This window comes from Pseudomonas fragariae (ex Marin et al. 2024) (assembly GCF_059621105.1).
Genome location: NZ_CM184369.1, coordinates 3,670,593 through 3,785,935 on the forward strand (window position 1 = coordinate 3,670,593; position 115,343 = coordinate 3,785,935).

Here is a 115,343-nt window from a genome sequence, read left to right on the forward strand (position 1 = left end):
GCCGGAACGGTTTCCCCCTCGGCCCTCCAGCATTCCCAACCGATGTCCGCCGGTACCAGATCGAACGGCAGGTTCAGCGCCGCAATCACCGGAAGCGCCGCCTCCATGACTTCAATACCGATCCCGTCACCGGGCAAGACACATATGCGCTTTCGGAGCATTTGAGTGGTCATAGCGCGACTCCCTTCGCGCCGTTCGGCAAGCCGGTGGCGATGGTCGACAACACCGCTCGCGGCGCAAGGCGCGCCACCTTGTCCTGCTGATACATGACCTCGATCGCTCGGTACTCGGAGGTCAACTGAAAGCGCTCGAGGGTGTCGCGCACGCGTTGACTGCTGTCATAGGGGAAGTTGTAAGTGCCCAGAATGATATCCATCAGCGGGCTGGGCATATTATTTTGCGGGATCGCGCGGGCTGTGGCTTCCGACAGTTCAATCACTTTCACCAGGTCATAACCATGACTGACGCCGGTACGCTCCAGATAGGCAACCAGCATACTCAGGTGAAGATTGCCGGCCCCCTTGCCCATGCCACATATGGACGTGTCGATGTATTCAGCGCCGGCTTCTATAGCCGCCGCTGCATTCGCCAGCGCCAACGACAGATTGTTATGCGCGTGAAAGCCCAGCGGCACCAACAATCGGCTTGAGAGACGACTGAACAGCCGATCTACATCGGTCGGTACCATATGACCATTGGAATCCGCGCAACAAACGATATCCGCGCCGGCCCCCTCTGCGCGCACGGCCGTATCGAGCACGGAGCCTGGCGTCTGCGAGGTCACATGCGTCACATTGGCGCTGACGCTAAAGCCGTGATCACGAGCCAGCGACAAGGTCACAAGCCCCTCATCCAGTTGATCGCGCCTCAAACAGACACGGATCATCGAAACGCCCTGCTCCTTGAGCATGGCCAAGTCATCGGTGGTGATGTTTCTGGGATGAACCATGACGGCCAGTTCGATGCGGCCTTTGGCGGCCTGTGCAATCTTTTCAATGAAGACTGCACCTACATCACTGGTCAGACCGTGCTCGCCTTTCGGCGCGAAGGATCCTTTGCAATAACCAATTTCGCAGAGGTCCACACCCGCGTTAGCCAAGCCAGCGACCACTATCTGCGCCTGATCTTCTGTGAAGTTGAAGTTGTTCCGATAACCACCGTCACGCAAGGTAACGTCGAGAATTTTTACGTCGGCCATGAGAATCTCCGGCTGTCCTTAGGGTGTCACCAGGGTGCTTGAGATGATCTTGCCACTGCATGAGTTTTTATAATTATCCAACAGCGCGCCATCTAACAAACCTTGCCGAGCCGACACCTTAACGTCTCGGAGTTTCGAGTCATGAACTGCTCCACTCGATATTGATCCTCGTCAAAACAGTCCAACTTGTAAACTGTCGATATTTGATGAGGGGATGTGAATTTTTTCACCGCAAGACTGTTTTTCCGCCAACACAATCAGCGTGAACTCAGCCCTGGCTAGCGATAACAGCTTTCCACATAATTCATGGCAGCCTGGATGGAAGCCACCGCGCGCAGGTCTTCATGCACGCCCAGCCAGACATCGACTTCCAGCGGAGCCGACAACTCCACCCGGCACAGACGATTATTATCCTCTACGGCAAAACTGGGCAGTAACGCGATGCCCACACCGGTCTCCGCAGCACGAATTTGCAACTCCACCGTTTTGGCCTCCAGCACGAAGGGTCGATCACCGACGATATCCCTCAGCCATCCGTTCTGACTGTCACTCATCAGTTCATTGTCATAAGCAATAAACTCATAATGCTCCGGAGGGCGTTGCTCCAGATAAAAACGTGCGCAATAAAATGAAAAGGAAGCCGTGCCAATGCGCCGCGCGACAATGCCGCTTTCAACAGGTTTGGAAAACCGTATACACAGGTCAGATTGGCAACTGGATAACGACGAATACTGGTGATCGCCCAACAAGCGCAACACAATGCCGGGATGCATCGCCCGAAACGCCCCCAATTGTGGCACCAGCTTCTCGACCGCCACCGACGGCGGCGCACTGATGGTCACCTCCACACCCTGCACCACCTGAGCCGCAACCGCGAGACGACCAACAGCCTGGGTCTGCGCCTCGATCTGTCGCCCGATCGCCGCCACACGTCGTCCCTCATCAGTCAGTTCATACAAACGCTTGCGACGGTCGACAAGCTTTACATTGAGAGACCTTTCCAGCGAAGCGATACGGCGCGAAACAGTAGCGTGCTCCACACCCAGTATCCTTGCAGCACCACTCAGGGAACTGACCGTGGAAAACATCACGAAGTAACGCAGGTCCTCCCAGTCAAAACAGATCCTGGGTTTTCTGAACAGGTTGTTAACCTCGAAGGTAGCCGATCCGTCCACTGGAGTCATTGTCATCCAAGCCTTATCCTTATGCGGTTCGTGCGAATAGGTAGTTCTGTTATGTTTTAAACCGAGCATTGACAGGTGCGTAGAACGATAAGGATAAGGCTGACAACTTCCTCAGGCCCGGACAGCGAGCGGGTGCCGCTGGGTAGTTTAGTTTATTGAGGGGTGGGTATTGCGGAGTGGGGTTCGGATGATTTGGGACGGGGGTGTCCGAAGTGGGGATTTTGCTAGGGTGAGCATTTTAAACAGAGGCAAGGCAGAATCATTTTAGGGAAGGTCTGAAGTAGGCAGACTTTTTAACCCACTCGTTGCTTCAAGGTTTCAAAAAACGTCGTTTCAATCGAAAATCAGAACTTTGCCTCGCCCAACTCCTCTTTTTTCTTCAGACAAGCGCTTTTTAGCGTCAATTGTCCACATTACAGGCGCACCTCTCCTGTATTCAGCAGCCGTTTCGCATCATCCACAGATTGGACAGAGCAAACAGCGTGGTCTGCTGCGCAGTGTTTTTCAGCAGGCCGCGGAAGCGTACTTTCGTATAACCAAACTGGCGCTTGATCACTCGAAACGGATGCTCAACCTTGGCGCGCAGTTGAGCTTTTGCGTATTCGATTTTGCGACGCATGCGCCCGATCAGACTTTTCTTTGCATGCTTTTTATAACTGCTGGGCCGCGCTGCAATCGACCATATCATTTGGCGATTTTGATGCTCGGGACGCTTTTCGACACTGGTATAGCCCGCGTCGCCAGAGACGTAAGTTTCTTCTCCGTGCAGTAACTGGTCGACCTGAGTTACGTCAGCTACATTCGCCGCAGCGCCCACCATGCTATGCACCAAACCGGATTCGGCATCGACACCGATGTGCGCTTTCATCCCGAAGAAATATTGATTTTCTTCGTCTGGTGCATTTCAGGGTCACGTTTTTCGTCCTTGCCTTGTTTTTGGTCGAACTCGGCGCATGAATAATCGTTGCATCGACCACGGTGCCTTGGCGCAGCAACAAACCACGGTCGCCCAAATAGCCATTGATGACCTGCAAAATCCTACCGGCCAGCTCATGTTTCTCCAGCAGTCGGCGGAAATTGAGGATCGCGGTTTCGTCCGGAATCCGATCCAAGTGCAATCCTGCAAACTGTCGCAGAATTGTGGTTTCGTAGAGCGATTCTTCCATGGCCGGATCGCTGTAGCCGAACCAGTTTTGCATCAGATGAACCCGCAACATCGCCATCAACGGATAGGCAGGGCGACCACCTTCGCCCTTTGGATAGTGTGGTTCGGTCAGTTTGACCAAGCCATTCCAGGGCAAGACCTAATCCATCTCGATCAGGAAGCGTTCACGGCGGGTTTGTTTGCGTTTGCCAGCGTATTCGGCGTCAGCGAAGGACATCTGCTCATCGGGACTCAACCGTTCAGTGGTCGGGACTGGCGCATTTCACCAGATTTGGAAGTCTTTTTCAGAGTTTCCTTAGCAAGAGCATCCACTTCTTCGCGTGGGCATTTTCAATACAAACATTGGCAATGCTCACACTTGTCTGGACTTAGTCAACGCTAGCAGCAGCTTTCCTTGCAACCTCTCCGCTAAAAGACGATCAAAGTTGTTCAACTGTCTGCGGTTTTCCGTCACCGAGCTATGTCCTACCCTTGTGACGAGGAACGGCAAATATTCCTTTCGGAGATAATTCATTCCGTCACAAAAGCCTTCACAAAAGCCCAACGCTTAATAGTCCAAAAAGTCGCGAACAGAACAGCCAGAGGCCCACCAACCACATAATACACCCAAGCCGAGTCGGTCTTAAATAAAACCGAGAAAAGAGCGGATATTATAATTGCAAAAAATATACTTACACCTAAAACCATGTTTAACAAGGCAAAAGACATAAACAAAAAATAGAAATATTTATTTCTTTTCATCAGAAACCTCTTTATAGATGCTATTTCCTTTTCCTGCGAGACTATAGAAATACATACCCATCGCAGTGCCATAAGGAGTAGCCCCTATAGCTGGTAGAAAGAAGTTGTTATCCACGCCACTCACCATAACTCCAAACATCGACTTAGGCCTATTCAGACCATCAGCCAAGCCCATTTTTAAAGGAACCTTCACTAGCCCGGCACCCAGCGAAAGAGCAAAATCGGCGCTACTGTAGGCAACGCCCCCCAGGTTACCAGGAAGAAGGGAGAATGCCTCTTTTACAGGATTATACCCTTCACCTCCACCATAAAAGTGGTTGTAAATACCCGTACCGCCTTCTACGACGTTACCAGCGCCAAATGCAGCCATCGGAGCACCGAAGACGCAACCTACTCCGCTTCCACATAAAGTATACCCTGATGCCACACTAATCCCACCAGTTACAATAGATCCCGTTTCAGTACCCAAAGGAATAACATCGCGAGTCGCTAGATCTTTAGCGGCATCGATATAGCGATAGTTGAACAGTCCCTTCTCCTGCTGGGCCTCAACCCACATAAGCTCATTACCAAGCCCTGCGACGTCAGACTCTTTTATCATACTATCTCGATATTCCGAACTAGCACGATCATACTGCGCCCAGCACTTAATTACATAACACGATGCTTTGTCCAAATTCTCCTTAGTGAGCCCTCCTTTCTTCACCTCGTCACGCTTAACCATTTCTTCATCTTCATGGGACTGCCGATTATACATCGTGGCATTTTTAGTAATCCAGGCAGCTTTTTCAATTGAGTCCGCGTTGGCATCGTCAGATGAAGCTGCTGCCAAAACGCCAACAATTTGTGAAGCCATAGGAAGCAGAGTTTTATCGTTCTGGACCAAACTCTCCAAAGACACAACCAAGGCTTCATTGGCACCTGCAGCCAACGCACCAGTCCTGAAATCTCCTCCGGTGGCCTTTGACAGCAGCCCTCCCACCATCGCGTGAATAACAACCTTGGAAGGCGTTCCGTCCGCGAATGTACCGTGGGTATAGTCACCCACTGCATTGAAACTCGCCGCCGCCAAGGTGTTGAATAGCGCGGTTTTGAGCGCATCACTGCCGCTCCCGCCCGTACCCAGCGCTTTACCCAAAATGGCAGAGGTTCCATTTTGGAGAATCTGATTCGCGGCGAATTGTCCAACGCCTGTCAAGGTTGAAAGTTCGGGGCCAATGATTTTCCCGGATGCAATATCAGTATGCGTACCCGTCAAACCATCAAAGTACGCAGCCGTCAGACCCGCCGTCACACCCGAGATGACATACCCTTTTATGGCATCGGAAGAAGTTACATCTTTAAATGCCGCCCCAAGGTTCCCGCGGTTATTAATAACGCTGACCGTTGCGTTGGTAGCAGCTCCAGCCGCAATAGCGCCTGCGCCGGCAGAGAGAAACGTTGCCGTACCTGCACTCATCGTTCCGGCTGTGACTGCAGCCCCTGTCGATGCACCTACCGCGCCCATTGCCATAGGCCCCACAACAGCAGCCATGATAATCGCGATGATAATTTGCGAGGCTGGGCCAAGACCGGAGTTGCTGTACTTGAAGGAGTCGTGAATCTCCTTCACCTGCCGCCAGTCCACGTCACCGCGCTTTTCAGCATCCTTGAGCCAGGCCAGTTGTGGATCGGCTTTGACCATTGCATCGATGCTCTGAGTGACCGTTCTCTGATCAACCTGCCTGATATCGATCTGCAGTCCATTGACGGCTTTAATGGTTACTTCACCAGCGGCAACCAGTTCGCTCTGGCGTAAGGCCTCGTCGGTATTACCTTTACCTTTGGAGGAAACCCAAAAGGCGTTGTTATTACTCTTCTCGTGACTCTCCTGATGCAGGTCCTTCACGCCCTCAAACGTAACTGCACCACCACTTTCAATCATCAGGTCCTTACCGCTCTCCAGCTTCGAGGCTTGGTACTTCTGATCTCCCCCACTCGCCAGCAACAAATCACCACCAGTGGTGATTTCACTGCCGACGTTTTTCACATCAGTCACTTCATCGCGCTGGGTTTTCTTCGCGCCGAAGCTGCCTTTTTTCTTCATGTCGTACAGCGAGTAATCACTGTCCTGCGCAGCAAGGATGTCCAGATTCTCACCCGCAACCAGATACGCCTCTTTACCGGCCGTAATACGGCTGGAGATCACGGAGAGGTTCTGTCCGGCCTGCAAGGCAACGCTACCCCCGGCATCAAGATCGGAGGAAACCTGGCTGACGTGGTCTTACTGACGGGTCAGTTTCTTGCTTTTCGACAGGGAGTGTTCTTCGTCCGCCGCAGAGCTGATGGTGAGGTTTTCGGTCGCGGCCATCCTTCAACTATCCGTGGTCAATATCTTTACAAACTTTTCAAACGCCTGAGAAACAGATTCTTTTTCTTCTGGAGAAAGCAATACATTCATAACCTGACCACCAAGAGTACAGTCATATATATCAATACCCACCCATCCTTCAGACTAAAACTCTACAACTCCTAGTTTGTTAAAACCGTCTAACTCTATCCTTTTTAAAGTCACGAAAATCTTCATCAGCAAATGATGAGTACTCTAGAGAAAAACCCTTCAAAAGTGGTTTTACGCTTTCATTAAACCAAGCGCAACTCATAAGCCCCCTCACTTCCTATCTAGAATTTCAATATTCTTGATCGCCGGAAGACACTCGCCACCCTACTTATTAAGCAAGAACTATTGTGACTTACCTGCATCAGGGCCAATCATTTTAGACCAGCCATCTTTCCCGCCTTGAAACAGTCTATTAGCTGGAACAGCAAATTCAACATAGACAGAGCCTTTGGGTGCAGCCGCTTTAAAGTCGGCGATGCCATTAGTCGAGATAAAGGTTTGTCCTCCACAGCCTTGCACCACTTTATTTGTATTTTGCATCTGCGCCAGCTCATCAGGAGACATCCACCTTTACACGAGTCATGCTGACATCGCTGATCACGTTGGTTTCGCCAAGCTTTAACGGAGAGCTGACTTTTGCTTTTTCACCTAAAACGCTAATACTATTCGTAAATCTTAGATGCAAACAATATTTTTGCAAATGTCTGCCAACTAGGGATGAGGGCTTCCTCATCTCCAGAGTTAAGTGCATAGAAATTCATTGCTCGAACTCAAGCTTCCATTGCATCCAAAAACCTTTCCAGCGTAGGGTTTTCCCATTCACCTGAATTCAACTCCAAATCCTCCCTAAGCCCACAAATAAAATCTGCAAACTCATCTCTTGTTTTAACGCTCTCAATCACCTTATCTAAATCCATAAGTCACCTATTTACAAACCCCGCGAATACAAATTATAGAACCGTTGTTTGGTGTAGTCATCTTCCTTCCAATTTCCTTGGCTATTTCGGCCTCGATGGCGGGAACGATTTTGATGGGCACGCTGTCTGCAGATTCAGCTAGAATTCGGCGATTATCTAAACAATTGGAGGCCATTGACCAACTACCCAAGAGTCAACAGAAATTCGTTGCGCAGATGCTTGATGCCCTGATCGCTTAGGCCACGACTAAAGCGAGCAGCGACGGACGGGAGGTTTTGCAGTAAGCAGATAAAACAACACCGGCACGAGGCCGGTGTCAGATCAACTCGAACCCCTACACATTAGGTGCACCGACTAAAAGCCAAGCGCAGGGCCGCACCTATATCAGAAGGGCTACTACCGCTGGGGATAGTGACATAGTTACTCTCACTTATACCCTTACCACTCCAGGCTTCTAGCTTTTCGTGATGGCTGGGGCGAATAGTGATCTGATCACTCTTACTTTCGATACTGCATTTTTTCATATCTTTAAATAATGCACGCTTGGTCTTGTAGCCATAGCGCTCCAAAGTGTTGCCAACCCATTGATCATATCGTTGATTGGTCAGATTGTAGTCGTAGAGTTCCATATCAAAAGTAGCTTCAGGATGAATCCAAACATCCTTTCGCGGCTCGGGAAGCACAAATCGGCTATGAGCCAAGGCGTCAAGCACAGCAAGGCCTAGCTCTTTATCGGCAGCGTCAGGGCTGAAAAAATACTCCACACCTTGCGGATCTGCTTGGCTACTTCGATAGCCAGAAAAAGTTTTTACGGAAATGAAATCTTTATTCATTTTCGCATCTGCCCAAGCTGTTTTTACGACATCACTCATCTTAATCTACCTTGGTAATTTTCACCGTAACGCCTTTGTTCTGACCATACTCAATAGCTCTATTAATTTGATCCCACTGAGCACTCGTCGTAGCCTTTGGAACTGCCACTTGCAATTCACGACTAGTAATTTGACTAGAGGATACTGTTACGTCTTTCAAACCGTACTCAGTAAATCCTGCGGCGGTATCAATATTTCCTTTGAGTGATGAATATACCTGGCTCGGATTGGCCATTTTAGCCGCAGTGGTCGTATCAAGTGTTTTTGCACTAGTCGCAACACCGGTCGTTCTATCAAAAAAGTCAAATGTCTTAAAGTTTGGGGGTAGTCGAGAGCCAGCTGGCAGTTGCGTCCCAAGGTAATCCTCCCAAGGCATGCCCTGTCCTTGGATACCCTTACCCCACTCAATCCCAGTAGTAGCACGGTCTATCGCTCCGCCAGTTGCTTTTGCACCTTGTCCTAATGGCTCGCTCCTTTGCCCACCTACCGCAGCTTTTGCACTCAGCCCCCCCATCACTTCGAGGGAACCGACCACCATGTTGCCTACCGCATTCCACGTATCGCCATCGACCGCCTGCCCTACGCCATATTTAAATTGCGCGGCGCCGTTGATCGCAGCAATGCCCCGGATTCCAATTCCCAGCGGCCCTGACAAGGCATATATAGCAGGACCGCCAATATTCGCCAACCCTTGCTGCTCATTGTTGACCAGCAGAGTGCCTTTTGCGTTAGCGTAGATCTGCTCCTCGGCAGTCTTGGTCCGGGACCAGCTCAACTGGGCGAATACGCCATCAAGCTCAGCTCGTGCAGCGTCGCTGTAGGCGTTTTTGGCTTCGGTCGTGCCTGCGTAGGAGAAGCCCTGAGTCGCAGGCGTGGTGCTTTGCAGGAGATTGGTCAGCCTTGCCTGCGCCTGCTCTTGACCAACATCTTTTGTCAGCTCATAGGCGTATACCTGAAGATAGGCTTGCAACTCTGACAAATCAGCCTTGGTCAAAGACTCGGGATTGGCTTTGTAGGCGTCCAACAAATTGTTACTGCGCTGATCCGACTTCTCGAGTGATACCAGCTTTCTCGCAGCCTCAATCCCCTGATCTTTTTCGTAAGCTTCTCGTGCGCTGTTTCTTTCCTTGATGTCATGGTCATTCAAGAAATTGTATTGCGTCGCGTTTTTGGCTATCCAACTACCTTTTTCAATCGAGTTGGCATCAGCGTCTTTCTGAGTGGCAGCGGCCAAGGCGCCTACTATCTGAGAACTCATGGTCAGTAAGTTTTCATTACCATTGACCAGACTATTCAGGTGCACAACCAAGGCTTCGTTAGCACCTGCAGCCAACGCACCCGCTCTGAAGTCTCCGCCTGTAGCCTTTGACAGCAGCCCCCCCACCATTGCGTGAATAATGACCTTGGAGGGCGTGCCATCCGCGAATGTGCCGCGGGTATAGTCGCCCACTGCATTGAAACTTGCTGCCGCCAAGGTATTGAATAGCGCGGTTTTGAGCGCATCACTGCCACTCCCCGCCGTCCCCAGCGCTTTACCCAAAATGGCTGAGGTCCCATTTTGGAGAACCTGATTAGCGGCGAATTTTCCAACGCCAGTCAAGGTGAAGAGCTCTGGGCCAATGATTTTCCTGGAAGCGATATCAGTATGAGTACCCGTCAAACCATCAAAATACGCAGCCGTCAGACCCGCCGTCACGCCTGAGATGGCATACCCTTTTATGGCATCGGATGAAGTTACATCTTTAAATACCGCCCCAAGGTTTCCGCGGTTATTAATAACGCTGACCGTTGCGTTGGTAGCGGCTCCAGCCGCAATAGCGCCTGCGCCCGCAGAGAGAAACGTCGCCGTACCTGCACTCATCGTTCCGGCTGTGACTGCAGCCCCTGTCGATGCACCTACCGCGCTCATTGCCATAGGCCCCATAACAGCAGCCATGATAATCGCGATGATAATTTGCGAGGCTGGACCAAGACCGGAGTTGCTGTACTTGAAGGAGTCGTGAATTTCCTTCACCTGCCGCCAGTCCACGTCACCGCGTTTTTCAGCATCCTTGAGCCAGGCTAGTTGCGGATCGGCCTTGACCATAGCATCAATGCTCTGGGTGACCGTTTGCTGATCAACCTGCTTGATATCGATCTGCAATCCATTGACGGCTCTAATGGTTACTTCACCGGCGGCAACCAATTCGCTCTGGCGTAAGGTCTCGTCGGTATTACCTTTACCTTTGGAGGAAACCCAAAAGGCGTTGTTATCACTTTTCTCATGACTCTCCTGATGCAGGTCCTTCACGCCCTCAAACGTAACCGCACCACCACTTTGAATCGTCAGGTCCTTACCGCTCTCCAGCTTCGCGGCCTGGTACTTCTGATCGCCTCCGCTCGACAGCAGCAAATCACCACCGGTAGTAATTTCGCTACCGATGTTTTTCACATCAGTCACTTCGTCACGCTGGGTTTTCTTCGCGCCGAAGCTGCCTTTTTTCTTCATGTCGTACAGCGAATAATCACTGTCCTGCGCAGCAAGAATGTCCAGATTCTCACCCGCAACCAGATACGCTTCTTTCCCAGCGGTAATACGGCTGGAGATCACGGCCAGATTCTGCCCAGCCTGCAAAGCCACACTGCCGCCCGCCTTCAGGTCCGCAGACACCTGACTGACATGATCTTCCTGCTCGGTCACCTTCTTGCTTTTGCCGTAGGAATGCTGTTCATCAGCCGCCGAGGACAGGGTCAGGTTTTCGGTTGCGGCCATCGCGATGTCGCGTTTGGCGTCGATGCTGCTGGCGATGACGTTGATGTCGCGGCCGGCCTGGGCCGTCAGGTCGCGACCGGCGCTGACCGTGGAGCCCAGTTGTGTGATGCTGGAGTTACTGGAGTTCGCACCGCGTGTCTGGCCTTTCTCGGCCTGGGCCGAGTCGATAGCCACGTCGCGGCCTGCAGAGATGCTCAAATCACGACCGGCCTGCAACACGCTGCCGGTGTTTTTCACGTCACGACCCGCTTGCAGGGACATGTCGTTAGCCGCTTCAATGCGTGCCGCACTGTCAGCGAAATCCTTACGCCAGGTCGCATCATCCGCAGCACTCTGATGGCTGGTCACCGTGCGTTCGTTAATTACATCGCCGCGCAGGGCGGTCAATGTCACATCACGTCCGGCGATAATGCCCCCGGACTTGTTGACCAGGTCATTACCTGCCAGCAGGTCCAGACGGTTGCCAGCTTCTATCAGACCGGAGTTGACCAGATCATTTCCAGCAGCCGCCGACAGGTTATTGGCCGCTCGCAAGGTGCCTACGTTGTCGAGGTTTTGCCCCGCGATCAGCGAGACGTCGTTACCCGCAATCAATGCCCCGGTCGGACCAAGGCGATTGTCGGCCTGAGCCATATACAGCACCGGCACCAGCACTTTTTCGCCATTCACTTCATGCTCTTCGAGCCAGACGATGTCATGGGTCAGCGCTGCGACTTGTTGTGAGTTCAGCGATACGCCGACCGCCAGGTTCAGCTGCTGCTTGCTGGCGATGGCGTTGTTCATCAGGTACTTGAACTGCGCCTCGTTGGAGGTCTGTCCATCGATGAACGCCTGGCCGGTGCGGGCCACGACTGCTTGCTGGACGAGGCGCTGTTCATACAAGCCGTCGCCCAAGCGCTTGGCGCTGACTTCCGGGTCGTAGCCCAGACCGGCCAACAGGTAGTCCGAGCTCATGAACTGCTTGAGTTCGGTGAGGACGCTCCACTCGTTTGTGTCGTTATCGACTTTGCTCACCTGACATTAATGTCAGTGAAAAACCTATAGCTTTGCTGGGAACAGTGAGGCCTTCTATTACTTCGAATAATAACCGAGAAATCAAACCCTCTATACCGAACTACCCACCAACCCTCACATGGAAAAATCTTATAATATCCGTATCAGGGTCATAATAAAAACTGACAAAACCCACATCAGCAACAAACTGATACCCTGGAGATGTAGGTGCTACTCCAGGTATTCGTATAGACGGTATATTCCTTAAAGGCTCACCCAACTCACGAAGAGCATCTGCACCTGATTTAATATTAAAGTACTTACCTTTTAACTCAGGATCAGCCGGAAAATAGCCATCAAACCGCACGCAGTAAACACGATAAGCTTCTATAAAACCATCATCAGACGATTGAAAGTATATTCCACTCTCAGGGATTTTCAAAAATTGATCACCCTCGACTTTTGAATACTCAACAATCGGGAAAATATTCTTACACTCAAGAAAAACCTCTTCGATTTTCCGATTCAATTGCATATCAGGGTTCATACTTTATTCCCATATCATCAAATAATTTCTTATTAAAAACATGAACACTACTACGAGTTTCTTCGATTTTCGCTTGAGACCACCCTTCTCTTTTCCAAACAGGCATCCATGTATCTAGATCCGCTTCAGCTGCTTTATAAAGATCAGAGCCATCGGTAGCAATTTTTTCTTTGCTATTCCTACCACCAAATGTGCGAGATTCAACGATGTGACTGCAGGTCTTAACAACTACACAATTAGTGTTATTTCGAAGCGCTTTTAACTCTGAATCGCTTAGTTCTACACCCTGCCTACGCAATGCATCTTTAACCGCAGCAAAGGACGGAATATGGTCTGGAGTCAAACCGTCTCCAACACTTCTTGGGGCGGTTTCCCCATATGTACCTACCTCACCCTCCTCAACCTTCGACGGCTTTTCATTGCGCCCGGAACTGCTTTCACTTTGCTTTACCGACACAGAGGTACGATCAGCTTTAGGTTTACGGCCTTGAACCACCCCTGTCAAGATGGCCGCCATAAATTGTCCGCCGCCTATCAACGAACCTTCAAAGCTATCCTTTTCGTTGAGAGCTATACCTTCGATGCTATCCGCTACCTGCTTGCCCAGCGCTCCGCTGTACTCCGCAATCTTCTGGTTCAGCGCCTCACCCAACGGCGTCTCGGAAACCGCGTTGTAAACCGCCAGTTGCACAAGACCTTTAGGCCCCTGCGCCACTGCCACCAACACACTCACAGCCTCCTGCTGATCTGGATGCTCCTGGATGTATTGGTTGATCGAAGCCATCGATCGTAGCGTTTCTTGAGCAACAGTAAGCTTTTCTGCATTGCTCGCATTGACAGGAGTGGCAGGTAACTCGATTGATCCTGGGCTGTTAGCCTTGTTGTCCGTCTGAAGCGTCTGATCAAGAACTTGGACCGATGTCAGGTCGATCCCGGCAAGGCGCGCAATTTCGGCCACGACCGTTTCCTGAAACGCAGGGTCGGCCATTGTCTTCATCGCCTGACTGCGCGTCATCCCACCCTGAAGCAACGAGTCCAAGGTGTTTTCAGCAAAATCAGCCCCCATCAGACTGGCAGTACCCGCATCCATCTTGCGGCCCAAGGTGCTCTCGATCTTGTTGACAGCACGGGTCAGACCACGGGAAGCCTCTTCATAGTTTTGCCTGGCAGTTTCGTTGTAAGTAAGGAGTTGGTTTGCCCACTGCTTGGCAGTGTCTACCGGCTGGCTAACCGCCTCCACCGAACTCTTCGTCACATACACATCAGTCCGGTGCTCGTCATCACGCGTGATCTCGTATGCCTTGTCGACATCACGATTCAACCCAGCGGCAGAGTCCTTGCCACCCGTATCACTGCGCACCACCACATCGCCTGCGCCCACGGTGCCCCGGACGATCTGCTCACGATCCTTGTTGTAGTTCCAGCCCTCGACGCTCCAGCCGTTTTTCTGGTTGTCGCCCTTGCCTACCTGACTTGAGTCCTGCGTAGTGCTGCTGCCAGTGCCGTACGAACCCCCGACGTTCAGGTAGTAACCGTGCTCCTTGTCCTTGCCCGCGATGTCGCTGTAGCCCAGCGTGTTGGTGTCCAGCTTGAGGTTGCCGCTGTCGGAAGCGATCAATGCGCCGTCGAGCTGGGTGTGGTTCTCGGTGCGGATGTCGACCTTGTCTTTGGCCGTGATGCGGGTCTGTTCCTCGATCCAGTTCTTGGAGCCGTTGGTCTGACCGTACCCGACCGAGCCGCTGACACTGCCGCCAAAGCCCACTACAACGGTCGCGCTGAGGTCGAATTCCTTACCTTGTGCCTTGCCGGTATCTGGCAGGGAAGTGACATTGAGGTCGCGGCCTACGCGTCCGACCACGTCGTTGCCGCGCAGTGTTGCACCGGCAATGTTGGTGTCCTGGCCGCTGGTGAAACCGAGGTGATTACCGGCGTAAAGGTACGCTTCCTGCTGCTGTTTGCCCTCGCGCTCCAGGTCGCCTTTGCCGATGTTGACGCTGGCGTAAACACCGATGCCTCCCGGACCGATGGCGATACCGGCTTCCCCGCCGCCATTTTTACGGGTGTTTTCGGTGGAGCTGTCGTTCTGTGCTGCCTTGATATTGAGGGTGTTGCCGGCATTCAGATTGATGTTTCGCTCTGCCTGAGCCTGCGTGCCGATCAGGTTGAGGTCATTGCTGGCCTTGATGGTGACGTCACGACCTGCCTGCAACGTAGTAACGGTCGAGGCCTCCTGACTCTGATCACCTTTGGCGATGCCGCTGCTGCCACCCACGCCGAGTTTGAACCCGCCACTGCTGCTGCCGTGGATACCACTCCAGCTTTTCTGCTCGCTGGTTTCCTGGCTGTAGCTGCCTTTGGCGGCATCAAGCGTGACATCCCGGCCTTTGATGTTGATGTCGCGGCCAGCCTGCAATTGACCGCCGCTGATCTGAACGTCGTTGCTCGCGGAGATGTTCAGGTTGTTGCCAGCGTCCAGCGTCGAGGCGCGGTTGGTCGTTTCGACCACTTGCTGGCTGGTGCCCTGCTTGCTGTTACCGAACTTTCCATCGCCCGTCGGGCCAGACAGGAACTGCGAGGTGCTGTCTACTGCCTTGAGCGTGCTAGACCCCTTGCTCGTAGCGTCCTCACCCTTGCCTGCGCCGCTGATGGCGTCCTTGGTGCTGCCATAGTTGTGATCAATGCTCGCACTCAGACCATTACGCGAATTTTCGCGCTGTTGCTCGACCGTTTGAGATTCACGCGTAGTATCAATCTTGATATTGCGCCCGGCGGTCAGATTGATGTCATTGAGCGCCTGAAGGTCAGAACCTACCTGATTGATGTCGCGCTTGGCATTGACTGTAAGGTCTTCGCCTGCGCGTACCTGGCTGGCGGCAGCGCTCTGTTGCTCAAGGCGGTTCTTCTCCTTGGTGCGATCAACGCCTGCAAAGAAGGTCACGCCGTTGGCGTTAGAGGACACGCCGATACCCGACTGCCTGTTCTTCTCCCAGTCCTGATTGGACTGGGAGCTCTGAGCGGCAAGAATGTTGACGTCCTGACCCGCGTTCAGACTGACATTCGCGCCTGCGTTGACGCCGCTGCCGACAATGTTGATATCGCGCTCGGTCTGCAGACTTACATTGCCTGCAGCGTTGATCTGGCTGCCTACACTAGTGCTGCTCTGCGCTTGGCCACCAGCTTCTTTAGCCGACGAGATGGACAGGAATCCGCCAGACACTGAAAGACCGGTTTTCTTCTTGTACTCGTCGCTGTGGCTGGAAGCTTCGTCGTTGGCCGAGAGTAGATTGATGTCGCCGGTTTTATCCACCAGACCGGCTCTGAGGTCCACATCATTGCCTGCATCAATGTTGCTGGCGCGCAGCGTGATGTCCTTGCCTGAAGCCACTACCACATCGTTGCCGGCACTCAGTTCACTGGCGACTTGAGTAGCGCTGGTCTTCAGCTCGCTTTTTCCGCTTTTGGACACGCCAAAAGAGCCGGATTTACTTTTCTGGCTGTAAGCACCCTGCTCATCGACACCAGAGAGTACGGTCACATCGTTAGTGGCACCGAGAACCAGGTCATTGCCTGCCGAAAGACGGCTGCCAATGACACTGACATCATGCCCACCGTCGATGCTGATGCTGCCGTCAGCAGCTTTGGTGGTATTGATGGTGAGGTCTTGCCCTGCATTGATGACCGACGCAACGTTGTTGCTTTCGTAGCTTTCCTGCTGTTTGCTGCTACTGCGTCCGAAAGAACCTTTGCTCTTTTTGGCATAGAAATACGAGCTTTCGTCCTGAGCTGATGCAATGGTCAAGTCGTGCGCTGCATCAAGCGCAATGTTGCTCCCTGCATTGATGCGGCTGGCGATAATGTCGAGATTCTGCCCAGCCTGCAAAGCCACACTGCCGCCCGCCTTCAGGTCCGCAGACACCTGGCTGACATGATCTTCCTGCTCGGTCACCTTCTTGCTCTTACCGTAGGAATGCTGCTCGTCAGCCGCCGAGGACAGGGTCAGGTTTTCGGTTGCGGCCATGGCGATGTCGCGTTTGGCGTCGATGCTGCTGGCGATGACGTTGATGTCGCGGCCGGCCTGGGCCGTCAGGTCGCGTCCGGCGCTGACCGTGGAGCCCAGTTGCGTGATGCTGGAGTTACTGGAGTTCGCGCCGCGTGTTTGGCCGTTCTCGGTCTGGGCCGAGTCGATAGCGACGTCACGGCCCGCAGAGATGCTCAAGTCACGACCGGCCTGCAACACGCTGCCGGTGTTTTTCACGTCACGACCCGCTTGCAGGGACATGTCGTTAGCCGCTTCGATACGTGCCGCGCTGTCAGCGAAGTCCTTACGCCAAGTCGCATCATCCGCAGCACTCTGATGGCTGGTCACCGTGCGCTCGTTAATGACATCGCCGCGCAGGGCGGTCAATGTCACATCACGTCCGGCGATAATGCCCCCGGACTTGTTGATCAGGTCATTACCTGCCAGCAGGTCCAGACGGTTGCCAGCTTCTATCAGGCCGCTGTTGACCAGATCATTTCCAGCAGCAGCCGACAGGTTATTGGCCGCTCGCAAAGTGCCGACGTTGTCGAGGTTTTGCCCCGCGATCAGCGAGACGTCGTTACCCGCAATCAATGCCCCGGTCGGACCAAGGCGATTGTCGGCCTGAGCCATATACAGCACCGGCACCAGCACTTTTTCGCCATTCACTTCATGCTCTTCGAGCCAGACGATGTCATGGGTCAGCGCTGCGACTTGTTGTGAACTCAGCGATACGCCCACAGCCAGGTTCAACTGTTGCTTGCTGGCGATGGCGTTGTTCATCAGGTACTTGAATTGAGCCTCGTTGGAGGTTTGCCCATCGATGAAGGCCTGACCGGTGCGAGCCACGACTGCTTGCTGGACGAGGCGTTGCTCATACAAGCCATCGCCCAGGCGCTTGGCGCTGACTTCCGGGTCGTAGCCCAGACCTGCAAGCAGGTAATCCGAACTCATGAACTGCTTGAGTTCGGTGAGGACCGGGTTGGTTTCGATCAGGTATTTTTGCGGCTTGGAGACGAAATTGCTGGTGGGCAGGCCTTCCACTCGGGTCACCGTTTGCGCTGCCGCCGAAACGAGCGGCGTAATAGCGCTGGCCTGCGCCACTGTGGCGGGCTGAGTGATAGCGTTTGAAGCAGGCGTGGTCGTGACAGGGTTTAGAACAGCAGCAGTGACAGGACTGACCGGAGCAGCCACAGCGCTGCGAACCGGTGCAATGACCGTTCCGCCTTGAGCACTTACAACCACCTGGGTGACTGCAGCAGTCGCGCCTGACTGGGCACCGGTCGTAGCCTGATTGACAACGCCGACCAAGCTACCTTGCGTACCATTTACAATCTGACCGGCCTTGTTGACCTGGGTGCCCTGCACCATTCCAGCGTTTTCAGCGGCAGAGTTACCGGAAGAAATGGCGGTGATAGCCGCAACACCTGTCGTCGATCCTGCATTCTGGACAGGCAACAATACGCCGCTGCCCTGATTGCCCGTCGCAATGCCGGTCACGCTGCCGACGCTGGTGACACCTGCGGAATCAGAGGTATGGCTTGGCAGCACTAGCCCACCAATAGGTGCGGCACCTGGAGCGCTGGTATCAAAAGCAGTTGCATTGGCGCTTACGCCTGCGCTTTGCCGTGTGACGGAAGCAAGCTGGCGGGTGGCGTTGGATATCTGGCCCACCGAGCCAATCTGGATGGTGCTTGCCTGTGCGTCTGAAACGGTGTGCTCTCGTTGCGCGACGGACACCGCTGCGCTGCCCATTGTCCAGCTTTGCGGCAGGCCTACAGGTTGAGCGACAGTGGCTGCGGTGCCGGTCTGGCCACTCAGGCGGAACAGGCCGTTCTGCCCGGTCGGCAGGCTGAAGCCTGGCAGGCTCAAAGGATTGACTTGTTGTTGGGCCAGGTCTGGCGGCAGTTGCTGATTGACAGTAATGCGTGTGGAGAATTGACTGCCCGGCGCATTGGTGTCAGTGCGAGAACCGCCGCTCACGTAGCTGTAACCAGCGCGTACGACGTTGTTGCCGATGTTCTTGCTCGCGTTGACGTTTACCGCGCCGCCGGCCTGGATAATGGCGGCATAGCTCTGGTCGCCGGTTGACAGCTGAGTGACCTTGCGGAACTCAGGCATCTCTGTCTCGGTGATGGCGATGAAGTCCGCCATTGCCGGTTCCAGGCCGCTGAGGTTGTTGGCGTTATAACCGCTGCTGGTAAACCAGTACTTTTCAGTGAAGTCGCTTGCGGCGTTGGTCCAGGCCCCGGCGTTGCTAGTACGGGCGCTGCGGTACACGCGCACTGTTTCGGTGTCGCTGGCCTCTATGCCGGTGTTGTTCAGGTTGTTCAGCGTAGCGTTGAGGTTACCGCTGGTGACGATGGTGCTGCTTTGGTTGAACAGATCACCGCCGTTGATGTTCAGATTACCGCCAGCGGTAATGCCGGACGCAGCACTGGCTGCGGTCACTTCAAGCTTTTCACGCTGGGTTATTTCCCAGGTATGAGTTGCTTTGCCACCGCCGCAGTCGTTGTTATAAAACTCGCGATTGCACGCCCCCTCATCAATCCTGGCGGTATAGATACCGCCATTGCTGGTCGTCAACAGGGCGCGGACGTTTTGTATTGTGCTCGCCGCGAGGCTCATGCTGCCGTCGCTTTGTATCGACGCAGAACTGTTGACGATGCTGTCGGCAAGCGCGCCTTGCCCGTTACGGTCAACCGTGAGATTGCCCAGGCTGTAGATGTTGGCGTAGCTGTTGTTCAGCGAACTGACACGCAGGCTCATGTTGTTGCCACTGAAGATCAGCCCACGGTCATTGACCAGCGAGCCAGTGTTCACGGTCAGCGCCTGACCGCTGCCCAGCGTGCCTTGGTTGTTGATGCTCCCCGCGTTGATGGTCAGGTTAGTCGCCGAGGTCAGGCGACCGGCATTGTTCAGTTGCCCCCCCATGGTCACCGAGGTTTCACCGCCGCCGGATATGGTCGAAGCGGCGCTCAGGTTCACTTGTGCCGCACTCAGTCCGAGCGTTCCTAGGCTGCTGAGACGGCCATTGCCGCCGTATGTACCGCCGAGGTTGAGGCTTAGCGAGCCGTCGCTGGCGATCAGTCCATCGTTATTCCAATTGCCACCGTTACCGACGAGGCTGGTCGATGCCAGCAACTGGCCGCTGGCGGTCTGGCTGAAGTTATTGACGTTGACGGTGAAGCGCCCGGCCTGGATGACGTTACTGTTGGTCCAGCTATCAGCACTCAGTGTCAAACCACCGCGGGTAACAATGCTGCCGCCAGCATTGGTCAGGTTGGCCGTAGAAATATCAAACGTGCCATTACCCGTATGCAACAACGACCCGCCCCCATTCAGAAAGCTGCCCGCATTGAGGATCAGGTCGCTGTTGGCGCTTTCCAGGGTGCCGTTGCGGTTGTCGAACAGGTTGCCGATCTGGAAGTTTGTGGCGCCGCCACCGCCCAGCGCGCGCAGTTGCCCGGTCTGGTTGTCCAGACTGGCAGCGGTCACAGCCAGGGTGCTGTCGCTTTCGATGATGCCGAAGCGGTTGTTCAGCGCGCCGCTCAGGTTCAGTTCGACCTGGCCGCCAGCGATCTGGCCGTCGTTGTCGCCACTGTTGTCGAAGTTGCCACCGTTGACCCGCACCAGGCCTTTGGCGTACAGGCCGCCGTTGCGGTTGTCGAAGCCAGGGGTAGTGATCAGCGCTTCGCCGCCGCGCGCGGAGACTCGGCCGCCGTAGTTGTCGAAGCCGCCCAGCGCGGTCAGGTTGAGGCGCTGCGCCTGGATGACGCCGCCCTGGCGGTTGGCGTCATAGCCGTTTTTCAGCACGCCGCTCACGTTAGCGGTAAACAGACCTTGCAGGCTGGACAGCACTCCGCCTTGACTGTAGAGGTTGGCGCCGCTCAGGTTCAGGTCACCGTTCTGCGCGATGATCCGACCATTCTGGTTGTCGACGGTACCCGCGACATCGACGCTCAGTGCGCCGACGCTCTGTACCGCGCCGCGAACGTTGGACAGGCTCGCTGCATTCAAATGTGCATCGGCGCTCTGGCTATAGATCAAGCCATCGGCATCGTTGAGGACACTGCCACCCGCGACTACAGTCAGTGTGTTGTTGGCTGCGATTGTGCCGCGGTTACGGTTGTCCAGTTGCCCGGACGTGTTGAGGGTCATCAGGCTCTGGCTGATCAGTTGCCCGGCCTGGTTGTTGATCGCAGTGCTGCGCCGCAACAGCAGGTTACCGCCGCTGGCCAGCTTGCCGCTGGTGTTGGTCAGGCTACCCAGCAGGTCGAGCGTCATCTCGCCCTTGCTGCTCAGGTTACCGGCGCTGTTGTCGAGGCTGCTGCCTTCGAAGTTGAAACCCTGCTGGGCCGTCAGGTTACCGGCCGCGTTGTTCAGGGCATTGGCTTTGATGGTCAGCCCGGCACCACTGTCGATCAGGCCGTTCTGGCTGTTGTTCAGCAGGCCGGCTACGGTGAGCGTCTGACCGGCGCCGCTGGAGAGGATGCCGCCGCTGTTGTCGAGACTGTCAGCGGTAACGCTCAGCGTGTTCTGGCTGACCAACGCACCGTTGCCGCCGTTGAGCAATTCACCGGTCAGGGTTGTAACAAGGTTGCCGTTGCGGCTGGACAAGGTGCCGTTGTTGCGGTTGTCGAGGCGGTTACCGGAGACGTTCAGACCCTGCCAGCCGGAAATCAGGCCCTTCTGATTGAGCAGGTTGGTCGCGTTGACTGTCAGCACGTTGCTGCTGATCAGCTTGCCGCTACTGTTATTGAGGGTGCGGCCATCGAACCTGAAACTCTGCGCGCTGGAGACCTCGCCAGACTGGTTATTCAGGTCGCGAATACGGTTAAGGGTCAGCGAACCGTCTGCCGTGATCAAACCGCCGAGGTTATTGAGATCGCTGCCTTGCATGTCGATGGACAGCGCGGCATCGCCCATCACGCGTCCGCCGTTGAGCGACAGTGCGTTGAGGACCAGGGTCATGTCACGTGTGGCCGACACTTCGCCGCCGTTGCCGGAATCGAGACTGCCGGCAGTCAGGTTCAGGGTGCCGGTGCTGTTGATCAGGCCCTTCGCGGTGTTGTTGATCGATGTAGCGTTGAGGATCAGGCTGGTGCCGCCCAACACCTGACCGCTCTGGTTATCGAGGCTGGCCGCGCCCACCTTGAGCGCCTGAGTAGCATTGATCAGGCCTTTGTCGCGGTTGGTTAGCGCACCGGTGACGGTGAGGTCCAGGTTGTTACGACTGGTCAGCGTACCGCCCGTGTTATCGAGCGTATTGGCAGTGGCATCGACACCGGCAGCGGCGATCATGCCTTTGACGTTGGTCAGCTCACGGGCGATGCGCAGGGTCAGCAGTTGATTGCTGAGCAGTTTGCCGCCGCTGTTATCCAGTTGCTGGGCGTTGAGGGTAAATGCCTGAGCGCTGGAGATTTCACCGTTCTGGTTCAGAACCTCGTTGACGTTTTTCAGCAGCAGTGCGCCCGGCGCGTTGATCAAACCGCCCTGGTTGTCCAGCTGGCCGTTGTTCAGGTCCAGGCTCAAGGAGGTGTTGCTGAACAGACTGCCGCCCTGCTGACTCAGGCGGCTGACACTGGCGGTCAGTGCCTGGCTGCTGCCGATGCTGCCACCAGTGCTGTTGGTCAGTCGTGCGGTCGTCAGGTCCAGGCGATTGCTACTGCTGACGCGACCGTTATGGCTGTTGTCGAAATCCCCGGTCTTCAGGGTCAGCAGGCCTTTGCCGCTGATGTTGCCTTTCTGGCTGTTATCAAGACTGGCACTTTTCAGGTCCAGTGCGCCGTCGGTCAAAAGCTTGCCGCCCTGGTTGCTGATTGCCCCGCTGCTGTCGAGGGTCAGTTTTCCAGCGCTGGAAATGCTGCCTGCGGTATTGGTCAGACTGCTGGTCTTTACCGTCAGGACATCTTCGTTGCTGATCAGGCCTTGAGTGTTATCGAGTGCTGCAGACAGGTCGATACCCAAGGCTTTGAGGGCACTGAGCGCACCACCGGTGTTGTCCAGGGTGCTACCGACCAGCGTCAAGCCGCCTTGGCTGGAGAGCAGACCGTTCGTTCGGTTGGTGATCTGCGCAACGTTCAGATTCAAGGCTTTCTGCGCCAGCACCTGACCGCTGTCGCTGTTGTTCAGTTGCTGGCCGGTCAGGGTCATCTCATCCTGACTGGACAGTTCACCGCCACGGTTATCGATGCTGGTGACATTGATATCGAGGGCTTGAGTTGCGCCGATGAAACCGTTCTGACGGTTGTCCAGCGCGTCGCCACGCAAGGTCAATGTGCCTTGGGCAAGCATCTGGCCGTTCTGCTGTAGAAGGCTGCCGATCCGTGCGTTGAGGTTCTGTTTGCTGGCGATCTGGCCGAGGCGGTTGTCCACGGTCGCGGCGTTCAGCGTCATGTCAGCGTCGCCGACCAGCGTGCCCTTGACGTTGGTCAGGGCGGTATTGACCATCAAGTCCAGAGCTGCGCGGCTGCTGATCAAGCCTTCGGTGTTGTCCAGGCTGTCGCTGCGAGTGTTCAGCGCGGCAGCAGAAATCGTACCTTTGACGTTGCTCAGCGTCTTGTTGACGATCAGCGTCAGGGCCTGATTGCTGAGCAGTTTGCCGCCACTGTTATCGAGGCTGTCGACGTTCAGGGTGAAGGCCTGTGTACTGGAAATTTCGCCGTTCTGGTTGGCCACGCCGTTGAGATTCTTCAGCAGCAACACGCCCGGGGCGTTGATCAGACCGCCCTGATTGTTCAACTGGCCGTTGTTCAGATCGAGGCTCAGCGAGGTGTTGCTGAACAGCTCACCACTCTGCTGGTCGAGGCTGGTCACGCTGGCCGTCAACGCCAGCGCACTGGCAATACGTCCGGCGCTCTGGTTGACGACCTTGCCTGCCGTCAATCGCAGGGTATCGCTGCTGGTCAGGCGACCGCCCTGGCTGTTGTCGAACGTGCCGGTGGTGACCTGCGTGGCGCCCTTACCAGCCAGTTTGCCCGCCTGACTGTTGTTCAGGCTGGCGCTGGTCAGTGTCAGCGTGGCGTCGGTAGTAACGGAGCCCGCCTGGTTCTCCAGAGCGCCGGTGGTGGTGACGCTCAAGGCATCGGCACTGGATAGGCTGCCCGAAGCGTTTTGCAGGGAAGCAGCGCTGACCGTCATGGCCGACTCACTGCTGAGCAGGCCGCCAGTGTTGTCCAGCGCGCCAGACAGGCTGATGTTCATGTCCTTCTGGCTGGCCAGCGTACCGCCTGCGTTATCCAGGCGTGTACCGTCGAGACGCAGGGTGTTACCGAACAACAGGCCTTTATTCAGGTTGATCACGCGCGCCACGGTCATCCCCAGCGCCGTACCGGCCAGGACCTTGCCGCCGTTGCTGTTGTCGAGCGTCTGACCAATGATGTCCACACCGATCTGGCTGGACAGTTCACCGGCCTTGTTGTCGATGTCGGCAACCTCGATTTTCAGCGCTTTTGTAGAGCCCACCAGGCCGCCCGACCGGTTGTCGAGGGTTTTGCCGGTCAGGGTCAGATTGCCCTGCGCAACCAGCTCGCCGCCCTGCTGGGTCAGACTGCCGATATTGGCGACCATGTCTGCCTGACTGGCGATACGACCGCTGCCGTTGACAACGCTGTCGACCTGCAACTGCATCAGGCCAGCGGCGTTGAGCAGACCGTTCTGGTTGTCCAGACGCGTGCCGACCAGTTCAAGACCGGCATTGCTGTTGATCAGGCCTTTTTGCGTGGCGCTCAGGCCGGTCTGGCTATTGTCGAGGGCGCCGACGAACAGCTGCAGGCCTTTTTCGGCACGAATCGAACCGCCACGGTTATCGACGCTGTCGCTATGCACGATCAGGAGATTCTGTGCCGCAAGACGGCCGCCACGGTTATCCAGCGTCAGACTCGACACATCCATCAAGCCCTTGGCTTGCAGGCTGCCAGCGGTGCGATTGTCCAGTGCGCCGCTCAGTTTCAGAGTCAGCTGGCCATCGGTAACTAGCGAACCGGCCTGACGGTTGTCCAGACTCACGGCGCGAATGTCGATGCCCTGCCCTGCACCCAGGGTTCCTGCCTGATTGTCGATGGATTCGGTGATCACCAGTTTCAGAAACTGATCGGCCATGACCTGGCCAGCAGCATTGTCGAGGCTCAGCGCGTTGAGGGTCGTGTTACCGGCGCTGGTCAATTCGCCGCTGCGGCTCGACAGCTTGCCAGTGACGTTTACCAGCAGGTCGGCATCGCTGCTCAGGCTGCCGCTGTTGTTATTCAGCTCATTGGCCGTCAGATCGATACCGTTGCCAGACACCAGACCGCGCAGGTTGGTCAGTAACTGGTCGACACGCACAATGAGTGCTTTGTCGCTGAGCACCGAGCCAGCGGTGTTGTCCAGCGACGTCGCAGCCAGGGTGAAGCCGTTGGCGCTGGAAATTTCACCGCTGCGGTTGCTGACTGCATTGAGATTTTTCAGCAGCAACTGGCCCGGCGCGGTAATCAGACCGCCGTCGTTGTTCAGCACGCCTTTGCTTAAATCGAGGCTGACATCGCTGTTGCTGTACAGACGGCCATCGTTGGTCTGATTCAGGCCGGTGACTACGGCAGTCAGCGCCATGGCGCTGGCGATACGACCGGCATCACTATTGTTCACCAGTGCTGCATCGAGCTTAAGGGTTCCGGTACTGGTCAGGCGACCGCCTTGCTGGTTGTCAAAGGCGCCTGTGACGAGTTTTACCCCTTTGCCGGCAATACGACCGTTCTGGCTGTTGTCGAGACTGCCACTGGTGAGCACCAGTGTTGAATCGCCGAGAATCTGCCCGCCATGGTTCACGACCGGGCCATCGACCGTCAGGGACGAGGCGCCGGCGCTGGTGATGCTGCCGGCAGTATTGCCCAGAGAAGCGGCGCTCAACGCCAGCGTGCCATCGCTGCGCAATGCCCCCTGATCGTTGTTGAGGACGCCCGTGACTTTCAGGCCCAGACTGTTTTTGGCGTAGACGCTGCCACTGCCGGTGTTGGTCAACTGGCCGACGTTCAACTGCACGCTCTGCTGTCCGGAGACGGCACCTGCGCCCTGGTTGTCAAGGCTGTCGGCGTTGAGCAGCAACGCACCATTGGCCAATAAACGGCCCTTGCCACTGTTATCGAACTGGCCGACGGTTGCGGTCAGCTCTCCAAGGCTGGAAAGTTCCGCGTTGCGGTTGTCCAGCGTCGCAGCACTCAGTTGGATACCGTTAGCGGAGATCAGGCCGCGAAGGTTGGTCAGCAACTGGTCGATGCGTACGATCAAGGCTTTGTCGCTGATCACCGAACCATCGGTGTTATCCAGCGACGTGGCCACCAGCGAGAAACCGTTGGCACTGGAAATTTCGCCGTTCTGGTTGTTGACCGCCGTGAGGTTTTTCAGCAGCAACCGCCCCGGCGCATTGATCAAACCGCCCTGGTTGGTCAGCACGCCGTTGCTCAAGTCCAAGCTGACATCGCTGTTGCTGTACAGACGGCCATCGTTGGTCTGATTCAGGCCGGTGACCACTGCAGTCAGGGCCATGGCGCTGGCGATACGACCGGCGTCGCTGTTGTTGACCAGCCCGGCATTCAATTGAAGTGCGCCGGTACTGGTCAGGCGGCCATCCTGATGGTTGTCGAAAGCGCCAGTGGTGAGGACCACACCATTGCCCGCAATGCGACCGCTCTGGCTATTGTCCAGGCTGGCGCTGGAAAGCGTCAGCCCCGCATCGCTGATGATCTGCCCGCCCTGGTTGACGACGGCAGCATCGACTTGCAACGTGGCAACACCGGCACTGGTGACCCGACCGCCAGTGTTGGCCAGAGAAGCTGCTTTCAGGTCCAGCGTGCCGTCACTGCGCAGTACGCCCTGATTGTTATTCACTGCACCGGTCAGCGTCAGACCCAGCGTGTTTTTTGCATAAACGCTGCCGCCGGAGTTGGTCAGTTGTCCCAGAGTCAACTGGACGCCCTGCTGTCCGGAGACCACGCCGTTCTGGTTATTCAGGTTATCGGCGGTCAGCAGCATTGTGCCGTTGGCCAGAAGACGCCCTTTCGCACTGTTATCGAACTGGTCGATGGTGGCAGTCAGGGTGCTCAGGCTGGAAATTTCCGCGCTGCGGTTGTCCAGCGTTGCAGCACTCAGATTGACGCCATTGGCGGAAATCTTGCCGCGCAGGTTGGTCAGCAACTGATTGATGCGCACAACAAGCGCTTTATCGCTGAGCAGCGAGCCGTCCGTGTTATCCAGCGAGTTGGCAGCCAGTGTAAAACCGTTGGCACTGGAGATTTCACCGCTCTGGTTGTTGACGACATTCAGGTTTTTCAGCAGCAACTGGCCAGGCGCATTGATCAGGCCGCTCTGGTTGCTCAACAGACCATTGCTCAGGTCCAGGCTGACGTCGCTGTTGCCGTACAGCCGGCCGTCGTTGGTCTGATTCAGGCCGGTGACCACGGCAGTCAGGGCCATGGCGCTGGCGATGCGCCCGGCGTCGCTGTTGTTGACCAGCCCGGCATTCAGCTGAAGTGCACCGGTACTGGTCAGGCGACCGTCCTGATGGTTGTCGAAGGCTCCGGTGCTGAGCACCAGACCTTTACTGGCAATACGCCCGCTCTGGCTGTTATCGAGGCTGGCGCTGGTGAGTGTCAGTTGCGCGTCGCTGAGTATCTGCCCGCCCCGGTTGACGACGCCGTCATTGATAATGATCGACGCGACACCGGCGCTGCTGATACTGCCCGCGCTGTTGGCCAGCGAGGCTGCACTCCCGGTCAGTGAACCGTCGCTGCGCAGCACACCCTGATCATTGTTCAGTGCCCCGCTGATGGTCAGGCCAAGACTGCTTTTGGCAAAAACGCTGCCCCCACCGGTATTGTTCAGTTGGCCCAGGTTCAGTTGCACGCCCTGCTGCCCGGAAACGATCCCGTTCAGGTTATTCAAGCCGTCCGCGGTCAACAGCAGCGCGCCATTGGCCAGCAGGCGACCTTTTTCGCGATTATCGAACTGGCCGATGGTGGCCGTCAGGCTGCCCAGGCTGGACAGTTCGGCGTTGCGGTTATCCAACGCTGCGGCGCTCAGGGTGACGCCGTTGGCGGAGATCTGCCCGCGCAGGTTGGTCAGCAGCTGAGCGATACGCACGATCAGCGCTTTGTCGCTGACCAGCGAGCCGTCAGTGTTGTCCAACGAAGTCGCTGCCAGCGTGAAATCGTTGGCGCTGGAGATCTTGCCGCTCTGGTTATTGACGACGTTCAGATTTCTCAGCAGCAGCTGACCGGGAGCGGTTATTTGCCCACTCTGGTTGTTCAGCAGGCCATTGCTCATATCCAGGCTGACATCGCTGTTGCTGTACAAGCGCCCGTCATTGGTCTGATTGAGGCCCGTAACCACGGCAGTCAGAGCCATGGCGCTGGCAATACGACCGGCGTCACTGTTGTCGACCAGCCCGGCATTCAGCTGGAGTGCGCCGGTACTGGTCAGGCGGCCGTCCTGATGGTTGTCGAAGACTCCAGTACCGAGCACCAGACCTTTACCGGAAATACGACCGCTCCGGCTGTTATCGAGGCTGCCACTGGTGAGTGTCAGTTGTGCATCGCTGACTATCTGTCCACCCTGGTTGACCACCGCACCGTTGAAATTGAGCGCACCTGTGCCGGCACTGCTCACACTGCCGTTGGTGTTGGCCAGACCGGCTGCTTTGAGGTCCATTGCGCCATCACTGCGCAATACGCCCTGATCGTTTTGCAACACACCGCCCAGCGTCAGGTTCAGCGCATCCTTAGCGTAAACGCTGCCCCCAGCGGTATTGTTCAATTGGCCCAGGTTCAGTTGCACGCCCTGCTGACCGGAAACGATCCCGTTCAGGTTGTTCAAGCCGTCAGCAGTCAACAGCAGCGCGCCACTGGCCAGCAGGCGGCCTTTTTCACGGTTATCGAACTGACCAACGTTGGCCGTCAGACTGCCAAGGCTGGATATTTCGCCATTGCGGTTGTTCAGTGAGCCCGCCGTCAGATCAAGACCGGTCGCAGAAACCAGACCGCGAAGGTTGGTCAGCAACTGATTGATGCGCACAACGAGCGCTTTATCGCTGAGTATCGAACCGTCGGTGTTGTCCAGCGAAGTGGCTGCCAGCGTGAAGCTGTTGGCGCTGGAAATCTTGCCGCTCTGATTATTGACCGCCGTGAGGTTTTTCAGCAGCAACTGACCAGGCGCAGTGATCTGGCCAGCCTGGTTGGTCAACAGGCCATTGCTCAGGTCCAGGCTGACGTCGCTGTTGCTGTACAGCCGGCCGTCGTTGGTCTGGTTCAGGCCAGTGACCACTGCAGTCAGCGCCATGGCGCTGGCGATACGACCGGCGTCGCTGTTGTTGACCCGCCCGGCGTTCAGTTGAAGCGCGCCGGTACTGGTCAGGCGGCCGTCCTGATGGTTGTCGAAAGCGCCAGTGGTAAGCACCACGCCATTGCCGGCAATGCGACCACTCTGGCTGTTATCCAAACTGCCGCTGGAAAGCGTCAGGCCCGCATCGCTCAGAATCTGTCCGCCACGGTTGGCGACTGCGCCCGTTGTGCTGACCGTTGCCGTACCGGCACTGGTCGCGCTGCCACTGTTATTACTCAGAGACGCTGCACGCACATCCAGAGCGCCATCACTGCGCAGTGTGCCTTGGTCATTGTTCAACGCGCCGCTGACGGCCAGGCTCAGACTGTTTTTGCCGTAGACACTACCGTTGCCAGCATTGGTCAGTTGCCCCAGATTCAGCTGTACACCTTGCTGTCCGGCAACCGAGCCGTTCTGGTTGTTCAGGTGGTCAGAGGTCAGTTGCAGCGCGCCGCTGGCCAGCAGACGGCCTTTTTCGCGGTTGTCGAACTGGCTGACGGTCGAGGTCAGGCTGCCGAGACTGGAGATTTCCGCGCTGCGGTTGTCCACGCTTGCCGCGTTGAGCAGCAGATCGCCATTGGCGCTGATAAGCCCCAGCTGGTTGAGCAACGGCCCGGAAATACGGGCGGACAATGCGCTGCTGCTGAACAGCTTGCCTTGCTGGCTATTGTCCAGAGAGCCCGCAGTGATCGTCATAGTGCCATTGCCGCTGATCAGCCCGCTCTGGCTGTTGAGCACCTGAGACGCGTTGATATCGACAGTGCCGCCCTGGCTCAGAATTCGGCCTGACTGACGATTGTCGATTGCAGTGGCCACGATGCGTGTGCTCGACTGACCGTTCAGTGTGGCCCCCTGATTGTTCAGGGTCTGGCTGATGCTGGCTTGCAGGGCGCGGCTGGCGGTGATGCTGCCGCTGTTGTTCAGCCCGTTGGCAGACAGCGTCACATCGCCCGATGTATTGCGGCTGTTGTCGGCATTGACGCCCGCCTCGATCACCGCGGTGTTATTGATCTGGCCGCCTGCGGAAAGTGTCAGAGCATCGCGCGCGGCGACGTTCTGCCGGGTGATGAGATCACCTGCCGTGGTCATGCCCAGTGACGACCCTGCGTAGACCGGCCCGTTGACCTCGGCACTGTTGGCCTTGACCGCCACAGCACCGCTGGCAGCAGTCTGCATCATGCTCAAGTGGCCGTTGGCATCAATCTGGATATCACCGCCACTGGCCGCCAGATCACCGGCCAGCCTGACGCCGACACCCGCCTCGGTGCCCACCAGACGGATCGCGCCGGCATACATGCCGCCCAGCGCCGAGCTGTCGACGGCCAACTCCGGTTTGGCGCTGCCATCGTCAGGCAAGGCCGTGGGATTCAGCGTCTGCGCGTCGACATCGTTGCGACCGGCAATGATGTTGAGGCGCCTGGCGTGTAGCTCGGCATTGATCTTCGCGCTACGGGTAATGATGTCGAACTGGTCGACGTTGTCTGCGTTCAGCCCCACGCCGTCGATGGATATGCTGCCGCCCTGCACATTGAAACGCTGCAATTGCCCGTTGGCATCCAGCACGGGTTTGCCGGTGGTCAGCGTGACCTGCGGGGTATTGATGAAACCACAGCCGTTGCAACTGATGCCGTAGGGGTTGGCGACGATGACACGTGCCGCCTGCCCGGCCACTTCCGTATAGCCTTTAAGCTGACTGGCGTTGGCCCCGACCACTTCGTTGAGAATGGTGCTAGCCGCCGTGCCGCGCAGGTTGGCGTTGCCGACGATGATGCCGCCCAGTTGAGTGCTCTGGGTCTGGTTGGTGGAGTTGTTGAGGATGACGCCCTGGCTGTCGACGTTGAACTGCTGATACTGGTTGTGTGACAAACCGCTGGCATTGGGCGCGGCAATGTTGACGATCGGCACGCCATTGCCGGCCTGGTTCAGGCTGGTATTCGTGCCGCTGACCACGATGCCTTCGGCTTGAACCAGCAGCGGCTGCCAGAACATCGCATTGGCGAGAATCAGCGCGAGGCCGCGCTTGGGCATTCCCCAGAAAGCCCGGCGCTCGACCAGCACAGCAGAGGGCTGACGAGCGAGCAGAGCCAGTTGGTGAACGTCCATGTAAGTGACCTCGAAACAGGTGGGTTGAATACGGTGTGATTAGAGGAAAAAGTCCATACGGAAATAGATCGGCGCTTCGCGTTCGATCACATCGGGACGTTCCAGGGAATGAGCGAAGGTCACTGAGGCAGCAACGTGCTGGCCTCGGGTAAACAGCTCGAACGAGTTGCTGGACAAGCGCCCATGCTGCTCACCGTTGTAACGGTCGTTGCGGATAACACCCTGGTCGTAACCGGCGGCCGCGCCATACTCGGCGAACACCGGGCGCATCCAGTCCAGGGTGACCGGGCGAGTCAGGCGCAACTCGTTACGCCAGTAACCACCGCTGTCGCCCGACAGAAACTCATCCTTGTAACCGCGCACCGATGCCGATCCGCCCAGGCTGGTGCGTTGCGAACTGAACAGCACATCCTCACTGCGCTGCCCGGTGGCCAGGCTGGTAAAGCTCAGGTTTTCGCCCCACAGTTGAAAGGGGTGCAGGTAGCTGAGGGTGCCGGTGTATTTGCGATAACGTGCATCGGCTTCACCCGGGCGAGGATCGTGGTTGCCCTGCGCGTCCAGTGCACCGATACCTTGCTGCATGCCCAGATCGATGTTGACGAACGCCGAGCCAACCCGCCGCCCGTGGTTGATACCGAACTGCGCCTCGGTGATGCGATTGCTGCTGACCGCCAGTTTGCTGTCTTCGACGTAGTTGTTGGTGCGCAGGTAGGACAGACCGGCATTGAGCGAGGTCTTGCTCAGCGCGTCGCGATACACGACCCGCTCGGCCTTGAACTGGTGGTTCTGGCTATCGCCGTCCTGCTTGAAGTTGACGTTCGAGGCCTGCGCCACCGAACGGTATTCGCTGGTGTTGTACAGGTAGCTGAACGTCCACCAGCCCCACGGCAGGCTGTAGGCAAGCGAGGCATTGCGGGAGGCTTTCTGCCGATCGCTGATCGCATCGTGGCCGCCGCGCAGGCTGAACTGGTCGGCCAGCCCTGACGGATTATCCCACTCGAGGCCGGCGTTCCATTGCTGCTCACCGGTGCTGCGCTGGCCTTCGTTGGTACGCGACAGGTTGGCTCGCCATGGTTTTTGCGGGGTGTTCTTGACCACTACGTCACTGCCGCCGACGACTTGGCCGGGGGTCAGTTCCATCTGCGCCTGATTGGATGGCAGGCGATTGAGCTGATCGACCATCTGCTCGATTTCGCGCAGGTTGACCATCTGGCCTTCGCTGCCGGGAAACGTCATGGCCAGCTCACGCGCTGACAGACCGCTGGCGGTATCGCCACGCAGATGCTCCAGCTTGCCTTCGATGACCAGCACTTGCAGGTCGCCTGTCGACAGGTCCTGCTGCGGCAGGTAGGCGCGAGTCGTCACCAGGCCTTTTTCGAGGTAGTGATCGGTGATGACTTTCAGCAGTTCATTGAGCTGCGCGACACCAAGGCACTTGCCAATATAGGGTTTGGTCAGCGCATCGCGCTCGGCAGAAGACAGCGAGTCGGCGCCCTTGAGCTCGATACGATCGATGGTGAAACAACGTGTATCGGCCGGGGAAGTCGGGGCAGCGGGCGTGGCTTGTTTGCCCGGCAGATCCTTGAGTTCTTCAAGACGGCGGCGCTGCTCTTCGAGCAGGCGGTCCTGACGGTCACGAATAAGATCCTGGTCACCTGGCAAACTGGCGGGGGCAGTGGCTGCAAGCGAGGTAGCTGGCGCGATGGCGAGCAGGAGCAGCAAAGCCAGTTTCGAAGCATGAGGATACACGGCGCGTCCTTGCGGTAGCATATTGATATCAAAAAGGTGGGCAATATTAGAACGCCATCATGGCGGCGTCAATTATTTGTATCGACCTTGTATCCGATTTGTTGAACTTTTTTTGAAGTTAATTTTGACAGTGCGGACCTTTAGCCTGAGCCCAAGGATCATGTGCTTAGTATTGATAGGGAGGAGCGTATCTTTTCGACGTAGTATTAAGGTCGTAATTAAATATATGCAGAAACGCTAATCGGCTAGCACGCGAAAACCGGCTCGGCTCAAGGCCGCAGACACACTAATAAAAGGACTATGGGTTAAGGAAACAGGCGAAAGCATGCTGACCTTCCAGGGCTCTGGAGCCGCGAAGACGGTCCTTTCTGCATGGTTAGCGTGTCAACAGAGGCAGCAGGTTTCGGTCAAGCCATGTGATGTGGCGCATGAGAAAAACGGGGATGAGTAATAACCACTAGTTGTCGGCCACCACTCGACGATGAACCGCTACGCCAGAATCAGCGCCACCTCCCTTTGTATGCAGTCTCGGGGGGAGCCCTGTATCTGTTTAAACTCTACAGCCTCCCGCGCCACGCACGGGAGGCCTGTGGAATCACTGTTGCCCGGACAACTTCATGATCATTCGCGACAGCAAGTAGATCCGCGGCGCCACGCTGCCCACTTCGGCATACTCTTCAAGCGTATGGATATTGCCGCCGACAATACCGAAGCCGTCCAGCGTCGGCGTGCCCACGCTGGCAGACAGGCTTGAATCCGCCGCCCCGCCGCTGCCCTCGATGGTCAGGGTGCGGCCCAGCTCACCGTAGATGCCTTGCGCCATCGCGACCAATGCATCGGACTGCGCGGTTTGCGGCATCGGTGGCAGGCCACGGACCAGACTGGTCTTGACCTCGGTATCAGGCACCAACCTGTTGGCCGACACCCTGGCCAGATCCTGCTCGACGCGGTCAAACTCCTCCGGTACGGCAGCACGCACATCGGCCTTGGCGCTGGCCTGATCAGGAATCACGTTGGTGCGGTCTCCCGCCTTGAGCACGGTGAAGTTGATGGTGGTTTTCTTCTCCTCGTCACCCAGCTTGCCGAGTTGCAGGATCTGATGGGCAACTTCGGTCGCGGCGTTACGTCCCAACTCAGGCGCAACGCCTGCATGCGAGGCCTTGCCCTTGACTTCGACCAGTGCGGTTGCCGAGCCTTTGCGCCACACCACCAGACCGTCGGCCGGACGTCCCGGCTCCAGGTTGAGCGTGACGTCATGCTCCTTCGCGGTTTTCTTGATCAGCTCGGTAGCGACGCCTGAGCCAGTCTCCTCACTGGCGTCGAGCAGCACCGTGATCTGCGCGTAGTCGGTGAACTTCAGGTTGTGCAAGACTTTCAGCGCATAGATAGCCGCAACGATGCCGCCCTTGTCATCCATCACGCCTGGGCCGTAGGCACGCCCGTCCTCGATATGAAATGGACGCTCGGCCGCGGAGCCTTCCTTGAACACGGTGTCCATGTGCGCCATCAGCAGAATCTTCGCCTTGCCGGTGCCTTTCAGGGTGGCGATGACGTGGTTGCTGGCTTCTGGCGTATTTGGAACGAGCTCGATAGTGGCACCGAGCTTTTTCAGTTCTTCGATCGCGATGTCGCTGACCTTGGTCAGGCCCGGTACATACCCGGAACCCGAGTCGATGTTCACCAGACGCTCCAGCAGTTTCAAGGCTTCGTCCTTGTATTGCTCGGCATCGGCCTGGATGGCCTTGTGCGGTTCGGCCATGGCCGCCGGTGCCAGAGCTGTCAACGCAAGCGCCAAGGCGAGATGAGCAGCCAGTGGCGAGCGGGAAAATGAGCGCATGTGTTTCATCCTTGTGTTCGGTTCGTCGAGGTTTTTCAGGACCATACCTTACACAGGCACCGGCCGTCATGGCTCAGCTCGCCTTGCGCCAGCGCTCGAAGCGGTCGAAAAGCAGCGCGTAGAGGATCGGAATCAGGCCCAGTGTCACCAGCGTGCCCAATGCAAGGCCACCCATGATGGTGATCGCCATGCCCTCCCAGAGCGGACCGGCAAACAGCATCAGCGGCACCAGCCCGATGATGCAGGTCAGTTTGGTCATCACGATCGGCCGCAAGCGCTTGATCGCGGCATGGACCACTGCGTCACGCACCGCCAGGCCTTGCTCGCGCTCAGCCTCGATACGTTCGAGCAGCAGCACGGCATTGTTGACGATGATGCCGGCCAGCGACAGCAGCCCGAAGGTGGCCATGAAGCCGAACGGATAGCCAGTGAGCACCAATGCCAGCGCCACGCCGATCAGCACGAAGGGCACGCTGGAGATGACGATCAGCAGCTTGCGGAACGAATTGAACTGCCAGACGAACAACAACAGCATCGCGACCAGCGCGTGTGGCATGTACTGCAGCAGCGCCTGATTGGCCTCGGCCGAGTCTTCTATTTCGCCACCCGGTTCGATGTGGTAACCCGCCGGCAGGCTGATTGCAGCCATCTGCGGGGCCAACTGCTCGACGATCGAGGTCGCTGTCATTGACGGATTGTGTCCGACCACCGTGATCGCGCGTTGCAGATTACGCCGCTGGATGGTCGATGCCTCGGCCCTGGGCTCGACAGTGGCAATGGCCGACAACATCAACGGCGCGCCCCCGGAAGCCGGGTAAATCAATGTGCTGTCCAGATCATTGCCCGGTTTGCTCAGCGTGCTCTGCTCGCGCGCCACAACGGCGACAGCAGTATCGCCATCCTGCAGCGACGACACGGACAGCCCGCTGTTTCTCAGTTGCAGGGCCTGGGCGATGTCCTGAGTGGCAACACCGGCCTGCAAGGCCTTGTACGGATCGACGACAACGTCGTAACGCAGCAATCGGGTCCGCCAGTCATCGTGGACGTCCAGGGTTCCGGGCAACGCCGATAACGCCTGCTCGATCTGCCGGCTAATACCGCGCAGCACGTTCTCGTCAGGACCGATGACCCGGTAGACCGCAATCCCCGCCTCGGTGGTGCCCATCGAGAATCGTTTGGGCTGCGCTTCGATTTCGGGGTGCTGCGCGAGGATGAAATGCCGTGTGCGCTCGATCACCGCATCGAGATTCGCGCCTTCGCGCACGCTGACAGTGAAGTACGCGATATTCGGCGCGGGCAACGGGGGATTGAGGCCAAGCACGATACGCGGCCCGCCACTGGCGACATAGCCAATGCTGTGTTCCACATCCTGATCGCTGCTCAGCCACTGGCTGATATCACGCACCGCCTGCGACGTGTCACGCGAGCTGCTGCCGGGCTCCAGCACCAGCGGGATCTGGAACTGCATGCGGTCCGACTTCGGCAGAAAATCGTACGGCACCCGGGTCAGCACCACGACCGCCAACGCCAGCAACCCCATCATGCAGGCAATGAAGAGCAGCGAGTGATTCAGCAACCCCTCGATGACCTTGCGATAGCCACGGTAGAACACCGAGGCATACTCATCAGCCTCATCAGCCTCATCAGCCTCATCCGCCGACGCCGTGACGGCCGGCACCCTGGCGAAATAGAAGCACAACAGAGGCGTCACCGTGACGCTGAGCAGCCAGGAGCTGATCAGCGTCGTGGCGAGCACAACCGCCAGCGACCGCAGGTATTCGTTGGTGCTGGTCTGCCCCAGAAAGAAGGGCGAAAACGCCAGCACGATGACCAGTGAAGAGGTCAGCAGAGGGACCATCAAGGTGCGCCCTGCCTCCTCACAGGCGCGCCGTCGATCCTCTCCCGCATGCAGGCGTCGCTCGATGTCTTCGGCGATGACAATGCCGTTATCCACCAGCAACCCCAGGGCCAGGATGATCGCGGCAATCGACACCGTCTGCAGCTCGATCCCCAGGGCGCGCATGACCAGCAGCGTACTGAGGATGGTCAAGGGCACAATTACCCCGACCACCAGCCCGGTGCGCCAGCCCAGAAACAGCATGACCACGCACATCACGATCACCACCGTCTCGGCCATGACGTGATACATCTTGTTCATCTCGTGCTCGACCACGCTGGACTGGAAGGTCACCACGTGTAAGGTAAAGCCCGTCGGAAGTTGCTGCTCCAGCTCACCGAGTCGCTTGCGCAAGGCATCACCGAACGTTTGCACATTGAGGCCTGGCTGCATCGAAACGGCCAATACCACGGCGTCCTGTCCCTGATAGATCGCTTCGGTTTCAGGCGGGTCGACAGGGCTCACCGATACCCTGCTCAGGTTCTGCAACGCGACCTTCTGACCACTGGGCAACTGCACCGGGAACTGCCGAAGTTGCTCCGGCGAAAGCACCTCGCCACTGATCGAAAGCGTGGTGCTCTGCTGGCCGATGACCGGGTTGCCTCCCGTTGCGATCAGGTTGCGGGCCTGCAGTTGCTGAAGCAGCTGTTGCGGGGAAAGTCCGGCGGCGGCCAGCGTCTGGTGATTGAAGTCGAGGTAAATGCGTTCATCCTGCAGCCCATACAGCTGGACCTGATCGACGCCCTTGAGCGCATACAGCTGATCGCGCAAGCGTTTGATCGGCCCGCGCATCTCGCTCATGGTGAAACCCGGCGCGGTCAGCGCGACCGAAGCCACGGCGACGCGACCGAAATCATCATCGACGAAAGGCCCTTGGGTGCCAGGCGGAAAACCACCGCTCGTTTCGCTCACCTTCGCCCGGAGCCGTTGCCACAGCAGCCCGAGATCCTTGACGTTGTCATACGCCGTGACCTGCACGATCACTCGGCCAGGCTGGACCGTGGTGAGCACGTTCTTGATCTCGGCCAGTTCACGAATACGCTCTTCGAGCGGCCTGGCGAGCAGTTCCTCGGTGCGCTCTGCGGACAGCCCTTCCAGAGACACGCTGACCAGTGCGTCGCGAACGGTCACCGACGGCTCTTCCTGAGAAGGAAAGCTCAAAAAGGTAACGACACCAGCCAGCAAAATCAGCAAGGCGGCAAACAGCGTCAAACGGCTAGCGCCCATGGCGCGGGAGGTAAGGTTCATTGCGTGGCACCGCTCAGGCGAGTGTCTGAGTGAAACAGCGTGACGGGCTGACCGTCCTGCAGAAAGGCGGCGCCGGCAGTGACCACCTGCTCACCTGCGACCAGCCCGCTGACGATCAGTGCACGGCCTTCTCTGACTGTACCCAGCGTGACAGAGCGGACGGCGACTGTTCCTCCCGACTGGTAGACGAAGACTTCGGCAAGGTGGCTGCTGGTCCCCATCCATAACGCTTGCAGCGGAACCGACAGCGCCTGTGCGTCGGCAGCGGGATGCATTTGCACAAGCAGCGTGACGCCACTGGGCAGCATGCCGGCAGGCCGCAGCACTCGGAACACGGCCGTTCTGACCAGCCCGTCATCGGCTCGGGGCGAAATGCCTTCCAGGGCGAGATCAAACCCTGCCGTACCGTCTGCACTATTCGAGGCACTGGCGAGGTCGCCAGGCTGAAGCGAATCGGCAAGTGCCAGCGGAACAGCTGCCACCACTTGTTGCTCTGCAGCGGATTCGACATCCAGCAGCACCTGCCCGGCGGGTAACAAGTTCTGCGGTTGTGCATGGCGGGCCACCACGCGCCCGGCAAAGGGGGCGATCAAGCGGGTGCGATCCAGTTCGCGACGGGCCAGGTCCAGCTCGGCTTGCGTGCGGATCAGCTCGGCGCTGGCTTGTTCACTGGACGACTGGGCCGACTCGACCACGCTCTGGGCGACACTGCCCGCTGCGAGCAGGTTTTGCTGACGCTGGTAGTTACGCTGGCGCTCCAGCGCCTGAGCCCGAGCCAGCCGCAAAGCGGCCTGCGCCTCCTGCAGACGCAATTGCGCAGGCTGCGGATCAAGGCGGGCGAGCACCTGGCCCGGCTTGACGCTATCGCCAATGTCGACCCGCAGCTCTGTCAGGGTGCCTGCCGATTCAAACGCCAGACTGGCGCGCTCCTGCTCTCGAACAGTGCCGATGAAGCGTAACGCAGCGCCCTCTCCTGCCCGCACCGTCTCAACCTTGACCGCCCGGACAGGCGAAGCACTGGTCGTCTGTTTATCACCGCAACCACTGATCATCAGAGTGATCAGTACGACGCCGCAAGCGCGTGACACACACCGCCGTAGAGCAGGAAACGCATCAGGATTCAATCGCATGGCAGGCTTCAACCCTTCAGAAAGCGTAATTCAAGGCAATCAGGCCACTGCCTTCGGCATCGGTCTCGACCAACGGGCTGCCCCGGGTCTGGTCGGTGTAGTGCGTCACCCCGACGCTTGCGACGGTTGACCAGTGGGCGTCGAAGGTATGCTGCCAGGCGAGCGCCGCCGAGTACGCGTAAATGCCGCTGTCTGCGTTGAAACGGGAGAAGCCGGTGCGCTGACTCTGAATCGGACTCACGCCGAAATAGGTCTGGTTGTAACGACCGTCACCGGCGTGCGCATCAATGTCGAGGGTCACCGTGTCGGTCTGGCTGTGATAAGCGATGCCCTCGAAGCCCAACCGATAGCGATTGCCACGTTGTTCGCCAGCCACCCGCAGTTCGGCCTCGGCACTGACGGACAGCCACGGCATCAGTTGCTGAGAAACCATGAAGTCGCCAACGGTCGCGCCCTTGACGGTACCCATCCCTATCAGCTCGTTGGAACCCGGCCGATTCGTGCTGTTTTTCTCGGTACGACCGAAATCGTAATTGAGTGCAGCGCTGGCACCGAACCCGGAATCCGACTGCCATTGCAGCCCCAGACCGCGCGTGGTGTCGGCGAAGAAGATGCCACGCTGGACCGTCAGCATGGGCACCACCTGACTGCGGTATTCATCAGCCCCCATGTAGCGCGGCAGCACGGCCATGCCGAGTCCGAAATTGACGTTGAACCTGTCACCCAGAATCGATTGGCCTTGAGCAGTGCTGTCCTGCGCGCAGGCCTGACCGGCCAGGGTCATGGCCGCAGAGGTGATCAACACGGTCAGCACAGGTTTAAGCAGCGCAGAGCGCAGGTGAGTACGAGAGATTGCAGGGCTCATGGGGATACTCCGGTTTCATTCAGGATTGGGGTGGGGTTGTCGGTTCTGCTCCGTGCAGCACTCGAAACACATCGATGCGGTTTTGCTGCAGCGCATCGAGGGACTTGCGAGCGGCTGCGTCGGCTTCGGCAATACGGAGAGTGGAAACCAGCAATGCCGTGCGCTCGACGGCGCCCGCATTGAGTTCAAAGGACAGGCGCCGCACTTTTTCCTGGACCAGCGCCACCCGCTCGACCTCGTTGCGGACCTGGTTCAGGGCCTGCTGACGGCGGGTCAGCACGGCGGACATTTCACGGAAGGCGTTCTGCACGGCCTTTTCATACTCGGCCACCGCGATCTGCTGACGCACCTTGGCAAGATCCAGGTTGGCCTGATTACGCCCGCCGTCGAACAGCGGCAGATTCAATTGCGGGGTGAACAGCCAGGCACCGCTGCCGTTGCTGAACAAGGTGCGCAGGCTGTCGCTCTGCAAGCCCACGCCGGTACTGAGTTTTATGGACGGAAAGAACGCCGCACGGGCAGCACCAATGTTGGCATTGCTGGCCTTGAGCGCTTCTTCGCGCTGGCGGATGTCAAAACGCTCCAGCAGACGCTGAGACGGCAGATTCGACAGCCAGGCCGGCGTCTCTACCAGCGCGGCGGTCAGCGCAGGGGTATCTGGCTTAGTCGCGGGCAACGCTGTCGAATAGCCGGTAAGCAACAACAAGGCCTGCGACGCGTTGGCGTGATCGCTTGCCGCATCCTGTACCTGCTGTTGCGCGGTCAGAGTGTCGAGGCGCTGAACCATCAGATCGTCCAGCGAAAGTGCACCTTGACGCTGCTGCTCTTCGGCCGCCTTGACCAGCATCAGCCGCGCCTCGTGAACCGCCTGCGCATCCTGCTGCACGGCGGCGGCCAGACGCTCGGCCAGCCAGGCGCGGGCGACTTCCGCAACCAGCGCACTGCGTGCCGCCTGCTGGCCGTAGGTGCTGGCCAGATAATCGTGCCGCGCCGCCTCCGACAGGCTACGCACGCGCCCGAAGAAATCCAGTTCGAAGTCAGAGACGCCCACCGACGCGATGGAAATGTCCTGGCCATAACGCTCGTCGGCGGCCGCATTATCGAAGTGCTGACGATCGCGCTCGACACCTGCAGCAAGGGTCGGAAAACGATCGGCACGGGTGATGCCGCGCATTGCCCTGGCCTCCTCCACACGCAGCACCGCCACACGAAAATCGCGATTGAACGCCAGAGCCGATTGCAGCAGCCCGCGCAGCTCTCCCTTTGGCGACAACTCGGCAGCGAGCGCTTCTTCGTCGGCAGTGAGCGTCAGGTCGGCGGAAGTACTCGAGGCCCGGACAACAGCAGACACCTGATCGACAGGGACCGGCAACGCTGGACGCTGATAGGCCGGTATCAACGAGCAGCCCGAAAGAACCAGGCTCGCGAGCATGGCCAGGCCATACCGGCGGCGGTTGCGGATACGCTTGGACAGCGGTGTACTCATCGGCATAGGATCTGTCCGCGACAGTGGGCTCTGGGCAGCATCCTGAACGTCGACTTTCAACAAACCGTTCGTGAATTATCAAGACTTGATCAAGAGGCGCGCTCGTGTCAGGAAAACGCATTCTTATCGTTGAAGACGATGCCGACAGTGCCAGCATTCTTGAGGCTTACCTGCGTCGTGACGGCTTCAACGTCGGGCTGGCCGAAAACGGTCAGCGCGGTATCGATATGCACCGTCAGTGGAAACCCGACCTGATTCTGCTGGACGTCATGCTGCCGCTTGTCAGTGGCACGGACGTGCTTTCGGCAGTCCGGCGCTGCAGCGACACGCCGGTGATCATGGTCACCGCCATGGGCGACGAACCGGAAAAGCTCGGTGCCTTGCGCTATGGGGCCGACGATTATGTGGTCAAGCCCTACAACCCTCGGGAAGTGGTGGCCCGCGTGCACGCGGTTCTGCGGCGCTCCCAGCAGAACGGCAATAACGAGCGTCATTTGCGCTACCAGAACCTGCTGGTGGAGCTGGATGCGGTCACCGCGATCATTGAAGGTCAGGATGGCGCAGAGACCGTACTCGACCTGACACCTACCGAGTTCAAGATCCTTTCAACGCTGCTGAAAACGCCGTCCAAGGCCTTCACTCGCGAAGAACTGCTGGAAATCTGCCTGCCCGACAGCGAGGCGCTGGCCAGGGTTGTCGATGCGCATGTGCATAACCTGCGGCGCAAGCTGGAGATCCATGGCGTGGAAAACGTGCTGGTCACCGTCCGTTCGGTCGGCTATCGATTCAGGTAATCCTCATGCGACATTTTTTCAGGCACAGACAAAAACCGTTGTGGCACTGGGTCGGCATGCGCATGAGCATGCTCGCCGTCGGTGCGGTCATCGTCATCGCGTTTTGCATGTGGCTGCACGTCACGGTCTCTGACTGGCTCACCCTGCAGGCAATGCCGGCCGACGTGCGCATGGAATTCCTTCGACTGCAGGCCGAGCCCACTCTGGACATGGCCAAGCTGCGCGAACTGTTCGTCGAGTATTACCCGATCGAAAACCTGCTGCCGGGCATTGCCAACAAGGAATGGTGGGTACTGGCAGCGCTGGTGTCGATCGCGATCCCGATCATCATATTCTTCGGCTTTCTGTTTTCCCGTCCGCTTTCAAGCCAGTTCTCCTCGATTGCCAGAGGCGCACGTCAGGTCGCCCAGGGTGATTTCAAGACACGCCTGCCGATGAGCACCAACGGCCCGGACGAACTACAGGCACTGGTCAGCGACTTCAACACCATGACCACCCAGCTCGGCCGTTACGAACTGGAAGTCAGCGAATCCAGCGCCATGATTGCCCACGAGCTGCGTACGCCTCTGAATGCCGCCATGGGGCGCATACAAGGCATGATCGACGAGGTGTTCCCGCGTGACCTGGCACAACTGGAAATGGTCCACCGCCAGCTCGGCCAGTTGAACAAACTGGTGAGTGATCTGCACCTGCTCTCGCTCGCCAGCGCGGGTCAGCTGACCCTGGACAAGACGGAGTTTTCCCTTGAGAAACTGGTGGTCGAACGGCTGGGCTGGTTTGCCGCACCGCTCGATGAGGCCGGTGTCGTCGTGACGATCGATATCCCGCGGAAATTGACCGTCAACGCCGACCGTGACCGGATCGGTCAGGTGGTGAATATTCTCGTCGATAATGCGCTGCGCTATTCGGCAATGGGCGGAGAACTGCTGATTGTCGGCAGAGCCAGCGCAGGGCGCATGGAACTGAGCGTTTTGGACCGCGGCCCCGGCTTTGACTCGGAGAACCTCGAACAGGTCTTCGACCGTTTCTGGCGTGCCGAACGTTCGCGGGCGCGCTATTCGGGAGGCAGCGGCCTTGGCCTGTCCATCGCCAGAGCCATTTGCCTCGAGCATGACGGCACTATCGAGGTCCGCAACAGACCAGGCGGAGGATCCGTCATCCGCTTGGAGATTCCGGGCTGAGCCTGTCTGCCCGGCCCCGCAGATCAGTGCCCCATCAACGAGTCGATACCGTCCGGCTTGTCATGCACACCAAACCGGTCCACCAGCGTGGCGGTGGCGCGGTTCATGCCGATAACGTCCACACTGATACCTGCTTTTCTCAGTTTCAAAACCACCTTGTCGAGTGCGGCAATAGCGGTGATGTCCCAGAAATGCGCCTCGCGCAGATCGATGACCAGTGTCTCGAGGCTTTCGCGCAGGTCGAACGAGGCCATGAAACGGTCAGCGGAGGCGAAGAATACCTGGCCGGTCACGTAGTAGGTGCGATGGCTGTGCAACGGATCACGATGCGACGTGACTTCCAGGAAATGAGCGATCTTGCTGGCAAAGAACATCGAGGCAAGCAGAGAACCGACCAGCACGCCATAGGCAAGGTTGTGGGTCGCCACGACCACCACCACGGTGACCACCATCACGATGTTGGTCGAGAGCGGGTACTCCTTCAGGCTGCGGATCGATCCCCAACTGAAGGTACTGATCGACACCATGATCATCACCGCCACCAGCGCCGCCATCGGAATACGCGCCAGCCATTCACCCAGAAACAGCATCATGATCAACAGCAGCAAACCTGCGCTGAGGGTTGAAAGACGTGTTCTGCCGCCAGACTTCACGTTGATCATCGACTGGCCGATCATGGCGCAGCCGGCCATGCCACCGATCAGCCCCGTGGCGATATTGGCAATGCCCTGCCCTTTGCACTCACGGTTTCGGTCACTGGTGGTATCGGTCAGGTCATCGACGATGGTCGCGGTCATCATCGACTCCAGCAGGCCCACCACGGCCAGCGCGGCGGAATACGGCAGAATGATCAACAGCGTGTCGAGGTTGAGCGCGACGTCCGGCCACATGAAGGTCGGCAGGCTGTCGGGCATTGCGCCCATGTCACCCACGGTTCGTACATCAAGCCCCATGTAAATGGAAATCGCGGTGAGCACCAGAATGCACACCAGCGGCGAAGGCAGCAGCTTTCCCAGCACCGGCACACGCGGGAACAGGTAGATGATTGCCAGGCCCGCTGCGGTCATGGCGTACACCGGCCAGGTCACATGGGTCAATTCCGGCAACTGGGCCATGAAGATCAGAATTGCCAGTGCATTCACGAACCCGGTAACCACCGAGCGTGAAACGAAGCGCATCAATTCACCCAGGCGCAGATAGCCGGCGATGATCTGCAGTACGCCGCAGAGCAAGGTGGCGGCCAGTAAATACTGAAGCCCGTGCTCTTTGACCAGATTCACCATCAGCAAGGCCATCGCACCGGTGGCCGCAGAAATCATCGCCGGGCGCCCGCCCACGAAAGCGATGACCACGCAGATACAGAACGACGCGTAAAGCCCGACTTTCGGGTCTACCCCGGTAATGATGGAGAACGCGATGGCCTCTGGAATCAGGGCCAATGCAACAACAAGCCCGGCCAATACATCGGCACGAACGTTGGAAAACCACGTAGCTTTGATTTTTTCTAACATGGGAATACCTGTGACAGACGCAGCAAGACGCACGGCAGCGATTGCCGGACGAGCAGGAGCATCGGTTTTCGATTGAGTAGTCAGATTGGGAGTGGCGGCGACCAAAAAACGGGCGCAGCAACGGGCGACTGCAGCAAGAAGGCAGTCAGGTGTTGCGAGGGGGGCGTAGCGCTAAGGCGGCGTAGGCAGCCAGTTGGAACGGGGCACGTCTATTTCCTTCGATGGGTCGTAAGGCGCTGGCATCATAGACCTATCCGTTTGAGGGGTTCAAGCGTAAGTCATCTCTCCGAACGACCTGAGTGACGGATGGCGCAACCCCCTGAAACACGTGAACAAGCCATCTGATACTGTTTTTTACAGCTGTTGTGTCTCTGTTCGTTATGGCCGGTTTCGCTCATGATGCAGCCTTGTCGATTCGATGCCGCTTATGAAACGCTACGAAAAATTCGCCGCCGACATCTCGGAAATGATTCGCAGCGGCGTCCTGCCCGCCGGGGAAAAAGTCCCGTCCGTACGGGTCGCGAGTCGCACCTGGTCCGTCAGCCCGGCAACGGTCTTCAAGGCCTATTACCTGCTGGAAGACAAGGGACTGATTCAGGCCCGCGCACGCTCCGGGTATTACGTGCGTGAGCATGCCGCCAACGCACTGACCGAACCTGAACTGGTCAGACATACCAGCGAAGGTACCGAACTGGGCGTCAGCGACCTGATCTTTTCAGTGCTCGGCTCGCTCAAGGACCCGGACACCGTACCGTTCGGCTCGGCGTTTCCCAGCCCGCACCTGTATCCGCTGGCGAGCCTGGCGAAGTCGATGGCGTCAGCTGTGCGTGCGCTGACGCCTGCAGGCATCGTCAGCGACATGACCACCGGGAATCCCGAGCTGCGCCGACAGATCGCCCTGCGCTACATGATCAGTGGCGTGCGCTTGCCGGCGGACGAACTGGTCATTACCAATGGCGCGATGGAAGCCCTGAACCTGTGCCTGCAGTGCGTCACCGAGCCCGGCGACCTGGTCGCCATCGAAGCCCCGGCGTTCTATGCCTGCCTTCAAGTGCTGGAGCGTCTGAAGCTGAAAGCCGTCGAAATCCCCGTGCATCCGCGTGACGGCGTGGACCTCGACTCGCTGCAGGACAGCCTGACACGCCTGCCGATCAAGGCTTGCTGGTTCATGAGCAGCTTTCAGAACCCATTGGGCGCGAGCATGACTCAGGCGAACAGGATCAGGCTCTACGACCTGCTGGAACAGCAGCAGATCCCGCTGATCGAGGACGATGTGTACGCCGAACTGTATTACGGCGCCAACGCGCCTCACCCGGTGAAAAGCCTGGATCGCAGCGGACTGGTGATGCACTGCAGCTCGTTTTCCAAGACCCTCGCGCCCGGCTATCGGGTCGGCTGGGTGGCAGGCGGTCGTTACACCGAACAGATTGACCGCCTCAAGCTCATGACCACCCTCTCCCCTTCGGTCCCCGCCCAGGCCGCGCTCGCCGACTACCTCAAGCACGGTGGCTATGACCGCCATCTGCGCAAACTGCGTGACACCCTCGAACTGCAACAAGGCGCGATGCTCGCTGCTGCCGCCCGCTATTTCCCGGCGGCGACACGCGTCACCCGCCCCGTCGGCGGCTACTTTCTGTGGTTCGAATTCCCCGAGCAGGTTGATTCGCTGCAGCTCTTTCAACTCGCACTCGCGCAGGGCATCAGCCTGGCACCCGGCCCGATCTTTTCCGCGTCCAGGCGCTTCAAGAACTGCGCGCGTCTCAACTACGGCACACCCTGGGATGAACGCAGCGAGCAGGCCATGGCGATGCTGGGGCGTATCCTCGCGTCGTTCTGAGCATTTTCATGCCTTCACAAAGGCAACTGATCCGTATTTTTAAGCCGTTTCTGAATCTGTACCAGAATCAGTCCGAGCACGATAATGGCAGCGCTTTCAAACGCGCAGGATGACCGCCAAGAGCGACGCCTGCGGCTCGTTACAGACGGATCGATCAGCAGGAGACGCTCATGGGCAAGCTCGGACTTTCTTTGATAGGTTTTTTATTGTTGGCAATCGCGGTGGGTTTGTTGGGGACTATTTCGCCATATTGAGGCGCCGCGAGCCAGGAATACTGAAGCCGCGTTGCATTACCGCCAAAACGAAAAAACCCGCCATTAGGCGGGTTTTTCTTGTTCAAAGGCCTTATACATTGCCTTTGAAGTATTGTCTGGCTCCACGACCTGGACTCGAACCAGGGACCCAGTGATTAACAGTCACTTGCTCTACCAACTGAGCTATCGCGGAATGAGCGCTATGTTACTGATTCGGAAAAGGAAGTCAAGCAGAGCAGAAAAAAATCCTGCTCGTTCATCCGGATGTCATTTCCGGCCAGACAGGGGCACAGTTCATAACACACGCTCACCTGCTTGATCCGGTAGTGAAAGGTATTCTTCACCCCGAACCCTGATCGCAATGAGTCAGGCGCCTGTTCAACGCCGACTGAACGCGCCTCAGCGCTGCACGCACAGCTTGTAACCCAGGCCATGGGCGGTGTGCAGCAACGGCGTGTCGTGCCCGCCATCCAGTACCCGCCTGAGCACATGAATGTTGCTGCGCAGGCTGCTGCTGTTCGGGGCATCACGGCCCCAAAGCGCCTCTTCCAGTTCGGAGCGCTTGACGATATGCGGGCTCTTGCGCATCAACAGTTCCAACAGCTTCATGTTGGTCGGGTTGAGCTTCAAGGGCACGCCTTTGCGGGTGATTTCAAGGGTGTCCAGATCGAACTGCAGGTCGGCGACCACCATCATCCGGTTGTCCTGGCGCTGCCGTCGGCTGACGATCGCTTCGACTCTGGCGAGCACTTCGGACATCGCGAACGGCTTGGTGATGTAATCGTCGGCCCCCACCTTGAAACCGGTGAGCCGATCATCCAGTTCATCGCGCGCGCTGAGCATCACAATCGCGACTTCCGACTTCGAATACTGGCGCAGGCTGTGGCAGATCTGATTGCCGTCGATGCCGGGCAGCATGATGTCGAGAATGATCGCATCGAAGCGTTTCGAGGCGGCCAGATGCAGCCCGCTCAGGCCGTCCAGCGCCCCTTCTACCGCATGCCCCCTGAGTTCGAAGAATTCCAGCAGGTTATCGTGGATATCACGGTGGTCTTCAATAACCAGAATGTTCATTGCCGCGCCTTCTTGTCTTTCTACCCGGCCGACCGGGATCCTGTTACCAATGTGTCTGCAGGCTGCGTGACGAATGCATCAGGTCTGTTGACGGCCACCGCCTGGTGAATCGGCTGTTGCAACCTTGATCGACCATAGAAGCACAAGGCGACCAACAGTGTACTCAGCCACACCACGATACCCGCCCAGAAGGTGTGTGACATGAAGTGCCAGCCTTGCAGTACCCGCGTGGTGCCGTAAATCATCCCGAGCAGGAGAATGCCCGCCAGCAGGATGTTCGAATGCCGCCAGCAATAGCGACGAGCCACGAAGTACAGGGCGAGCAGACTGAACGCGCTTGACGCATGACCGCCCGGCCAGCATCGCCCGGCGCCAGCCTCATGCAGCAGGTTGAAGTTCCTGAACCACTCGATGTGCGCCTGGCTGCCACCGTACAAGGTGGTCTCGACGGGGCAGTAAACGCTGGTGTGGCTTTTCAGGTAATGGATCATGGCGGTGCTCAGCGCAAAGGCAACGATGACGAAAAAGAAGTCCAGCCGGTGCCTGCGTGCAAAGCGCAGGAAGGTGCCCAACCGAGAGCCCGTCAGCCGTCTCGCGAGGCGCGAATCATCATATTTTTCCAGCAACGGCCAGACAAAGGACAGCATCGCACCGATGATCGCCAGTTCCCCGGTCCAGTTCGGAAGAATCCGCGCCCATCTGTGCGTGATGTTCTCGAACAGATGACTCTGGCCGACGGGAAACACCCCGGCCGTCGAATCAAAAAACAGATCAGTCAGTTGCCGGTCGATCGTGGTCAGGTCGAAAGTAACGAAGACCAGTAGAGCGAAAAACACCGGTACACCCAAGTTGATGCCGTAAAACCGCAGCCTGGCGCTGGAAGAGGTCGTCAATTGAATTGCTCGCTGTTGAGGTTTGCCCATTGCCCGGCATTCAGGGAGCCGAGGATTTTCGGCGGGTGGCTGCCGTCTATTTGTACGAAAAACGCCTGGGCGTACTCACTCGAGCGCTCGCCGCCAGGTACGCCGGCCTTGCGTTCGAACTGGTCGATGCAGCCACTGTGGGTCACCAGCACCATGTTCTCGCCGCTGACCTTGTGAGCCTGCACAGCCTTCATGAAGCCGCTGTCACAGTCGTTGATCCAGTCTTGGCCAGCCACCGCGTGCCCGGCCAACAGTTGCGCAGTCTGTTGCGTGCGGGTCTTGGGGCTGGCGATCAGGCGCGCGTGGTCCATGCCCATTTTCTGCAACCCGGCGCCCACCGCCAGAGCGGCGTCGCGGCCGTTGGAGGTAATGCCGTCGGCGTCGCTCATGCACGGGTTGTTCGAGCGGTCACAGCGTTCGGCATGGCGAATCATCACCACCACATCGCCTTGTCGCCAGTGCTCGCGGAGGCCGGAAACGCTCAGGTTGCTGCCCACCCCCAGGTCCACCACGTGCACGCCCGAGAAGGCCGCGTAGAACCACGCGCAGATAGCCGTAAGCACGACGGCAACAGACATCGATACGATGTGCCGATGCAATTTGTAGCGCTGACTGATGCCCGAACGGGGCAGTACATTCTTGTTGATTATCGTGTCGGTCAAGGGACCACTCCTGCCATGAACCTATGTCTGGCGTTGACCCAGGGAGTGCCCGAGGTCTGCGCCGCTCCCATGCAGGCAAGATAGGTTCAGCATCGTCCCGATGCAGTGAAGAAGATGTGAAAAACGTGTTGTGGCCCAGCGCCATATTTTTCACGCGAGCCCTCTGGAATGGGGCTTTGCGGTTTTACGGGCGTGAACATGAAGATAATTTAAGCGTTTTTCCGGAAAGTTCCGTGTCCATCGGGACGATTTTGACCTGGCCGGCGGTCTGCTGCAGCGGCGCTGCAAAGGATTAGCCACTAAAACGCTTATCGTTTACCATGCCGCGCGTCGGTTTCCGAGAGGAACTAACAGGGAATTCGCACGCCTTTCTCACCAGGCGAAAAACGAAACTGCCCCCGCAACTGTAGGCACCGAGCCTGCTCCATGACTGCCACTGGATCGTGATCCGGGAAGGCCGGAGCCTGGCGATGACGTGTCAGTCAGGAGACCTGCCGACCCGCTTCAACCCACTAACCGGCGGGGTGTCCGGGAAGGACATCCGCACGCGTCGGCATTTCCCGCCGTGCCCGGTCATCATCCGGGGATGTGTTTCCTGATGTGCATTGCGCCCTGGCACCTGCTCCAACGGAGACCGCATTCCATGTCGCTGCCCCGCCTCGCCGCACTCGCTGCCAGCCTGACGCTGTCCACCCTGGCCCTCGCCGCCCCCACTCAGTACCCGCTGACCCTTGAAAACTGTGGCGCGACCCTGACCTTCACGCATGCGCCAACCAAGGCTGTGACCATTGGCCAGGCCGGCACCGAAATGCTCTACGAACTGGGCTTGGGCGACAGACTGGTCGGCACTTCGCTGTGGTTCAACAATGTATTGCCACGCTTCAAGGCGCAGAACGACAAGGTCGAACGCCTGGCCGACAACGAGCCCAGTTTCGAGGCAGTGATCGGCAAGCGTCCGGAACTGGTGGCCGTGCAGCTGGAGTGGATGGTCGGCAAACAGGGCGCGGTCGGCACCCGCGAGCAGTTCCATGACCTGAAGATACCCACTTACATCCTGCCGTCCGACTGCGAAGGCAAGGACAATCTGGTCGGCGCCGATGGCACACGCCTGGAGCCGTTCCGCATCGAGACCATCTACAAGAGCATCGAGCAACTGGCGCAGATCTTCGATGTGCAGGATCGCGGCGACGCGCTGGTCACCGACCTCAAGGCCCGCCTGAGCGCGGCGATTGCCAACGTCAGGCAGAACAAGGCCAACGACGTCTCGGCGCTGTTCTGGTTCTCCAGCTCCGACCTTGCCAGCGACCCTTTCGTGGCAGGCCGCAAAGGCATTCCGGACTTCATGCTCAACAGCCTGGGCATGCGCAATATCGTCCAGTCCGACGAAGAGTGGCCAACCGTGGGCTGGGAAACCATCGCCAAGGCCAACCCAAGCATTCTGGTCATCGCGCGCATGGATCGCCGCCGCTTCCCGGCCGACGATTACCTGAAAAAAATCGAATTCCTCAAGACCGACCCGGTGACCCGCAACATGGACGCGGTCAAGCATGACCGGATCGTGATCATCGACGCCGAGGGCATGCAGGCTGGCCTGCGTCTGTTCACCGGGTTCGAGGAACTGGCTGACGCCGCCAACCGTTTCAACGCTGCCAAATGAGATTGCCGATAGCATTGAGTCATGTGCTCTGGGTTTCGGCGGTGCTGGTGCTGGCGATCATGATCGGGGCCGCGATCGGCGAAACCTCGATCAGCCTGAACGTGGTCTTTCAGGTGCTGGCCAACAAACTCTGGGCTGCCGGCTATGTGCTCGACCCTATCGACGAAGGCATCGTCTGGAACTACCGGCTGACCCGCGCCATTGTCGCAGCCGCCTGCGGGGCCGGGCTGGCGATCTGTGGTGTGGTGTTGCAATCGTTATTGCGCAACCCGCTGGCAGACCCGTATCTGCTGGGGATTTCCGCAGGGGCCTCGACCGGCGCGGTACTGGTCGCTATTCTGGGCTTCGGTGCAGGCGCAATCTCGATGTCGGCCGGCGCCTTTGTCGGTGCCGTGGCGGCATTTTCGCTGGTCGCCCTGCTGGCGCACTCTTCACGCGGCACCACGGCAGCCGGGCAGATCATTCTGGCCGGGATCGCCGGTTCGCAACTGTTCAATGCCCTGACCTCGTTTCTGATCACCAAATCGGCAAGCTCCGAGCAGGCACGCGGCATCATGTTCTGGCTGCTGGGTAACCTCAGCGGCGTGCGCTGGCACTCGGTCTGGCTGGCAGTGCCGACAGTGCTGGTCGGTCTGCTGGTGTGCCTCTGGCACAGGCGAGCGCTGGACGCGTTCACCTTCGGCAGCGACTCGGCGGCGTCACTGGGGATCGCGGTACGCCGCGTGCAGATCATATTGATCACTACCGCCGCGCTGGTCACCGCAGTGATGGTCTCGATTGTCGGCTCCATCGGTTTTGTCGGGCTGGTGATCCCGCACGCGGTACGGATGCTGGTCGGTGTCCGGCATGCTCGGCTGGTGCCGCTGAGTGCCTTGAGCGGCGCACTGTTCCTGATCGCTGCCGATATCCTCTCGCGCACGCTGATCAAGGGGCAGGCGCTGCCGATCGGGGTCATTACCGCACTGATAGGTGCACCGGTCTTCGCTTTGATTCTTATCCGGGGCAACAGCACGCGATGAACGCCTTACCCCATTCGCTCAATGCACCGGTGCTCGGTTGTGCCGGTCTGGGTTATTCGGTACGTGGCGCAGCGCTGCTGCGCGATGTCGACCTGAGCATTGCCGCCGGTGAAACCCTGGCCGTGGTCGGTCCCAACGGCTCGGGCAAATCCACCCTGCTCAAGCTGTTGGCCGGTATTCAGAAGCCGGTCCGCGGCTCGGTCAGCCTGGGCGGGCAAGCACTTGAGGCGTTGAGCCGCAGAGACGTGGCGCGCCTGCTGGCGGTGGTCGAGCAGCAAGCTGAAACCAGCGACGCCGTGACCGTACTGGATGCCGTCGAACTGGGCCGCACGCCCTGGCTGTCGGCGTTGGAGCCGTGGAGCGCAACGGACGACGCGATCGTTCGCCAGGCGTTGCAGGATGTGGACATGCTGCACCTGCAAAAACGCGCCTGGCACACCTTGTCCGGTGGCGAGCGGCAACGCGTTCACATCGCCCGGGCGCTGGCGCAACGGCCGCAGATCCTTCTGCTGGACGAACCGACCAATCATCTGGACATCCAGCACCAACTGACCATCCTCGGCCTGGTCAGAGCCTTGCCGGTGACCACCGTGATTGCCCTGCACGACCTGAATCAGGCGCTGGACTGCGACCGTGTGGCGGTCATGGAAAAGGGTCGGCTGGTCGCGCTGGGTGCGCCACTTGAGGTGCTGACCCCGGAACGCCTGCTGAGCACCTTCGGCGTGGTGGCGCACTGGCTGACCGACCCCAGTGACGGGGCGAAGATTCTGCGCCTGCGCTCGCGCTGAAACCGCGCCGATGGTCAGTCCGGCACCTGCTGCAATCTGCAACAGGTGCACCGCGCGGTCTCTGCCACTACAATGCGCGCTTTGCCCGCAGCCGGATCCCGTTGCCATGTCGTTACCCAAGCACCACCTGGAATTGCTCAGCCCTGCACGGGATGTGACCATCGCCCGTGAAGCCATCCTGCATGGTGCCGATGCGGTCTATATCGGCGGGCCGAGCTTTGGTGCGCGGCACAACGCCTGCAACGAGGTCAGTGACATTGCCGAGCTGGTCAAATTCGCGCACCGCTATCACGCGCGGATCTTCACCACCATCAACACCATCCTCCATGACGACGAACTGGAGCCTGCGCGCAAGCTGATTCACCAGCTCTACGACGCCGGCGTGGACGCGTTGATCGTGCAGGACCTCGGGGTGATGGAAATGGACATTCCGCCCATCGAACTGCACGCCAGTACGCAAACCGATATTCGCACCCTGAGCCGGGCCAAGTTTCTCGATCAGGCCGGTTTCTCGCAACTGGTGCTGGCCCGCGAACTGAATCTGCAGGAAATCCGCGCAATCGCCGACGAGACCGACGCGGCCATCGAATTCTTCATCCACGGCGCGCTGTGTGTGGCGTTCTCCGGGCAGTGCAATATTTCCCACGCGCAAAACGGCCGCAGCGCCAACCGTGGTGACTGCTCGCAAGCCTGCCGCCTGCCGTACACCCTCAAGGATGATCAGGGCCGCGTTGTGGCCTTCGAAAAGCATCTGTTGTCGATGAAAGACAACAACCAGAGCGCCAACCTGCATGCGCTGGTGGACGCCGGCGTGCGCTCGTTCAAGATCGAAGGCCGTTACAAGGATGCGGGCTACGTGAAAAACATCACGGCCTATTATCGCCAGCGTCTGGACGAGATTCTCGAAGACCGCACGGACCTCGCACCTGCTTCCAGCGGCCGTACCGCGCACTTTTTCGTGCCGGACCCGGAAAAGACCTTTCATCGCGGCAGCACCGATTATTTCGTCAGCGACCGCAAGATCGACATCGGCGCGTTCGACACACCGACCTTCACCGGTCTGGCGGTGGGCACCGTTGAAAAGCTTGGCAAACGCGACCTGATCGCCGTGACCCATGAGCCGCTGTCCAACGGCGATGGCCTCAATGTGCAGATCAAGCGTGAAGTAGTGGGCTTCCGTGCCAACATCGCCGAGCTCAAGGGCGAGTTCGAAGAGGACGGCCAGAAGCGCTGGCGCTATCGCGTAGAGCCCAACGAGATGCCCGCGGGCCTTTCCGGCCTACGCCCCAATCATCCGCTGAACCGCAACCTGGACCACAACTGGCAACAGGCGCTGCTCAAGACCTCGGCCGAGCGTCGTATCGGCGTTCAGTGGCAGGTCACGCTGCGCGAAGATCATTTGAGCCTGAGAGCCACTAGCGAAGAAAGCGTGAGCGTCACCGTCGGCCTCGATGGGCCATTCGGTGCGGCCAACAAGCCCGAGCAGGCGCTGGATCAGTTGCGTGACCTGCTCACTCAACTGGGCACCACGATCTATCATGCCCAGGATGTCAGGCTTGACGCGCCACAGGCGTTCTTCGTACCCAACTCGCAGCTCAAGACCCTGCGCCGCGACGCCATCGAGGCGCTGACCGAAGCCCGTATCAAGGCTCACCCACGTGGTGGCCGCAAGGCCGAGACCACCCCGCCACCGGTGTACCCGGAGTCGCATCTGTCTTTTCTGGCCAACGTCTACAACCAGAAGGCCCGCGACTTCTATCATCGCCACGGCGTACAGCTGATCGACGCGGCCTACGAGGCCCACGAAGAGACCGGCGAAGTACCGGTGATGATCACCAAGCATTGCCTGCGCTTCTCGTTCAACCTGTGCCCGAAACAGGCCAAAGGTGTGACAGGCGTGCGCACCAAGGTCGCGCCGATGCAACTGGTGCACGGTGATGAAGTGCTGACCCTCAAGTTCGATTGCAAGCCTTGCGAAATGCACGTGATCGGCAAGATGAAAGGTCACATTCTCGACTTGCCGCTCCCCGGCAGCGCGGCGGCCAAATCGGTGGTCGGCCACATCACCCCGGAAGACCTGCTCAAGACTGCGCGCCAGCGTTCTCCGCACTGATCGGCACAAGGGGGTTGGTGCCCTGCCAGCCCCTTTCTGTCTTCTGATAAAGCCCTCTTAAAGAGCGCGCTCCATATGAGTGGTGTTCCACACCGGATCGCTCTCCACATCGGTTACGGCAAAGCCCTGTTTCTCCCAGAAACGAATCGCGCCGGGCAGAAACGGATGGGTATGCAGGTACAGAACCTCGATGCCACCCGCCTCGGCATATTCCCAGAGCGCCTGACATAAGCGGCTGGCCAGCCCGTCGCCACGAAACTCCGGAGTGACGAACAGACGTACGATCTCGACGGTTCTGCGCCCGCGGTAATCGAACTGCGGGAAACGATGATCGTATGGCAGGTAGCCCACAGCCGCGATGATCTGCCCTTCACAGCGGGCGATCAGAAACTTGCCGTCCTCACCGTTCAGATACACCTGCTCGAAGCCGGCCAGATCGGGCGGAACGGTGACGGTGTCGAGCAAGGGAAAGATCCCGGCGCGGGCACGCATGACGAAATCGACGGTGTGCGGGATCTCGGCGGGGTGTACTTCAGTGATAGTGATGTTCATGAGCACTGACTTATAGAGGAGTTGCAGGGTGATACAAATGTTACGCCAGACCTGGGCTTCTGGACGCACGGCTTAACTATAGAGCAGGCGGTGCGGCGCAGAATTGTGACGCGGAGCGTCACGACAGGCATTCCCACGCGGAGCGTGAGGAACGATATGTGCCTGGAGCGACTGGGGCGCCCACAGGCAAAAACGCCGATTATCGTGAGCGGTCAATACGGCGCACAGCTTTACAGCGTAATCCCCTTGATGCGCACCAATGCAAGGCAGAAAAAATCATGCGCCTGACGCCATCGTAAACGCTGCGCAGCCTTGCGGGTATTGCCAATTCGGGCTTGAAGCGCTGCCGGCGCAAGCTGGCACAGGCCCTGCATATTACTCAACAACCCCACCATGAATGTGGTCGGGCCGCCCCGGTTGATCGACGTGGATCGCCAGTCTCGCAGAGACCAGAGGGCTATCAGGGCGCCTCCGGCAACGTGGCTCGATGGCCCCCCAGAACACCCATAAGAGAACAGGCAAAGGCGCCTGGAACCGAAAGGTTCCGGGCGCTTTTTTTTTGCTTTGAAAAACCTGATTGGCCTCGGCCGGGACTCGCTATGAACACCACAGTCTTCCCCCTCAACGATGTAAAAACCCTGATCGTCGTCGGTAATGGCATGGTCGGGCATCATTGCGTCGAGCAGTTGATCGCAGGCGGCGCACTCGAGCGTTATCGCATCCACGTCTTTGGCGAGGAAACACAGCGCGCCTACGACCGCGTGCACCTGTCCGAATACTTCACCGGCCGCGACGCCGAATCGCTGGCCATGAGCGAGATGTCTGTCTACGAACAACCCGGCCTGACGCTGCACCTCGGCGTACCGGTGCTGGAGATTGATCGTGATCGTCACGAAATCATTACCGCCGAGGGCTGCTTCAGTTACGACAAGCTGATCCTGGCCACCGGCTCCTACCCGTTCGTACCGCCTATCGAGGGCGCGCGGGGCAACTCCCGGCTGGTCTATCGCACACTCGAGGACCTGGACAGCATTCGCTATGCCGCGACGAAAGCCCGCCGTGGCGTAGTGGTCGGCGGCGGTCTGCTGGGGCTGGAAGCGGCCAATGCGCTTAAATCGCTGGGGCTGGAAGCCCATGTCGTCGAGTTCGCGCCGCGTCTCATGCCGGTGCAACTGGATGACCTCGGTGGCGCTGCGTTGAAGGCGCGTATCGAAGCGCTGGGCGTCGGCGTGCATCTGTCGCGCGCCACGCAGTCGATCAGCGACGGCAAGCAGTACCGCTACCGCATGAACTTCGCCAATGACGAGTTTCTCGAGACCGACCTGATCGTGTTCTCCGCAGGCATTCGCCCGCAAGACGCCCTGGCCCGCCAATGCGAGCTGGCGCTCGGCCCACGCGGAGGCATCGCAATCGACGAGCACTGCCGCACCAGCGACGCCGACATCTATGCAATCGGCGAATGCGCAGCCTGGAACGGCAGTGTGTTCGGCCTGGTGGCGCCCGGTTATCAAATGGCCCGTGGCGTAGCAGCGCAGTTGTGCGAACAGGATACTGACGCATTCTTCGGCGCCGACATGTCCACCAAGCTCAAGCTGCTGGGTGTGGATGTCGGCTCCATCGGTGATGCGCACGGTGCGCTGGCCGGGGCCGTCAGTTATCGCTTCATTGACGAAGCCACTGCCAGCTACCGTCGTCTGGTGGTGTCGGCCGATGGCAAGCAGGTGCTCGGCGCTGTGCTGGTCGGCGATAACAGCTATTACGACACGCTGCTGCAATACGCGCAGAACGGCATCCCGCTGCCCGCCGATCCATCGAGCCTGATTCTGCCCCGTGGCGAAGGCGCACCGACGCTGGGCGCCGACGCCCTGCCCGCCACAGCGACTATCTGCTCCTGCCATAACGTCAGCAAAGGCGCGGTGTGCTCGGCCATCGACAATGGCTGCACCGATCTGGCCGGAATCAAGTCCTGCACCAAGGCGGCCACCGGTTGCGGCGGTTGCACGGCATTGCTCAAACAGGTTTTCGAGCATGAACTGATCGCTCGCGGTGTGGCGGTCGATAAAAGCCTCTGTGAACACTTCGCTTATACCCGCCAGGAGTTGTACTCGATGGTGAGCGTCGAAGGCATCGAGACCTTTGACGAACTGCTGACTCGGCATGGCAAAGGCGCGCATGGCTGCGACATCTGCAAGCCCGCAGTCGGCTCGATCCTGGCGTCGTGCTGGAACCGCCCCATCACCGAGCCTTCACTGGTGCCGCTGCAGGACACCAACGATACCTTCATGGCCAACATGCAGAAAAACGGCACCTACTCGGTGGTGCCGCGTATTCCGGGTGGCGAAATCACCCCGGACGGCCTGATTGCGATTGGCGCGGTGGCAAAAAAATACGACTTGTACACCAAGATCACCGGCGGCCAGCGCATCGACCTGTTCGGCGCACAACTGCACGAGTTGCCGGATATCTGGAGCGAGCTGATCGAGGCAGGCTTCGAAACCGGCCATGCCTACGGCAAGTCGACCCGCACGGTCAAATCCTGCGTCGGCAGCACCTGGTGCCGCTACGGCGTGCAGGACAGCGTCGCCATGGCGCTGCGTATCGAGGACCGTTACAAGGGCCTGCGCTCGCCGCACAAGCTCAAGTTCGCCGTGTCCGGCTGCACCCGCGAATGCGCCGAAGCGCAGAGCAAGGACGTCGGTGTGATTGCCACCGAGAACGGCTGGAACCTTTACCTGTGCGGCAACGGCGGCATGCGTCCGCGTCACGCCGAGTTGTTCGCCACCGACCTGGATGACCAAACCCTGATTCGTTACATCGACCGCTTTCTGATGCTCTACATCCGCACCGCCGACAAGCTGCAGCGTACTTCGGTCTGGCGTGAAACGCTGGAAGGCGGCCTCGATTATCTCAAGGCGGTCATCGTCGACGACAGCCTGGGCCTGGCCGCCGAGCTGGAGTCGCAGATGCAACTGGTGGTCGACCGCTACGAATGCGAATGGGCCAACGCCCTCAAGGACCCGGAAAAACTCAAGCGCTTCCGCACCTTCGTCAACGACGGGCGTGCTGACCCCGACGTGCAGTTCGTCAAGGAACGCGCCCAGCGGCGTCCGGCAAAACCCGAAGAGCTGGCTCTTATTCCGTTGTTCAAGGAGGTGGTGTGATGAACGCGTCTCAGACAATACGCACCGGCGACAATGCGCCAGCGGCAGCGCAGCAGCACTGGCAGCCCCTGTGTGGACGTGCGGATCTGGTCGCCAATTCAGGCGTCGTTGCGTGGCTGGACGGCGCGCAGGTCGCACTGTTCTACCTGCCCGAAACTGCACAGGGCGAGCAGCTCTTTGCCATTGATAACCGCGATCCCAAATCGGGGGCCAACGTGATCGGGCGTGGTCTGATCGGGCAGATCGCGGGCGAACTGGTCATCGCCTCGCCGTTGTACAAGCAGCACTTTCGCCTGCACGACGGCAGCTGTATCGAATACCCGGATCAGCGGCTCGACGTCTGGCCGGTAAGACTCAAGGGTGATCAGGTAGAGATTGCCGTTTAATCGGCAGTGCCGGTCGCAGACAACCTGGTCGCTATCGGACCAGGTTGCCGCGTGGCATGACGTGCAGCTTATTGAAGCTCGGAGACCAGTGCCTTGTTGAAGCCCTGCGGGTCTTCCATCTGCGGGGCATGGCCCTTGCCCTTGAATTCCACCAGCCTGGCGCCCGGGATCATCTGCGCCACCTGCTTGCCCAGTACCTTGTAATTGCCGATCTTCGCCTTGACCTCAGGCGGGGCGATATCGCTGCCGATGGCAGTGGTATCGGCATCGCCAATCATCAGCACCGTCGGCACCTGCAACCTGGGGAACTCGTAGAACACCGGCTGGGTGAAAATCATGTCGTAGATCAACGCCGAGTTCCAGGCCACGACCTTGTGACCCGGCCCTTTGTTCAGACCGGCCAGCATGTCGACCCACTTGTCATACTCAGGCTTCCAGCGGCCATCGTAGTAAGTCTTCTGCTCATAGGCGCGAATACCGTCGGCGGTGGTCTTCAGCTCCCGTTCATACCACTGATCCACGCTGCGGTACGGCACGCCGAGTGCTTTCCAGTCTTCCAGACCGATAGGGTTGACCATCACCAGCTTCTCGGTCTGCTTCGGGTACATCAACGCGTAACGCGTGGCCAGCATGCCGCCCGTGGAGTGACCGACCACTGACACCTTGTCGAGGCCCAGTTTTTCCAGCAGCGCGTGGGTGTTCATCGACAACTGCTGGAAGCTGTACTGGTAGTGCTCCGGCTTGGTCGAGGTGCAGAAACCGATCTGATCCGCTGCGACGACGCGATAGCCCGCGGCACTCAGTCCCTTGATGGTGTCTTCCCAGGTCGCAGCGCAAAAATTCTTGCCATGCATTAGCACCGCCGTGCGGCCGTTGGCCTTGCCGCTGGGCGCGACGTCCATATAACCCATTTCCAGCGTCTGGCCCTGGGACTGGAAACTGAATTTGTGCAGCGCATGGGGGTACGTGAAACCTTCCAGTTGCTGGCCATAACCGGGCGTCTCAGCCAGTGCTGCGCCTGACAGCGTCAACGACATCAACATGCCGGCAATCTTTGCAGCCCGCATAAGGGGCACCTCCTGTAAATAGAGTCGAATTCTCGAACCGCTGACTGCACGCGGCGGACCTGCAAGTAGACCCTGTTTCCCACAACAGATTCGCCCTTTTCCTGCCAACAGAACCGTAAGCAGACGTTTCTTCACGCTGATTTCCGACGATGGCAAAATGCTGGACGCCTCCTGCCGTGCCTGCCTAGACTGGGCCGTCCGTTACAGGCCGTCGTGGCCATCCGGGTCTGACGCCAAGGAACAGCAATGAATCGAAATGAACTGCGCAAGGCCGACATCAACCTGATGGTGGTATTCGAAACATTGATGCAGGAGCGTAACGTCACCCGCGCAGCCGAAAAACTGTTTCTCGGCCAACCCACGATAAGCGCCGCCCTGAATCGCCTGCGCAGTCTGCTCAACGACCCGCTGTTCATCCGCGTCGGCCATCGCATGGAACCCACCGCACGCGCTCACGAGATTCTCAAGCACCTGACGCCCGCGCTGGACGCCATGTCCACGGCACTCAGCCTGACCACCGACTTCGATCCGTCAGTCAGCAAAATGACCTTTCGCATCGGCCTGACCGATGACGTCGAGTTCGGCCTGCTGCCGGCGATGCTCAAGGCCATCCGCGAAGAGGCGCCCGGCGTGGTGATCGTGGTCAAGCATGTCGACTACCTGAATATCTCCGAGGTGCTGATGTCCGGCGACATCACCGTCGGCGTCTGCCTGACCCGTGAACTGCCGGCCAACGCCAAGCGCAAGACCCTGCGTAACGTACAGCCAAGGCTGGTGCGCGCCGACAAGCCTGCCGGTCCCATGAGCCTGGACGAATACTGCTCGCGCCCACACGTTGTGGTCTCGCACGTCGCGAGTGTCAGCAGTTTCGCCGATGAGTGGCTGACCGCGCTGGGACGCAAGCGTCAGGTGGTGTTGTCGGTGCCGCAGTTCGCCACCCTGCCCGCTTTGATGGCCGGCACCGACATGATTTCGGGGCTGTCCGACTACGCGGCAAAGGCCATGAGCGCACTGGGTCTGCTGTATGACGAGCCACTGCCCTTCCCAACGCCGGGGCTGGACCTGTCGATGACGTGGCTGAGTGTGATGGACAGCGACCCTGCCGAGCGTTGGCTGCGCAGCAGGATCGAGGCGTTCATGGGCGAGCGCCAGGAAGCGCCCGCCCTGGCCGAATGATCAGCCGAAACGACCGGTGATGTAATCTTCGGTCTGGGTCTTGGAGGGCTTGGTGAAGATGGTGTCGGTGTCGCCGTGCTCGATCAGTTCACCCATGAACATGAAGGCAGTGTAGTCGGAGCAACGCGCCGCCTGCTGCATGTTGTGAGTCACGATGATCACGGTGAACTGCTCTTTTAGTTCGGTGATCAGCTGTTCGATACGTCCTGTGGAAATCGGGTCAAGTGCCGACGTCGGCTCGTCGAGCAGCAGGACCTGAGGACGCAGCGCGATGGTACGGGCGATGCACAGACGCTGCTGCTGACCACCGGACAGACCGGTCGCACTCTGCTTGAGCTTGTCCTTGACCTCGTCCCACAAGGCCGCGCCACGCAGGGCCTGCTCGACGCGATCTTCCATTTCCCGACGCGACAGCTTTTCGTGGTGCTTGATGGCGTAGGAAATGTTGTCGTAGATCGACATCGGGAACGGCACCGGCTTCTGAAACACCATGCCCACATGACTGCGCAGGCGGTTCATCGAATAGCCTGGCGCCAGGATGTTTTCGCCATTGAGCAGCACTTCACCGCGCGCTTCCTGCTTCGGGTACATCGCGTAGATGCGGTTGAAGACGCGCAGCAGGGTCGATTTACCGCAACCCGACGGGCCGATGATCGCAGTGATGCGCTTCTCGGGGATGGTCATGTCGATGGACTTCAACGACTTCTGGTTGTTGTAGAAAAACTCCAGACCGCGTACTTGGATCTTGGTTTTTTCGTTGGCCAGGGAAAGGTTGTTCATCAGGACGCCCTATTGCGCAGAAGAATTAAGCGAGACAGCAGACTCAGTATCAGTACGAACAACGTCATGACCAGCGCACCGGCCCATGCCAGGGAGTGCCAGTCATCGAACGGGCTCATGGCGTACTGGAAAACCACCACCGGAACACTGGCGATGGGTTTGAGCAGATCGCTGCTCCAGAACTGATTGCCGAAAGCGGTGAACAGCAGCGGCGCGGTTTCGCCGGTGATGCGTGCCAATGCGAGCAATACGCCGGTTACCACACCGGCCTTGGCTGCGCGCAGGACGATTTGCAGGGTCAGCTTCCATTGCGGCACACCCAGCGCCAGCGCAGCTTCACGCATGGTCGAGGGTTGCAATTGCATCATTTCGTCAGTGGTACGCACCACCACCGGGATCACCAGCAATGCCAGCGCCAGCGCGCCGGCAATCGCCGAAAAGCCCACCTGATGGCCTGTCACCGCGTTGAGTGGCAGAACCACGACGGTGTAGACGAACAGGCCGAGCACGATGGAAGGTGCCGAGAGCAGGATGTCGTTGATGAAGCGAACCGTGTTGCCCAGTTTGGTGTAGCGGGCAAACTCGGCCAGCCAGATGCCGGCCATCAGGCCGATCGGCGTACCGATCAGCAGGCCGATGCCGGACATCAGCACGCTGCCGTAGAACGCGTTGGCCAGACCACCCTCGGTGCCCGGCGGCGGAGTCATGCCGGTGAACAGTTGCAGGTTGAGCGCGTCGATACCCTTGATGATGGTGGTCAGCAGAATCCACACCAGCCACAGCAGGCCGAAGGCGGTGGCGCCACAGCTGAGTACCATCGCAATCTTGTTCTTGATACTGCGAACCCGATACAGGTGCTCGCTGCCGGTCACATCCTTACTCATAACCCCTCCTTACGCGAAAGGCGCGACAGCATCAGGCGTGCAAGGGCCAGCACGATGAAGGTGACGACAAACAACAGGAAGCCAAGGGCAATCAGTGCCGAACGGTGCAAGTCGGTATAGGCCTCGTTGAACTCGTTGGCAATCACCGAAGCGATCGAACTGCTCGGCATCATCAGCGAAGCCGAGAACTGATGCGCGTTGCCCAGTACGAAGGTTACCGCCATGGTTTCGCCGAGCGCGCGTCCCAACCCCAGGAACACACCGCCGACCACGGCCGAACGGGTGTAAGGCAGCACGATGTCCCAGACCACTTCCCAGGTCGTACCGCCCAGTGCATAGGCCGACTCCTTGAGGGCCACGGGCACGGTACGGAAGACTTCCTGCATCACCGAGGTAATGAACGGGGTGATCATGATCGCCAGCACGATGCCGGCGGTCAGCATGCCGATACCCAGCGGCGGCCCTTGGAACATCGGACCGATCAGCGGCAGTGCGCCAAGGTTTTCGGTGATCCACGGCGACAGGTGTTCAGCCATGAACGGGCCGAAGACAAACAGCCCCCACATGCCGTAGATGATCGAAGGGATACCGGCCAACAGCTCGATGGCCGAGGCGATCGGCATGCGCAACCACGGTGGTGCCACTTCGGTGAGAAAGATTGCAATGCCGAAACTCACCGGTACGGCGATCAGCAAAGCCAGAAAAGAGGTGACCAGGGTGCCGTAAATCGGAACCAGCGCGCCGAACTTGCCGGCGTTCACGTCCCACTCGGTGCTGGTCAGAAAGCCAAACCCGAAAGTCTGGAATGCCAGACTGCCGCCCCACAGGGTCGACAAGGCAATACAACCCAGCAAAGCAAGCACCAGCATCGCTGCAGCCTGCAATGAACGCTTGAACCACAGGTCATGACGATGATCCCGTTTGGCGCGCTTCTCGCCCTCGGACTCACCAGCGGAGACGTTAGCGGACAGGTATTGGGTGTTTTCAGTCATGTTGAGGCCACTCGCAAGGAAAAGCCCCTGTCACCGAGCCGATATCGCGGCTGATGACAGGGGTGGTACGGGTTGAATCACTTACTTGGTGAATTCCGTTTTCCAGTAGCTTTCCACGCGATCAACCAGCGATTTAGGCAATGCTACGTATTCCAGTTTCTCGGCCTGCTTCTGGCCGTTTTCCAGGGACCACTTGAAGAAGTCGAAAGCCGCGGTGCTTTTCTCTTCGTTCTTGGCTTTCTTGTACATGATGATCCAGGTGGTCGCGGTGATCGGCCATGCAGCCTCACCCGGCGCGTTGGTCATGATCAGGTTGAAGTCTTTGGCGCTCGCCCAGTCGGCGGTGTCAGCAGCTGCTGCGAAAGCCTTGGCGTCTGGTTTGATAAATTTGCCAGCCGCGTTTTTCAGCTGAGTGTAGGACAGCTTGTTGGTGGTCGCGTAGGAGTATTCGACATAGCCGATCGAACCCTTGATCTGCTTCACGTAGGCCGAAACACCTTCGTTACCCTTGCCGCCCACGCCTGCTGGCCACTGTACGGTCGAACCGAACTTCAGCTTCTCGTTCCACTCGGGGCTGACTTTGCTCAGGTAGTTGGTGAAGTTGTACGTGGTGCCCGAACCGTCCGAACGGTGAACGACGGTGATGGCGGTATCAGGCAGTTTGACGCCCGAGTTCAGCGCAGTGATTGCCGGGTCGTTCCACTTCTTGATCTCGCCCATGAAGATCTTGGCGATGGTTGGACCGTCCAGCTTCAGCTCGCCGCTTTCGACGCCTTCGACGTTGACGATCGGCACGATACCGCCGATCACGCTCGGAAACTGACCCAGACCGCCGGCCTGCAGGTCTTCTGCGGACATCGGAGCATCGGATGCACCGAAGTCAACGGTCGCAGCCTTGATCTGGGCAATACCACCACCCGAACCGATGGACTGATAGTTGATACGGTTATCCTTGCTCTTGCTGTAGTCCTGGGACCACGCCGAAATAACCGGGTAGACGAAACTCGAACCAGCGCCTGTTACATCAGTCGCGTGAGCCACACCGCTAAGGCACAGCGATGCGATCAGAAGCGACAAGCGTTTTTTAGTCAGCAGAATCACGGTAATACCTCAGTCCAGGAGATTGTGTGGTGGTCCACTTAAGGAGGCCCGAGGCGGATTTAAAACCTCAAATGTTGCTGTTTAATGACAATCCAACGAATCGTGTCCGGAGGGGAACTTTTTTGTAAGTGATTTCCTACGTCACTGGCGATGAAAACCCCTTTAAAAGCCAATGTTTACGGGCTATTCACGCTACATCAAGCCAAATAGCGTTCTGCCACCACCCATCGGATAGCGAAATGCCATTGGTGTTATAAAAATGTAAGAAAGTGTGATTTTAAGAATCGTTGTAAATGACCGAGCGGTCACGTTATAGCTAAATCAACTTAAAACTCCGCTGTTGACGGTGTTCAGGGGTGCATGAATGACCGAAAAAAGCGCGCGATCACTCTCAAGGTGGATAGCAACGGCGTAAGGCTTGATGCATGGAAGATATCTACCGTTCGTCGGGTTCGACGGCACCTATGGCCACTGGCCAATGACCAACGTGAGTACTTTAAAACAACGGAGTTAGCATCATGATCAAGACCAAACTGACTGCCCTGACCCTTGCTGGCCTGATGGCTGTAGCTTCAGGCGCCGCCTTCGCCGAGTCGACCACTACCCCTGAAACCCCGATCAACAAGAATGCGACCAAACTGCCGGGCACCAATACCCAGCCGATGGACCGCACCTCGTCCGAGACCCCAGGTGTGCAGACTGAAAGCAAGGAAGCGGCAGCCGAGCGTTCGATGAAGCACGACAAGACGACACACGGCACGCACGACAAGAGCACCCCCACTGAAAAGACCAAGACTCAGTAATCAGGCGTCTTACGCGGGCAGGACCATGCCCTGCCCGCGGGTCCACCCTTCTAGCGGCACCGTTTCAGTCCCTGTACTTACGGAGGTTGCATCATGATCAGGAATAGATTGGGGGCCATAAGCCTCGCAGCATTTTTGGCCCTCTCGGGCACCAGCGCATTTGCAGGGTCGACCGGCCCGACCAACCCGGCAGGCGACAGCCCTAAGGTCCCAGGCACCGGTACGGAAAAGAACGTCGATGGAACCAGCCCCGGCGCACCAGGCACAAGCCCCGGCACCAAAGGCATGGATCCCTTGCCCGGAAAGAACGGCAGTGCAGATGACAAGCCTCATGACTCGAAACACCCGCATGATGCAGATCACCAGGACAGTCAGGACGGGCACAAGGCCCCTTGATGGTCTGACAGGTCGCTACTGACACAAGCACTGTCGTCAGTTGCCCATTGCACGTAACACACCTCCACCGGCATGCCATGCTCGGCACAGAAGTCCAGCCAGCGCAGTTGGTTGTCCTGGAGGCGATCACCCGGCCCCTTGACCTCGATCATTCGATAACGACGCTGTTGCGGAAAGAACTGGATCAGGTCGGGCATCCCTGTCCGGTTGGCTTTTATGTCCTGCAACAGGCGACGAAACCAGCGAAGCAAGTGCGCTGCCGGCAGGCAATAGAGCGCCTGCTCCAGAAGCTCCGGCGTCAGCGCTCCCCAGAATACGAAGGGTGATTGCAGGCCGTATTTGCTTTCAAAATGCTCACGAATGGTCGCCAGGTATTCATCCGACTCCAGTTGCACCAGACAGGCATCGAATAACGCAGCCCTGCGCTGATAGAAGTCAGGGCTGTACAGGTCACTCGGCGCACTGTGAAACGGATGAAAGAATGCACCCGGCAACGGCGCAAAAATGGCTCGCCAGCACAGCAGCCCGAACAGTGAATTGATCAGCGCATTCTCGACGTAATGCACTTCCCCGCCCTGCTCGGCTTCGAGGTGCAGGCGTATCAGACGCTCGACACTCATCCCCGACACCGGCGTGACCTGCACGTCCAGCCGTGCAATGGCCCGCACCGTGCGCTTGCGCGCCGCCGCCAGGCCGAGCTTGCGTTGCAGGCGTGGCAAGACGCGTGACAGGTGCTGGACCTCCGCATCACTTTCCGGTGCAAGACGGGCCTGCTCCGCCAGCGTCAGCGCCGCTGCATACTCGGCATTGCGCTCCAGCACGCGGATTTGCCTTGAACGCGCGCCGGGGTAGCTCGACTGGCGATACACCGCCATCGCCAGAGGCCAGTCCTGGATGCGCTCGGCCTGTTGCCCGATACGGAACAGCAGTTTGCCACGACGCATCAGCAACCACGGATTGCCGCACTCGATGGCAATGACACGCTCGGCCAGCGCATGCAGCTCCAGGCAGGTTTCCAGTGCTTCCCGGCAGGCATGCAATTGCAGGCACACATCAATGTCGGCACGCTGGTTGATGCCGCGCGACTCCAGCGAGAACTCGACCTTTTCGTAGCGGTAGATACCCAGGTCAGCCAGCACGAATTCAGACCATTCCTGGTACAGATTGCCGAAGTACAGCAAGCGCAGGCGATCACACAGCGGCATGATCTTCAGGCCGAACACAGCGTCGGACAACGTCGGGTACCATTGTTCAAGGGACTGCGGCGACGGGTACATCGGCTGCAGGCGCTCGAACCATTCCTGCTTGCGCTCAGGGCCCTTGACCGCGTGGTCTTTGAAGCAGTGGCTCAACTCATCCCGACGCAGCAGCTGGAACAGCTCGCTCAAGCCCAGTGGCGGAGCGCTGTCGACCCACTCCCGCGCCAGTAGCGGCAGCACGGCGTCATGAGGATCGCCAATCTCGACATAACCGAGTTTGCTGGCCCGAAACAACACACCCTTGCGCATCACCATGCGCACCAGCAAACCCTGGGCGGGCACCGGCAATTCGGCAAACTCGCTGATGAAGCGGCGCTCGGTTGCATCGAGCAGGTCATCGTAGCGCCGGGCAATCCAGCCAAGGACCTGACGGAAGTTTTCCAGGTAATAAAACGGATTGTCGAGGGGCGAAGTATTCAAGGCCAGCGTTCACATACAAATGAGCAGACTGAACAAGGATACTGGTTATCCGTACAGATTCCAGCGCAAACGCCTGCTGAACGTGTTTCGGCCGATCAATGGCATGTATCGCGGGCTGACGGCCGGCTTTAGAATCGGCGGGATAATATCTGCAGCCGAGAGACGAATATGCACGCGCCACTGGTTTATCTCGCAGGCTTCGACGTGTTCAGGACCGACGCCGTGGAACATGGACGCTATCTCAAGGCATTGTGCGCGGCACACGGGCTTGAGGGGTTGTATCCGTTTGACAATGAGGTCACGCAGGGACGGACCGCGCACGAAACCGCGCAGCAGATTTACTCGATGAATGTCGCAATGATCCACCGCTGCTCAGCGATGCTGGTCAACCTGAACGTGTTCCGCGGCCTGGAACCGGATTCGGGCACGGCCTTCGAAGTCGGTATGGCGGTCGCACTGAATAAGCCGGTGTGGGCTTACTTTGAACCGGTAGCGTCGCTGCGCGAACTGGTTCCCCACGACGACAGAGGTCTAGACGCCAATGGTTTTATGGTTGAGGACTTCGACTTGCCGCGCAACTTGATGCTGGCCTGCAGTTGGGCGGGTACCAGCTCGACCGTGGAACTGGGCGCAGAGGCGCTGGCAAGGTACCTGAGTGGCTTTCAGGCTCTGCCGGGGAGCGGCTGAACTCAGGCTGTCACCCCCAACCCAGAAAGTCCCCGCCGTTGTCGCGCAGCATCTGCAACATGCCTTCTGCCGCAGGAGACAGATAACCGCCCTTGCGCAACGTCACACCGATGGTGCGTTTGAGGGTGGTCTGCTCGAGCGGCACCTCACGCAGGTGCTGCATGGTCTTGCCGAACTCCAGCGACTCGCGGGCAATGAAGCTCAACAGGTTGCTGCGGGCAATCAGCCCCGGCAGCAGCGAGATCGAATTCGCTTCGATCTGCACCGTCGGCAGCGGCAGGCCGTGAGCGGCGAAGGTCGCGTCGAGCCATTTGCGCGATGAAACACTCACCGGCGGCAGTACCCAGCGATACGCGCACAGGTCACTCATCTTCAACGACGGCTGGAAAATCGGATGATTCTTGCTGGCGACCACCACAGCTTCGTCCTGCAGTATGGCGAAGCTGGTGACGTCTTCGCTGTCGGGCGCCAGCGCGCAAATGATCATGTCCAGCTGACCGGAGCGCAACGATTCGCGCAGCAGGTCATCCTGACCTATCACCAGCTTCAAGGTGACGTCGGGGGTACGCTGCAACAAGGCCGAAGTCAGTTTCGGCATCAGGTATTCCGCCATCGTCGCAGCGCAGCCGACCCGTATGTTGCCCACCATGCCACTGGCGAAATCCCGAATCTCGCGCTGGGTCTGGGCGATGCTTTGCTGCAATTCCTTGCCACGCGCCTGGAGCAGCTCGCCCACGGGCGTCAACTTGATGCGTCGGCCGTCACGCTGAAACAGTCGCGTGCCGAATGATTCCTCAAGGCGCTGAATGCTTTTGGTCAGCGCTGGCTGGCTGCGATTGAGCTTCTCCGCAGCGCGTCCGAGATGCCCCAGTTCGGCAATGGTTTCGAAATAGGTGAGATCGCGCAGGTCCATATCTATCAACCAAAGTTATCAATTCATGATTATTAGAAAATAGACTTGATGAGTTGCGAAGTCGATACTGTGCGTATGTGATTTACCCCAATCAAGGAGAACGTCCTTGTCAAACGCTTCACGCTTTTCGCTTTCCTCCCTTTCCCCGCTGACTCAATGGGCGGGTCTGATCCTGATGGCCGGCATTGCCGGGCAACTGCTCAAACTGTTCGATATGCCTGCTGCGATGTTCCTCGGGCCCATGCTGGTCGCCATCGGCTTTGGTGTTTCAGGCGCCAGCATCCGTATGCCCAAGCGGGCCTTTCAACTCGGTCAGGGCACGGTCGGCGTGCTGATCGCGCATGCCATGTCGGTCAGCGTGCTGCTCACCGCCCTTCATTCATGGCACGTCATGCTCCTGGCGACGATCCTCACGGTGGTGCTGAGCGCGGCGGTTGGACTGGTGCTGGTGCGGTTTGCCGGTATCCCGAGCAACACCGCAGCCTGGGGTACTTCACCGGGCGCGGCCTCGGCAATGGTCGCGATGTCCGAGGATTACGGTGCCGACTCGCGCATCGTCGCCACCATGCAATATGTGCGCGTCGTCTGCGTGGTCACCATCGGCGCGCTGGTCAGCCATTTCATCGGCGCGCCGGATTCCGCTGCGGCCCTGCACAGCAGTGCAGCGGTACTGCCCAGCCTGAACCTTGTCGACCTTGCGCTGAGCCTGGCAGTGATTGCCGCAGGCGTGACCCTCGGCTCGCGCCTCCCGGCAGGTGCCCTGCTGGTGCCACTGATGCTGGGCGGCGCGCTGCAACTGAGTGGCGTGATGCAAATCACCGTTCCGGCCTGGTTGCTGCCCATCGCTTACGGTGCCATAGGCTGCTACGTCGGGCTGCGCTTCGACCGGCCGACGGTGCAGTACGTCTGGAGACGGCTGCCGATGATGATTCTGGCCTCATTGCTGTTGATCGTGCTCTGCGCCGTGTCGGCCTGGCTGATTGCCGTGATGATGGGCAAGGATTATCTCTCGGTGTACCTGGCGACCAGCCCGGGCGGCCTGGACACCATGGCCATTATTGCCATCGATACGCATGCCGACGTCGGTTTCGTACTGGCGATGCAGACCCTGCGCCTGTTCGGCGTGATCCTGACCGGCAGCTTCCTGGCCCGGCAGATCATCCGCCTGACCGACAAACGCATCCCTGCGCTTTGACTTCAGATTTCAGGCTTGAGCCGACAACCCAGGCTTGACCCAGTGGTTTATTCCAGTCCCGCCAGAGCGCTGGCCAGGCTTGGCGCCAAGGGCAACACCGGCAATAACGTGGCCTGATAGGCGTGGTAAAGGTCCGGCTTGCCGGGCCATATGTCTGCGCTGGGCTCGTTGCGTTCGTTCAGTTCATGGCGCCAGCTGCCATGCTCGTGATCGATGAACAGGGTCTCGTTGAACTCCCAGAAACAGCGATACCAGTCTTCATACTGCTGCTCGCCGGTACGTTGTAGCAATGCGGCGGCAGCGGCGGCCGCTTCGCAATGAGTCCAGTGCAGACGGTGACGGACCACCGGTTCGTTCTGCCAGTCGAGGGTGTAGACGATACCCGCGGCACCGTCGACATCCCAACCGTACCGGCAGGCATTGGCAAACAGTTGGCGGGCATCGTCCAGCAACCATTCGGGGTTGGCGCGTCCAGCCTGACGGCGCGCGGCCTCCAGATGCAACACCAGCCGCGACCATTCGAAGGCATGCCCCGGCGTGGTGCCGAAGGGCCGGAAACCGTCGGCCGGGTTTTCCCGGTTGTAATCGGCCAGCGGCTGCCAATCCTGGTTGAAATGCTCGATGACCTGAAAGTTGTTGGCGCCGGCATGCTCATGGATAACCCGCTCGACAATGCTCAGCGCCCGGTCGAGCCATTGCGCGTCACCCGTCACATCGGCGAGCGCAAGGAAGGCTTCGGTGCTGTGCATGTTGCTGTTGGCACCGCGATACGACTCTTCACTGCTCCAGTCCCGCGCGAATGACTCACGCATGGCGCCTTCCTGCTCGCTCCAGAAATGCGTCTGGATCACCTGGATGGCGTCGGACAGCAATGCCTGCGCACCAGGCCGCCCCGCCACCACGGCAGAGCTGGCCGCCAGTGCGACGAACGCATGCAGATAAGCCTGTTTGTCAGTCTTGCCGCCGTCTTCGAGCGCGGCACTGAACCAGCCGCCGTGCTCGGCATCGTGCAACGGTCCGCGCAGTGCGGCGATACCGTGATCGACCAGCGCAGCGCAGCCGGGAATACCCTGCGCATGCGCCATGGCAAAACAGTGGGTCATGCGTGCCGTGTTCATGGTTCCTGCGGTGGCACCGACCATCAGCCGACCGTAGTCATCAAGACTGCCAAAGCCGTTGTCCAGCCTCGAAGCCTTGGCGAAGGTCAACAGACGATTGCCTTCCAGTGCCAGCCACTGGTGATGGGCTGGCGAGCGCAGCCAACTGCTGAAGGTGTGATTATTGTTATTCATGAAGCGATGCCGCCCCCTTCGATAAGGTTGTGCCCAGACTGTACCGGAGGTCATTTCGACCGAGGGCATAATGCGCGTCCGGTCGATCGTCGGCAAGCGGACACAACCTGTATCAATGTAGGGTTTTACACCTTGAAGCGTGAGACCACCTGATTCAGATCGGCCGCCAGACGCGACAATTCATGGCTCGACGCACTGATCTGGTTGGCACCCTGAGTCGACTGCATGGACAGATCGCGAATGTTGACGATGTTGCGGTCGACTTCACGCGAGACCTGCGCCTGCTCTTCCGCCGCGCTGGCAATCACCAGATTGCGCTCGGAGATCTGATTGATCGACGAGGTGATTTCGCTCAAGGACTCGCCCGCGCCCTTGGCCAGTGCCAATGTCGAGTCGGCCCGAGCGCGGCTGGTGTTCATCGAGTCGAGCGCCTGCGCTGAACCGCTGCGCATGGCGCTGACCATCGAATCGATTTCCAGCGTCGACTGCTGGGTGCGATGCGCCAATGCGCGGACTTCGTCCGCCACCACCGCGAAACCACGGCCCGACTCGCCTGCACGTGCCGCTTCGATGGCGGCGTTGAGTGCCAACAGGTTGGTCTGCTCGGCAATCGAGCGGATCACGTCCAGCACTTTGCCGATGTCCTGCGACTGATTGGCAAGGTTTTGCACCAGCGTCGAGGTGGCCTGCACGTTGTCGGTCAGCGTCTGGATCGACTGCACCGTCTCGATCACCCGCGTCTGGCCCGCCAATGCCGAGGTACTGGACTGGTTGGAGGCGTCCGACGTGGATACGGCGTTACGCGCAACTTCCTCGACTGCCGAGGTCATTTCGTTGATCGCTGTGGCGGCCTGGTCGATCTCCGCATTCTGCTGGTTCAGCCCGCGGTAGCTGTCTTCGGTGACCGAGTTGAGTTCGGTGGCGGCCGATGCCAGTTGAGTGGCCGAACTGCCGATGTGGCGCATGGCTTCACGCAGATTGACCTGCATCATCGCCAGGGCACGCAACAGTCGGGTGACTTCGTCTTCGCCATCGACTTCGATGGTATGGGTCAGGTCGCCGTTGGCAACCTGCTCGGCGGCGGTTACTGCACGTTGCAGCGGGCCGACGATGCTGCGGGTCAGCCAGAGTGCCAGGCCGATGGTGCACAGCGCGGCAATGACCACAAAGATAATGACGATGTCGCGCGACTTGTCGTACTGGGCCCCGGCCGACTTGCCTTCCGCATCGACCTGAGTGAGATAGAAGTCGGCCAGGTCACCGAGTTGCTTGCCGGAACCGTCGACGATCTGCTTCATGTCGACCAGCAGCAGCTTGTTCAGCCCGACGCTGTCGCCCTGGCTGGCCAGTGCAAAGGAACGGTCCAGCGCACTGCGGTATTGGCCCACGGTCACCATGAACTGGTCGGTCAGCGACTTCTCTTCCGGGGTGTCGACAAAGGTCTTGAGGACAGACAGCTTCTTGTCCAGATCGCCCAGACGCACATCCATCTGACCACGGTAGGTCGGAATACTCGCAGGATCGGTGTCCAGTGCCATGCGCAAGGAAATGGTCCGAATGCGCAGCATGATTTCGCGGATATCGTTGACCACTCGCATGCTGGGCAGCCAGTTGGTCTCCACCGCCACTTCACTCTGCCGGATGGTCGACATCTGCGCCAGCGCAAACCACCCCAGCAATGCCACCAGCAGGGAAATAAGGGTAAAACCCAGACCGGCACGACGAGCGATAGTGAGTTTGCGTAGATTCATGACCACGGCTCTTTATATTTTTTGAGGGCAGTGCCCGACACGAAGTTGTCAGACAACCGACAGCGTATCGCCCTGATCAAATAATTCTTTAGGACGCCCAGTGATCATTTGCAGGGTTACTTAAAATAACGGCCAATCGCTCGTCCGGTGCCCGCTGATCACAGCGCAGTCATCAACCGCCCGAAGCCATTTGCCAGAGCCGCGCCACGTCGCGCGCACGCTCGTGCAGCAGGCGGCGGGTCTCGCGGCAGGCCTGCTCGAGGCTCATTGGGCCGCTGACCAGAGCAAAGGCTGCGCCGATGCCGTGCGCATACATCTGCTCATAGCCGTCGCCAAGGGTTCCCGCCAGCACAATCACCGGCACTTGCCGACGCTGGGCGACTCGCGCAACACCAAGCGGTGTCTTGCCACGCAGGGTTTGCGCGTCGAAACGGCCTTCGCCGGTGATGACCAGATCGGCACCGATCAGCGCCTGTTCCAGCCCGGTCAGTTCGGCCACCACTTCCACGCCGGCACGAAACGAGGCCTTCAGGTAGGCCTTGGCGGCAAAGCCCATGCCCCCCGCTGCACCGCTGCCAGGGCTGTCGCGCAAGTCCTGGCCGAGAACCTGAGCCGTTTGGTCGGCAAAACAGCCGAGTGCGGCGTCCAGCGCCACGACCTGCTCGGGCGATGCGCCTTTTTGCGGGCCGAAGATAGATGAGGCGCCATTCGGCCCGCAGAGGGGGTTATCGACGTCGGCGGCGATCTCGACGCGCACGTCAGACAAGCGTGGATCGAAACCGCTCAGGTCGATACGCGCCAGGTTCGCAAGCGCAAGCCCGCCCGGCGCCAGCGGTTGATCGTCGGCATCCAGAAAGCGTGCACCCAAGGCTGAAAGCATGCCGCTGCCGCCGTCATTGGTTGCGCTGCCGCCGATGGCCAGGATCACCCGACGGGCTCCCGCATCCAGTGCCGCCGAGATCAACTGGCCGGTGCCTTCCGTGCTGGTCACGCAGGCGTCGCGTTGTGCCAGGGTCAGCAGTTGCAGACCGCTGGCCATGGCCATTTCGATGATTGCGGTCCTGCTGTCCGCCAGCCAGCCCCACTGGGCATTGACCGGGGCGCCCAGCGGGCCGCTGACGCTGGCGCTCATCAGTTCGCCATTGCAGGCAGCCAGCAGCGCCTCGATGGTGCCCTCCCCGCCGTCTGCCATCGGGCATTTGATCAACTCGGCGTGCGGCCAGACTTCGGCCAGACCACTGGCGATCGCGTCGGCAACTGCCTGGGCGCTGAGGCTGTCCTTGAACGAGTCGGGGGCGATGACTATTTTCATTGTTGTTCTCCAGATCCGGTGCTCGAATGCTCTCATTCAAGACCGTGCTTGCCGCCTGCCGCTCGCACAATGATCCGTCGCCATTATCGGGCGTTTGAACAAAACCCGGCTTCAGGTCTGACGAGTGATCATCTGCGCGCCCAGGTAGAGTTGCAGCAGGTCGTCGGTCTTGTAAGGGTCGCAGCCCGTCAACTCACCAATCTTCTCCAGCCGGTAGCGCAGGCTGTTGCGATGGATACCCAGCGCTTCGGCGCAGGCCTGACTTTCGCCGCTGTACTCGAACCATTTGCACAAGGTGTCGAGCAGTTGCGCATGCGCGTGCAGACGCTCCATTGGCTCGGCGACGTGTTCAGCCAGCCAGTCATGCCGGTAGCGCCAGAACAGCAACGGCAGCCGATAGGCTTCAAGACGCAGCAGGCGCTGCGCCGGCCTTGCCTGACGGGCGTAGTCGAGCAGATCCCGCGCTGCCGCGCAGGCCTGGCGCAGGGTGGGCAGGTCCGCCGATTGCGCCACGGTGGCCATACGCAGCACTGGCCAGTGGTGCTCATCGAACTGCTTGAGCAGCAGCGCATCGTCACGCTCCTTGCCCGTCGCGCGGCACCAGTACAGCAAGGTCGGCTCACGCAGCACGCACCAGCTGTCGGCATAGCGCGTGCCAAGCCATTTGGCAACCTGGCTGGCAGCCAGCCCCTCCTCGGCAAACTGCAGCAGTACCACCTGGCGCGCAATGTGCGGCTGCAAACCCAACTGTCGTGCTTCATCCACCAGACTATCGGGACAATCCGGCAACAGCAGGCGAGCCAGCAGGTCTTCGCTGCGTTGCGCCCGCCACTGAAGGTCAGCCTGCTGACGACGCTGTTCCATGAGCATCTCGGCAGTCATCTTGACCAATTCGCCATACACCCGCACCTCGTCCGGCTCGCCGGTGATGCCGAGCACGCCAACCAGTTGATGGTCGAGCATCAGCGGTAGATTGACGCCCGGCTTGACACCCCCGAGCTGCGACGCTGCCAGAGAATCGATTTCCACCACCTGCCGGTTGGCCAGCACTCGCTGCGCACCCTCATGACGGGTACACAAGCGCTCGGCATCACCGCTGCCGATGATGATGCCCAGGTAGTCCATGACATTGACGTTGTAAGGCAGGATGGTCATGGCCCGGTCGACGATGTCCTGGGCCAGCGCTCGGTCAAGGGCGAACATGAACGACTCCTGACGCGTGGCGAGGCTTGCAATGGTTGGGCATATGGATACATTTTGTTGAAGTTATAGAACGCCCGAGTGTGCCTGAAAGTAGTCACGGGCGCGACGTACATGGCAGAGTGCCCGCGTCGACCTTTTGAACCCTCGAATATGTGTGCACAGGCGCCCCTTTGATCAAATTCCGACTCGCCAGCCTGCTGTCGCTGCTGACCCTGCAAGCCTGCACGTCAATGGCAGAAAGCGAAGAGCCGAAACAGCGCTTTGAAGACTACCGTCAGCAGACCCTCGAGCTGATCCGCAACCAGCGCAACTTCCAGACCGCCGACCACCAGGCCGAGCTGGACTGGAACGCGCCGCGCCAGTGGACCCCGAGCGGGACACCCAAGGGCGGCGTGCTGCTGGTGCATGGCCTGGGGGATTCGGCGTGGTCGTTTCATGACGTGGCACAGACGCTCGCTGCTCAGGGCTATCTGGTCCGAACCGTGCTGTTGCCGGGGCACGGCACCAAGCCCGAAGACATGCTCGACGTGCGCCTCGAACAGTGGCAGCAAGTGGTACGCGAACAGGCGCAACTGCTCGCTCGTGAAGTGCCGAAGGTCTATCTCGGCGGCTTTTCCACCGGGGCCAATCTGGTCCTCGATTACGCCTATGGGCACGACGAAATCTCCGGGCTGCTCTTGTTCTCGCCGGCATTTCGCTCCAACAGCGGCTATGCCTGGCTGACTCCGTGGATCGGCTGGGCACGACCCTGGCTTGCCGCGCCGAATCAAGGCCTGCGCCCAATGCAGACGCCGGTTCGCTACATGAACATGCCCACCAATGGTTTTGCCCAGTTCTATCGCAGCAGCGCGCTGGCCCAGGACCGCCTGCATCAGCGGCGCTATGCAAAGCCGGTGTTCATCGCCATCGCCGAGCACGACTCGGTACTCGACACTGATTACGTGCTGGATAATTTCAGCCAGCGCTTCAGCAGCCCCGCCAGTCGCCTGATCTGGTACGGCGACCTTCCCGCCCGGGCTGCCGATACGCCGCGCGTCGAGGTGCGCAAGGACTACCTGCCGGAATACCGCATCAGCCGCTTCTCACACATGGGCCTGCTTTTTTCAGCGGACAATCCGCTTTACGGCGTATCCGGCAGCCAGCGTATCTGCTGGAACGGCCAGAGCACGGCGGACACCGCCAGGTGCATGGCCGGCGAGCCGGTGTGGTATTCGGACTGGGGCTATACCGAGCCAGGCAAGATCCATGCGCGACTGACTTTCAACCCGTATTTCGAGTGGCAGAGCCACGTGATGCTCGGCGTGCTGAACGCAACACCGTAGTACGCAACCGCCTCCCTTGTATCGTCGATACCGTGGGGCCAGGCTTTTGCAGGAGCGAACTTGTTCGCGAAGGCGGTGTTTTGAACGCCAAATCTTCTGCGGCTGTGCGGCCCCTTTCGCGAACAAGTTCGCTCCTACATTTCTGCCGTACGCTCAAGCATGGGATGCTTTTGCAGGAGCGAACTTGTTCGCGAAGGCGGTGTTTGAACACCAAATCTTCTGCGGCTATACGGCCCCTTTCGCGAACAAGTTCGCTCCTACATTTCTGCCGTACGCTCAAGCATGGGATGCTTTTGTAGGAGCGAACTTGTTCGCGAAGGCGGTGTTTGAACACCAAATCTTCTGCGGCTGTGCGGGCCCTTTCGCGAACAAGTTCGCTCCTACATTTCTGCCGTACGCTCAAGCATGGGGGCTTTTGTAGGAGCGAACTTGTTCGCGAAGGCAGTGTTTTGAACGCCAAATCTTCTGCGGCTGTACGGGCCCTTTCGCGAACAAGTTCGCTCCTACATTTCTGCCGTACGCTCAAGCATGGGGGCTTTTGTAGGAGCGAACTTGTTCGCGAAGGCGTCGTTTTGAACGCCGAATCTTCTGCGGCTATACGGCCCCTTTCGCGAACAAGCGAAGCGTCGCCCGGTTCGCTCCTACATTTTTGCCGTACGCTCAAGCATGGGGGCTTTTGTAGGAGCGAACTTGTTCGCGAAGGCGGTGTTTTGAACGCCGAATCTTCTGCGGCTATACGGCCCCTTTCGCGAACAAGCGAAGCGTCGCCCGGTTCGCTCCTACATTTTTGCCGTACGCTCAAGCATGGGGGCTTTTGTAGGAGCGAACTTGTTCGCGAAGGCGTCGTTTTGAACGCCGAATCTTCTGCGGCTATACGGCCCCTTTCGCGAACAAGCGAAGCGTCGCCCGGTTCGCTCCTACATTTTTGCCGTACGCTCGAGTATGGAGGGCTCTTGTGGGAGCAAACACGTTCGCGCCTACTCCAGTGGAACCAGCCGTTCACGGCTGTTGCTCAGATGCGTCCACATCGCCGCGCGCGCGGCATCCGGGTCCTTGCGGCGAATGGCGCTGAGCAATGCCTCGTGTTCCAGGTTGGCCAGGTAGCCCTGATGCGCAAGGTTGTTACCTGCCCGCTCGCTCGATGCAATGCGGCTGCGCGGAATGACCGCACTGCCCAGGTGTTGCATGATCTCCAGAAAATACGGGTTGCCGGTGGCTTCGGCGATCAGCATGTGAAAGCGCTTGTCAGCCTCGACGCAGCTGTCGTCGTTGGCCAGCAGGTCCTGATAATCATCCAGCGCCTGACGCATGGCCGCCAGTTGCTCATCGGTACGGCGCACAGCCGCCAGCGCCACGGCCTGGGTTTCCAGGCCGATGCGCAGTTCGATGATATCGCGCACTCTGGAAACGGTCTCGACCTTGAGGCGCAGCCCCGTCTGATCACTGCGCTCGAGCACGAAGGTGCCGATGCCGTGATGGGTCACCACCAGCCCGGACGCCTGCAATTTGGAAATCGCTTCACGTACCACGGTACGGCTAACGCCGTGCTCGCGGACGATCTGGTTCTCGGACGGCAGCTTCTGACCGGGTGCGATCTTGCCGAGCAGGATGCGCTGGCTCAGTTCGGTGACCAGATCGGTGGCCAGGTTGTGCTGACGGCGTTTGGGCGCTGTGCTGGCAGGCTCTTGCATGGTGAATGAATCCTGACTTGTCTGTTTATGCTGCCGTATCACGGCCATGGCAGCGCGAATACCGGACTGAGAGCGGCCGGAAGCCGGGTTTGACAGCCCGGCGCAGTTGTCTTACTTGTATTACAAGTCTTTCCCGGATGTCAAAGCTCCTGTTTCCACCCACCCTGCCTCCCATCGGCCATTGCGTTCAAGTCACCGGTCAGGTCCAGCTGATGTACACAAGCAAAAACCTCAGCATTTACTGGTCAAAACTTTAAATTAACGCCGTCACACAGGCTCGACACACCCGCACAACGGCAAATGCCTCGAGGTTGATAATCTTGCAGATCATCACCGCCAAGGGATTGCACAACGGCTTTTTACTTGTATGATGACCGACAATGCGAGGGACACACTTCGCACATACCCGCATAAAAACAACGAGTGGGAGATTCAACTGTGAGCACATCCAATTCCAGGATGGCCGACGGCACAGGTTCGGTTCTGAATTCAGCCGTATCGAAGGTCAAACGTCACGTCCTGCCGCTTTTCGTCATCATGTTCATCGTCAACTACATCGACCGGGTCAACATCGGCTTCGTGCGTTCGCACATGGAGCATGACCTGGGTATCGGCGCTGCTGCCTATGGCCTGGGTGCCGGACTGTTTTTCATCGGCTATGCCCTCTTCGAAGTCCCTTCCAACATCCTGTTGCAGAAAGTCGGCGCACGTATCTGGCTGACGCGGATCATGCTGACCTGGGGCATCGTTGCGGCCTGCATGGCCTTTATCCAGACCGAAACCCACTTCTACATTTTGCGGTTTCTGCTCGGCGTGGCCGAGGCCGGTTTCTTTCCAGGCGTGATCTACTACTTCACCCGCTGGCTTCCCGGCGTCGAGCGTGGCAAGGCGATTGCCATCTTCCTCAGCGGTTCGGCCATCGCCTCGTTGATCTCGGGCCCGTTGTCCGGCCTGCTGCTGCAAATCACCGGTTTCGGCCTGAAGGGCTGGCAGTGGATGTACTTCATCGAAGGCATGTTCTCGGTCGGCCTGTGCTTCTTCGTCTGGTTCTGGCTGGACTCAAAGCCGCACGATGCCAAGTGGCTGACCCGCGAAGAACAGAATGCACTGGTCAACGCCATCGATGCCGAGCAGGCTGCCCGTGAAGCGGCGACGCCGGTCAAGGCGTCCATCGGCAAGCTGCTCAAAGACGGTCAGATCATTCTGTTCTGCCTGATCTACTTCTTCATCCAGCTGACGATTTACGCAGCGACGTTCTGGCTGCCGAGCATCATCCGCAAGATGGGCAGCCTGACTGACTTCGAAGTCGGCATGTTCAACTCGATTCCGTGGCTGCTGTCGATCATCGGCATGTACGTGTTCGCCTCGCTGTCCGCCAAGTGGAAACGCCAGCAAGCCTGGGTAGCCATTGCCCTGCTGATTGCCGCTGCCGGAATGTTCATGTCGACCACCGGCAGCCCGATCTTCGCTTTCGTTGCCATCTGCTTTGCCGCACTGGGTTTCAAGTCGGCTTCTTCGCTGTTCTGGCCGATCCCGCAGGCCTATCTGGACGCGCGGATCGCCGCTGCGGTCATCGCGCTGATCAATTCGGTGGGCAACCTCGGCGGCTTCGTGGCTCCGACCACATTCGGCCTGCTGGAAGAACACACCGGCTCGATCCAGGGCGGACTGTACGGCCTGACAGCCACTTCGATCATCGCCGCGATCATCGTTTTCGCCGCGCGCAATACCCCCAAGCCTGGCGCGACGCCGGTCGCCGCCATTCAGACCCCGGCGACCCACTGATGCACGTGCGCAGCCGCTTTTTCATCGGTCATATTTTCAAGGCCTTACGTTTAAAGGACCCGTCATGAACATTCAGCAATCCAATATCACCAGCAAGGCCCCCGTCATTACCGAGATGCAGGTTGTGCCCGTAGCGGGCCATGACGACATGCTGCTCAACCTGAGCGGTGCACATGGCCCCTACTTCACCCGCAACGTAGTCATTCTCAAGGACAACGCAGGGCATGTCGGTGTGGGCGAAGTGCCTGGCGGCGAGCTGATTCGCCAGACGCTGGAAGACGCGCGATCGCTGGTCGTCGGCAGCAGCATTGGCACTTACCAGAAAATCCTCAACCAGGCACGCAAGGCGTTTGCCGATCGGGACTCCGGTGGCCGTGGCTTGCAGACGTTCGACCTGCGCATTGCCATTCATGCGGTCACCGCGCTGGAAGCGGCGCTCCTCGACCTGCTCGGCCAGCATCTGGAAGTACCGGTTGCGGCATTGCTGGGCGAAGGTCAGCAACGCGATCAGGTTGAAATGCTCGGTTACCTGTTTTATGTCGGCGACCAGCGCAAGACCGATCTGGCCTACCGCAGCGAACCCGAGGCCGACAACGACTGGTTCCGTATCCGCCATGAAGAAGCACTGACGCCCGAGGCCGTGGTGCGCCTGGCCGAAGCCGCGCATCAGCGTTACGGCTTTCAGGACTTCAAGCTCAAGGGCGGCGTGTTGAGCGGCGACCAGGAGATCGAAGCGGTGACGGCGCTCGCCGAACGCTTCCCCGATGCACGCATCACGCTGGACCCGAACGGTGCCTGGTCGCTCAAGGAAGCAATCCGTCTGTGCCGCGATCAGCATCATGTGCTGGCCTACGCCGAAGACCCGTGCGGCGCGGAAAACGGTTATTCCGGTCGTGAAGTGATGGCCGAGTTCCGCCGCGCTACCGGCCTCAAGACGGCCACCAACATGATAGCCACCGACTGGCGGGAAATGGGTCACGCCATTCAGTTGCAGTCGGTGGACATTCCACTGGCCGACCCGCATTTCTGGACCATGCAGGGCTCGGTACGGGTGGCGCAGATGTGCAACGAGTGGGGCCTGACCTGGGGCTCGCACTCCAACAACCATTTTGATATTTCCCTGGCGATGTTCACCCACGTGGCCGCTGCAGCGCCGGGCACTATCACGGCGATCGATACCCACTGGATCTGGCAGGACGGCCAGCGTCTGACCAAGGCGCCGCTGCAAATCGTCGGTGGCAAAGTCGAGGTCCCGAACAAACCGGGGCTCGGTGTCGAGCTGGACATGGACCAGTTGGCCAAGGCTCATGAACTGTACAAAGGCATGGGCCTGGGCGCTCGCAATGACGCAGTGGCCATGCAGTTTCTGATCCCGGACTGGACATTCAACAACAAGCAGCCTTGCCTGGTGCGTTGAATCGGTCCGACATTCGCAGTTGACTCGCCGCCTGTTCAACCGCTGGCTGGCACACGGCGCGCAACCCCCTTGCGCGCCGTTTTTTTAATCGAATTTGGCTTGCCGAAGCGGCATGCTACTGTCTGGTAATGTCCAGTAACGATCAGACACGCATGCGCCATCTCGCCCGCACCCGCCCTCGCCTCACCCTTGCCGCTCTGGTCGGCCTGACCGCAGGCATCGCCTGGTCCTGGCTCATCCCTCATTCGACACTGACCCAGAGCCTGCTGACTGGCTGGGACACGGGAGTATGGCTTTATCTGATCATGATTTTCATCCGCACGTTGCGCAGCGACGCTGAGGATGTGCGGCGAGTCGCGATGAGGGAAGACGAAAACGCAGGCGTCATTCTGGTCACGGTCTGCGTTGCGGCACTGGCCAGTCTGGCCGCCATCATTTTTGAAATCGCCGGCAGCAAAGGCCTTTCCAACGACGCCAGAATGCTTCACCAGGCCTTCACCGGCCTGACAGTCATCGGTTCCTGGCTGATGATCGGCGTGATCTTCAGCCTGCATTACGCACGCATGTTCTACACCTGGAAAGGCAAGGAGCCCGCACTGGCGTTTGTGGGCGGTGAAAAGAACCCCGATTACTGGGACTTTCTGTACTTTTCGTTCACCATCAGCGTCGCGGTGCAAACCTCCGACGTCGGCGTAGCGACGCGCGAAATGCGCAAGGTCGTGCTCGGCCAGTCGTTGATCTGCTTTGTGTTCAACACCGCGATTCTGGGCTTTTCGATCAATATCGCCGCCAGCCTGTTCAATTAGCGTTTGCCTTGAAAAACAATCCCATCAAGAGGCCTTCAGACAATGACCCCATTGAAAATCGCGGTACTCGATGACTGGCAAAACGTCGCCAGCACTGTAGTGGACTGGTCCGTGCTCGGCTCAATGGGCGAGATCAGTTTTCTGCATGACTACCCTGCCGATACATCGACCATGGCGCGGCGCCTGCGAGACTTCGACATCATTTGCGTGATGCGCGAGCGAACCCTGTTCGATGCGACATTGCTCAGCCAGCTGCCGGCGCTGAAACTGCTGGTCACTGGCGGAATGCGCAATGCGGCGATCGATACCGCTGCAGCCAAGCGTCAGGGCATTGTCGTGTGCGGAACCGAAAGCTATAAGCATGCGGCACCGGAGTTGACCTGGGCGCTGATCATGGGCATCACCCGCAACCTGGTGGCCGAGGCCAACGCGTTGCGTGCCGGCAATTGGCAGGTCGGGCTGGGCAGCGATCTGCATGGCAAAACCCTGGGTATTCTCGGCCTGGGCAGTATCGGTAAGTGGATTGCCCGCTACGGGCAGGCATTCGGCATGAAGGTCATTGCCTGGAGCCAGAACCTGACGCCAGAGGCTGCTGCCGAGTCCGGCGTCACTTATGTCAGCAAACAGCAATTGTTCGAACAGGCCGATGTGCTGTCGGTGCACCTGGTGCTCAGCGATCGCAGCCGCGGCCTGGTGGATACAGAAGCACTGAACTGGATGAAGCCGGACGCTTATCTGATCAACTCGTCACGCGGCCCGATCATCGATCAGGCTGCGCTCATCGAAACACTGCGACAGCGCAGAATCGCCGGCGCAGCGCTGGACGTCTTCGACCTCGAACCGCTGCCGGCCGATCACCCGTTCCGCACACTGGACAACGTGCTGGCGACCCCGCACATCGGTTACGTCACCGAGAACAACTACCGGACTTTCTACGGGCAGATGATCGAAGACATCCAGGCGTGGCATGCGGGGTCGCCCATTCGGGTGTTTGGCTGACGGGCCCTGCAACATCAGCCTGTAACCTATGGATGCCACGCTACGTCTGGGCGTTGCGTATCATTCCCCGTAGAGCCTGATCGCGGGGCGCGCTGTCGGCCCCGGTTTCCAGGCAGTAAACGACCAGCGCTTGGACAAAAAAGGCCAGAACCGAATTAACCGTCCGGATTTGTGCTGCACGGGAAATAAGTTCTATACGAACCTGCTCGTCCAGTGGACAATGTCAGGAATATAATTGGACCTTGGGCCCGAGTATTAATAAACAAAAGAAACATGGAAACAGCCGCACAATCGTTATATTAAGTTTCCGACGCGCTTATATGAACACTGTCATTCCATAAGTTATCGCCTGCCGCGAGATTCATTCTCCTGCTTCATCAGGCGCAGCCACTTTTTGCACAGACTACTGAGACACCCGATGAATATCCGCTCAGCCAGGCCACATGACAGCCTCATGGCAGCTAACGAGAAACCTGTCACGGCAGACAGGACCCCACAGCCGGCGAGCGCTGGCACGACGGCTGCAACTTCGGATACGCAGACGAAACTCGATACCTACACCCCGTCTGACAGGCGCTCTGCTGAAGCAGCGGAAACGTCGCCGGTCTATACCAAGGCCATGCTCAATGACGTGGCCACTGTCAAAGACAACACGACCTCTGCCGAGCCAGATACAAAAGTCCAAGACAAAGACAAGGTTTCCGCTTCCGAGCCCGTCAAAACCGCCGAGCCCGTCTTGCGCGGGGGAGCCAACGTCAATCCTGATGATATCGCCACACCTGCCGCTGCCACGAAGATGATTCAGGACCTGAAAGCGATTGGAGGCGGAACCTTGCGCTTTCAGATGACGCACGATCAGATCAAGGACAGCAGGCAGTTGGATAAGCTCAGAGCATTGCTCAGTGAAGGGGGCAAACAGGGTGTAAAAGTTCAGTTCACGTTCCGCGACGATGCGAACCAGGGTAGCGGAAACGTGCTGACGGGGGACAAATTGAAGGAGGCCGCGGCCGACATCAGTACCGTTGTCAAAAGGTTTGGCAGTCGTACAGGCTTTGTACTGGATACCTTCCATCAGGGCGGTAAAAGCGCAAGTCAGGAATGGGCTGACATGCAGACCACGTTAATTAAATCCGCACGCGATGCCGGTTATAAAGGAAGTATTATTGTCGAGGACAGCAATTGGGGAGGTGGCCTGACCGCAGGTCCGCAAAGCGGCCTGGTCAAGTTTGCTGTTCAATTAAAAGCTGCCAATGGCGACGACAACCCTGCCCTGATTGGCAGTTTTCATGTGTACGCCAGGGAAAGCGAAGCCTCTTCGCGACTCGCCAAACAGATCAAGGCATTGAAAGAGGCTGGCTACAAATTCCAGATTGGCGAAGTGGGTAATGCCAACCTTACAGCAGCCAATACCTACCAGCAAAAGGACGCCGCCACTAATGCCTTGCGGGATAATATGAGCGCTCTCAAAGCCGCCGGAGCGGACATTTTACCCGGCAAGGAACAGTTCCAAGGGGGCAAACTTCGCCACCGTGCCGGTTTTTCAACGGCCGATCAGTACTGATGATGCACGGCTGCGTGTGCACAAGGGCCGCTACCCATGACACACGCGGCTGAACCTGCCCCTGAAAGGGTCAGGCTTTCTCTATCAGAACCCGATACCGGTACGCAGCATCACAACGTATAGGCAATACCCACCTGCACCGTCCGTGGCGCCCCCGGATAGGCATAGACATTGCCGAACGAGCCTTCCTCATAGTCGGTGTCGAACACATTCTTCAGATCCAGATTGAGCTTCACGTGCGGGTTGACCTTGTAATAGGCCAGCAGGTCAAACACCGTATAGCTGTCCATCGAGAAAGAGGTGTTGGCCGTACGCCCGGCACGCTGGTCGACATAGCGACCGCCGCCGCCCAGGCCCAGACCACGCAGGGCGCCGTCCTGAAACTCGTAGACGTTGAGCAGGCTGAACGTTTGCTCGGGAATGTTCATCAACCGTGTACCGGAGCGTAGCGTGTTGTCCTTGGTGACCTCGGCGTCCACGTAGGCGTAGCTGCCCATTACCCGCCATTGCGGAGTCAGGTTGCCGACCACGTTCAGGTCCAGGCCGCGACTGCGCACCTCGCCAGCCGCCACACTGAACGTTGAATCGAGCGGATCGGTGGTCAGCACGTTACGCTTTTCGATCTGATAGATCGCCGTGTCGACACTCAGCTGCCCGTCCAGCGCTTCCCACTTGGTTCCGACTTCATAGGACTTGCCCTCCTCCGGCTTGAACCCGCCACCCAGTCGGCTGGCACCGCTGTTGGGCTTGAACGAGCGAGCGGTGGTGGCGTAGACGGCAAGGTCGTCGGTCAGGTCGTAGCTCAGGCCGAGGCGCGGTGTGACCGCGTTATCGCTGGCAGTCCAGCTGCTGGTGCCGGGCAGGAAAGAATCGTAATCATGTTCGAAACGCTCCAGACGCACACCGCCCAGCAGCTTCAGGCGCTCGGTCAGGGCCACCTGGTCCTGTACGAAGGCAGCCCAGGTCTTGAGGTTTTCCTTGTCATGGGTGGTCGTTCGGGTCAGTGCCGGACGAGCCTGGCCGTAGACCGGATTGAAGAGGTCGATCGGGTAGGCAGCTACTGCACCGCTGGAACGTTGAATGATCGACTTGTAGTCATAATCTTCGTACTCGACACCGGTCAGCAGCGTGTGCTCGAAACCGCCCGCTGAAAAATGCCCAGTCAGATTCAGCTGCACATCGCGATCGGTCCATTCCAGCTTGCGATAGTTGAAGTTGCGCCCGAGCGTGCGACCGTCCGCCGCCAGCCCGTTGGCCTCGATGGCATCGCCCTGCAGGGAGCCGTCAAGGATCTGTAAGCCACCGCCCAGCGTCCAGTCCGGGTTGAGGTCATGCTCGAAGCGCAGCTGTGCCATGTTGTTATCGTTATGCAGCTTGCCCACACTCTTCTCGCCGAAGAACGTGTCGCGGGAAGCGGTGCCCGTCTGGTTGGCATACCGCGTCAAACCGCGATCCAGCGGCGCGTTGTTGCGCATGAAGTCGCCTTCGAAGGTGATGCGCGTGGCGTCGTTGACCTGCCAGCTCAATACTGGCGCCACGCCATAGCGCTCGGTTTCGACGTGGTCACGGAACGTATCGCCGCCCTCACCCACCACATTCAGGCGATAGGCAAACCGGCCTTCGTCATCCAGTGGCCCGGAGGCATCCAGCGTTCCGCGCTTCATGCCCTGATCATTGAGCTGACTGCCCAGCGTCACGGAAGGCTCGGCCAGCGGCTGTTTGGAAAGCACATTGAAGGTGCCGCCCGGATCGCCGCGACCATAGAGCGTGGTGGCCGGACCACGCAGCACCTCAAGACGCTCGATGGTGTTGGTGTCCGGCATGTTCGGATAACCACGATTGATCGGGAAGCCGTTGCGATAGAACTCGCCGGTGGTAAAGCCGCGCACCGTAAAGGTGGTCAGCCCCTGGCCGCCGAAGTTGTTGGCTCGCCCGACGCCACCCGCGTAGTCGAGAGCATCCTGCAAACGTGTGGAACCGATGTCCTCGACCGCTTCGCGGGTCACGACGCTGACCGATTGCGGGGTTTCGTGCAACGAGGTATCGGTACGCGTTGCGCTGGCGGAGCGTGTGGCCCGATAACCATCGACCGGCCCTTGTGCCGTTTCGGCATTGGCGGCGCCCTGGATATCGATATTCTGCAGCTCCATGGCAGGCTGGACGCCAGGCACCTGATCGGCCCAGGCAGTTTGAGAGATAGCCTGGATAACGCAAAGTGAAACGAGAGTACGACGCATCGACATACAACCCTTGGCAAGAAACCAGGCCTCTTGGGACCTGGCAGGATTTTTTTGCGAATAGTACAGATTCGTATTAACGCCTGATACAAATTCCCAAAAAATACTCTTGCCAAGGCCAGGTATGCCGCTTAGCCAACGTGGCGATAAACAGGCAAACTGAGCTCATTACTCCTTACCAGAGAACCCACGATGCCCCTTTCCCACAAGCCTGCCGATCCTCGTTGCGCCTTGCTGGTGATCGACATGCAGTACGACTTCATGCCCGGCGGGCAACTGGCGGTGGCTGACGGCGATGCGCTGCTGCCGTTGATCAATCGCCTGGGTGCGCGCTTTTCCCAAGTGGTCATCACGCAGGACTGGCACCCTGCCGGGCACATTTCCTTTGCTTCCAGCCATGCGCAGCGCCTGCCGTTCGAGAGCATCACCCTGCCCTACGGTCCGCAGACGCTGTGGCCGGATCATTGCGTACAAGGCAGTCACGGTGCGCAGTTGCATGCCGACCTCGACCTGCCTCACGCGCAACTGGTCCTGCGCAAGGGCTGCAATGCGCATATCGACAGTTATTCGGCATTTCTGGAGGCAGACCGTACAACCCGCACAGGGCTGGCCGGGTACCTGACCGAGCGCGGCATCGATACGCTGTTCGTGGTCGGGCTGGCGCTGGACTTCTGTGTCGCCTGGTCGGCGCAGGATGCACGCAGTGCCGGTTTCAACACTTTTGTGGTGGAAGACGCCTGTCGCGCCATCGACATGAACGGCTCGCTCGAGCACGCCTGGAAGACCATGCTGGGCATGGGTATCGAACGCGTGCAGAGCGCCGATCTGCTGGGCTAGACCGACACATTCTGCCAACTGGCTCAAACAATTCTCGATACGCCCCGCCGCTGGCGAACGACAGCGCGCGGCGCCTGTCTGAACCATCGGCCCGACATTGCCCCGGTCGGTCCATTTCATCACTGGCGCTGAGGACGTTGTATGGACCACGAAGTAGATGGCAAGACCCCCGGCCTGTCAGCCGAGGAAGAGCGCGAGATCGATGAGAACCAGCCGCCCCGCGCGGCGGTGTTGCACGAAACCATTCGCATGCAGGGCGACCACGAACTGGAGCGCAGCGTAGCCGCGCTGTGGTGGTCGGCATTGGCTGCAGGACTGACCATGGGCCTGTCGCTGATGGCGATGGGTTTGCTGAACTCGCGCCTCGAAGGCATCCCCGGCAGTCATGTGATCAGCAGCCTCGGCTATTCGGCAGGGTTTCTGGCGGTGATCCTGGCGCGTCAGCAATTGTTCACGGAAAACACCATCACAGCTGTGCTGCCGGTCATGAGCAAGCTGAACCTGGCCAACATCGGGCGGCTGCTGCGCTTGTGGGGTGTGGTTCTGACCGGCAACCTGGTCGGCACACTGCTGGTTGCCTATGTCATGCTCAACCTGCCGATTTTCGATACCAGCACCGACAAGGCGTTTCTGGAAATTGGCCACAAGGTCATGGAAAACGACATGGCCCAGATGTTTTCCAAGGGCATCGTCTCGGGCTGGATGATTGCGACCATGGTCTGGATGATCGCGTCGATGGAAAACGCCAAGATAGCGATCATTGTGCTGATCACCTACCTGATGGCGCTCGGCGACTTCACGCACATCGTGGTGGGTTCGGCCGAAGTATCCTATCTTGTATTCGCAGGTGAGCTGGGCTGGAAGGATTTCTGGTTCGCTTTTGCAGGCCCCACCCTGGCAGGCAACATTATCGGTGGCAGTTTTATTTTCGCCTTGATCAGCCATGCGCAGATCCGCAGTGAAAAAGACACCACAGAGAAAATGGAGCGCGACCGCAAAAACAAGGAAGAAAAACGTCGCCTGGAGAAAGCGCAAAAGCTCAAGGAAGCGGATTCCACGGCAAAGCGAGAAATATGATCCCTATCATTAAACTTTCTTTCAGGAAACGCGGCGGGTTTTAAAGGCAGAATGACTCTTTGAACGCATCTATTCAGGCAGGGACCATGACCCGAATTCTGGCAATCGAAGATGATGCCATCACTGCAAAGGAAATCGTGACCGAACTCAGCAGCCACGGGCTGGAAGTGGACTGGGTCGACAATGGCCGTGACGGCCTGGCACGTGCAGTGAGTGGCGATTATGACCTTATTACCCTGGACCGCATGTTGCCGGAGATGGATGGTCTGACCATCGTCACCCATTTGCGTGCCCAGGGCATTTCCACGCCGATCCTGATGATCAGCGCCCTTTCCGACGTGGACGAGCGCGTTCGCGGCCTGCGTGCCGGAGGGGACGACTATCTGCCCAAGCCCTTCGCGTCGGATGAGATGGCTGCGCGCGTCGAGGTGTTATTGCGACGCAGTAACCCGGTCAGTGCCGCCAAGACGGTATTGCAGGTTGCCGACCTGGAACTGAACCTGATCACCCGGGAAGCGTGTCGCGGCGGCGAGCCGCTGACCCTGCTGCCCACCGAATTCAAGCTGCTTGAGTTTCTGATGCGCAACAGCGGACAGATCATCACCCGAATGATGATTTTTCAGGAAGTCTGGGGCTACCACTTCGATCCGGGCACCAACCTGATCGACGTTCACATCGGCCGTCTGCGCAAGAAGATCGACCAACCCGGTACCGCACAGCTCATTCAGACCGTGCGAGGATCCGGCTATGTCATTGCCGAACCCGTCTGACGGCTGGCGATCATCCACGAGTCGATTACTGGCGCTGTACAGCTCGCTGTTCGTAGCCTGGAGCGTGATTCTGCTTGGCGTGCTGTATTGGGAGGTGACGTCTTATCTGGACACCCTCGCCCGCCAGTCGCTCACCCATCGCCAGCAACTGTTTTCGCGCTTCGAGGGCCAGGGCCTGGTGGACGCTCTGGCCACCAGCATGACCTTCGATACCCGTTCGGTGGATGCCTACGGTCTGTTCGACGAGAACTTCCGCCCGGTTGCCGGGCCTATCACCAGCGTCCCGAAAAACCTGCCTATCGACGGCCAGATTCATGTACTGAACGATTGCATCGAATCGGATGATCCAGGCATGCCGCAAGGCAGTTGCGATGCGATCGTCAATCGCACGTCGGACGGCCGCTGGCTGGTGCTGGTTCGCGAGAACGGCTCTCTGTTTGCGGTGAGCACGCTGATCCTGCATGCCTTGCTGTGGGGCATCTCGCTGACCATTATTCCCGGTGTTGCCGGCTGGCATTTACTGCGCCGCAGGCCGTTGCGGCGTATCCGCGCGATCCAGGCCAGCGCCGAATCGATCATCGCCGGCGACATGGCCGGCCGTCTGCCGGTCTCCAACAGGCGCGATGAACTGGACATGCTGGCGGTGATCGTCAACGCCATGCTCGACCGTATCGAAAAGCTCATGAACGAGGTCAAGGGCGTTTGCGACAATATCGCCCATGACCTGCGCACACCGCTGACCCGCTTGCGTGCGCAGCTTTACCGTATTCAGCAGCAGTCAGCACACGATTCGACCCATGCCACGCAGATTGCCCAGGTCATCAGCGAAGCTGACACGCTGATGGCACGCTTCCGCGGACTGTTGCGCATTTCCGAGCTGGAAGACCGCCAGCGGCGCTCGGCATTCGTTGAACTGGAACTGCGTCCATTGCTGCAGGAGCTACATGATTTCCACCTGCCGCTGGCTGAAGAAGACCAGATCACCCTGATACTCGACCTGCATGAACCGCTACCCACTCTGGTAGGCGACCGCGCTCTGCTGTTCGAAGCACTGACCAACCTGCTGGGCAACGCAATCAAGTTCACCCCGGGCGGCGGAATCGTCAAAGTCAGCGCCTACCCTGCCCCCGGCGGCACCACGCCGTGCATCGAGGTGCAGGATTCCGGGCCTGGCATCCCCGTCGCCGAGCGCGCGGCTGTCTTTCAGCGCTTCTATCGCAGTGAGGCCGGCACCGAGCAAAGCGGCTTCGGCCTCGGCCTCTCCGTAGTGGCCGCAATCGTCAATCTGCACGGTTTTACACTGCAGATAGGCACCAGCGAATACGGCGGCGCAAGTTTGCTGCTGGAATGCCGCACGGTGAATACGCTGGCCTGAGACTCAGGCACTTTCCAAGCCCTGGATTGCACGATCGTGCCTGCTTTTTGACGAGATTAACGCGTCTGGCTCAAGGGTTTCGGCGATTTCGATATTAATCTGGCGCATTCTGCCAAGCGCAAATTCGTAACTAGATGTTTCAGATTCGCACCTGGCTTGACCGTTTCAGCACGCACAAGTTCCCCTCAATAAATGCGCTTTTCAGGCTCCATACGGCGCTTTTCCCCGATTAAAACCTTCTATTGCCAAAACGATGATGGCCAAACGCCAACGGACAATGTGAACAGCCAGACACTTTTATGACGTCAGTGACTTGTCGCCATGCTGGCACTGCGTTATCTATGTCCGGGCAAGCACAGTTCCTGCGGTAACGTTTCCGCTGCACCCAGAATAATAACTCACCGGATTTCGCCACTTACCAGGCGAGGCTTTGGCATGGCTGCCGAAGCAGAGAACGCTGCACTAATTGCTGGATCAAATTTTAGCTGGGAGGCTGTTATGGGCGCACAATCGAAGATTCTAACAATCGGTAAGTACAAGGTTTACGCCGAGACTTACTGGAAAGGCAGCGACGCCAAGACCATTCTGCTGGTCAACGGTGCACTGTCGACCACGGGCTCTTTCGGGCAGACGGTCAAGTACTTGCAACCGCACTACAACCTGGTGCTGTTCGACCTGCCGTTTTCGGGGCAATCCCGAGCGCACAACCCGGACGACATGATTGTCAGCAAGGAAGACGAAGTAAACATTCTCCTGCAACTGATTGATCTCTATCAGGTAAACCACCTGTTGTCGGTCTCCTGGGGCGGTGTATCGGCCCTGCTGGCGCTCTCCGAATGTCCTCCGTCCGTGGAGAAGGCCATCATCAGCTCGTTCTCGCCGGTCCTCAACGAGGCCATGCTCGACTATATCGACAACGCCCAGGTCTACCTCGCCGCACGTGAAAAACGCAAGATCGGCTCACTGCTCAACGACACCGTGGGAAAGTACCTGCCACGCCTGTTCAAACTCTATAACTACAAGCACCTGATCAGTCTTGCCGAGCACGAATATCGCCAGATCGACTTTCATATCAGCCAGATTCGCCAACTAAGCGCCAGTAACTACGTCGAGCGTTTCTCCTCGATCAACATTCCGGTGCTGTTCATCAACGGTGAAAAAGATGAATACACCACCGTTGAAGATGCCCGCATGTTTTCCAACTACATCGCCAAAAGCAGTTTCAACGTCGTTCCGGACACCGGGCACTTTCTGGACCTGGAAAGCAAGGCGGCGTGGCACCACTCGCAAAGAAACGTACTGACATTTCTGGGCACTGAAGCTACCCAGGAGGTTTGGCCCAGCGTCACCGCGATGGCCTGAAGCACTCGCCTGCGCCCGGGAAGCCCTTGCGCTTTTCCGGCGTGACGCTGTGATTCATGGGTGTTGGCTTTCTTTGATCGGGCAGTGCTATTCGTTGATGACTTTTTCCTTTGCAACGCTCCTGCGTTCGTGCTGCCGTGTTTCCGGAAATATCCGGCCGTTGCACTCCCTGTACGCCCAGCCCCATGTGGTACTGGGTTTCATCTCGCTACTGTCACTCAGCGCCTGTTCTGCAGGAAAACCCGCAGAAAAGGCGCTGGTGCGAGTCAGCGCGCAACCGGTTGCCTTACTCAACGTTGCCAGCAGTGTGACGCTGACGGGCGATATCCAGGCTCGCAAGGTGACCGAGCAATCGTTTCGTGTCTCCGGCAAGCTGATCAAGCGCTACGTGGATGTCGGGGATCGAGTGCGGGTCGGACAGGTGCTGGCCAGACTCGACGCACGCGAGCAAAACACCGAGCTGGCGTCAGCCCGTACCGAAGTCGCGGTACGACAGTCGCGGCTGCACCTCGCCGAACAGAACTACCAGCGGCAGCAAGTGCTGCTGCCCAAGGGTTTTACCAACCTCAGTGAATACCAGAAGGCCCGCTCCGGCCTCGACAGTGCGCGGGGGGATCTCGCCGCGCTGCAGGCGCAGCAGGCCAATGCGCGTGACCAGGTCGGTTATACCGGGCTGTTCGCAGCAGCCGATGGCATCGTGACGGCGCGGTATGCCGAAGAAGGTCAGGTGGTTCAGGCCGCCACTGCGATTTTCAGCGTCGCCCACGATGGCGAGCGCGAAGCGGTATTTTCCGCGTATGAATCACTGCTGCGAGCCGATCAGAAAGGTGCCGCAGTGACTGTCAGCCCCTTGGGCCAGCCAGGGACTCAGTTGACCGGCATCATCAGGGAAATCACCCCTATCGTCTCCGCTGCAAATGGCACGTTGCGAGTGCGCGTTGCTCTGCAGGGCGCCGCTGCGTCGCTCGCGCTGGGCTCCGTGGTCAGCGCTCGCTTGCAGACGCAGTCGCAATCGGCGTTCGCCCTGCCCTGGTCCGCCTTGAGCCGCACACAAGGACAACCGGCAGTCTGGCGGGTGGACGCCCAGGCCAGGGTCAGGCTGACGCCTGTCAAAGTGCTGCGTTACGAACAGGGTCAGGTCATCGTTTCAGAAGGGCTGTCCGAAGGTGATCGGGTGGTGTCCCGGGGGCTGCAGTTTCTCTACCCGGGGCAACGGGTAGAGGTCGCAGGGCAAGCGCAAGCCGAACAAAGCGTCTCGCTGGCGTCATCGGGAGCTGCGCAATGAGCACCTCGTACGCAGAAACACGAACCAGATCCCGCTGCTGGCTGATCTGCATTCTGATCGTGGCTCTGCCGGGCTGCCGCGACAAACCGCTTCGCGAGGTTGTCGAACGCCCGGTACTGTTCACCGAAATAGTCGATCAGCGCAGCGCCTCTCATGGCCGCTTCGCCGGCGTCATTCAGCCGCAGTATGAAGTGGCATTGGGGTTTCGCGTCGCAGGGCGACTGGCAAGCCGGCATGCGGAGATCGGTGATCGGGTGCGCAAGGGCGATCTGCTCGCCACGCTGGAACCCGGCGACCAGCAACACCGTTTGCGTGCCCGCCAGGCAGAACTCGGCAAAGCCCAATCCGCCTGGCAACAGGCACGCGATGAATTGACGCGCTACCAGCAACTCTATGAGCGCGGTATCGGCTCGCGAGCGCGAATGGATCAGCTGGACAACGACCTGCGCACTCAGGACGCGCTGCGCAATCAGGCCCGCGTCGCGGTGCAGCAAGCCGGTGATCATGTGTCCTACACACATTTGTCAGCCGAGTTCGATGGCCTGATCACAGGATGGCAAGCCGAAGTCGGCCAGGTCATGGCGACCGGTCAGGCAGTGGTCAGTCTTGCGCGCCCGGACAGCCGTGAAGCGGTCGTCGACTTGCCACTCGGTTCGCTGGATGAACGCCACCGCATCAGAGTGATTTCGCAAATCAACGAACAGCTTTCAGTGGCCGCGGACGTCCGCCAGCTTGCGCCGCAAATCAATGCCGAGACCCGCACTCAGCGCGTCCGCCTGGCCTTGCAGAACCCTGCGGACAGCTTTCGCCTGGGCTCGACCGTCACGGTAGAGATCAGTGGCGACGCGCCGGCGTTTCATGAGCTGCCCGGCAGCGCAGTGCTGCAGCGTGACGGCACGTATCAGGTGTGGGTGATCGACCCAACGACATCGACACTGGTCCCGCGCGCGGTGCAGGTACTGGCGCGATCAGGCTCGACGGTAAGGGTCAGCGGCGCGCTGCACGAGGGCGAAAAAGTAGTGACTGCCGGCGTCAACGGCATGCAGTCCGGACAGAAGATCCGCCTGCAGCGAGAGGTCAGTTTGTGAAGGAGCGCTTCAATCTGTCGGCCTGGGGGCTCAGGCATCGCACGCTGGTCTGGTACATGATGTTCGTTTCACTGCTGATGGGCAGCTGGTCATTCCTGAATCTGGGGCGTGAGGAAGACCCTTCATTCGCCATCAAGACCATGGTCATTCAGGCGCGCTGGCCGGGTGCGACGCTGCCCGACACCCTGCAGCAGGTGACTGACCGGCTGGAAAAGAAGCTCGAAGAAATCGACGCGCTGGATTACGTGAAAAGCTACACGCTGGCTGGCGAATCGACGCTTTTTGTCTTCCTCAAAAGCGAAACCCGCAGCGCCGACATCCCTGCGGCCTGGTATCAGGTGCGCAAGAAGATCAGCGATGTGCGCGCCGAACTGCCCAGCGGCATTCAGGGCCCGGCGTTCAATGACGAGTTTGGCGATGTGTTCGGCAGCATCTATGCGTTCACCGCCGATGGCCTGTCTTTCCGCCAGTTGCGCGATTATGTCGAGCAAGTGCGCGCGGATATTCGCAGCGTGCCCAACCTGGGCAAGATCGAATTGCTAGGCGCCCAGCGCGAAGTCATTTATCTGAATTTCTCGATCCGCAAGCTCGCGGCGCTGGGCATCGATCAGCGCCAGGTGCTGCAAAGCCTGCAAGCGCAAAACTCGGTCACGCCGGCCGGCGTGATGGAGGCAGGTCCCGAACGCATTGCCGTGCGGGCCAGCGGACAGTTCAGTAATGAACAGGACCTTGAGGCGGTCAATCTGCGCTTCGGCGACCGGTTCTTTCGCCTCAGCGATCTGGCGACCATCGAGCGCCGTTATGCCGATCCGCCCTCCTCACTGTTCCGCTTCAACGGCCAGCCAGCCATCGGCCTTGCGGTGGCCATGAAGCAAGGTGGCAACATCCAGGCATTCGGCACCCAGTTGCAGCAGCGCATCGACGATCTGACCACCGAGCTGCCGCTGGGCATCGACGTGCACCTGGTCTCAAGCCAGGCCAATGTGGTCGAAAAAGCCATCGGCGGCTTCACCCACGCACTCTTTGAAGCGATCCTGATTGTGCTGGTCGTCAGCTTCATCAGCCTAGGCATTCGTGCCGGTCTGGTGGTGGCCTGTTCGATTCCGCTGGTGCTGGCGCTGGTCTTCGTGTTCATGGAGTACAGCGGCATCACCATGCAACGTATCTCGCTGGGCGCACTGATCATCGCTCTGGGGCTGTTGGTGGATGACGCGATGATCACCGTCGAGATGATGGTCACCCGCCTGGAAAGCGGCGATTCGTTACCGCAGGCCGCTACCTTCGCGTACACCTCGACCGCCTTCCCGATGCTGACCGGCACATTGGTGACCGTCGCCGGTTTCGTGCCCATCGGCCTGAACTCCAGTTCCGCAGGCGAATACGTGTTCACCATGTTCGCCGTCATTGCCGTGGCGTTGCTGCTGTCCTGGCTGGTGGCGGTACTGTTCGCGCCCCTGATTGGCGTACACATCCTCAAGGCCTCGGCGCAACATGCCGCGCCGGGGCGCTGGATGCGTGGTTTCAGCCGCCTGCTGGTCAAGGCACTCGAGCACCGCGGGTGGGTGATCGGCATCACGTTGCTGATGTTCATCGGGTCGCTGTTTGCAGGCAGGTTGCTGCAGAACCAGTTCTTCCCGGACTCCGACCGCCCGGAAATCCTCGTGGATATTTACATGCCGCAAAATGGCTCCATCGAAGGTACGCGCCAGACCATGGACCGCTTTGAGGCAACGCTCAAAGAAGATGCCGATGTAGTGCGCTGGAGCTCTTACGTGGGCAAGGGCGCAGTGCGTTTCTATCTGCCGCTGGATCAGCAATTGAGCAACCCGTTCTACGGGCAACTGGTGATCGTCAGCCAGGGAGGCGAAGCGCGTGACCGGCTGATCGAGCGCTTGCGTCAGCGCTTTCGTGACGATTACGTCGGTGTGGGTGGCTATGTTCAGCCGCTGAACATGGGGCCGCCGGTGGGCTGGCCGGTGCAATACCGGGTCAGCGGACCGGACATCGAGCAGGTGCGCAGCCAGGCCATGGCGCTGGCGGCGATTCTCGATGCCAACCCCAATATCGGCCAGGTCATCTATGACTGGAACGAACCGGGCAAGGTGCTGAAGATCGACATCGCGCAGGACAAGGTGCGCCAGTTCGGTCTGTCCTCCGAGGACGTGGCGCAAATCCTCAACAGCCTGGTCAGCGGCACCACCATCACTCAGGTGCGTGACAGCACCTATCTGATCGACCTGGTCGGACGCGCAGACAGCGACGAACGCAGCTCGGTGCAGACCCTCGCCAATCTGCAGATCCCCACACCCGGCGGTGCGAGCGTGCCGCTGCTGGCGTTCGCCACGCTCAGTTACGAGCAGGAACAGCCACTGGTCTGGCGCCGCGACAGGCTGCCGACCATCACCCTGAAAGCCAACGTGCTCGGCACCTTGCAGCCGGCAGCGCTGGTCAGGCAATTGAAGCCCGACGTCGATGCCTTCAGCGCCCGCCTGCCGTTGCGCTACTCGGTCGCCACCGGCGGCGCCGTCGAGGCCAGCGCGCGCTCACAGGGTCCGATCCTGAAGGTTGTGCCGTTGATGCTGCTGTTGGTGATCAGCTTTTTGATGATCCAGTTGCACAGCGTGAAAAAACTGCTGCTGGTGGTCAGCGTGGTGCCGCTGGGCCTGATCGGCGTGGTCGCAGCCTTGTTGATTTCCGGCTATCCGCTGGGGTTCGTGGCGATTCTGGGCGTGCTGGCGCTGATCGGTATCATCATCCGCAACTCGGTGATTCTGGTCACGCAGATCGATGAATTCATTGCCGCCGGGGAAAGCGCCTGGACATCGGTGGTCAAGGCCACCGAACATCGCTGCCGACCGATTATGCTCACCGCAGCGGCCGCGAGCCTGGGCATGATCCCGATTGCCCGCGAGGTGTTCTGGGGGCCGATGGCCATTGCGATGATCGGCGGCATCGCCATCGCCACCCTACTGACCCTGTTTTTCCTCCCGGCGCTGTATATGGTCAGCTATCGGATCAAGCCACCTGCTGTTTAGCCGCTCAGATTTCCACCGGCAGGAAATCGAACAGTGCCTGCGGAGCCTCGACCAACATAATGCGCTTGAGCGGGTCCGGGCAGTCGAGCGCGCGGAACTGCTCGACCACATCGGTGTAGCTGACCACGTGCTCATGCTGGGTGTGTGGCCAGTCGCTGCCCCATACCAGCCGGCGCGGACCAAAGCTTTGCAGCAGCAACGGCAATGCCGCGCGAGCGAACGCCGCGTTCTGCTCGACACTGCCGCCCAGACGGTAGATTGCCGAAACCTTCATCCACAACTGCCCGCTCAGGCCCAACTCCAGCAAGGCCTGGAAGGCCGGATCAGCAACACCAGGACGCGCATCGGGCCGCCCGAAATGGTCAATCACCAGCTTGCAACCGAACGGCAGCAACTGCCGGATCAGCCCTGGCAGGTCAGCGACCTCGCGGTGCAGTTCGACATGCCAGCCGAGCGTCCAGATGTGTTTGAACAGCGTTTTCCATTCCGACGCGGAGAAGTCCGGCAGCGGCTTGCCGATCAGGTTCAAGCGGATGCCGACGATGCCCAGCCCGGCCATACGCTGCAACACGCCGCGACTGATGTCCGTGTCGACCACGGCCACGCCGCGCAAGCGGTCCGGAGCCTGCGCCAGGGCGTCGAGCAGAAACCGGTTGTCAGTGCCCAGAAAACTGGGCTGGACCAACACGCCGTGGCTCAAGCCATGTTCGCTCAGATTGGCCAGATAGGCGTGCACCGTCGCGTCGTAGTCCGGACTGTAACGTCGTCCTGACGCCAGACTCAAATCCTTGCTGAAGACATGTGCGTGGGCATCGATGCCCAGCATTGGTGTGGTACAGGAATCAATCATGGGTCCGTCTACAAGAAGTCAACGCGGCGCCGCAACGCCGCGGATGAGAGGATTTTCAAGCCTGCTGCGCTGCGCCCTTGTCCAGTGGTTCGGCAACCGGCGGCGTGGCCTCGAGGTTGCGCCCACGGGTTTCCGGCAGACAGAACGCAGCAATCATCGCCACGCCATAGGCAATGCCGGCGTCGATTCCGATGGCGCTGCCGAGCGACATTGACTGGCTCATATGCCCCACCAGAAACGGGAACACTGCCGACAGCACACGCCCGAAGTTGTAGCAGAAGCCCACCCCGGCACCCCGCACCTCTGCCGGGTACAGCTCGTTGAAAAACGAGCCGAGGCTGGCCGGAATGCCTGCGGCAAAGAAGCCCAGCGGAAAGCCGAGAAACAGCATCTGTGTGTTGCTCAACGGCAGCATCAGGTAGCACTGCACGGTGACCACGCAGCACAAGGCGAACAGCATGATGTTCTTGCGTCGACCAATACGGTCGATCAACAGGCCGCTGCACACGCAACCGCACCAGAAGGCAACGATAATGACCGCCAGATAGCCGCCGGAACTGAGCACGGACAGGTTGCGCTCGGTTTTGAGGAAGGTCGGCAACCAGGTCATGACCGCGTGATAACCGCCGTGCGCACCGAGGCCCAGCAAGCCACCGAGCAAGGTAACGCGCAGCAGCTCGGGGCGAAAAATCCCGGCCATCGATCTGAAGAAACTGCCCTTCGGCGCAGCGCTTTTCTGCATGCGCTGAAAACTGTCCGGCTCTTCGACGTTGCGTCGCACCCAGATGATCATCAGGGCAGGCAACAGGCCGACAAAGAACATCACCCGCCAGGCGATATCCTCCGGCACAAATGAATAAATCAGGGTAAACAGCACCACCGCCAGCCCCCAACCCACGGCCCAGGCACTTTGCACAGTGGCCATGACTTTGCCGCGGTAGCGGGACTGGATCGTCTCGGCCATCAACACCGCGCCTGCCGCCCACTCGCCACCGATACCAAAGCCCTGCAGTGCCTTGACGATCAGCAATTGGTTGAAACCGGTCACGAACGCAGACAAAAAGGTAAACAAGGAAAACCACAGGATCATCCACTGCAGCGTGCGCACCCGGCCGTAGCGGTCGGACAGCGTCCCGCCCACCCAACCACCCAACGCGGAGGTCACCAGCGTTACCGCACTGATCAGGCCGGCATCGCCCTTGGTCAGGGCAAAGGCAGCAATCAGGGCCGGAATGGCCAGACCGAACATCTGCACTTCCAGCGCGTCCAGCGACCAGCCGCCAAAACAGGCCCAGAAGGTCTTGCGCTCTTTGGAAGTGACATCGCGATACCAGCTGAACATGGCTTTTATCCTTATGGGCGTTGAACAGCTTGGGCAGGCTGCAGCGCTGTCAGCGAATTTCCACGCTGTAGCGGAAATGACTGGCGTGCCCTCGCGAACGACGCCATTCCAGAGGTTCACCCGCGTAATTGAGCGCCAAGCGTTCGATGACCACCACCGCACTGCCGACCGGAATCTGCAGCAGCCGGCCGTACACGTCGTTGACCGTCTCGGCCGTCAGGCTTTCTTGCGCACAGGCGACCACCTGACCGCAGGCGTCTTCGTAGATCGGATAAAGCAATGGCCCCTGCGTATCGAGGTCAAGCTCCAGCAATGCCTGAAACCGCGCACGTGGCAGCCAGATCTCTTCGGCCAGCACCGGCTGGCCATCCAGCAACCGCAAGCGGACCATACGAATCACCGGGGCACCGGCGGCCATCCCCAGCGCCTGAGCGACCGACGAAGGCGCGTCCACAGGCTCGACGGACAAAATCCGGCTTTCCGGCACCCGGCGTTCACCCGCTTCGGTTTGAAAACGGAAAAAACGAAACAGCGAAGACTGAAACTGCGCACGACGAATGAACGTGCCACGCCCCTGCTGACGCTCCAGAATGTTGTCACTGACCAGCAGATCAATGGCCTTGCGCACCGTGCCGGTGGACAGGCAATACTCGGCAGACAAAGCCGCTTCGGTAGGAATCGCCTCACCCGGACGCCAGCGATTGTTGGCGATCTGTTGCGCCAGGCTGTCGCGCAGGCGCTGATAAAGCGGTAGACGTTCGTCGCTGGAAAGCTTGTTCATTATTTTATTCATCCAGTCATCTATATGAATTTTCAAGCAGATTGATTATTGAGGCGATGCCGTAAAGCGTCAAGAACCGGCAGTCAGCCGGCTATCGAGGTATGAATCGCGTCTGGAGGGCTGATTCAGGAATAGCGAGCGGCCTGGATACTACGAATCACATTGACCAGCACCGGGGAGAAGGCCTGAAGCAAACGCTGAGCGTCTGATTCAAGAAGCTCATCCTTTAACAGGTCAAGGACATCATCTTCTTCAACCAATAGTTCGCCAGGATTCATGCTGCAGGAGAACAGCAGTGCATCAATCATCCTCTTGCGCTCACCTACGAGGCCTCGGTTCGAGTCATGAGTATCACCCAGATTAAGTGCCTTGATACTGACGCGTGCCCGAGCCGTTAAGCCTGCCACCAGACCCGAAAGCTCAAACTGCAGCTCGCTTTCACATTCGCTCATCAACGGTGTAAGCGGTAGAGGCTGACGACCATGGGCATCGTCACACCGTCCGGCCTTGGTGCAACTCGCAACAATATTGTTGAAGTCCAGCGTGCGGTGCGGGGCAAGATGCTGTGCTTCGATATGTTCATTGCAGGCACTGCCCTTCTCGACGGTGATTCTGCAGCAGCAATAGGCGCACAAACCATGCTGCTCGATAACACAGGTATGACGAATGGCATCCTTGAGATCGTCATGCCCCACGAGGTCCGCGTATTTCTTTCCCTTGTTCGCGCGCTTCCATTTCTCCAGCACCGCGAGGGTTCCCTTTTCAATCTTTCTCACGACGTATTTCCAGCTTGCGAATCAGTAACGAAGCCCTGGCCAGTTCAATGTGATCTGCAGGTAACTGGTCGGCCAGCACTCCGTAAAGAGTACGAGCCTCATCAAGCTCGCCCCTGATCAAAAAGTGCTGCATCTCGTCCAGACAGGTCTGAACTGCCTCGTTGCGAATGCCGGTGTCCATGACACTCGACAGAACCTGATTGGCATCAAGGCCATAAAGACTGTCCTGCTCGCGTAACTCGCCATCGTCCATGACGTACACCAGCACATCCTTGCTATCGCTGATAACCAACGGCGAATGAGTGGTCAGGAGAAACTGGCAATTGGGGAACGTTGTAGTGAGTTGGGCGATGAGACTGCGCTGCCATTTTGGGTGCAAGTGCAGATCGACTTCATCAATCAGGACAATGCCATTGCCTTGCAATGGGTTTTCAAGGGCCGGATTCATCATGGCGAGGCGTCTGGCGATGTCGCCGACGAGCGCCATCATGGATTTTTCGCCTTGGGACAGCTGTAAGACATTCAATGTCTCACCATGTTTATCTATCGTCATGTGAGCCTGAGGCTGACGGCGAACTCGCAAATTCGCAAAAGCAGGCATGAAAGCATAGATGGCTGATCGAACAGCTGTCAGTTCTCGATCACGAGAAGACTCGTTCAACCTGAGTAGAACTTCGTACTCTATGCTGTCTGGTCCATGTTTTTGCTGAGCACGCATCAGTGTGTCAGATGATACGCCATTCTCGTTCTCTCGATCCTCTCTATCTCGAAACCACTCGAAGAACTGTCGAAAATCCACACCTCGACTAAGCGCGTCTTCATATCCGTCGAGTTGTCTGTAAGGAGGACGAAAAGGCGCCTCAAGCGGAATATCAACGACTGAACGTTCGGCAGGATAGTAGGCGATCAATGGCAAAGAAGTCGCACCACTGTCTGTGAGCAGTGTTCGGTAACCGTCAGCTAGAAGTGCCAGATGAATCAAGTTCGTTCTCGATTCCACTTTACGCCCAGGACGGACTGAGGAAAGTTGCCACCCAAACTGCGCGCGGTCTGCAAACGGGAAAGACTCGGAAAGCAGTATGCTGACTTCTGAGAAGTCGGCGTTATTTTTTATTCTTTCTAAAGCAACCTTTTTTCCTGCTCCCCTTTCAGATCGAATTCTTGCGATCAACCAAGTGAGCAGAGTGCTCAGGGATTCCAGCAACGTCGTCTTCCCCGCACCATTGTTTCCGACCAGCACCGTCACCTTCGACGCATGATTTTCGGTAGGCGCCAGAGCGACTTCCAGATCGCTGAAACGCCCCACGTTAACGAGCTTGAAGCTTTTGATTTCCATGAAGGTCCCTGAGGGGATTGGTCCAGAACACAATGACGGTCGGCATTATGGCACTCCTGCACGCTCCGTGAAGGCCTCGCCATAAAACGACTTACATCAAATCATCATTCCCGGAAATATCCTGTATCAACTCGCCGCACCTACTTAATGGCCGACAAAACCGTTAGCCTGCGCTGCATCGATCAAAAACCGTCTGACAGACACGCTTTCACGTCTGGCAGTCCCTGCTCAAGCGAGACTTTCATGCCCCACTCGTCCCAATCCCCGCACAACGCTATGACCATGACCCCGGCCATGGTCATGCTGTTCGCCTTCTGCTGCGGCGCGATTGTCGCCAACATCTACTACGCACAGCCGATCATCGAGCTGATTGCGCCGGACATCGGGCTGTCGAGCACGGCGGCCAGTCTGATTGTCTCGTTGACGCAGATCGGTTACGCCCTGGGTTTGTTCTTTCTGGTGCCGCTGGGTGACTTGCTGGAGAACCGCAGGCTGATGCTGGTGACGACTGTCGTCGCGATTCTCAGCCTGCTGGGTGCCGCCTTCGCCGAGCAGCCGAATGTGTTTTTACTGGTCTCGCTGCTGGTGGGCTTCAGTTCGGTGTCGGTGCAGATGCTCATTCCGTTGGCGGCGCATCTGGCTCCGGAGGAGTCGCGTGGGCGGGTCGTAGGCGGGATCATGGGCGGACTGCTGCTGGGGATTCTGCTGGCGCGGCCGATTGCCAGTCTGGTGGCTGACCATTTCGGCTGGCGGGCGGTGTTTGGATCGGCGGCCGTGGTGATGATCGGCATCAGCGTGGTACTGGCGACCACCATGCCAAAACGCCTCCCGGATCATCGCGCGTCCTACGGCCAGTTGCTGTTCTCGCTGTGGACTCTCCTTCGTACCCAGCCGGTGCTGCGTCAGCGTGCCTTTTATCAGGCGTGCATGTTCGCGACCTTCAGCCTGTTCTGGACCGCCGTCCCGCTGGAGCTGTCACGCAATCATGGGCTGTCGCAAACCCAGATCGCGATCTTCGCCCTGATCGGCGCGATCGGAGCCATTGCCGCGCCCATCAGCGGCCGACTGGCAGACGCTGGCTACACCCGCATCGCCTCACTGGGCGCGCTGCTGTTCGGCGCGCTGAGCTTTCTTCCCGGCCTGGTTCATCCAGCGTATAGCGTGATTGGCCTGGCCATAACGGGCGTAGTGCTGGATTTCTGCGTGCAGACCAGCATGGTCCTGGGCCAGCGCACGGTCTACGCGCTGGATGCCGCCAGCCGCAGCCGCCTCAACGCGCTGTACATGACCAGTATTTTCATCGGCGGCGCGATTGGCTCGGCAGTCGCCAGCCCACTGTTTGATCACGGTGGCTGGACCTGGGTACTGATCGCCGGCACGGCACTGCCGCTGATTGCACTGCTCGCGCTGCTCAGGGATCGATCCAGGCAGAATGCGTAAACGCTGCACTTTGTAACTGATTTACAGGATAATGCCGCGGCGATGGTATAGCCCATCGCCCTTCTGGCTCTCTCTCGCAACTCAAGGCTCGCGTATCCGGCACCTCTGGATCTGCGCGATTGAACACGGATTGTACACACGCCTCATCCCAAGGCTCCGAATCCGTCGATACTGCTTTTCAAGCGCATCGGCACGCACTTGCGCAACCCGAACAAGGCATAACAGCAATGGACGCAGCACCACGAACAAGCAAGATTTCCGCGATTTTCGCCAAGATATCGCTCGGCATCAGCGGTATGATCGGGGCTATCTGGAGCATCTTCACCTACCTTTTCCCGGACCCGGCCGTTCTTGGCCTCAGTATTGACTTCATAAACTGGAAGACACTGGTCATTATCGTCGGCACCGGCATGGTGATAAGCGGGCTGTACATCGCAATCATGGCCAGAAAGCTTCCATCGCCGCTCAAGCTCGGCGTCTGGCTGGCACTGTCACTATTTCTCTGCGCGGTGTTTTTCAAACTGGGCGGCGAATACGCTAAACCTTCGGTCGATTTCGCCCGCGCTCAGACACTGTTCACCGAGAACGAAAGCGCCAACCTGTTCGGCAAGCGCTCCGAGACCGTCGACAACGTAAGTATGGAGTTGCTGGGTTGTGACCAGAACGGCCAGTCGCCTACCTGCATGCTGGAGCTGATCAATAAAAGTGCCGATCGCGACTTCAGGTTTCTCAACCCGATCAGCCTGTTCGAAGAAACCGGCGGTGCGCTGGGGCTTTCGCAACTGCGTGTCGGCGATGCAAAGTTCGATCGCTGGGACAGCTTCCAGTTGATCCGCAACGTGCCTACCCGCGTGACACTGATCTTTGAAGCGACCAAGGGCCGTGTGAAGCAGTCACCTGCCTTGAAGCTGACCTTCCGCGATCGCGAGAACAAGGACAACGTGCTCAAGTTCAACGAGGTCAAGGTCAACTAGTTGACCGAAGATTGAGCGTCGCCCCCTCGGACGACGCACGTATTCACTGGCGGTTTGACTGCTTCAACCAAGCCGCCAGATCCATCACTTCAGCCTCGTTGATGCTGTGCCCCATGCCTTCATAGGCATGTAACTGTGGCGTCAGACCGAGCGTTTTCAACGTCGCCTCGGCTTGCGGTGCACTGGCATAGGCTACCTGGCGATCCTGGGTGCCGTGACCGATGAATACGCTCAGGGCCTTGAGGTCGTCGGAGGTTTTGACCTCGGACTTCACGACCGGCAGCAGCCGTCCGCTCAATGCCGCAAAACCGCCGACCAGTTTTGGCTGTCGCAGGGCAACTTCGTAACTCATCATGGCGCCCTGGCTGAAACCGATCAGGAAGACCTTGCCAGGCTGCGTGTGAAACTTTTCAGTGGCCTTGCCAATGAACGCAGCCAGCTGGGTACCGCTGCTTTTCAGGTCTTCGGTCACACCGTCATAATCCGCGACGCCGGGCTTCTGGGTGAACCACTTGTAGCTGTCAGCACGCAACTCCATCGGCGCCTGTACCGACACATAGTTGTAGTCGGCCGGAAGCTCTTCCTTGAGCCCGAACAGGTCGGCGGCATTGCTGCCGTAGCCGTGGATGAAAATCACCAGCGGCTGGTCAGGCTTGTCGACATTGGTCTGCGCGAGATAATCGAGCGGCAGGTCCGTGTGCAAGGTGTCCTGCGCCTGCGCCATTGCGGTAAAGGCAAACAGTAAGGCAGCGAAAAATCTCAGCATCTGTTCATGACCTCTGTTTGACGCCGCCCAAAGGCAGCGTCGTGAGTGGGCGTGGTGGCAGCAATCAACCTGCGTCAGTTCTGCATGCTGGTCCGCGAAACTTCCGGCTTGATCAGTTGCATCTGCTGACGGTAATCATCCGTCACCTGACGCGCCTGGCTGCTGCTGGTAATGACTCGCGGCGTGATCAGCACGATCAGTTCGGTACGGTTCTTGGACTTGCTGGTATTGCCGAACAGCCATCTCAAGCCCGGGATGCGTCCCAGATAAGGTACGGCACTGACCGACTCGGCGTTATCCTGCTTGATCAAACCGCCCAGCAGTACGGTCTGACCACTCTGCGCAGCCACCTGCGTGGCGACCGAGCGGGTGGAGATACGCGGATTGCCGTTGGCGTCGTTGCCAGTGGTATCGGTGTCGGCACTGCTGACCTGCTGCTGAATGTCCATATACACCAGCCCGCCCGGGTTGATGCGCGGCACGACGTCGAGAATCACGCCGGTCTGCACATATTCGACGCTGCTTAATGTAGTGTCGGTGGAAGAGTTGGTGTTGATCGAGGTCTGGCTGATCGGGATATTGTCGCCGACCTGAATCTGCGCCTGCTGGTTGTTCATCACCACCAGCGACGGTGCCGACAGGACCTGGGTACGCCCATTGGTTTCCAGCGCTCGCAAGGCGACTTGCAGGTTGTTGCTGACGAAGGAGTAGAAGAACGCGTCAGTAGAGGCCAGCGCCGCCCCGCCAGTACCAATCGCGCCCTGACTGCCTGAGGTGTTGGTGACGTTGCCGGTGGTACCCGAGTTGCCCGCCAGACGCCCGAGGTACCACTGCACCCCCATATCCAGCTCGCCCGTGAGCTGAACTTCCAGAATGCGCGTCTCGATCTGCACTTGCAGCGGTGGATTATCGAGGCGCTTGATGGCCGACTCGATCTCCTTCCACTGCGCCGGGCGGGTGCGCACCAGTAACTGGTTGCTGCTCTTCTGCGCAGTGATGCGCGTGCTGGCGTCCAGAGACTTGTTGTTGCCGCCAGACCCGCTGCCGTCCTGGCTGGCCGAATCCGAATCGCCGCTGCTCTGATCGTCGCCTTCCGATTCGCTGTCGCCATTGGTCTGGCTGTTGTTCATGCCTTGACTGTTGCCAAAACCTCCGCCATTGCTCAGGCCGCTGCCGGTACCGCCCAGCCCGTTGGAGCTGCTCATGCCGCCCACACCGCTGCCGCCACTGGAGTTGAGCGACGACAAGGTGGTGGTGCGCAGGCCCGGTGCAACCTTGGCCGCAGCGTCTTCCTTGATGGCGCCGGTGCCGTAGATCTGCCGCAGGTACTTGGCCAGATCGGTGGCCTTCATGTTGCGCACGTCATACACGTACATCTGCGGCTCGTTGCCACCGCCCTCATCGATGGTGTGAATCCACTCGCCGACTTCGTGCAGGTATTCAGGCTGCGAGGAAATCGCCACCACCGAGTTGGTCCGCTCGATCGGCAGGAAACGCACCATGCCCGCCAGCGGCATGCCGCTTTCCGGGCCGAACATTTTCTGCAGCTCGGGCATCAGTTCGCCAACCGAGGCACGTTGCAGGCCGAAAACACCGACAGACATGCCTTTGAGCCAGTCCACATCGAAGGTGTCGATGGTGTCCTGATAGTTGGCCAGCTCTTCCGGAGTACCGGCCAGGCTGAGCACGTTGCGCGCCGGGTCGACCAGCAGAAAGGCGTTTTCCCGGGCGAACGGCTTGAGCAGCTTCTGCATCTCGGTCGCCGAGATGTAGCGCAGCGGAAACAGCCGCGCCGACATGCCGGCCGAAGGTTGCGCCACGCGCATTTCCGGGACCAGCTTGCCCGCTACCGCCTGATTCGACGGCAGGATCACGTAGCGGTTGCCCTGCTTGATCATCGCGTTGTCGGTCCAGGACAGCAGCGTCTCGAGAATCGACAGCGCCTGCTGCTTGTTGACCGGCTTGGACGTCGAGAAGCTCACATCGCCCTTCACACCCTGGGCAATGCTGTAATTCTCGTGCAGCAGATCGCCCATGATGCTGTTGATCACCGCCTGAATCGGCTGATTGGTGAAGTTGAAGACGATGTCACCGGTCTCGGCCTGACGCGCTGCGGGAGCTGCGGCGGGCTGACGGATGAAACGCTGGTTGCCTTTGATGATCTGCCGCTGCGGCGAGCTCGTCGTCTGCTGGGAAGGTGGCTCGACGGGCGGTCTTTCGCTGCGCGGGTCTACCGGCGGACGTTGTGAACCGGTTCCCTGGAGCGCTTCCTGCAGCATGCCATTGTCGGGATCGAGTGTGTCTGACTGTGACGCGCAGCCGCCAAGGGCGACGGCGGTGGCCAGGCAAAGCAAGGGTGTGCGCAAGGTAGCGATGGCAGGAACTCCAGAAAAGGTACCCATCACAGGGTGGAATCGTTGGTTAAGGTAATCGGCGGTGTATTCGACGGCGGCGGCAGACGCAGCGCGGGCAGGCGCAGGACTTGCGTGCGGTCATCGAGTTTGAACGTAGCCTGGGTCGGCTCCAGACGGTCCAGCGTCCAGCCATTGGGCAAGCGATCGCCCTGACGGACTTTCAATGCCGGACCGCTGGCCTGCTTGAGCAATGCCACACGCAAGGAGCCGTCCATGATCACTCCGGTCAGGGTCAGGCCAGCCAGATTGCTGGCTTGTGCATCGGCTTTGCGAACGGCCACGTCAGGGCTGCGATCCGGACTGAACAGCGGGGTTTTCCAGGTATTGGCGAGGCTGTCGAGTGTCGCCGACGGCGCACTGTGGACCTGCGCCCTCTGATCGACCGGGTTGCGCGGTGCCTGCTCGGGCAGCCAGTCCGGTGAGTGCGCAGCGCCGCTGAAGACCAGTGCGATCAAGGCTGCCAGCACTGCAGCGAAAGCCAGCAATGCCCACTCCAGCGGACGTAATGAACCGATCATTGCTCGCCCTCCCCGGCACTGGCCGGTTGCAGGTAGCCGCGCACCAGCAGATGCACCACCAGTTTGCCGGCAGCACCGCTGGCCGGAGCGTTGGCGTCGCGACGCATACTCATCTCGTCAATGAACAGAAACGGGCGCTGATACTCCAGCGCATGCAGGATCGCAGTCAATGGTTCGATGGCGCAGTTCAGGGTCAGGCTGACCTTGACCTGCCGGTATGGCTCGGCACTGTCCTGCTCCGGGGTGATCGGCATGCGCTGGGTCAACTCGCAGCCGCCGCCGGTGCTGGCCTGGCTACTGATCAGGTCGGCAATGCGCTGCATCAGATCGGCTGCCACGGCACTGGGATCCTCGCCCGGCAGCAGGCTGGTGCTGCTGGCCGGATCACGGCGGGCCTGCTCCAGTTGCTCGCGCAACGAATCACCCTGCTGCAGAAGGCCCGCGTAACGCTGCTGCTGTTCGCGCAACTGGTCGGTCTGCTCGTTGATGTCGCGCAGCGGCCCGGCGAACCAGCTGTCGATCAACAACCAGTAAGCCAGGCACAGCACCAGGGCTAGAATCACCAGGGCAGCGCCCCGCCGCTCACGGCTTGTCAGTGGACGGCGCATCGGCGTTCTCCTGCTGCTGGTTCTGGTGCAAATGCGCGCGCAGGGAATACTGATCCTTGCCGGTTTTGGTGTCGGGCTGGATCACCCCCTGAAACTGCGCATTATCCAGACTTCGGCAGTCCTTGACGCGGCCGATCAGCGCACTGGCCTTGGCGCTCTGGCCGGAAAAGGCCACCTCGGCACTGTCGCTGATTTCCATATGCTCGATCCAGGTGTCCGAAGGCAGGCAGGCGGTCAGCTCGCTGAGCAGCGCCGAGAGCGGCGGCTGCGCCGCCTTGCGGCGCAACAGGTAGTTGGCGGCGCCCAGGGTGTTGGTCAGTTGCTGGCGCAGTTGTTGGACCTCGCCAACCTGAGCCTTCTGCTCCTTGACGCTGGCCTGCATGTCCTCGAGCAGGCTCTGTCGGTCGTTCAGCCACAGCAACATGGCGCTCAGCAGCAGGCCGGCACACAGCCAGATCAGCCCGCGCTGCAAGCGATGGCCGGAGCGCGACTGTTGCGGGCGCAGTGGCATCGGCAGCAGATCAATCCCCATGCGCTGCCCTGCAGTCAGGTGCTCAGCACCCACATCCGTGCCGACGTCGACGGCATCGGGACGCAAGCCCCGCTCGGCGCACTCACTGAGTATCGCGTCCAGCCGCTCGCGCAGGATTGCCACCAGCGTGACCTGCACAAAGCTGGCGCTGCGACTGTCCTGACGGGCGACGAAGTACAACTGGCCAGCGTCAAATGGTGTGAAACGATCCAGCTCGTAGCCGACCACGGTCGACAGATTGCGTGCCGCAGCCGCAGGAAGCTGCAAGGTCTGCAACAGCACAGCCGACGGCGGCAACAGCAATACCCGCCGCACCTGGGGCGATGCGTCCGGCAGCGGCTCGACCAATGGCCAGACAAGCGTCTGCTCCACGGTCTCGCGGCCCAGCCATCGACGCACACGCGGCGGCAGGCAGGCGCGAAGCTCCGCCACCCACCATTGCCAGGCGTGTTGCGCCGGACTGCCACGCCACTGCCGGGCGACCTGTTCGCGTAACGCGTAAACAGGCGCCAGACGTGCAGAAACTGATGAATTCATTCTTGCCAACGCAACACCCTGTAGGGTTGTGCGCCTCCCTCCGATGGGCTCAATAAAACAGTGGTCTGTAACAGGGCGGTCACGCCGCCCGGTCGCTCTGCGCGCGTGTCGATGGCCAGTACCTCACCGGGGTCGGCTCCAACCGCGCTCTGGTTCGGCAGGTTCAAGGCCCGACGCAGCAACGCCGAAGCGAACGCCGGGTCGGGCCGATCCAGGCCGCTCCATAATGTTATTTCCGGCAACAGCCGAACATACAGCGCCTGGCTCATGCCCGGCAGCTGGCGAACTTCTTCTACCACCCGCAATGGTGACTGACCGCCATTGCGCTGCGACTCCAGAACCTGGGCGATACCGCTGGCCTGATTCTTGGCCGCGCCACAGGCCTGCAGCAGACGCGATATATCCGCGACCGGCGCGCTGTTGAGGTCCAGCTTGCCCCTCTCGCTTCTGATGCTCACCAGCAGTTGCGTATCATCCATACGCAACGAGACCACACGCCCGTCAGCAATCCAGCGTTTGCGCTGCGCAGCATCGAGCAAGCCCTGTACAGCCATATTCATGCCAGCTTCGGCCGCCATCAGCGCCTGGGTATTTTGCCGCAACCAGAGCGACTGTCGACTCTCCAGTTGCACCCACCCGGCCAGCCCGCCGAGCAACAGGCTCAGCAGCGCCAGCACCCAGAGCACCACCAGCAGCGCAACACCACGCTGCGATTGGCCCGTCATGTTCATTCGCCGCCCGCCCCGCCGGACAGGTCCAGACGCAGGGCCACAACCTCAGAGACCCATTTCACTGCGCCATGGGTCTGCATGTCGATACGCACCGCACCCGGCAAGCGATTCGGCCAGGGCCATTCGGCCATCCAGCCGGTCGGCTTGCCCTTGGGCGTCAGCCCGCGATAACTGAACGTCAACGACTCGACGTTTTGCAGCAATACCTGAGGCTCACCCCAGGGTTTGAGGGCAATGCCATTTGCACTGGACAGAACCTGAGCGAACGACACCTGCAAAGACCGATGGTCTTGCGGCCCCTTGAGCTCCAGGCTGTGAACCTGGATACCGCCGCCCAATTCGCCCGGCAGCGTTGCGACAAACCGCAACTGCTGCGCCGAGCCTTCAAAAAAACCGCTGTTGACGTCATCTTCGCCAGACGTGTCCAGCGGCAGCGCCTGAGCGATCGAGCTGCGCAGAAACGCTTGCGCGGCGCGGATCTCGTCCAGGTTCACGGTGTAGCGCTCAGCCTTGAGCACGGCACGATTGGCCCCCAGCAACGCCCCGGCCACCAGTACCAGCAACACGCCGAGCAGGCTGATCACCAGCAGCACTTCCAGCAGCGTGAAGCCACGCTGGGCGCGCCTCATGACCCCGCCCCGCTGACAGCGCCGCGTAATTTAAACGTGCTGAACTGCGCCTTGCGCTGATGCTCACTGAGCATCAGGTCGAGACGGAACATCCTCGCCTGACCGTTGGCACCCGGCAGCTGACGGATATCCAGTGTCCAGTCGATGCCTGCGAGTTTCCCCTGCCGCGTACCGTTTTCCAGCGGACCGGCGCTTTCCTGATCCATTATCGTGCGTGCCGCATGGCTGAGCCGGTCACTGCGCGCCACCTGCTGCAGAGAGCGCGCACTTTGCCCGAACGCCACCAGCAGAACACCGCTGCACACCGCCATGACGGTCAGTGCAGCAAGCATTTCCAGCAGGGTGAACCCCGACTGCGATGTTTTCATTAAAGCGTCCGGACCTGGACGCTGCCGGTCAGCCAGCCAATATCAATACGCCAGCGTCGGTCGCCGTCAGCGACCACCACGTTGCCGCCACTGGAGCCGCCGTCCGGGTAGAACTCCACAGCGGAGCCAAGATCGGACGCAGTCTGCATGGTCACGCGCAGACTTTCCGGCCAGTGCATCTCGCGCTTGCCGGGCGCCTTGAAGGTCGCCTTGCGCAGATTGAATTCGGTGCGCGCCGGCTGACCGGTGACAATCGCGCGCACTCTGGTGGCCCGTAGCGCTTCGACCATGTCACCGACCGCGCGCCGTTCACTGGCGGTGCTCAAACCCTGTTGCAGACCGAACCCCACCAGACCGACGGCAATGCTCATCAACACCAGCACCACCAGCATTTCCATGAGGGTAAAACCCCGGCTTGCGACAGGCGTTCTCATGCCGAGCGTTACTCCCAGTTGCCCAGGTCGGCGCTATAGCCTTCGCCGCCCGGCTGGCCGTCCTGGCCGTAGAAGATCAGGTCGAAGCTGCCGTGCTGGCCAGGGAAGCGGTAGCCGAATGCATGGCCGAACGGATCCTTGAGGTCCGAGGGCTTGGCATAAGGGCCGTTCCAGTTCGACGCATTGCCCGGCTTCTCGGTCAATTGCTGCAAGGTCTTGGGTGGCGAACCGACGTCCAGCGCATAGCTTTCTATCTTCATGCCCAGGCTGGCCAACTGAGCCTTGCCTGCGCCGTATTTGCCCTTGTCGACGTTGCCGCCCACCTGACGCACGACGATGGTCGCGACGATGCCCAGCAATACGATAACGGCAAGCATTTCCAGCAAAGTGAAACCGCCTTGTCGACGTGCGGGTTTGAAGCGTGTACGGCTAAAAGTCATCGGAATGGTTTCCTCGTTCATGAATTCAGATATTGCTGGTCAGGCTCATCAGCGGCAGCATGATGGCCAGCATGATCACCGCGACCATGCCCGCCATCACCACCGTCAGCGCCGGCACGAGTGCGGCCAGCATGCGGTCGATACCGCGCTTGGCCTCGACGTCGAACACATCGGCGACCTTCATCAGCATGGTGTCCAGTTCGCCAGCCTGTTCGCCGACCTCGATCATTTGCAGAGCCAGATCCGGCAACAACGGCTGCGCACCAAACGCGCTGGCCAGCGTGCCGCCACCCTTGACCGACTCGGCCGCCTGCTCGACCTGCGCCTGCAGGGCACGATTGGTGCAGACCTGGCGAGCGATCACCAGCGCCTGCAACAACGCCACTCCATTGGTCAAAAGCGTACCGAGGGTGCGCGTCAGCCGTGCTGCCTCAATGCGTTGCAATAAAGGACCGATAACCCGAATGCCCAGCAGACGGCGATCACGGCGCTCGCGACGCTGCGGGTCGCGCATGCGAATGGCCATGCCCCAGATCAACGCGATCAGGCCCGCCAGCACCGCCAGCCCGTAGTCGCTCAAAAACTCTCCGAGGTTGAGAATGACCTCGGTGATCAATGGAATCGGCACGCCGAGATCCTTGAAG

79 protein-coding genes, 1 tRNA gene, 4 pseudogenes and 1 riboswitch (2 of these 85 cut by a window edge) are annotated in these 115,343 nt (G+C 59.1%); of the genes and pseudogenes, 30 read left to right on the plus strand and 54 right to left on the minus strand.

Annotation, left to right across the window (positions count from 1 at the left end):
• The 18 genes and pseudogenes from AC54XV_RS15765 to AC54XV_RS15850 form a co-directional block, all read right to left on the minus strand.
• Positions 1-173 carry the start of an isocitrate/isopropylmalate dehydrogenase family protein gene (locus AC54XV_RS15765; protein ID WP_496717052.1) on the minus strand. The gene continues 1,018 nt to the left of window position 1, outside the view, so 173 of the gene's 1,191 nt are visible here — the first part of the coding sequence; its start codon is at positions 171-173; its stop codon lies off the left edge, out of view.
• Complete coding sequence (locus AC54XV_RS15770) at positions 170-1,198, minus strand: hydroxymethylglutaryl-CoA lyase-like TIM-barrel protein (RefSeq protein WP_024642694.1); 1,029 nt, start codon at positions 1,196-1,198, stop codon at positions 170-172. The genes AC54XV_RS15765 and AC54XV_RS15770 overlap by 4 nt, the downstream gene beginning before the upstream one ends.
• A 278-nt stretch (positions 1,199-1,476) precedes the next feature.
• The gene (locus AC54XV_RS15775) at positions 1,477-2,388 is read right to left on the minus strand and encodes a LysR family transcriptional regulator (RefSeq protein ID WP_496718962.1); all 912 of its coding nucleotides are present in this window, start codon (positions 2,386-2,388) and stop codon (positions 1,477-1,479) included.
• A 407-nt stretch (positions 2,389-2,795) separates the two neighbouring features.
• Positions 2,796-3,764: pseudogene (locus AC54XV_RS15780) on the minus strand (IS5 family transposase).
• Between the two features lie 293 nt (positions 3,765-4,057).
• Positions 4,058-4,288 carry a hypothetical protein gene (locus AC54XV_RS15785; protein ID WP_225650550.1) on the minus strand — a complete coding sequence of 77 codons (231 nt, stop codon included), beginning with the start codon at positions 4,286-4,288 and terminating at the stop codon, positions 4,058-4,060.
• A pseudogene (locus AC54XV_RS15790) lies at positions 4,275-6,638 on the minus strand (DUF637 domain-containing protein); the annotation flags it as partial. The pseudogene AC54XV_RS15790 and the gene AC54XV_RS15785, both read right to left, overlap by 14 nt.
• A gap of 372 nt (positions 6,639-7,010) precedes the next feature.
• Complete coding sequence (locus AC54XV_RS15795; RefSeq protein WP_129449354.1) at positions 7,011-7,232, minus strand: TreTu family toxin; 222 nt, start codon at positions 7,230-7,232, stop codon at positions 7,011-7,013.
• 98 nt (positions 7,233-7,330) lie between these two features.
• Positions 7,331-7,585: pseudogene (locus AC54XV_RS15800) on the minus strand (DUF7660 family protein).
• Between the two features lie 341 nt (positions 7,586-7,926).
• Complete coding sequence (locus AC54XV_RS15805) at positions 7,927-8,457, minus strand: contact-dependent growth inhibition system immunity protein (protein ID WP_058398227.1); 531 nt, start codon at positions 8,455-8,457, stop codon at positions 7,927-7,929.
• Between the two features lies 1 nt (position 8,458).
• On the minus strand, positions 8,459-12,223 hold the full coding sequence (locus AC54XV_RS15810; protein WP_496717054.1) for an endonuclease toxin domain-containing protein: 3,765 nt from the start codon (positions 12,221-12,223) through the stop codon (positions 8,459-8,461).
• Between the two features lie 100 nt (positions 12,224-12,323).
• Complete coding sequence (locus tag AC54XV_RS15815) at positions 12,324-12,749, minus strand: hypothetical protein (RefSeq protein ID WP_058398226.1); 426 nt, start codon at positions 12,747-12,749, stop codon at positions 12,324-12,326.
• Complete coding sequence (locus AC54XV_RS15820) at positions 12,739-31,221, minus strand: hemagglutinin repeat-containing protein (protein ID WP_496717055.1); 18,483 nt, start codon at positions 31,219-31,221, stop codon at positions 12,739-12,741. Before AC54XV_RS15820 ends, AC54XV_RS15815 begins: the two co-directional genes overlap by 11 nt.
• A 39-nt stretch (positions 31,222-31,260) precedes the next feature.
• Positions 31,261-32,970, minus strand: coding sequence for a ShlB/FhaC/HecB family hemolysin secretion/activation protein (locus AC54XV_RS15825; protein ID WP_058398225.1), 1,710 nt, complete (start codon positions 32,968-32,970; stop codon positions 31,261-31,263).
• Between the two features lie 595 nt (positions 32,971-33,565).
• Positions 33,566-34,807, minus strand: coding sequence for a M20/M25/M40 family metallo-hydrolase (locus AC54XV_RS15830; RefSeq protein WP_058398224.1), 1,242 nt, complete (start codon positions 34,805-34,807; stop codon positions 33,566-33,568).
• 73 nt (positions 34,808-34,880) lie between these two features.
• Positions 34,881-37,952, minus strand: a complete 3,072-nt coding sequence (locus AC54XV_RS15835; protein WP_058398223.1) for an efflux RND transporter permease subunit — start codon at positions 37,950-37,952, stop codon at positions 34,881-34,883.
• A complete protein-coding gene (locus tag AC54XV_RS15840; RefSeq protein ID WP_496717057.1) occupies positions 37,949-39,004 on the minus strand; it encodes an efflux RND transporter periplasmic adaptor subunit in 1,056 nt (351 codons plus the stop codon). Before AC54XV_RS15840 ends, AC54XV_RS15835 begins: the two co-directional genes overlap by 4 nt.
• A gap of 94 nt (positions 39,005-39,098) precedes the next feature.
• Positions 39,099-39,947, minus strand: a complete 849-nt coding sequence (locus AC54XV_RS15845; protein ID WP_024639616.1) for a MipA/OmpV family protein — start codon at positions 39,945-39,947, stop codon at positions 39,099-39,101.
• Positions 39,948-39,966: 19 nt separating this feature from the next.
• Positions 39,967-41,439: an efflux transporter outer membrane subunit gene (locus AC54XV_RS15850; RefSeq protein WP_496717059.1), complete on the minus strand. Its 1,473-nt coding sequence runs from the start codon at positions 41,437-41,439 to the stop codon at positions 39,967-39,969.
• 98 nt (positions 41,440-41,537) lie between these two features.
• Between AC54XV_RS15850 and AC54XV_RS15855 the strand changes: the two genes are divergently transcribed.
• Together AC54XV_RS15855 and AC54XV_RS15860 are read left to right on the plus strand one after the other, a co-directional pair.
• Complete coding sequence (locus tag AC54XV_RS15855) at positions 41,538-42,227, plus strand: response regulator (RefSeq protein ID WP_003435879.1); 690 nt, start codon at positions 41,538-41,540, stop codon at positions 42,225-42,227.
• A 5-nt stretch (positions 42,228-42,232) separates the two neighbouring features.
• The gene (locus AC54XV_RS15860; protein WP_060406423.1) at positions 42,233-43,408 is read left to right on the plus strand and encodes a sensor histidine kinase; all 1,176 of its coding nucleotides are present in this window, start codon (positions 42,233-42,235) and stop codon (positions 43,406-43,408) included.
• A gap of 23 nt (positions 43,409-43,431) precedes the next feature.
• On the opposite strand, the gene AC54XV_RS15865 is transcribed toward AC54XV_RS15860, so the two are convergent.
• Positions 43,432-44,919 (minus strand): SulP family inorganic anion transporter, encoded by a 1,488-nt coding sequence (locus AC54XV_RS15865; protein ID WP_122319984.1) that lies wholly within the window; start codon positions 44,917-44,919, stop codon positions 43,432-43,434.
• Between the two features lie 427 nt (positions 44,920-45,346).
• On the opposite strand from AC54XV_RS15865, the gene mapR reads away from it, so the two are divergent.
• Positions 45,347-46,756, plus strand: a complete 1,410-nt coding sequence (gene mapR / locus AC54XV_RS15870) for a GntR family transcriptional regulator MpaR (RefSeq protein WP_003407421.1) — start codon at positions 45,347-45,349, stop codon at positions 46,754-46,756.
• Positions 46,757-47,127: 371 nt separating this feature from the next.
• On the opposite strand, the gene AC54XV_RS15875 is transcribed toward mapR, so the two are convergent.
• From AC54XV_RS15875 to pmrG, 4 genes are all read right to left on the minus strand, one after another.
• Positions 47,128-47,203, minus strand: a tRNA-Asn gene (locus AC54XV_RS15875).
• 206 nt (positions 47,204-47,409) lie between these two features.
• Positions 47,410-48,084 carry a response regulator transcription factor gene (locus tag AC54XV_RS15880; protein ID WP_058823058.1) on the minus strand — a complete coding sequence of 225 codons (675 nt, stop codon included), beginning with the start codon at positions 48,082-48,084 and terminating at the stop codon, positions 47,410-47,412.
• A gap of 20 nt (positions 48,085-48,104) precedes the next feature.
• Entirely contained in the window at positions 48,105-49,007 is a 903-nt protein-coding gene (locus tag AC54XV_RS15885) for a phosphatase PAP2 family protein (protein WP_058823059.1), read from the minus strand.
• Positions 48,974-49,669 carry a lipopolysaccharide core heptose(II)-phosphate phosphatase PmrG gene (pmrG, locus tag AC54XV_RS15890; RefSeq protein WP_496717064.1) on the minus strand — a complete coding sequence of 232 codons (696 nt, stop codon included), beginning with the start codon at positions 49,667-49,669 and terminating at the stop codon, positions 48,974-48,976. The genes AC54XV_RS15885 and pmrG overlap by 34 nt, the downstream gene beginning before the upstream one ends.
• A 314-nt stretch (positions 49,670-49,983) precedes the next feature.
• Positions 49,984-50,182, plus strand: a riboswitch (cobalamin riboswitch).
• A 130-nt stretch (positions 50,183-50,312) separates the two neighbouring features.
• On the opposite strand from pmrG, the gene AC54XV_RS15895 reads away from it, so the two are divergent.
• The 4 genes from AC54XV_RS15895 to AC54XV_RS15910 all read left to right on the plus strand — a co-directional run bounded on the left by AC54XV_RS15895 (position 50,313) and on the right by AC54XV_RS15910 (position 55,246).
• Positions 50,313-51,326 carry an ABC transporter substrate-binding protein gene (locus AC54XV_RS15895; RefSeq protein ID WP_024639623.1) on the plus strand — a complete coding sequence of 338 codons (1,014 nt, stop codon included), beginning with the start codon at positions 50,313-50,315 and terminating at the stop codon, positions 51,324-51,326.
• On the plus strand, positions 51,323-52,345 hold the full coding sequence (locus tag AC54XV_RS15900) for a FecCD family ABC transporter permease (RefSeq protein ID WP_024641701.1): 1,023 nt from the start codon (positions 51,323-51,325) through the stop codon (positions 52,343-52,345). Before AC54XV_RS15895 ends, AC54XV_RS15900 begins: the two co-directional genes overlap by 4 nt.
• On the plus strand, positions 52,342-53,133 hold the full coding sequence (locus AC54XV_RS15905) for an ABC transporter ATP-binding protein (RefSeq protein ID WP_236485976.1): 792 nt from the start codon (positions 52,342-52,344) through the stop codon (positions 53,131-53,133). Before AC54XV_RS15900 ends, AC54XV_RS15905 begins: the two co-directional genes overlap by 4 nt.
• Before the next feature lie 106 nt (positions 53,134-53,239).
• The gene (locus AC54XV_RS15910; RefSeq protein ID WP_496717067.1) at positions 53,240-55,246 is read left to right on the plus strand and encodes a peptidase U32 family protein; all 2,007 of its coding nucleotides are present in this window, start codon (positions 53,240-53,242) and stop codon (positions 55,244-55,246) included.
• A 57-nt stretch (positions 55,247-55,303) separates the two neighbouring features.
• Here the strand turns inward: AC54XV_RS15910 and AC54XV_RS15915 are convergent, their stop codons facing one another.
• On the minus strand, positions 55,304-55,798 hold the full coding sequence (locus tag AC54XV_RS15915; RefSeq protein WP_032657184.1) for a GNAT family N-acetyltransferase: 495 nt from the start codon (positions 55,796-55,798) through the stop codon (positions 55,304-55,306).
• Positions 55,799-56,397: 599 nt separating this feature from the next.
• On the opposite strand from AC54XV_RS15915, the gene nirB reads away from it, so the two are divergent.
• Together nirB and nirD are read left to right on the plus strand one after the other, a co-directional pair.
• Entirely contained in the window at positions 56,398-58,959 is a 2,562-nt protein-coding gene (nirB, locus tag AC54XV_RS15920; RefSeq protein ID WP_496717070.1) for a nitrite reductase large subunit NirB, read from the plus strand.
• Entirely contained in the window at positions 58,959-59,345 is a 387-nt protein-coding gene (gene nirD, locus AC54XV_RS15925) for a nitrite reductase small subunit NirD (RefSeq protein WP_024642826.1), read from the plus strand. The genes nirB and nirD overlap by 1 nt, the downstream gene beginning before the upstream one ends.
• 68 nt (positions 59,346-59,413) lie before the next feature.
• On the opposite strand, the gene AC54XV_RS15930 is transcribed toward nirD, so the two are convergent.
• Positions 59,414-60,412: an alpha/beta fold hydrolase gene (locus AC54XV_RS15930; protein ID WP_116830739.1), complete on the minus strand. Its 999-nt coding sequence runs from the start codon at positions 60,410-60,412 to the stop codon at positions 59,414-59,416.
• A gap of 246 nt (positions 60,413-60,658) precedes the next feature.
• On the opposite strand from AC54XV_RS15930, the gene AC54XV_RS15935 reads away from it, so the two are divergent.
• On the plus strand, positions 60,659-61,588 hold the full coding sequence (locus AC54XV_RS15935) for a LysR family transcriptional regulator (protein ID WP_011268222.1): 930 nt from the start codon (positions 60,659-60,661) through the stop codon (positions 61,586-61,588).
• Here the strand turns inward: AC54XV_RS15935 and pstB are convergent, their stop codons facing one another.
• The 4 genes from pstB to pstS form a co-directional block, all read right to left on the minus strand.
• A complete protein-coding gene (gene pstB / locus AC54XV_RS15940) occupies positions 61,589-62,368 on the minus strand; it encodes a phosphate ABC transporter ATP-binding protein PstB (RefSeq protein WP_002553918.1) in 780 nt (259 codons plus the stop codon). It abuts the gene before it with no gap.
• Complete coding sequence (gene pstA / locus AC54XV_RS15945) at positions 62,368-63,252, minus strand: phosphate ABC transporter permease PstA (protein ID WP_003407464.1); 885 nt, start codon at positions 63,250-63,252, stop codon at positions 62,368-62,370. Before pstA ends, pstB begins: the two co-directional genes overlap by 1 nt.
• The gene (pstC, locus tag AC54XV_RS15950) at positions 63,249-64,244 is read right to left on the minus strand and encodes a phosphate ABC transporter permease subunit PstC (RefSeq protein WP_003371940.1); all 996 of its coding nucleotides are present in this window, start codon (positions 64,242-64,244) and stop codon (positions 63,249-63,251) included. Before pstC ends, pstA begins: the two co-directional genes overlap by 4 nt.
• Before the next feature lie 81 nt (positions 64,245-64,325).
• Positions 64,326-65,345, minus strand: a complete 1,020-nt coding sequence (pstS, locus tag AC54XV_RS15955) for a phosphate ABC transporter substrate-binding protein PstS (protein WP_003407468.1) — start codon at positions 65,343-65,345, stop codon at positions 64,326-64,328.
• A 518-nt stretch (positions 65,346-65,863) separates the two neighbouring features.
• On the opposite strand from pstS, the gene AC54XV_RS15960 reads away from it, so the two are divergent.
• Both AC54XV_RS15960 and AC54XV_RS15965 read left to right on the plus strand, forming a co-directional pair.
• Complete coding sequence (locus tag AC54XV_RS15960) at positions 65,864-66,148, plus strand: hypothetical protein (protein WP_003407470.1); 285 nt, start codon at positions 65,864-65,866, stop codon at positions 66,146-66,148.
• 93 nt (positions 66,149-66,241) lie between these two features.
• Entirely contained in the window at positions 66,242-66,544 is a 303-nt protein-coding gene (locus AC54XV_RS15965) for a hypothetical protein (RefSeq protein ID WP_011268223.1), read from the plus strand.
• Here AC54XV_RS15965 and AC54XV_RS15970 read toward each other — a convergent pair.
• Entirely contained in the window at positions 66,520-68,223 is a 1,704-nt protein-coding gene (locus AC54XV_RS15970; protein ID WP_011268224.1) for a VRR-NUC domain-containing protein, read from the minus strand. The genes AC54XV_RS15965 and AC54XV_RS15970 overlap by 25 nt on opposite strands.
• A gap of 168 nt (positions 68,224-68,391) precedes the next feature.
• Between AC54XV_RS15970 and AC54XV_RS15975 the strand changes: the two genes are divergently transcribed.
• Positions 68,392-68,910: a nucleoside 2-deoxyribosyltransferase gene (locus AC54XV_RS15975; RefSeq protein ID WP_024642829.1), complete on the plus strand. Its 519-nt coding sequence runs from the start codon at positions 68,392-68,394 to the stop codon at positions 68,908-68,910.
• 10 nt (positions 68,911-68,920) lie between these two features.
• On the opposite strand, the gene AC54XV_RS15980 is transcribed toward AC54XV_RS15975, so the two are convergent.
• Complete coding sequence (locus AC54XV_RS15980) at positions 68,921-69,823, minus strand: LysR family transcriptional regulator (protein WP_024642830.1); 903 nt, start codon at positions 69,821-69,823, stop codon at positions 68,921-68,923.
• Between the two features lie 106 nt (positions 69,824-69,929).
• Here AC54XV_RS15980 and AC54XV_RS15985 point away from each other — a divergent pair, with 106 nt between their 5' ends.
• Positions 69,930-71,018 carry an AbrB family transcriptional regulator gene (locus AC54XV_RS15985; RefSeq protein WP_058398212.1) on the plus strand — a complete coding sequence of 363 codons (1,089 nt, stop codon included), beginning with the start codon at positions 69,930-69,932 and terminating at the stop codon, positions 71,016-71,018.
• A gap of 47 nt (positions 71,019-71,065) precedes the next feature.
• Here the strand turns inward: AC54XV_RS15985 and AC54XV_RS15990 are convergent, their stop codons facing one another.
• From AC54XV_RS15990 to AC54XV_RS16010, 5 genes and pseudogenes are all read right to left on the minus strand, one after another.
• The gene (locus AC54XV_RS15990; RefSeq protein ID WP_496717075.1) at positions 71,066-72,310 is read right to left on the minus strand and encodes a D-mannose isomerase; all 1,245 of its coding nucleotides are present in this window, start codon (positions 72,308-72,310) and stop codon (positions 71,066-71,068) included.
• Between the two features lie 125 nt (positions 72,311-72,435).
• Entirely contained in the window at positions 72,436-73,302 is an 867-nt protein-coding gene (locus AC54XV_RS15995) for a methyl-accepting chemotaxis protein (protein ID WP_371135416.1), read from the minus strand.
• A pseudogene (locus AC54XV_RS16000) lies at positions 73,291-74,061 on the minus strand (MCP four helix bundle domain-containing protein); the annotation flags it as partial. The pseudogene AC54XV_RS16000 and the gene AC54XV_RS15995, both read right to left, overlap by 12 nt.
• A gap of 172 nt (positions 74,062-74,233) precedes the next feature.
• Positions 74,234-75,373: a glycerate kinase gene (locus AC54XV_RS16005; protein ID WP_032657193.1), complete on the minus strand. Its 1,140-nt coding sequence runs from the start codon at positions 75,371-75,373 to the stop codon at positions 74,234-74,236.
• Between the two features lie 111 nt (positions 75,374-75,484).
• A complete protein-coding gene (locus tag AC54XV_RS16010; RefSeq protein ID WP_058398210.1) occupies positions 75,485-76,576 on the minus strand; it encodes a sugar diacid recognition domain-containing protein in 1,092 nt (363 codons plus the stop codon).
• A 230-nt stretch (positions 76,577-76,806) separates the two neighbouring features.
• On the opposite strand from AC54XV_RS16010, the gene AC54XV_RS16015 reads away from it, so the two are divergent.
• On the plus strand, positions 76,807-77,898 hold the full coding sequence (locus tag AC54XV_RS16015) for an alpha/beta hydrolase (protein ID WP_024651521.1): 1,092 nt from the start codon (positions 76,807-76,809) through the stop codon (positions 77,896-77,898).
• A 977-nt stretch (positions 77,899-78,875) separates the two neighbouring features.
• Here AC54XV_RS16015 and AC54XV_RS16020 read toward each other — a convergent pair.
• Positions 78,876-79,589, minus strand: a complete 714-nt coding sequence (locus AC54XV_RS16020; protein ID WP_011268232.1) for a FadR/GntR family transcriptional regulator — start codon at positions 79,587-79,589, stop codon at positions 78,876-78,878.
• A gap of 459 nt (positions 79,590-80,048) precedes the next feature.
• Between AC54XV_RS16020 and AC54XV_RS16025 the strand changes: the two genes are divergently transcribed.
• The 5 genes from AC54XV_RS16025 (at position 80,049) to AC54XV_RS16045 (ending at position 86,157) form a co-directional block, all read left to right on the plus strand.
• The gene (locus tag AC54XV_RS16025; RefSeq protein ID WP_058398466.1) at positions 80,049-81,374 is read left to right on the plus strand and encodes an MFS transporter; all 1,326 of its coding nucleotides are present in this window, start codon (positions 80,049-80,051) and stop codon (positions 81,372-81,374) included.
• A gap of 64 nt (positions 81,375-81,438) precedes the next feature.
• A complete protein-coding gene (gene gudD / locus AC54XV_RS16030; protein ID WP_011268234.1) occupies positions 81,439-82,791 on the plus strand; it encodes a glucarate dehydratase in 1,353 nt (450 codons plus the stop codon).
• 152 nt (positions 82,792-82,943) lie between these two features.
• Complete coding sequence (locus AC54XV_RS16035; RefSeq protein WP_024639640.1) at positions 82,944-83,597, plus strand: DUF1345 domain-containing protein; 654 nt, start codon at positions 82,944-82,946, stop codon at positions 83,595-83,597.
• Between the two features lie 42 nt (positions 83,598-83,639).
• Positions 83,640-84,596 (plus strand): D-2-hydroxyacid dehydrogenase family protein, encoded by a 957-nt coding sequence (locus AC54XV_RS16040; protein WP_003404975.1) that lies wholly within the window; start codon positions 83,640-83,642, stop codon positions 84,594-84,596.
• Positions 84,597-85,014: 418 nt separating this feature from the next.
• On the plus strand, positions 85,015-86,157 hold the full coding sequence (locus AC54XV_RS16045) for a cellulase family glycosylhydrolase (protein WP_496717079.1): 1,143 nt from the start codon (positions 85,015-85,017) through the stop codon (positions 86,155-86,157).
• Positions 86,158-86,267: 110 nt separating this feature from the next.
• On the opposite strand, the gene AC54XV_RS16050 is transcribed toward AC54XV_RS16045, so the two are convergent.
• Complete coding sequence (locus AC54XV_RS16050; RefSeq protein ID WP_058398467.1) at positions 86,268-88,394, minus strand: TonB-dependent siderophore receptor; 2,127 nt, start codon at positions 88,392-88,394, stop codon at positions 86,268-86,270.
• Positions 88,395-88,586: 192 nt separating this feature from the next.
• Here AC54XV_RS16050 and pncA point away from each other — a divergent pair, with 192 nt between their 5' ends.
• The 8 genes from pncA to AC54XV_RS16090 all read left to right on the plus strand — a co-directional run bounded on the left by pncA (position 88,587) and on the right by AC54XV_RS16090 (position 99,223).
• Positions 88,587-89,231: a bifunctional nicotinamidase/pyrazinamidase gene (pncA, locus tag AC54XV_RS16055; RefSeq protein ID WP_011268238.1), complete on the plus strand. Its 645-nt coding sequence runs from the start codon at positions 88,587-88,589 to the stop codon at positions 89,229-89,231.
• 141 nt (positions 89,232-89,372) lie between these two features.
• Positions 89,373-90,308 (plus strand): formate/nitrite transporter family protein, encoded by a 936-nt coding sequence (locus AC54XV_RS16060; protein ID WP_003404982.1) that lies wholly within the window; start codon positions 89,373-89,375, stop codon positions 90,306-90,308.
• Positions 90,309-90,394: 86 nt separating this feature from the next.
• Entirely contained in the window at positions 90,395-91,078 is a 684-nt protein-coding gene (locus AC54XV_RS16065; protein ID WP_003371891.1) for a response regulator transcription factor, read from the plus strand.
• Positions 91,056-92,453: a sensor histidine kinase gene (locus tag AC54XV_RS16070; protein WP_003404984.1), complete on the plus strand. Its 1,398-nt coding sequence runs from the start codon at positions 91,056-91,058 to the stop codon at positions 92,451-92,453. The genes AC54XV_RS16065 and AC54XV_RS16070 overlap by 23 nt, the downstream gene beginning before the upstream one ends.
• A 435-nt stretch (positions 92,454-92,888) precedes the next feature.
• Positions 92,889-93,815, plus strand: coding sequence for an alpha/beta fold hydrolase (locus AC54XV_RS16075; protein WP_024639643.1), 927 nt, complete (start codon positions 92,889-92,891; stop codon positions 93,813-93,815).
• A gap of 97 nt (positions 93,816-93,912) precedes the next feature.
• Positions 93,913-95,100 carry an efflux RND transporter periplasmic adaptor subunit gene (locus tag AC54XV_RS16080; protein WP_011268240.1) on the plus strand — a complete coding sequence of 396 codons (1,188 nt, stop codon included), beginning with the start codon at positions 93,913-93,915 and terminating at the stop codon, positions 95,098-95,100.
• The gene (locus AC54XV_RS16085) at positions 95,097-96,188 is read left to right on the plus strand and encodes an efflux RND transporter periplasmic adaptor subunit (protein WP_011268241.1); all 1,092 of its coding nucleotides are present in this window, start codon (positions 95,097-95,099) and stop codon (positions 96,186-96,188) included. The genes AC54XV_RS16080 and AC54XV_RS16085 overlap by 4 nt, the downstream gene beginning before the upstream one ends.
• On the plus strand, positions 96,185-99,223 hold the full coding sequence (locus tag AC54XV_RS16090) for an efflux RND transporter permease subunit (RefSeq protein WP_060408816.1): 3,039 nt from the start codon (positions 96,185-96,187) through the stop codon (positions 99,221-99,223). The genes AC54XV_RS16085 and AC54XV_RS16090 overlap by 4 nt, the downstream gene beginning before the upstream one ends.
• A 4-nt stretch (positions 99,224-99,227) precedes the next feature.
• Here the strand turns inward: AC54XV_RS16090 and AC54XV_RS16095 are convergent, their stop codons facing one another.
• From AC54XV_RS16095 to AC54XV_RS16115, 5 genes are all read right to left on the minus strand, one after another.
• Positions 99,228-100,073, minus strand: a complete 846-nt coding sequence (locus AC54XV_RS16095) for an amidohydrolase family protein (RefSeq protein WP_024639647.1) — start codon at positions 100,071-100,073, stop codon at positions 99,228-99,230.
• 55 nt (positions 100,074-100,128) lie between these two features.
• Complete coding sequence (locus tag AC54XV_RS16100) at positions 100,129-101,415, minus strand: MFS transporter (protein ID WP_003404995.1); 1,287 nt, start codon at positions 101,413-101,415, stop codon at positions 100,129-100,131.
• Positions 101,416-101,464: 49 nt separating this feature from the next.
• Complete coding sequence (locus AC54XV_RS16105; RefSeq protein ID WP_060408818.1) at positions 101,465-102,196, minus strand: GntR family transcriptional regulator; 732 nt, start codon at positions 102,194-102,196, stop codon at positions 101,465-101,467.
• Positions 102,197-102,321: 125 nt separating this feature from the next.
• On the minus strand, positions 102,322-102,972 hold the full coding sequence (locus AC54XV_RS16110) for an HNH endonuclease family protein (RefSeq protein ID WP_003404997.1): 651 nt from the start codon (positions 102,970-102,972) through the stop codon (positions 102,322-102,324).
• On the minus strand, positions 102,959-104,308 hold the full coding sequence (locus tag AC54XV_RS16115) for an AAA family ATPase (protein ID WP_003404998.1): 1,350 nt from the start codon (positions 104,306-104,308) through the stop codon (positions 102,959-102,961). Before AC54XV_RS16115 ends, AC54XV_RS16110 begins: the two co-directional genes overlap by 14 nt.
• Before the next feature lie 243 nt (positions 104,309-104,551).
• On the opposite strand from AC54XV_RS16115, the gene AC54XV_RS16120 reads away from it, so the two are divergent.
• Positions 104,552-105,748, plus strand: coding sequence for an MFS transporter (locus AC54XV_RS16120; protein WP_011268247.1), 1,197 nt, complete (start codon positions 104,552-104,554; stop codon positions 105,746-105,748).
• 227 nt (positions 105,749-105,975) lie between these two features.
• Positions 105,976-106,722: a hypothetical protein gene (locus tag AC54XV_RS16125; protein WP_003405003.1), complete on the plus strand. Its 747-nt coding sequence runs from the start codon at positions 105,976-105,978 to the stop codon at positions 106,720-106,722.
• 43 nt (positions 106,723-106,765) lie between these two features.
• Here the strand turns inward: AC54XV_RS16125 and AC54XV_RS16130 are convergent, their stop codons facing one another.
• The 11 genes from AC54XV_RS16130 to gspF all read right to left on the minus strand — a co-directional run.
• Complete coding sequence (locus tag AC54XV_RS16130; RefSeq protein WP_024639649.1) at positions 106,766-107,488, minus strand: alpha/beta hydrolase; 723 nt, start codon at positions 107,486-107,488, stop codon at positions 106,766-106,768.
• A gap of 74 nt (positions 107,489-107,562) precedes the next feature.
• A complete protein-coding gene (gene gspD, locus AC54XV_RS16135; RefSeq protein ID WP_003405006.1) occupies positions 107,563-109,890 on the minus strand; it encodes a type II secretion system secretin GspD in 2,328 nt (775 codons plus the stop codon).
• The gene (locus AC54XV_RS16140) at positions 109,890-110,420 is read right to left on the minus strand and encodes a type II secretion system protein, XpsN-like (protein WP_003405008.1); all 531 of its coding nucleotides are present in this window, start codon (positions 110,418-110,420) and stop codon (positions 109,890-109,892) included. Before AC54XV_RS16140 ends, gspD begins: the two co-directional genes overlap by 1 nt.
• Positions 110,417-111,028, minus strand: a complete 612-nt coding sequence (gspM, locus tag AC54XV_RS16145) for a type II secretion system protein GspM (protein WP_058822211.1) — start codon at positions 111,026-111,028, stop codon at positions 110,417-110,419. Before gspM ends, AC54XV_RS16140 begins: the two co-directional genes overlap by 4 nt.
• The gene (locus tag AC54XV_RS16150; RefSeq protein WP_024652444.1) at positions 111,003-112,097 is read right to left on the minus strand and encodes a type II secretion system protein GspL; all 1,095 of its coding nucleotides are present in this window, start codon (positions 112,095-112,097) and stop codon (positions 111,003-111,005) included. The genes gspM and AC54XV_RS16150 overlap by 26 nt, the downstream gene beginning before the upstream one ends.
• Positions 112,094-112,828, minus strand: a complete 735-nt coding sequence (locus AC54XV_RS16155) for a general secretion pathway protein GspK (RefSeq protein WP_103377680.1) — start codon at positions 112,826-112,828, stop codon at positions 112,094-112,096. Before AC54XV_RS16155 ends, AC54XV_RS16150 begins: the two co-directional genes overlap by 4 nt.
• On the minus strand, positions 112,825-113,457 hold the full coding sequence (locus AC54XV_RS16160) for a type II secretion system protein GspJ (RefSeq protein WP_003405015.1): 633 nt from the start codon (positions 113,455-113,457) through the stop codon (positions 112,825-112,827). Before AC54XV_RS16160 ends, AC54XV_RS16155 begins: the two co-directional genes overlap by 4 nt.
• Positions 113,454-113,825 (minus strand): type II secretion system protein, encoded by a 372-nt coding sequence (locus AC54XV_RS16165; RefSeq protein ID WP_011268251.1) that lies wholly within the window; start codon positions 113,823-113,825, stop codon positions 113,454-113,456. Before AC54XV_RS16165 ends, AC54XV_RS16160 begins: the two co-directional genes overlap by 4 nt.
• Positions 113,825-114,259, minus strand: a complete 435-nt coding sequence (locus AC54XV_RS16170) for a prepilin-type N-terminal cleavage/methylation domain-containing protein (protein ID WP_003411575.1) — start codon at positions 114,257-114,259, stop codon at positions 113,825-113,827. The genes AC54XV_RS16165 and AC54XV_RS16170 overlap by 1 nt, the downstream gene beginning before the upstream one ends.
• An 8-nt stretch (positions 114,260-114,267) precedes the next feature.
• Entirely contained in the window at positions 114,268-114,699 is a 432-nt protein-coding gene (gene gspG, locus AC54XV_RS16175) for a type II secretion system major pseudopilin GspG (protein ID WP_003317918.1), read from the minus strand.
• Positions 114,700-114,724: 25 nt separating this feature from the next.
• Positions 114,725-115,343, minus strand: the 3' portion of a protein-coding gene (gene gspF, locus AC54XV_RS16180) for a type II secretion system inner membrane protein GspF (RefSeq protein WP_003417566.1). It continues 584 nt past the right edge of the window; 619 of the gene's 1,203 nt are visible here — the last part of the coding sequence; its start codon lies beyond the right edge, outside the window; the stop codon is at positions 114,725-114,727.

Excerpts from the sequence above, each read along its gene's own strand:
- AC54XV_RS15845 (WP_024639616.1), bottom strand. The coding sequence starts at position 39,947 with ATGAGCCCTGCAATCTCTCGTACTCACCTGCGCTCTGCGCTGCTTAAA.
- AC54XV_RS16165 (WP_011268251.1), bottom strand. The coding sequence starts at position 113,825 with ATGAAAACATCGCAGTCGGGGTTCACCCTGCTGGAAATGCTTGCTGCA.
- AC54XV_RS15935 (WP_011268222.1), top strand. The coding sequence starts at position 60,659 with ATGAATCGAAATGAACTGCGCAAGGCCGACATCAACCTGATGGTGGTA.
- AC54XV_RS16075 (WP_024639643.1), top strand. The coding sequence starts at position 92,889 with ATGGCTGCCGAAGCAGAGAACGCTGCACTAATTGCTGGATCAAATTTT.
- AC54XV_RS15915 (WP_032657184.1), bottom strand. The coding sequence starts at position 55,798 with ATGAACATCACTATCACTGAAGTACACCCCGCCGAGATCCCGCACACC.
- AC54XV_RS15820 (WP_496717055.1), bottom strand. The coding sequence starts at position 31,221 with ATGGACGTTCACCAACTGGCTCTGCTCGCTCGTCAGCCCTCTGCTGTG.
- AC54XV_RS16095 (WP_024639647.1), bottom strand. The coding sequence starts at position 100,073 with ATGATTGATTCCTGTACCACACCAATGCTGGGCATCGATGCCCACGCA.
- AC54XV_RS15895 (WP_024639623.1), top strand. The coding sequence starts at position 50,313 with ATGTCGCTGCCCCGCCTCGCCGCACTCGCTGCCAGCCTGACGCTGTCC.
- AC54XV_RS16040 (WP_003404975.1), top strand. The coding sequence starts at position 83,640 with ATGACCCCATTGAAAATCGCGGTACTCGATGACTGGCAAAACGTCGCC.
- nirD (WP_024642826.1), top strand. The coding sequence starts at position 58,959 with ATGAACGCGTCTCAGACAATACGCACCGGCGACAATGCGCCAGCGGCA.
- AC54XV_RS15785 (WP_225650550.1), bottom strand. The coding sequence starts at position 4,288 with ATGAAAAGAAATAAATATTTCTATTTTTTGTTTATGTCTTTTGCCTTG.
- AC54XV_RS16080 (WP_011268240.1), top strand. The coding sequence starts at position 93,913 with ATGACTTTTTCCTTTGCAACGCTCCTGCGTTCGTGCTGCCGTGTTTCC.
- AC54XV_RS16140 (WP_003405008.1), bottom strand. The coding sequence starts at position 110,420 with ATGATCGGTTCATTACGTCCGCTGGAGTGGGCATTGCTGGCTTTCGCT.
- gspG (WP_003317918.1), bottom strand. The coding sequence starts at position 114,699 with ATGACTTTTAGCCGTACACGCTTCAAACCCGCACGTCGACAAGGCGGT.
- AC54XV_RS16130 (WP_024639649.1), bottom strand. The coding sequence starts at position 107,488 with ATGCTGAGATTTTTCGCTGCCTTACTGTTTGCCTTTACCGCAATGGCG.
- AC54XV_RS16010 (WP_058398210.1), bottom strand. The coding sequence starts at position 76,576 with ATGTTCGCCCTTGACCGAGCGCTGGCCCAGGACATCGTCGACCGGGCC.
- AC54XV_RS15965 (WP_011268223.1), top strand. The coding sequence starts at position 66,242 with ATGATCAGGAATAGATTGGGGGCCATAAGCCTCGCAGCATTTTTGGCC.
- AC54XV_RS16160 (WP_003405015.1), bottom strand. The coding sequence starts at position 113,457 with ATGAGGCGCGCCCAGCGTGGCTTCACGCTGCTGGAAGTGCTGCTGGTG.
- AC54XV_RS16035 (WP_024639640.1), top strand. The coding sequence starts at position 82,944 with ATGCGCCATCTCGCCCGCACCCGCCCTCGCCTCACCCTTGCCGCTCTG.
- AC54XV_RS15960 (WP_003407470.1), top strand. The coding sequence starts at position 65,864 with ATGATCAAGACCAAACTGACTGCCCTGACCCTTGCTGGCCTGATGGCT.
- gspM (WP_058822211.1), bottom strand. The coding sequence starts at position 111,028 with ATGCGCCGTCCACTGACAAGCCGTGAGCGGCGGGGCGCTGCCCTGGTG.
- AC54XV_RS16125 (WP_003405003.1), top strand. The coding sequence starts at position 105,976 with ATGGACGCAGCACCACGAACAAGCAAGATTTCCGCGATTTTCGCCAAG.
- AC54XV_RS15880 (WP_058823058.1), bottom strand. The coding sequence starts at position 48,084 with ATGAACATTCTGGTTATTGAAGACCACCGTGATATCCACGATAACCTG.
- pstC (WP_003371940.1), bottom strand. The coding sequence starts at position 64,244 with ATGACTGAAAACACCCAATACCTGTCCGCTAACGTCTCCGCTGGTGAG.
- AC54XV_RS15805 (WP_058398227.1), bottom strand. The coding sequence starts at position 8,457 with ATGAGTGATGTCGTAAAAACAGCTTGGGCAGATGCGAAAATGAATAAA.
- AC54XV_RS16105 (WP_060408818.1), bottom strand. The coding sequence starts at position 102,196 with ATGAACAAGCTTTCCAGCGACGAACGTCTACCGCTTTATCAGCGCCTG.
- AC54XV_RS15910 (WP_496717067.1), top strand. The coding sequence starts at position 53,240 with ATGTCGTTACCCAAGCACCACCTGGAATTGCTCAGCCCTGCACGGGAT.
- gspD (WP_003405006.1), bottom strand. The coding sequence starts at position 109,890 with ATGGGTACCTTTTCTGGAGTTCCTGCCATCGCTACCTTGCGCACACCC.
- AC54XV_RS16085 (WP_011268241.1), top strand. The coding sequence starts at position 95,097 with ATGAGCACCTCGTACGCAGAAACACGAACCAGATCCCGCTGCTGGCTG.
- AC54XV_RS16025 (WP_058398466.1), top strand. The coding sequence starts at position 80,049 with ATGGCCGACGGCACAGGTTCGGTTCTGAATTCAGCCGTATCGAAGGTC.
- nirB (WP_496717070.1), top strand. The coding sequence starts at position 56,398 with ATGAACACCACAGTCTTCCCCCTCAACGATGTAAAAACCCTGATCGTC.
- AC54XV_RS16020 (WP_011268232.1), bottom strand. The coding sequence starts at position 79,589 with ATGCAAGAGCCTGCCAGCACAGCGCCCAAACGCCGTCAGCACAACCTG.
- AC54XV_RS15930 (WP_116830739.1), bottom strand. The coding sequence starts at position 60,412 with ATGCGGGCTGCAAAGATTGCCGGCATGTTGATGTCGTTGACGCTGTCA.
- AC54XV_RS16150 (WP_024652444.1), bottom strand. The coding sequence starts at position 112,097 with ATGAATTCATCAGTTTCTGCACGTCTGGCGCCTGTTTACGCGTTACGC.
- AC54XV_RS15905 (WP_236485976.1), top strand. The coding sequence starts at position 52,342 with ATGAACGCCTTACCCCATTCGCTCAATGCACCGGTGCTCGGTTGTGCC.
- AC54XV_RS15850 (WP_496717059.1), bottom strand. The coding sequence starts at position 41,439 with ATGCCGATGAGTACACCGCTGTCCAAGCGTATCCGCAACCGCCGCCGG.
- AC54XV_RS16155 (WP_103377680.1), bottom strand. The coding sequence starts at position 112,828 with ATGAACATGACGGGCCAATCGCAGCGTGGTGTTGCGCTGCTGGTGGTG.
- AC54XV_RS16070 (WP_003404984.1), top strand. The coding sequence starts at position 91,056 with ATGTCATTGCCGAACCCGTCTGACGGCTGGCGATCATCCACGAGTCGA.
- AC54XV_RS15995 (WP_371135416.1), bottom strand. The coding sequence starts at position 73,302 with ATGATGCAGGTCAATCTGCGTGAAGCCATGCGCCACATCGGCAGTTCG.
- AC54XV_RS16115 (WP_003404998.1), bottom strand. The coding sequence starts at position 104,308 with ATGGAAATCAAAAGCTTCAAGCTCGTTAACGTGGGGCGTTTCAGCGAT.
- AC54XV_RS16120 (WP_011268247.1), top strand. The coding sequence starts at position 104,552 with ATGCCCCACTCGTCCCAATCCCCGCACAACGCTATGACCATGACCCCG.
- AC54XV_RS15860 (WP_060406423.1), top strand. The coding sequence starts at position 42,233 with ATGCGACATTTTTTCAGGCACAGACAAAAACCGTTGTGGCACTGGGTC.
- AC54XV_RS15975 (WP_024642829.1), top strand. The coding sequence starts at position 68,392 with ATGCACGCGCCACTGGTTTATCTCGCAGGCTTCGACGTGTTCAGGACC.
- mapR (WP_003407421.1), top strand. The coding sequence starts at position 45,347 with ATGAAACGCTACGAAAAATTCGCCGCCGACATCTCGGAAATGATTCGC.
- AC54XV_RS15815 (WP_058398226.1), bottom strand. The coding sequence starts at position 12,749 with ATGAACCCTGATATGCAATTGAATCGGAAAATCGAAGAGGTTTTTCTT.
- AC54XV_RS16170 (WP_003411575.1), bottom strand. The coding sequence starts at position 114,259 with ATGAGAACGCCTGTCGCAAGCCGGGGTTTTACCCTCATGGAAATGCTG.
- AC54XV_RS16005 (WP_032657193.1), bottom strand. The coding sequence starts at position 75,373 with ATGAAAATAGTCATCGCCCCCGACTCGTTCAAGGACAGCCTCAGCGCC.
- AC54XV_RS16015 (WP_024651521.1), top strand. The coding sequence starts at position 76,807 with ATGGCAGAAAGCGAAGAGCCGAAACAGCGCTTTGAAGACTACCGTCAG.
- AC54XV_RS15795 (WP_129449354.1), bottom strand. The coding sequence starts at position 7,232 with ATGTCTCCTGATGAGCTGGCGCAGATGCAAAATACAAATAAAGTGGTG.
- AC54XV_RS16100 (WP_003404995.1), bottom strand. The coding sequence starts at position 101,415 with ATGTTCAGCTGGTATCGCGATGTCACTTCCAAAGAGCGCAAGACCTTC.
- pstB (WP_002553918.1), bottom strand. The coding sequence starts at position 62,368 with ATGAACAACCTTTCCCTGGCCAACGAAAAAACCAAGATCCAAGTACGC.
- AC54XV_RS15980 (WP_024642830.1), bottom strand. The coding sequence starts at position 69,823 with ATGGACCTGCGCGATCTCACCTATTTCGAAACCATTGCCGAACTGGGG.
- AC54XV_RS15835 (WP_058398223.1), bottom strand. The coding sequence starts at position 37,952 with ATGAACCTTACCTCCCGCGCCATGGGCGCTAGCCGTTTGACGCTGTTT.
- AC54XV_RS15865 (WP_122319984.1), bottom strand. The coding sequence starts at position 44,919 with ATGTTAGAAAAAATCAAAGCTACGTGGTTTTCCAACGTTCGTGCCGAT.
- AC54XV_RS15770 (WP_024642694.1), bottom strand. The coding sequence starts at position 1,198 with ATGGCCGACGTAAAAATTCTCGACGTTACCTTGCGTGACGGTGGTTAT.
- AC54XV_RS15990 (WP_496717075.1), bottom strand. The coding sequence starts at position 72,310 with ATGAATAACAATAATCACACCTTCAGCAGTTGGCTGCGCTCGCCAGCC.
- AC54XV_RS15885 (WP_058823059.1), bottom strand. The coding sequence starts at position 49,007 with ATGGGCAAACCTCAACAGCGAGCAATTCAATTGACGACCTCTTCCAGC.
- AC54XV_RS16060 (WP_003404982.1), top strand. The coding sequence starts at position 89,373 with ATGGACCACGAAGTAGATGGCAAGACCCCCGGCCTGTCAGCCGAGGAA.
- pstA (WP_003407464.1), bottom strand. The coding sequence starts at position 63,252 with ATGAGTAAGGATGTGACCGGCAGCGAGCACCTGTATCGGGTTCGCAGT.
- AC54XV_RS15775 (WP_496718962.1), bottom strand. The coding sequence starts at position 2,388 with ATGACAATGACTCCAGTGGACGGATCGGCTACCTTCGAGGTTAACAAC.
- AC54XV_RS15830 (WP_058398224.1), bottom strand. The coding sequence starts at position 34,807 with ATGCGCTCATTTTCCCGCTCGCCACTGGCTGCTCATCTCGCCTTGGCG.
- pncA (WP_011268238.1), top strand. The coding sequence starts at position 88,587 with ATGCCCCTTTCCCACAAGCCTGCCGATCCTCGTTGCGCCTTGCTGGTG.
- AC54XV_RS16045 (WP_496717079.1), top strand. The coding sequence starts at position 85,015 with ATGAATATCCGCTCAGCCAGGCCACATGACAGCCTCATGGCAGCTAAC.
- AC54XV_RS16065 (WP_003371891.1), top strand. The coding sequence starts at position 90,395 with ATGACCCGAATTCTGGCAATCGAAGATGATGCCATCACTGCAAAGGAA.
- AC54XV_RS15840 (WP_496717057.1), bottom strand. The coding sequence starts at position 39,004 with ATGATCAGTGGTTGCGGTGATAAACAGACGACCAGTGCTTCGCCTGTC.
- AC54XV_RS16050 (WP_058398467.1), bottom strand. The coding sequence starts at position 88,394 with ATGCGTCGTACTCTCGTTTCACTTTGCGTTATCCAGGCTATCTCTCAA.
- gudD (WP_011268234.1), top strand. The coding sequence starts at position 81,439 with ATGAACATTCAGCAATCCAATATCACCAGCAAGGCCCCCGTCATTACC.
- AC54XV_RS15900 (WP_024641701.1), top strand. The coding sequence starts at position 51,323 with ATGAGATTGCCGATAGCATTGAGTCATGTGCTCTGGGTTTCGGCGGTG.